Origin of the sequence: Cryptosporangium aurantiacum, assembly GCF_900143005.1 — a bacterium.
Lineage (GTDB): Bacteria > Actinomycetota > Actinomycetes > Mycobacteriales > Cryptosporangiaceae > Cryptosporangium > Cryptosporangium aurantiacum.
Map to the genome: position 1 here is coordinate 401,577 of NZ_FRCS01000006.1, position 103,337 is coordinate 504,913.

The window sequence follows — 103,337 nt, forward strand, 5'->3', positions numbered from 1 at the left end:
CCGAGGGCCTGCGCGCGTTCCAGCGGGTGAAGTTCGTAAGTCTCCGGAGCGGATCATGACGGCGGGTACCGTGACCGAGTTCGACCGCGCGCTCGCTCTGGTCGACAGTGCACCGGACGTCGCGCTCGCCGAGTTGGGCGCGGGCTGGCGGTTCGGCACCGCGATGCACGGCGGTCTGTTGCTGGCTGTCGCAGCCGCAGCGGCCGGTCGCCGGATCCGGGCGGAAGGCCGCCCCGGGGATCCGCTGTCGATCAGCGCGCATTTCCTGTCCGCGGCGGTGGCCGGGCCCGCCGAGCTGCGGACCGAGGTCGTCCGGCTCGGCCGTACGCTCTCCACCGCCGCGGTGTCGCTCGCGCAGCGCGTCGACGGCGTCGACGTCGAGCGTGTGCGAGCGCTGGTCACCGTCACCGACCTCGAGCGGCTCGACGCCGACGTCCGGCTGCAACCGGAGCCCCCCGCGATGCCGCCACCGGAGCAGTGCCTGCCGTGCCCGGCCTTTCTCGAGGACGCGACGCTGTGGGACCGGGTGGAGATCCGGCTCGATCCCGCGACGGCGGGCTGGGTCCGCGGCGAGCCCGGCCACCGGCCCCACCACCAGGGCTGGGCCCGCTTCACGGACGGCCGCGACCCCGATCCGCTCGCCCTGCTGCTGATCTGCGACGCCATGCCGAACACCGTGGCGGCCCTCGGAATCCCGGGATACGTACCGACGCTGGAGCTCACCGCACACGTCCGGGGCGTGCCGTCACCGGGCTGGCTGCGCTTCACCCAGACCACCCGCAACTACTCCGCCGGGATGATCGAGGAGGACGCCGAGATCTTCGACGCCACCGGGCGGATGGTGCTGCAGTCACGCCAGCTGGCGCGCGCGCCCCGGACGGGGCCGCACCACTCGACGACGAGGAGCGCACGATGATCAAGGTCCTGCTGTTCGTGAAGCGGAAGGACGGCCTCAGCCGCGAGGAGTTCCGCGCACGGTACGAGTCCGGCCACGTCCCGCTCGCGATCGCGGAGCTGGAGCACTTGCGGCGCTACGCGCGCAACTTCGTCCGTCCGGTGAAGGGCCTGCCCGAGCCGGGCTTCGACGTCGTGACCGAGTTCTGGTTCGAGGACTGGGAGGCGTGGAAGGCCACGTCGGCCTATGCCCTCGGCGAGACGGGCCGCACCCTCGCCGAGGACGAGGCGGTGTTCATGGATCGCGCCAGCATGCGTTTCGTGGTGGTGGACGAACACGTCTCGGATGTGGACGCGGTGCGGGCTTCGGCGAGCGCGGGGTCCGCGTGAAACGGGTCGTCGTCACCGGGGGCAGCGGGAAGCTCGGCCGGGCCGTCGTGGCGGAGCTGGTGGCCGCTGGTCACCGGGTCGTCAACCTCGATCTCGTTCCGCCGGCCGAGCCGCAGGCCCCGTTCATCCCGCTTGATCTGGGGAATTACGGCCAGGTCCTGGAAGCGTTCACCGCGATCGATGCCCGCTATTCGCACGTGGACGCCGTCGTCCACCTGGGCGCGATCCCCGGTCCGGGCCTGGCGACCAACACGACCGTCTTCACCAACAACCTGACCGCCACCTATCACGTCTTCGCCGCGGCCAGGGCGGCGTCGATCCGCACGGTGGTCTGGGCGTCCAGCGAGACCCTCCTCGGGATTCCGCTGAACCTGAACCCGCCGCCCTACCTCCCGGTCGACGAGGAGTACCCGGCCCGTCCGGAGTCCTCTTACGCGCTGGCCAAGCACCTCGAGGAGGCCATGGCCGCCCAGTTCTGCCGCTGGGATCCCACCCTCAAGGCCATCGGCCTGCGCTTCTCCCACGTGATGGCTCCGGGAGACTACGCGGGGTTCCCCGACTTCGACACCGATCCCGCCAAGCGTGTCTGGAACGCGTGGGCCTACATCGACGCGCGCGACGGCGCGCAGGCTGTCCGGCTGGCCCTCGATCACGACGGCGTCGGCATGGACGTTTTCGTCATCGCGAGCGCGGACACGGTCATGAGCCGTCCCAGTGCGGAGCTGGCCGCGAAGTACTTCCCGGACGTACCGATCCGCCGGCCGCTGGAGGGCACCGAGACGCTGCTCTCCATCGACAAAGCCCGACGGGTCCTCGGGTACTCCCCCCGCCACAGCTGGCGGGACCACCAGGCAGTCTGACCACGAGAGGGACTTCATGAGCAAGGTCTGGCTGATCACCGGCACATCCCGCGGCTTCGGGCGCTACTTCGCCGAGTCCGCCCTGGAGCGGGGCGACCGGGTGGCCGCGACCGCCCGCGACGTCAGCTCACTGGGCGGGTTGACCGCCAAGTACGGCGACGCGATCCTGCCGCTGACGCTCGACGTCACCGACAAGGCCGCCGTAGGCGTGGCCGTGGCCACCGCCCACGACACGTTCGGGCGCCTCGACGTCGTGGTCAACAACGCAGGCTACGGTCTGTTCGGCGCGGCCGAGGAGATCACCGAGCAGCTGCTGCGCGACCAGATGGAGACCAATTTCTATGGCGCGGTCTGGGTCACCCAGGCCGTCCTCCCGATCCTGCGCGCTCAGGCCGGTGGACACATCGTCCAGATCTCCACGATCGGCGGCGTCGCCGCCTTCCCGACGCTGAGCGGCTACCACGCGTCCAAATGGGCCCTCGAGGGGTACAGCGAAGCCCTCGCCCAGGAGGTCAAGGGCTTCGGCATCAAGGTCACCCTGGTCGAGCCCGGCAGCTTCGCCACCGACTGGGCAGGCTCGTCCGCGAAGCACGCCGAGCCCCACCCCGCCTACCAGCCGATCCGCGACGCGATGGCCGCGCGTGCCACCACCGCGCAGCCGGGCAACCCGGCCGCGGCCGGCCCGGCGCTGCTGGAGATCGTCGACGCGGAGAAGCCGCCGTTGCGGGTGCTCTTCGGTTCGGCTCCGGTGGACATCGTCAAGCACGTGTATGCCCGGCGGCTGCAGACCTGGGCCGACTGGGAGCACGTCGCCCACGCAGCTCAGGGCTGAGTACACGGGGCGGGCCGGCGCTCGCGCCGGCCCGGCCGGCGTCATCGAGGCGCCATCCCGGCTTCCTAGAGGCCCAGGGACTTGCTGATGATCGTCTTCATGACCTCGCTCGTGCCGCCGTAGATGCGTGCGACACGGGCGTCCGCGAACAGCCGGGCGATCGGGTATTCGAGGATGTAGCCGTAACCGCCGAACAGCTGCAGGCATCGATCGACAGCGCGGGCCTGCATCTCGGTGCAGAACAGCTTCACCATCGCCGCGTCGCTCCCCGACAGCCGGCCTTCCGTGTGCTCGAGCACGGCGCGGTCCAGCATCGCCTGCGCCGCCTCGATCTCGGTGGCCACCGCCGCCAGCTCGAATTTCGTGTTCTGGAACGAGCTCACCGGCGTTCCGAAGGCGGAGCGCTCCTTGACGTAACGAGTGGTCGCGTCGAGCGCAGCGCGCGACTGGGCCACGGCGCCGACGGCGATCGCCAGCCGCTCCTGCGCGAGGTTCGCACCGAGATAGGAGAACGCCTCTCCCTCCTGCCCCAGCAGATTGGCGGCGGGCACCCGGACGTCGCTGAACGCGAGCTCGATGGTGTCCTGCGCCTTCAGACCCAGCTTCTGAAGCACTCGCCCCTTGGTGAACCCCGGCATGCCGTCCTCCACGACCAGCAGCGAGAGGCCTCGCCGCCGGTTTCCGGGCTCGGTCGACGTCCGTGCGACGACGAGGACGAGGTCCGCCAGCAAGCCGCCGGTGATGAAGGTCTTCGCACCGTTCAGAACGTAGGTGTCGCCCGTGCGCACTGCCGTCGTCCGGATGCCGGCGAGATCCGATCCGGTACCCGGCTCGGTCATCGCGATCGCGGTGAGCGTGCGGCCGGCGGCGATGCCCGGCAGCCACCGTCGTTTCTGCGCGTCGTCCGCGTAGGTGAGGAAGTACGGCAGGATGATGTCGAGCTGGGTTCGCAGGGTGCCGAAGTACACCAACGCCCGAGCGGCCTCCTCCTGCAACACGACGTTGTAGCGATAGTCGTTCTGGCCGCCGCCGCCGTACTCCTCGGGGATCGCCGTTCCGATGAGTCCCAGATCGCCGAGCTTCTCGAAGACGTCGCGAGGCAGCCGACCGGCCTGCTCCCACGCGGCGAAGTGCGGGACCACCTCTTTCCCGACGAAGTCGCGGACCACCGACCGGAAGGCCTCGTGGTCAGGCGTGAAGACGTTCCGCCGCATCGGCATCAGACCAGCTCGACGATGGTCGCGTTCGCGGTACCACCGCCCTCGCACATCGTCTGCAGCCCATAGCGCAGGCCGTTGTCCCGCATGTGATGGATCAACCGCGTCATCAGGACAGCACCCGACGCACCGAGCGGATGGCCCAGCGCGATCGCGCCGCCGAGCGGATTGAGTTTCGCGGGGTCGGCGCCGGTCTCGTCCAGCCAGGCGAGGGGCACCGGGGCGAAAGCCTCGTTGACTTCATACGCTCCGATGTCCTGGATGGTCAGATTCGCCTTTCCGAGCACCTTCTCCGTCGCCGGGATCGGGCCGGTGAGCATGAGCACCGGATCGGCGCCGGTCACCGCACCCGAGTGGTAGCGTACAAGGGGCGTCAGTCCCAGTTCTCGCGCCGTCTCCGGGGTGGTGACCAGCAGCGCAGCGGCACCGTCGGAGATCTGCGAGGCGTTGCCCGCGTGGATGACGCCGTCTTCGGTGAACGACGGTTTCAGCGCCGCGAGTGACTGCACGCTGCTGCCACGCCGGACACCCTCGTCCGCGACGACGACCCCCGCATCGACCGGGACCGGGACCACTTGCGCGTCGAAGGCTCCGGCGTCCTGCGCGGCGGCTGCCCGTTCGTGCGAGAGCGCGGCGAACTCGTCGAGCCGCTCGCGGGAGTAGCCCCGCTTCTCCGCGATCAGTTCCGCGCTGATGCCCTGGTTGAACGAAAAGCCGTCGTAGCGGGCCAGAACCTTGGGTCCGTACGGGAAGCCCGTCTCCCGCGCCGCTCCGAGCGGTACCCGGCTCATCGTTTCGACGCCGCCGGCCACCACCAGATCCTGCTGACCGGACATCACCATCGCGGCGGCGAAGTCCAGCGCCTGCTGGCTCGATCCGCACGCCCGGTTGATCGTGGTACCGGGAACGTGGTCGGGCCAGCCCGCAGCGAGGACAGCAAAGCGGGCGATGTTGCTGGATTGGTCGCCGATCTGCGAGACGCAACCCCAGATCACGTCGTCGACGGATCCTGGGTCGATCCCGGTCCGGTCGACCAACTCGGTCAGGACCAGAGCGGACAGGTCCACCGCGTGCACCCCGGCCAGTCCACCGTTCCGCTTTCCGACCGGTGTTCGCACGGCCGCTGCCACGACTGCCTCGCGCATCCGAGATCTCCCGTCCCGAGGTTGACGTCGAGCCTTTTTAGTATACTTAAATGGGCGCCTCAGGGGCTCCCATCAGCATGGAGGGAAGTTCAGCGTGGAATACACCCGACTCGGAAAATCCGGCCTGCGCGTGAGCCGTATCGCGCTGGGTTGCATGAGCTACGGCGACCCCGCCGCGCCCGCCAGCTACAGCTGGGTCCTCGATGAGGACGCCGCGCAGCCGTTCTTCCGGCAGGCGGTCGAACTCGGCATCACGTTCTGGGACACGGCGAACGCCTACGGCCTCGGAAAGTCCGAAGAGGTGGTCGGGCGAGCCATCCGCACCTTCTCCCGGCGCGAGGACGTCGTGCTGGCGACCAAGGTGTACGCGCGGATACACAAGGGCTCGGGCGGCTCCGGCCTGTCCCGCAAGGCGATCCTGGAGCAGATCGACGCCTCGCTCACCCGGCTCGGCACGGACTTCGTCGACCTGTATCAGATCCACCGCTTCGATCCGAAGACTCCGATCGAAGAGACCATGGAGGCTCTGCACGACGTCGTCCGGGCCGGCAAGGCCCGCTACATCGGCGCCTCGTCGATGTGGGCCTGGCAATTCGCCACCATGCAGCACGTCGCCGAGCGGAACGGCTGGACACGGTTCATCTCGATGCAGGATCAGTACAGCCTCCTGCAACGCGAGGAAGAACGCGAGATGTTCGGCCTGCTCGCCCATCAGGGCGTCGGCAGCATCCCGTGGAGCCCGCTGGCCCGAGGGCGCGTCACCCGTCCCTGGGGTACGCAGACCCAGCGGCTGGAGACCGACAACTTCGGCGCCACGCTCTTCACCGCCGACGTCGACAAACCCATCATCGACGCGGTCGAACGGGTCGCCGGCGCCCGCGACGTGCCGATGGCGCAGGTAGCACTCGCCTGGGTGCTGCAGAACCCGGTGGTCACCGCACCCATCGTCGGTGCGACGAAACAGCACCACCTCACGGACGCCGTCGCCGCGCTCGACATCCACTTGACCGACGCCGAGATCAAGGCGCTGGAAGACCCGTACACCCCGCGCCTGCCCACCGGATTCTGATCCGCACCCGCCGTCCGTGACCGCGCCCGGTCAGGGCGCGGTCCGGCCGGCCGGGCGCCAGGCGACCGCCAGGAGTAATGCCGCACCGCCGACGCCTCCCACCACGGCGATCGCCAGACCCAACGGTCCGCGGATCACGATGTCGAGGGCGTGATCGAGCGAGGCCGCACCGGGGCCGATCAGCGCGATCGCCGCGGCGACGACCGCGATCATCAGCACGTACTCCCAGCCGTCGCGGAAGACGAAGAACCCGTTGCGGCGGTGTGCCGCGATGCCTGCCACGACCATCGGTCCGATCGCCGCCACGCAGGCCAGCGGCGTCAACAGACCGACGATCAAGCCCAGACCGGCGGCGATCTCGGTGACGATGCTGGCCCACGCGTGCAGCCGCCCCGGCCGCAGCCCGAGGCTCTCGAACCAGCCGGCCGTGCCGGCCACCTTCCCGCCGCCGAACCAGTGGTTCCAGGCATGCATCAGCAGGGTCGCACCCACGACGACCCGAATCAGTAACAGCCCGACATCGATCGAACTCATGCGAACGCCCCGATCATCGCGTCATCTGTGCGGCCCTCGATCCAGAGGAAGCCGTCTTCGTCGAGGCGCGCCAGGTCACTGGTCCGCACCCACTGCCGCCCCGCGTCGGCCTCCCGGGCGGACCGGATCTCCAGGACACCGGACGTCCCCGCGGGCAACTCCACGCCACCCCTGCCGACGACCCGCAGCGCGACACCCGGGAGCGCGCGGCCGGCCGCTCCCTGTTTGCGTATCCACCACCGCACGTGGTCGGCTCTCGTCCATCCGGCGACCGCCCCGGAGAACTCGACCGCTCCGTAGGTCAGAACGACGCGGATCCCGTACCGGCTGAACAGCGCGTCGGCGAGTTGCGGCGGGCAGGGATCGGTTCCACAGGTGATGACCTGGAGGCTGGCCAACCGGTGCGCCGACGCATTCGCCTCGACTAGCGCCCGCATCGCGCCCGGGGTCAGCTCGGCGGCGTACGGCCGGTACCGCTCGACCGCGTGGACCCACTCGTCGACGAGGAAGCCGTCGAGAAGCACCGTCCGGCGTCCCGCGTACATCGAGGCCACGAGCGAGACCAGTCCACCGATCTGCGCGATCGGCGTGGAGACGATCGTCGCACCGGTCTCGTGCGCGACGGTGCCCGCGTCGCCTGCGCGGCCGCGCGCGCCCGCCGACCGGAACGCGGTCGCCAGTTGCTGGTAGGTCAGCAGCACCTGCTTCCGCCCTCCGACGGTGAGCGTCTCGACCGCGACGCCGGGCGCCGTCGAGCGGTCCGTCACGAGGACCGGCTCGACCGACTCCATCTCGCACGTCCCGTCCCAGTCCACGACGATGGTCCGGCCGTGCCGAGCGATCGCGCGCCGCACCCCGGGCAGCGCGAGCACGTGCGACGACGCCACCACGACCGGGAGCGCGTTGGCCTCGATGTCGGCACACAGGCGCTCGGGGCCGCGCAGCGGATTCAGCGCCGTCAGGCACCGATCCGTGGCGAGGAGAGCAGCCACCACGGCGCCGGACTGCGGTCGGTTCTCCAGCGCGACGCCGATCCTGGCCCCGTCGCCGAGCGCCACCATATTGAGTAGCCTGTTCAGCTTCTCCGACAGCGCGGCGAGCTGAGTCCACGTCCACGCCGTTTCGCCGTACACAACCGCGGCGCGCGCCGGTGCTCGCTTCAACAGGCTCCCGAGACGCTGCTGAATCATTCCGATCCCCCTTCCGGCGCGACCCCTGCGACAGACAGAAAAGGTACCTGATTTAGTTGGTCTACACCTAGTAGCGCAGCTGGGCCGCGTCACAGCGGGTAAATAGCGTACTCTTTGCGGCAGAACGCAGGGTGGCGCGGAAAGGCGGAGGCACATGGGCAGCGGATTCGACCCGGCGCGCCTGGAGACCGTGACGTACGACGTGGCGGACCACATCGCGACCGTGACGCTGAACCGTCCGGAAGCCATGAACAGCTTCAACCAGACCATGTGTAAGGAATTCACTGCGATCTGGAACCAGGTCAAGAGCGACGACGACGTTCACGTCGTGGTCCTGCGCGCCGCCGGGGATCGAGCCTTCTGTACGGGAGTGGACGTCAAGGAGGGTGTTCCCCAGGAGTCGAACATCTGGAGTCAGACCGATCCCGGCGAGAGGCTCTCCCCCAAGACGAACCACGTGTGGAAGCCCGTGGTGTGTGCCGTCCACGGCATGGCCGCCGGTGGCGCGTTCTACTGGATCAACGAGTCGGACATCGTCATCTGCTCCGACGACGCCACGTTCTTCGACCCCCACGTCTCCTACGGGCTGACCGCGGCTCTGGAGCCGATCGGGCTGGCCCGCCGCATTCCGCTGGGCGAGACGTTGCGCATCGCTCTACTCGGCCTCGACGAACGGCTGTCCCCCGAGCGGGCACTCCAGATCGGCCTGGTCAGCGAGGTCGTGCCGCGTGCCGAGCTGTGGAAGCGCGCGGCCGAGCTGGCGGCCATCATCGCGAGCAAGCCACCGGTGGCCATCCAGGGCACCGTCCGGGCGGTGTGGGAGTCCCTCGACTCCACTCGTTCGCAGGCACTGCGCACCGCGTACTCCTATCCGCAGCTGGGCAACCCCATCGGCCAGTCGCAGGTCAGCCGCTCATCGGTGAACCGGCGCGACTGGACCCTGCGCTGAGCGGGGCGGCGGCATGCACCTCGGCGACTTAGCCGCGCTCCACCCCGAGAAGCCCGCCGTCGTGATGCCCGACGGCCGCACGCTCACGTACGCCGAGCTCGACCTCGGCAGCCGGCAGGTCGCCGACCTGCTCCGATCCCGGGGCGTCGGCACGCGGGACCACATCGCCGTACTGATGGAGAACTGCCCGGAATTCCTGGTCGTCGCCCTGGGTGCGCAGCGCGCCGGTGTCTACTGGACTCCGGTGAACTGGCACCTCACGGCCGACGAAGCGGCGTACGTGGTGCGCGACTGCGGCGCCCGGGCACTGTTCGCCTCTCCGCAGGTCGCCGCGCTGGCCGGGAGAATCGTCCGCGAGAACCCCACGGTGGAGTTCGCGGCCGTCGCGGGGCCACCCCTGCACGGTCTGGCTCCGCTCGACGAGCTGGTCCGGCAGGTCGACCCCGACGACGGCGCCGAGGAGATCGAAGGCGTCTACTTCTTCTACTCCTCCGGCACGACCGGAGCGCCCAAAGGCATCCTGCCCGGACACGACTTCCCGCCGTTCGGCACCGGCCTGCCGATCGAGCACACGATGGCCGCGCGCTTCGGCTTCGGGCCCGACAGCGTGTACCTCTGCCCCGCCCCGCTGTACCACGCGGCGCCCGCCGGGTGGTCCCTCGGCACGATCCGGAACGGCGGAACCGTCGTCCTGCTCGAACGGTTCGACCCGGCGGACTGCCTCGCGGCGATGGAGCGGTACCGGGTCACGCACGCCCAGTTCGTCCCCACCCACTTCGTCCGGATGCTCAAGCTGCCCGCGGAGCAACGCGCGCGCTACGACCTCTCCTCCCTGCGGTCCGTCGTCCACGCGGCCGCGCCCTGCCCCATCGACGTCAAGCACGCGATGATCGACTGGCTGGGGCCGAAGCTCGTCGAGTTTTACGCCGGCAGCGAGGGCGCCGGGATGACCGTGGCGACCTCCGAGGACTGGCTCGCACATCCGGGCACCGTCGGGCGAGCCGCGGTCGGCACGGTGCACATCGTCGGCGACGACGGCGCGGAGCTGCCGGCCGGCGAGATCGGATCGATCTGGTTCTCCGGCGGCGGCAGCTTCGAGTACCACAACGACCCCGAGAAGACCGCCGGAGCCCACGACGAACGAGGCCGGGCAACCCTCGGCGATCTGGGCCACCTCGACGAGGACGGGTTTCTCTATCTCGCGGACCGGCGCACGGACCTGATCATCTCGGGCGGCGTCAACGTCTACCCGGCCGAGATCGAGAACGCGCTGGTCATGCACCCCGCGGTCGCCGACGTGGCGGTGATCGGCGTACCCGATCCGGAGATGGGCCAGTCCGTGCGGGCCGTCGTTCAGCCGGAGGCCGGGACGGATCCGACGGCCGAGCTGGCCGAGGAACTCGTGCGGCACTGCCGTGAGCGTCTCGCCGGTTTCAAGTGTCCCCGGTCGATCGTGTTCACGGCCGAACTCCCGCGGCTGCCCAGCGGCAAGTTGCTGCGCCGACGCGTCCGCGAAGCCTTCGCGGACTGACCTCCTGCCATTCGATCGGAAGGCACCCGTGAACCCCTTACTCGATCTGTTCCGTCTCGACGGCCGCGTCGCGATCGTCACCGGAGCGAGCTCCGGGCTCGGCGCCGGCTTCGCGGTGGCACTCGCCCACGCCGGGGCCGACGTCGTCCTGGGAGCGCGTCGCGTCGATCGTCTGGCCGACACGGCGAAGGCGGTCGAGGCCACCGGACGGCGTGCGCACGCCGTGGCCACCGACGTCGCTCGCCCGGAGGACTGCACCGCGCTGGCGGAGGCCGCGATGGACACCTTCGGCCGGGTCGACGTGCTGGTCAACAACGCGGGGGTCGGCAGTGCCGTGCCTGCGGTGCGCGAGACACCCGAGCAGTTCCGCAGCGTCGTCGACGTGAATCTCGACGGTGCCTACTGGATGGCGCAGGCCTGCGCGCGCGTGATGCAGCCCGGCTCGAGCATCGTCAACATCGCCAGCATGCTCGGTCTGATCGCCTCCTACCAGCCGCAGGCGGCCTACGCGGCCAGCAAAGCCGGGTTGATCGGGCTCACCCGCGACCTGTCGCAGCAGTGGGCAGGCCGGCGGGGCATCCGGGTCAACGCGATCGCACCGGGCTACTTCGCCAGCGAGATGACCGCCGACCTCCCGCCGGAGAAGCTCATGGCGTTCATCAACAGCCGTAGTCCGCTGGGTCGCTTCGGCGAGCAACACGAACTCGATGCCGCCGTCGTGTTCCTCGCCGCACCGGCGTCGAGCTACATCACCGGTACCACACTCGCCGTCGACGGAGGTATGTCCGGCCACTGATACCCGGACACGTCAGCCGTCCTGCGCCACGGCGTCCACGCAGGATGCCAGGTCGGCCACCACGTCGCCGGGGTGCTCACGATCGCTGCGCCAGACGGCGTCGGTGGTCAGCTGGATCCGGGCTCCGTCGACGGGCAGGACCACCACGGGTTCCCCGGCGAACGCCTTGTGCGTCGCGCCGGAGGTGAGTCCGGCGAACGTGAACGCCTTCCCACCGGCGACCACGTGCGCGAGATCGGCGACGCTGGTGCTCTCCAGCTCCATCCGTCGCCGAATCCCGTGGCGACGCAGCAGTGTTTCGACCCCGCGGTAGACCGAGGGGGCGGCGTCGGGGTTGATGGAGACATACGACAGCGCGGCGAGCTCCTCGAGCCGCAGTGACGTCCGCCCCTCGAATCCGGCCCGCCGACCGACCGCCACTCCGGCGGGCTGAGTGTGGACGCGGACGGCCACCAGGTCGCTGCCGCTGACCCGGCCGTGCACGAACGCCAGGTCGACCTGGCCGGCCCGCACGGCACGGAGGAGTGGGGCGGTGTTGTCCGCGTGGATGGCCACCGGCAGGCCAGGCGCCCGGTTCCGGACCGCGTCGAGGTACCGGTCCCGGATCCCGGGCGGCACGTCCGGCGCCACCCCCACGATCGCGGACCGCCGGGTGTCGCCGACGCTCCGGCGAAGCTCGTCCGGGAGCGCGTCGAACCGCGCCAGCACGTCGCGCGCCAGCGGCAGGAGAGCCGCTCCGGCGGGGGTGAGCGTGACGTCGTGGTGAGCACGGACGAACAGCGGCGCGTCGAGTTCGCGCTCGAGGTCGCGGATCCGTCGGGACAGCGGCGAGGTCGCCATCGACAGCCGCTCCGCGGCGCGGGTGAAATGCAGTTCCTCCGCGACGACGACGAAATAGCGCAGGTGGAGAATCTGCACTACGGCCTCCTCGTCCTGACGTGACCGCTGCGGTCACGTGCCTGACTCAAACGGACGTGGCCAGCGGCTATCCGCCGTCTTAACGTCGGTCCATGAGTGTTCGACCGATCAGGATCGGCAATTTCTCCGGCTATCTCGGTGACCGGATGACCGCGCTCGATGAGGTGCTCGCGGGCGACCCCGTGGACGTCGTGATGGGCGACTACCTCGCCGAGGTCACGCTCGCGATCCTCGCCGAGAGCCACCGCAAGGGCCGCGCCGGCTACGTCGCGTACTTCCTTCGCCAGCTGCGACCGCATCTGGGCACGATCGCCGAACGCGGGATCAAGGTGGTCACGAACGCCGGCGGGTTCGACCCCGCCGGGCTCGCCACCGCCGTGCGTGAGCTCGCGGCGGGCGACGGCATCCCGCTGCGGGTGGCGTACGTCGAGGGGGACGCGGTGCTCGATCGGCTCGACGAGTTCCGGGCCGACGGCCTCGCGTTGGAGCATCTGGACACCGGCGCACCGCTCGCGGACTGGGGATTCGAGCCGATCGCGGCCAACGCGTACCTCGGTGGCTTCGGTATCGCCGCGGCGCTGCAGGCAGGGGCCGACATCGTCGTCACCGGCCGGGTCACCGACGCGTCCCTGACCGCGGGACCGGCCGCGTGGTGGCACGGATGGTCGCCCGACGACTACGACGCGCTGGCCGGAGCGGTCACGGCGGGCCACATCATCGAGTGCGGCGCGCACGCGACCGGCGGGAACTTCTCCGGCTTCCGCTCGGTACCGGGAATGGTGAAGCCCGGTTTCCCGATCGCCGAGATCGCTGCCGACGGCAGTTCGGTGATCACCAAGCACGGCCGCGACGGCGGAACGGTCACCGTCGACACCGTCATCGCCCAGCTCGTCTACGAGATCCAGGGCCCGCGCTATCTCAACCCGGACGCGACGGTGCACCTCGACACCGTACGGCTGGAGCAGGTCGGCCCCGACCGGGTGGCCATCGGCCCGGTGACCGGTTCGGCGCCGCCGCCGACCACGAAGGTGGCCACGTTCGCCGAGGTCGGCTACCAGATGGTGCAGTTCCTGTTCTGCAGCGCCCCGGACGTCGCGGAGAAGGTCGCGCTGCTCCGCGCTCAGCTGCACGCCCACCTCGACGACCGGGTCGACCAGCTCGACGTCACGCCGCTCGGCACCGCCGCGGAGGACCCCGCGTCGCAGTGGGAGGCGACGGTCCCGATCCGCGTGATGGCTACGGCGCGGACATCGGAGCAGCTCCGCGGGTTCACGCAGGTGATGGGGAGCATCTACCTGCAGGGCTTCCCCGGCTTCTTCCACGACACCCACAGCCCGCGGGTGACGACTCCCTGGCCCCGCATCGACTACTGGCCCGCGCTGCTGCCCACTGACCGGCTCCTCCACCGGGCGGTGTTCGAGGACGGGACGACCGTGGACGCGCCGGTCGCGACCGGCGCGGAGCCGTCGCCGCAGCCGGTTCATCCCGAACCACCGGAGCTCGCGGTCGGTGCCACCCGGCGGGTGCCGCTGGGCACGGTCGCGTACGCGCGGTCCGGCGACAAGGGCGGGAACTGCAACATCGGGGTCTGGCTTCCGCGCGAAATCGAAGGCCCGGAGGCCTGGGAGTGGCTGCGGCGGGCGCTGTCGACCGAGAACATCCGGGCACTGCTGCCCGAAGCGAAGGACTGCCGGGTGATCCGGCACGAGTTCCCCGAGCTCCGCGCCGTGAACCTCGTCCTGGTGGGTCTGCTCGGCAATGGCGGATCGTCGAACCTGCGGGTGGACCAGGTGGGCAAGTCGGTGGGCGAGTACCTGCGCGCCAAGCACGTCCCGATTCCGGAGACCGTGCTCGACGGCATCGGGCGGCGATGACGACCACACAACCCGCCGACGGCGAGTTCGCGCTGCTGGCCGAGAACGCCGCCGAAGTCGGCGTTCCGGTCGGCCGCGTCCTGCCGGTACGCCGCGTCGAGGCCGAGACGCCGACCGGCCGGGTGTCCGCGCTCCGCTGGGGCGTGGGCCCGGTCCGGCTGGTGTTGCTGCACGGGGGCGGGCAGAACGCCCACACCTGGGACTCGGTGCTGGTCGCACTCGGCGTGCCCGCGCTGGCCGTCGATCTTCCCGGCCATGGCCACTCCGGGTGGAGGCAGGACAAGGATTACTCCCCCGGCACGAACGCCGGAACGGTGGCGGCCGCTCTCGCCTCGTGGGGGGTCGGCCTCGTACCGGTGGTCGGGATGTCGCTCGGCGGGCTGACCGGTATCGCGCTCACCGCGAGGTATCCGGGCACGGCCACCGGCCTGGTCGTCGTCGACGTCACGCCCTCGGTGCTCGCACGAACCGTCGGGATGACGGCCCAGCAGCGAGGGACGACGGCCCTGGTGGCCGGCCCGGCGGAGTTCGACAGCCTGGACGCGATGGTCGAAGCAGCCGCCGCGGGTGCCCCGCAGCGGCCCCGGGCGGCGCTCCGGCGCGGCGTCACGCACAACGCCCGCCAATTGCCCAGCGGGCGCTGGGCGTGGCGCTACGACCGCCAGACCGCCTCCCCCGAGGTGTACGAGCGGTTGTGGGACGACCTGTCCCGCATCGACGTCCCGATCGCGCTGGTGCCCGGGGGCGATTCGGACTTCGTGGGCCGGGCCGACATCGCGGAGTTCGCCGGGCGTCAGCCGGGGGCGACCGTCGAGATGATTCCCGGTGCCGGACATTCCGTGCAGTCCGACCGGCCACGGGAACTCGCGGCGTTTCTCCATCGGTTCCTCCGACTCGGCTGACACCGGTTCGGGCATCTCGTCAGCGCGGCTGCGTCAGCTCCCGCCGGAGAAGGTACTTCTGCACCTTCCCGGCGGGCGTCCGGGGCAGCTCGGTCACCACCTCGACCCGCTCCGGTGTCTTCTGCTTCGCCAGGCCCGACGCGGCGAAGTGCTCCCGGACCTGGTCGAGGTCCAGGCTCTGTCCCGTGCCGAGCACGACCACCGCGCAGACACGCTCCCCCATTCGCTCGTCGGGCAGTCCGACCGCGGCCACGTCGAGCACGGCCGGGTGCTCGGCGAGCACGTCCTCGACCTCTTTCGACGAGATGTTCTCCCCGCCGCGGATGATGATGTCCTTCTTGCGGTCGGTGATCGTCAGGTAGCCGTCGCCGTCGAGCCGGCCGACGTCGCCGGTGCGGAACCAGCGTCCGGGCAGGAACGCGTCCCGGTCGAGCGCCGGATCGGTGTAGCCGAGGAAGAGCTCCGGCCCGCGGCTGGCGATCTCGCCCTCCGCGCCGTCCGGCACGTCGTTCCCCTCGTCGTCCACCAGCCTGATCTCGCTGCCGGCGATGATCCGCCCGTCGGTGTTCGCCCGCTTGGTCAGTGGATCGTTCCGGACGCCCGTGCTGATCGTCGGGTGCTCGCTGGATCCGTAGCACCGGTAGGCGGGCAGGCCGGCACGCTCGGCTCGGCTGATCAGAGCCGGTGGCACGTTCGCCGCCCCGGTCATGAACTCCTCCAGCGTGGCCAGCGTCGCCGCCCCGCGGGCCTGTTGATCGAGAAGGCCGGCGAGCTGGACGGGCGCTCCGACCCCGTACGTGAGCGCGAACTCGTCGACGAGTGCCGCGGCCCGGCCGGGGTCCCACGTCTCGAGGACGACGGTCGGCCACCCGTGCACGAGGATGCGCATCAGCCCGAGCAACCCGGCGACGTGCCCGGCCGGGAACAGGGCCAGCTGCCGTAACCGGCGCTGCAGGATCGGCGAGAAGATCTCTCCGAGCAGCGTGCGATGGGAGTGCTGGACGCCTTTCGGGTCCGCGGTGGTGCCCGAGGTGTAGACCAGCAGCGCGCGCTGGTCCGGACGCAGCGTGGGACGGGCGAGCGCGCCGTTCAGGTCGTCGAAGGCGATCGCGCCGTCGACACCGGCGGTGCTGCCCACCACGACGACGGTGCGTAGCGACGGCGGCCGCTCCAGCGCACCGAGCACGGTAGCCGCGTGCCTGCGTCCTTTGACTTCGCCGGGGAGCACGAGCGCGACCGCACCGGACTGCCGGAGGATGAACCCGAGCTCCCGCGGACCGTAGATGAGGACCACGGGGAGCAGCACGGCACCGCACAACGCCACCGCAGCCTGGGCCACCGCACCCTCGTAGACACTGCCGAGTTGCACCGCGACGACGTCGCCGGGGCCGACTCCGCGCGCCTGCAGGCCTCCGGCCACCCGTTCCGCGTCCGCGACCAGCTCGGCGACGGTGGCCCGGCGGCTGCCGCGGGGTCCGTCGAAGACGATCTCGACCGTGCCGTGAGTCTCGGCTCCCCGGACAATCTGCCCCGCCAGCGTCCCGTCGTCACTCACCGTCGGCATCAGCACCCCACTTCGATGAAGGATCCGTCCACGGTAACGGAATTTGGTATACCTTTCTCGCGTTCCACGAGGTTCGATCAAGAGGAGTGACACATGGGGCGAATCGACGGACAGGTCGTGTGGGTGACCGGCGCCGGCCGGGGCCAGGGCCGCTCCCACGCCGTGCGGCTGGCGGAGGAGGGCGCGGATGTCCTGGTTACGGACGTCTGTGCGCCCATCAGCCCGGCGCTTCCGTACCAGCTCGCCACTCCGGAAGACCTCGAAGAGACCGCCGAGTTGGTCCGCGCGACAGGCCGCCGCTGTCTGGCTCGGCGCGCCGATGTCCGGGACGTCGATGCGCTGCGTGCTGCGGTGGCCGACGCCGTCGCCGAGTTGGGCAACCTCAATACGGTTGTTGCCAACGCTGGCGTCATCTCGTCAGGACGTGCCTGGGAGTTGACCGAGGAGGCGTGGAACATCGTCATCGGAGTGAACCTGACCGGCGTCTGGAACACCGCGCGAGCCGCGATCCCGGGCATGCTGGCGGCAGGCAACGGCGGCTCGATCGTGCTGATCAGCTCGGCAGGCGGCCTCCGCGGGCACGTGCCGTACGCGCACTACGTGGCGAGCAAGCACGGCGTCGTGGGGCTCGCCCGAGCGCTCTCCAACGAACTGGCCGAACACGGCATCCGGGTCAACAGCGTCCACCCGACGGGGGTCTCCGACACCGGGCTGGCACTGAACTCGTCACTCGAGGAACTCGCGGCGACCCATCCGCTGTTCGGCATGGGCGCGACGAACACGCTGGCTCCGGCGGTCACACCGCGCGACGTCTCGAACGCGGTCCTGTTCCTCGCCTCGGACGAGGGCCGGTACGTCACCGGCTTGCAGATGACCGTCGACGCGGGTTCGACGACCAAGCCCTGACGTCGCGGGGTGCGGATCGTTCCCTTGACCTGGAGGTCACCGGGAGGACACACTTCGCTTCCAATAGCGGGTACTGAATTCCCCTCAATGGCGGAGGAGAAGCCGTGACCGGACGTGCGTCGGACAGCGAAGTGTCGAGCACCGAGCAGGTGACCGGCCCTCTCACTGGGGTGCGCGTGGTCGATCTCTCGACGACCGCGCCGGGAGGTCAGGCAACCCAATTCCTCGCCGAGGCCGGGGCCGACGTGGTTCTCGTCGAGCCGCCGGGAGGCAGCCCGCTGCGGTCGCTGGCCGCGTGGCCCGCGATGAGCGGCGGGAAGCGGAGCGTCGTCCTCGACCTTCAGAACGAGGCCGGCCGCGCCGACCTCGATCGCCTCCTGGCGGACGCCGACGTCTGCGTGACGACGATGCGTCCCCGCAGCCTGGAACGGCTCGGGCTGACCGGTGACCGGCTCACCAGCCTCAACCCCCGGCTGGTCAGCTGTGCGATCACCGGCTTCGGCACGTCCGGGCCGTGGGCGGCGTTACCCGGCTACGAAGCGTTGGTCATGGCCAAGCTCGGGATGTTCCACAGCAAGGCGCGGATGATCGAACGGCCGGGGCCGGCGTTCGTCAGCGTTCCGTACGCCTCCTGGGGGGCGGCACAGACGGCTGTCCACGGAATCCTGGCCGCCTTGCTCGACCGCGAGTCGACCGGTCTCGGGCAGCACGTGGAGGCCGACCTGGTCCGCGGCGTGAGCATGATCGACACCTGGAACTGGTCCGGTCAGCTGATCGGCGTCCGCTGGCCCGGCGCGTACGAGACGGTCGAACCCTTTGACCCGAACGGCGAGCCGCTGAGCCCGATGCTCTACTCGCTGATGGCCGCCCCCACCAAGGACGGCCACTTCCTCCAGTTCGCCCAGACCGACCCCCGGCTGTTCCTGGCCATGCTCGAGGAGTTCGGGCTGTCGTACATGCTCACCGACCCACGGTGGAAGGACGTCCCCAAGTTCGAGTCCCAGGAGCTGCGGACCGAGTTCTGGGAGATCGTGCTGGAGAAGGCGGGCGAGCGGACGCTGGCGGAGTGGCGGGAGGTCTTCGAGACCAATCCGAACGTGAGCGCGGAGCTGTTCCGGCAGGGCCCGGAGGCGCTCGACCACCCGCAGTTGCAGTGGGAGCGCCGCGACGTGCGGGTCGAGGACCCCGAGCGGGGCACCGTGCGTCGTCCGGGTGCGCTCGTCCACTCCGACGACCGGCCCTTCCTGCCGGTCCGCCCGGCCCCGCGGCTCGACGAACACGGCGCCGAGATCCGTACAGCGATCGAGGCCGCTGCACCGAGTGCTGCGGCAGGCGACGGACCGTCCGAACTACCGCTGGCGGGGGTGACGATCCTCGAGTTCGGCGTCATGTTCGCCGGACCGTTCGGCAGCACCCAGCTGACCGACCTCGGCGCACGGGTCATCAAGGTGGAGACGCTGGCCGGGGACACGATCCGCAACACGCTGCCCTTCCCCGAAGCCGGCGGGGTGCGGGTCATGCAGGGCAAGGAGTCGATCGCGCTGGACCTGCGGACCGACGAGGGACTGCGGATCGTGCACGAGCTGGCACGCCGCAGCGACATCGTGCTGCAAGCCTTCCGCGCCGGTGCGGCCGCCCGCGCCGGTGTCGACCCGGAGACGCTGCGCCGGGTCAACCCCGACCTGATCTATGTCAATGCTCCCGGGTACGGCACCGGCGGCCCGTACGGCCACCGCCCCGCCTACGCCCCGAGCGTCGCGGCGGCCGCCGGACTGGCGCTGACCGACGCCCCGTTCGCGGTCCGCGCCGCGAACACGATGGCCGCCAAGAAGTCGGCGATGCGCCAGCTCGGCTCGGCGACCGCCGTACCGAGCCTGCAGGCCGACGGCCTCTCGGCGCTGGCGGTCGCCTCCACGATCCTGCTCGGCCTGCTCGCTCGGCAGCGGCAGCGCCCGACCGGTGCGCTGACCGTCACGATGCTGGCCACCGGGACGCACGTCTTACTCGAACGCATCGTCGACTTTCCCGGCCGTCCGCAGGCACCGGAGGTCGACGACGACGCCATGGGCTGGTCGGCTCTCTACCGCATGTACCGCACGGCCGAGGGTTGGGTGTGCCTCACTGCTCCGGCGGCACGGGAGTGGGGCGCACTCGTCGAGGCGCTGGCCACCGAGGTGGACCTGGCCGGCGACGACCGGTTCGCGACGCCGGAGGGCCGCGCCGCGCACGACCGGGAGCTCGCCGACGTCCTGACCGACGTCTTCGCCCGGCGCTCCGCGGGCGACTGGGAGAAGCGCCTTCTCGGGGCCGGCGTGGGCTGCGTGCAGGTCACCGAGGTCCTGCCCGAGTACCAGATGCAGACCGACCCCGCGCTGGCGGCCGAGTACGCCGGTACCGCGGTCAGCCCGATCTTCGAGGAGTACCTGCGTTTCGGGCCGTCGGTGAAGTTCTCCCGGTCCTCGACGCAGACCAAGGGTGGCTGCCTCGTCGGCGAACACACCGACGCGCTGCTGCGCGAGATCGGCTACGACGACGCGACGATCGCCGACCTGCGCGAACGGGGCGTGATCGGCTGAACACCGTCACGGTGGCCGGCGCCGACGTGCGCTACGCCGTGCACGGCACCGGGTCGCGCGACCTGGTGCTGGTGCACGGCAGCCGCGCGCACTCCGGGTGGTGGCACGCGGTCATGCCGCTGCTGACCGCGGACCGGCGGGTCATCACCGTCGACCTGAGCGGCCATGGCGACAGCGCTCACCGCGCGTCCTACGACGGGTGGACCTGGGCGGCGGAGCTGCTCGCAGTGGCCGACGCCGTCGGCGCCGGGCGTCCCCTGGTCGTCGCGCACAGTCTGGGGGGCCGCGTCGCGCTGTACGCGGCGACCGTGCAGCCGGACCGTTTCGCCGGCCTCGTTCTGCTCGATACGGGCCTCTGGGCGCCCGGTTCCCTGCGGGAGCGGATCGGCACGCGCAGACCGGCACGCGTCTACCCGACGTATGCCGAGGCTCGCGCGAGGTTCCGGCTGACGCCGCCGCAGCCCGAACTCCCCGCCGCGGTCCTCGACCCGGTCGCGGAGTACGGCCTCCGGGCGGTACCCGGTGGCTGGGCGTGGAAGCACGATCCCGCCGAGCTCCCGCACCTCTACGGTGACGACGTCGAGCGCTGCGCGGCCACGGGGGCCCTCCCCGTTTGCTACGTCTCCGGGGCGCTGAGCAGCGTCGTCAACCCGGCATTCGCCGAGCGAGCCGCGGTCGTCCACCCTGGGTGGACGACCGTACGGCTACCCGGCGCGCACCATCACCTACCGCTCGAGGAGCCGGAGGCCTGCGCGGAACTGATCAGGACGGCGCCCCGGACGCCGCGATCACCTGTCCGTTGACGTAGCTGGCGTCGTCGGAGAGCAGGAACGTGACCATCGCGGCGATCTCCTCGGGCCGCCCACCACGCCCCAGCGGCAGCTTGCGCTCCATCTCGGCCCGGGTCCGTGGGTCGACCGTCTCCGTCCGCGGCGTCGCGACGAAGCCCGGCGCGACCGCGTTGACCCGGATGTTGTCGCGGATGAGCGCGAGCGCGGCGGTCTGGGTGAAGTGGTTGAGCGCGGCCTTCGAGGCCCCGTACGCCATCATGCTGGGATCCGGCTTGAGCGACGAGGTCGAGGAGATGTTGACGATCGCTCCTCCCCCGCGGCGCCGCATGTCGTCCTTCACCAGCCAGGTCAGGTGGAACACCGCCTCGGCGTTGGCCGCGAAGATGCGCCGCCACATCTTCAGGGTCATCTGCTCCGGGTCGATCAAGCGCGTGTACGCCGCGTTGTTGACCAGCAAGTCGACCGGTCCCAGCTCGGCACGCACGCGCTCCACCATCGCGAGCGCGGCCGCGTCGTCGGTGACGTCGGCCGGGACCAGCAGCGCCCGGCGACCGCGTTTCTCAACCTCGGCGGCAGTCTCGGCGGCGGCATCGGCGTCGCTGCGGAAGTTGATCGCGACGTCGGCGCCCTCGTCGGCCAGCGCCAGGGAGATCGCACCCCCGATGCCCTTGCCACCGCCGGTGACCAGGGCGATCTTCCCCTCGAACCGGTCGCTCATCGAGCACCCTCCGATGCCAGACCGGCCGTCCGGGCGAACGCTTCGATGCCGGCGAGAGCTTCGCGGCTACTCGACCACGGCGTCGCCACCATCCGGTGGACCCCGGCCTTCTCGTAGCCCGCGACCAGATCGGCGTCGTACCCCTTCCCCCACGCGGTGAGCACGGTGATCTCGAACGGACGGTCCGCCCGTTCGTACTCCTCCCGGTACCGCTGCAGCTTCTCGATGATGGCGACCACCTCCTCCGGGGGCTGCTGGCCGCCGTACCAGCCGTCGCCCGCCCGGGCGGCGCGCCGGAGGGCGACCTCGGACGAGCCGCCGACGAGCATCGGGGGACGCGGTCGCTGCAGCGGCTTCGGCTGGAAGCCCATTTCCGGCAGCGTGTAGAACTCACCCGCGAAACTCGGCCGCTCCTCGGTGAAGAGGGTGTCGAGTACGGCGAGCATCTCGTCCATCCGTCGCCCCCGTGTGGTGAAGTCCTGACCGACCGCGTCGAACTCTTCGCGCATCCAGCCGACGCCCACCCCGACGCTCACCCGTCCTCCCGAGAGGACGTCGACGGTCGCGATGGAGCGAGCGAGCGCGAGGGGTGCGTGCAGCGGCAGGATCGCGATACCGGTGCCGAGCCGTACCCGGGAGGTGACGGCACCCAGATGGGCCAGTGTCGCGAACGGCTCGGTGAACCGCGAGTCGGGCGAGAACGGCGGCTTGCCGGTCGCGCCGGGATACTTCGGCGCGACCGCGACCGGGGTGAGGATGTGCTCGCCGACCCAGAGTGACTCGAAGCCGAGCGCCTCGGCCCGCTGGGCGGCGTCGGTCAGCTCCCCGAGCCGGACCGGCACCATGTTCAGCCCGAAGTGCATGCGTGTGCTCCCTTGCTCACGAACTCGGTCTCACGAAACGCGTGTACTACTCATTGCGGCCGGGCCCCGGCTTGCGGGCTCGGTAGTCCTCACTGCCGAAGAGCGCCACCTGCGCCAGGAGCTCGGCGCGGAGCGCGGTGTGGAGCTGGCCGTGCCACACGCCGTCGACGGTGGCCTTGAGCATCGTCAGCGCCGCGGTGGAGTGGCCAGCGATCTCGATGGCCAGCGAGAAGCTCACGTCGTCCAGCTCGGCCGGTGCGACGACCTGGTCGACCAGGCCCCAGGCCAACGCCTGCCCGGCGTCGATCCGTCTCCCGGTCATGAGCATGAGCTTGGCCCGCGACGGGCCGGCGAGGGCCGTCGCCAACCCCGAACCGCCGGTGTCGGTCATCAGCCCGTACCGGATCTCCGGGAAGCCCATCGCGACGTCGCTCGCCGCGATGCGGATGTCGGCGGCCAGCGCCATCTCCAGGCCACCGCCGAGCACGGCACCGCGTACCGCGGCGATCACCGGCTTGGGGCTGTCGAGCTGATCGATGCGCGTGCGCTGGTGCCGCCGGATGAACGATAGGTCGCTCTCCCCCGCCACCCGTTCGCCGAGCTGCGCGGTGTCCCGCCCGGAGCAGAACGACGGACCGTTGCCCCGCAGCACGACCACCCGAACGTCCGGATCCGCCTGAACCGCTGCCCAGATCCGGAGCAGCTCCTTGTGCAGCTCGTCGTCGACGGCGTTGTGGCGGTGCGGCCGGTTCAGCGAGATGACGCCGACGCCGCCCTCGACGGTCAGCTCGACAGTGCTCATCCGGAGCTCATTCGGATCCGAGGGCAGCGGTCACGGCGGCGCCGTGCGTGATCGTCGCGAGCAGCGGCAGGTGCAGGCTGATCTGCGCCTGGTGCGACTCCGCGGTGCCTCCGGCGGTGCAGTCCTCGACGAGGACCACCTCGTAGCCGAGCGCGACCGCCTCGGTGGCGGCTCCCGGAAGCGCGATGTTGGTCGACACGCCTGCGAGGACGACCGTGTCGACGTCGTGGCCGCGCAACACCGCGTCGAGCTCGGTGCCGGTGAAGGGGGCCATCCCGTGCATCCGTTCCAGCACGCGGTCGCCGTCGTGGAGGGGCAGGTCGTCGTGCACGGCGGCGTACGGCGTGCCGGTGACGAGCTTCCCCTGCTTGGCGATCCGCGCGGCGAGCGCACAGTTGACCCGGAAGCCGACGAATCCGGGCGGCGCGGCGATCGTCACGTGGATGACCGGGAGGCCGGCCGCGCGGAACGCCCCGGCGAGGACGTCGATCCGCGGGATGATGCCGCGCTCGGTCACCTGCTCGATGAGCGGGCTCTGCTCGTACGCGAGGTTGGTGATGCCGTTCTGACACTCCGAAATGACCAGCGCGGGACGCTGCCCACGGTCCAGTCCCCTGACCGCCATGGTGAAGATCTCCTCCGTCAGAGCAGTTCGAGGATGGTGGCGTTGGCCTGGCCGCCGCCCTCGCACATGGTCTGCAGGCCGTACCGGATGCCGTTGTCGCGCATGTGGTGCACGAGCGTGGTCATGATCCGCGCCCCGGACCCGCCCAGGGGGTGGCCCAGTGCGATCGCGCCGCCGTTGGGGTTGAGCGTCTTCGCGTCGGCGCCGATGTCGGCGAGCCAGGCGAGCGGCACGGGCGCGAATGCCTCGTTGACCTCGAAGGCCCCGATCTCGTCGAGCGAGAGCCCCGATTTGGCCAGCGCCTTCTGCGTCGCCGGGATCGGCGCGGTCAGCATCAGCACCGGGTCGGCGCCGGCCAGAACCGCGGTGTGCACGCGGGCGATGGGGGTCAGCCCCAACTCGGCTGCCTTCTCGGACGTGGTCATCAGCAGCGGCGCGGAGCCGTCCGAGATCTGCGAGGAGTTGCCGGCGTGAATGACGCCGTCCGGCTTGAAAACCGGTTTGAGCGTGGCGAGCTTCTCCACCGTCGACGCGCGGACGCCCTCGTCGTGCTGCACCACGCCGGCGTCAGTGGTCACCGGTGCGATCTGCGCGTCGAACCGACCCTCGGCGCGGGCGGCGGCAGCCTTCTCGTGGGACGCGACGGAGAACTCGTCGAGCCGCGTGCGGGGGAATCCCCATCGCTCGGCGATCAGCTCCGCGCCGACGCCCTGGTTCGGAGCGACTCCGCCGTAGCGGTTCAAGAACGTGTCCGGATAGGGCTTCTGATCACCGACGGACGAGCCCATCGGCACCCGGCTCATCGACTCCACTCCGCCGGCAACGACCAGGTCGTACTGCCCGGCGATCAGCCCGGCGGCGGCGAAGTGCACCGACTGCTGGGACGAGCCGCACTGCCGATCGACGGTGACGCCGGTGACCGACTCCGGCCAGCCCGCGGTCAGCGCGGCGGTACGCGCGATGTCGAACGTCTGCTCGCCGACCTGTCCGACACAGCCCCAGACCACGTCGTCGATGAGCGCCGGATCGACGCCCGCGCGCCCGACCAGCGCGTTGAGCACGTGCGCGGACAGGTCCGCGGGATGAACTCCAGACAGGCCCCCGTTGCGCTTGCCGACCGGCGTCCGCACGGCCTCCACGATCACTGCGTCCCGCATGCGCGCCCCTCACCAGTGGAATTTCGGTATCCTCAATACCGTTGCATGGTCCGCGACTCTACCTCGACATGACCCGGTATTGAGGATACTTTTCAGGCATGGATTTTGAGCTCACCGACGAGCAGGCCCTGCTCCGGGAGGCGTCGCGCGACCTCCTGACCGACCGGGCGCCCGTCTCGGTCCTGCGAACGCAGCTGGACGACGACGCCGAGGTCGACCCCACCCTCTGGCGGCTGGCCGGCGATCTCGGCTGGACCGGCCTGCTGATCGGCGAGGAACACGGCGGCTCCGGGCAAGGCCTGATCGAAGCGGCGCTGGTCGCCGAGGAGACCGGCCGGGCCGTCGCCCGCGGGCCGTTCCTGCCTGCCTTGCTCGTCGCCCGCGCCGTCGACCGGGGTGGCGCGGAGGAGCTGCGCACCGAGGTGCTTCCGGCGTTGGCCGACGGTAGCGCCTGGGCCACCTGGGCGTTCGCCGAGCCGGGCCGGCCGTGGTCGCCCGAAGGGCTCGGCACCACCGTGCGCGCCGAAGGCAACGATGTCCTCCTCACCGGGACGAAAACCGCTGTGCAGGATGCCGACGGCGCCCGCTGGCTGCTGGTGACCGCGCTGGAGCGCGGCGAGCCGGTCTCCTACCTCGTCGACAGGGACTCCGCGGGTCTGACCGTGCGTCGCCAACGCACGCTCGACCTCACCCGCACCTTCGCCGAGGTCCGCCTCGACGACGTCCGTGTACCCTCTTCCCGCCGCCTGGACGGAGCGCCGGGTGCTCTACACCGGCTGCTCGACGACGCGGCGGTCCTGTCCGCCGCGCAGACGCTCGGCACGCTCGAACGCCTGCTGGAACTCACGGTCGAGTACGTGAAGGTGCGGGTCCAGTTCGGCCGCTCGATCGGCAGCTTCCAGGCGGTGAAACAAGCGGTCGCGACAATGGCCATGCAGGTTCAGGGCGCCCGGGCCGCGACTTACTACGCGGCCATGGCTGCCGACGCCGACGCCGAGGACGCCGCCCGAGCTGCCTGTGTGGCCGCCTCGTACACCTCGGCGGTCGCCGGCGACGTCGCGGGCTCGGCGTTGCAGCTTCACGGTGGGATCGGTTTCACCTGGGAGCACGATCTGCACCTGTTCCTTCGACGCGCCAAGGCCGACGCGGTGCTCCAGGGGGACGCCGCCCTGCACCGGTCCCGCCTCGTGGACCTGCTCACGGGGCAGTCCGTAGCCTCGTAACGTCACTCCGGTAGCAGCACCACCCCCGGACGATTCAGGTAACTCGAAACGTATTGGACATCGAACGACACGCGACGCACATACCCGACGGTCTAAACTGAGTATCCCCGAACTACCAGGAGCTCTCAGATGGCTGTCGCCGATGTCGTCCCCTCGGGGTCCGACTCGACCGCGGAGGTTCTCGACGTCGAACATCCCGACGACGCGACGGTCGGCAAGCTCGCCGCGCAGGTCGCGCGGCGTATCGAGGCCGACGTCGTCCGCCGGGGCTGGCCGGTCGGCGAGCTTCTCGGATCCGAGCCGGAGCTGCGGGAGCGGTACGGGGTGAGCCGTTCCGTCCTGCGCGAGGCGGTTCGCCTGGTCGAACACCACCAGGTGGCCCGGATGCGGCGGGGACCCAACGGCGGGCTGTTCGTGTCGCCGCCGGACGCCGGTCCGGCCGCCCAGGCGGTGGTCATCTACCTGGAGTACGTCGGGGCCAGCGTCGCCGACCTCATCGAGGCACGCCGGCTGCTCGAGCCACTGGCCGCCGGCCTCGCCGCACAGCACGTCACCGAGGACGGTATCGACCTCGTGCGCCGCACCATCGACGCCGAGACGATCACGGACTCGCCCGAGGACCGCACCACCCAGCCACTGCACGTCGTCCTGAGCGAACTGTCCACCAACCCGGTGCTGCGGCTGTTCATCGACGTCCTCATCCGGCTGACGAACCGCTACACGGATCCGTCCGGCATTCCGCCGCGCGACTACCGGCGGGCACGCGCGGAGGCCGTTCGCCGTCATGCCGAGATCGCCGACGCCGTGATCGCCGGCGACCGCAGCAAGGCCGAGGCATGGATGGGGGACTATCTCGAGGCCATCTCGGGGTGGATGCTCAAGTACAGCCGGACGCCGCACTCCGGTCTGGCGGGTTCGTCGACGATCCCGGCCGGCGAGGAGACGCCGGGCGCCAAGCTGGCGGAGGTCGTCGCGAGTCGGCTGCGCGAGGAGATCGCGTCCTCCGGTTGGTCGGTCGGCACCGTCCTCGGGTCGGAGGCCGACCTGCTGGCGCGGTACGGCATCAGCCGGGCGGTGCTCCGTGAGGCGGTCCGGCTTCTCGAGTACCACTCGGTCGCTCGTATGCGTCGTGGCCCGGGCGGTGGCTTGGTCGTCGGCTCCCCGGATCCGCAGGCCAGCATCGACACGATGGCGCTCTACCTGGAGTACCAGCGTGTGACCGGGGCGGACCTCGTCATGGTCCGGGACGCCATCGAGCTCGGTCTCATCAGCCGGGTGACCGGCCGATACCACGATCCGCTGGTCGCCGAGCGTCTGGAGGAGGCCGTCACCTGGACCGGGGACGGCACCGCGGACGACGAAGACTGGGCAGAGCATTACCACGAGGTTCTCGCGGAGTTGGCCGGCAATCCGGTGCTCGCTCTGTTCTTGCGCATCCTCGCCGAGCTGTGGCGTCGGCACACGAACAAGGAGCGGGCCGAGATCAGCGATTCCGCCCGCGCCGAGGTGGAACACGTCCATCGGCGCATCACCGAGGCCGTGCTGGCCGGAGACGAAGGCCTCGCCCGGCACCGGATGCGGCGTCACCTGACCGCGGTCACCGAGTGGTGGCACTGAAGCCCTGAGCGACGGGGCCCTCAGCGAAGACCACCGCCGCCGTCCACGCGGAGCGTCTGGCCGGTGACCCACCCGGCGGCATCGCCGCAGAAGTACACGATCGCCTCGTAGAGCTCCCGGCTCGTCCCCACCCTCGGAACGGCCAGGCCCGCCACGATGTCGTCGGCGTTGCCGAGCTTGCTCCCGGCGGCTTCGAACGCGGAGATACCCGGCGCCACGCAATTGACCGTGATTCCCAGCCGGCCCACCTCGTGGGCCATGCCGGCCGTCATGCGCTCGACCGCGTTCTTGGTCAGCCCGTAAGCGTCGGCGCCGGAGCGCGACGCGACCGAGGACACGTTGACGATCCGGCCCCCACCGCCCTTCGCCATCGCCGGGACCGCCGCCTGGTAAGCCCGCAGCGTGCCGGTCACGTTGACCGACCAGGCCGCGTCCCACGCCTCGTCCGGACAGTCGAGAAGGCCGGCTTGGGCCAGACCCCGCCACAGACCGGCGTTGTTGACCAGCACGTCGAGGCGGCCGAACTCCGCGATCGTGCGGTCGACGAGCGCGTGGGTACTCGCCCGCGACGTCACGTCGGTCTCGACCCCGATGCACCGAGGACCGGCCGCCGACGCCTCGTCCGCGGCGGCCTCGGTGCCTTTCACGTCGGCCAGCACGACGTGCGCACCGTCCTGCGCGAAATATCGGGCGTAATCACGCCCCAGTCCCCGGGCGCTCCCGGTGACGATGACGACCTGCCCGTCCAAGCGTCCCACGGACTCTCCTTACTTCTCGCCGGCGGAGACCGCGACGGTCTCGCCCAGGTAGGCCCGCTCGAGAATCGACGGCTCGGCGATGAGCTCGGCGGCGGACCGGGACAGCACTGTGGCTCCGTGCGCCAGGACGACGGCGTCGTCGGCGATCGTCAGTGCGAGCCGCACATGCTGCTCGACCAGGAGCACCGCGGCGTTCGTCTCGGTCGCGACCCGCCGCACGATCGGCAGCAACTCTTCGACGATGACCGGCGCCAGACCCATCGACAACTCGTCGATCAGCAGCACCCGCGGATCCAGCATCAGCGCTCTGGAGACCGCGAGCATTTGCTGCTCGCCACCCGAGAGCTTGCCTGCGTCGACCTTGATCCGCTTGCGCAGCGCGGGAAAGAAGTCCAGCACCTGGTCGATCGTCGTGCCGCCGCGGCGCCGGCACAGCGCGAGGTTCTCCCTGGTCGTCAGCCCGGTGAACAGCGCCCGGTCGTCCGGCACGAGTACGACGCCCTTGCGTGCGGCCGCCCGCGCGCTGCCCTTGGGTAATGCCACCCCGTCCAGCAGCACTTCGCCGCCCAGTGCGGGCTGCAGACCTCCGAGCGTGAGCAGCACGGTCGTCTTGCCCGCGCCGTTCGGACCCAGCAGCGCAGTGACCCGCCCCGGCTCCAGGGCCAGGTCGAATCCGCGGACGACCGGCCGCCCCTTCACGTATCCGGCGTCCAGGCTCCGGCACTCCAGCAGGGAGCTCATCAGCGCGTCACCATCCGATCGTCCGACGTGTCCGACGTGCCGAGGTAGGCCTGGGTGACCTTCGGATCGGTCCGGATGGCGGCGGGCGGACCGTCGGCGATGACCTTGCCGAGGTCGAGGACGACCACACGATCGCAGATCTCCAGCACCAGACTCATGTCGTGATCGATCAGCAGGATCGTCACCCCGTAGTCCCGCACCGCACGCAACCGCTGCCCCAGCCACGCGCTCTCTGTGCTGTCCAACCCACCGGCCGGCTCGTCGAGCAGGATGAGCTTCGGTCTGCCTGCCAGCGCACGGGCGACCGACACCAGCTGCCGGTGCCCCTGGGAGAGCTCGCCGACCGGGCGGCGCCGGACCTCGTCGAGCTTGAGCACAGTGAACAGGCGAGCCAGGTAGTCCTCGTCCTGCGACCAGTCGGCGTGTGCCCCTCCGTGTCGAGCGGCCTCCTGCCCCACCGAGACGTTCTCCTCGACGCTGAGGTCCTCGTAGAGCTCGATGCCCTGGAACGTCCGGCCCATGCCGGCCCAGGTCCGCCGATGCGGGGTGAGAGCGCTGACGTCCTCACCGAGCAGCTCGACCCGTCCGGTCGCAGACGTGAAGCCGGTCACCGCGTCCACCAGCGTAGTCTTACCGGCGCCGTTCGGCCCGATCAGACCGACGATCTCGCCCTCCCGTACGCCGAAGGACACATCGTCGACCGCGACCACGCCGCCGTAGCGCACGCTCACCGCGTCGATCCGGAGGATGGTGTCACCAGGGGGCGCGGCCGTGGCCGGTGTGGCGGGCAGCGGGTCCGCGCCCTCCGCCACGATCTCGCCCTCGTCGAGGAAGCTCTCGTCGTGGCGCTCGGGCGCCGAGACGGGCCGCCGGGCGAACCGAGCGCGCAGCCGGTCGATCAGCCGGTGATACGGGCCGACGATGCCCTCCGGTTCGGCGATCACGGTCACGATCAGGCCGATACCGGCGACGATCTCGTACCAGTGGCCCAGCGAGAACGAATCGTTGAGAACGGTGTAGAGGACCCCTCCGGGGGCGAGCACGCCGGTCGCGATGCCACCCGCCAGCGACGTCACGCCGGCGATGTACACCGTGGCGAACAAACCGAGACCGCCGATCGCGGTGAACGCGTCCGCCGTGGCGAGAGTCTGGCCGTAGCCGAGCAGCGCACCGCCGATGCCCGCGAGGAAGGACCCGATTGCGAACGCGATGATCTTCGTCCGGGCGACCGGGATGCCGGCCGCGGCCGCCGACCGTTCGTTCGCCCGGACGGCCAGCATGGCGGCGCCGAGCCTGCTCCGCCGGAGCACAGCGACACCCAGGCCGGCCGCGAGCAGCAGTCCCAGGCACAGGAGCCCGAAGGACAGCCGCGGGTAGGCGTCACCCTCGCCGATGCCGAAATCGAGGCCGAACAGCGTCGGCGCGCTGATCGGCGCGCCGGCCAGTCCGCCGTTCCACTCCGGATTCCGGAACCAGAGGCCCTCCACCGCGACGGCCAGAGCGAGGGTGACGATCGCGACCGGGAGGCCGCGGATGCGCAGCGCGGGCAGCCCTACCACGACGCCGATGAGTGTCGCGACGAGCGCCGCCAGCAGCGGAGCGAGCGGAAATGGCACACCCCATGCCTCGGCGAACCGGTTGAGCGCGAACGCGGAGACCCCGGCCAGCGCGAGCTGCGCCAGGCTGACCTGCCCCGCGTAGCCGGTCACGACCACCCACGACAAGCCGATGAACGCGTAGACGAGGGTGAAGATGACTCCCGCCCGGGTGCCGCCGCTGGTCAGCAGCAGCGCGATGAGGGCAACGCCGGTGGCGATAACGGCCGGGACGATCAGGTTCCGCGGACGAGGCGCCCGGCCGAGAGACCGTTGCACGATCGCACCGCGCGACGGCAGCGGCCGCCCACGGAGCACGAGGAAGACCAGCAGGATGACCAGTGGCACCAGCTGCGCCGTGCCGCTGGCCGGTAGCCAGTCCCAGACGCCCTGCAGGTAGGTGAGCTCCGACTGGAGCATGCCGATGACCAGCGCCGCGCCGATCGCCGGGCCCAACGCGGTGAGGTTGCCGACCAGGGCCGCTGCCAGCGCGGGCACGATGAAGAGCGTGTAAGCGCTGGGCACGACCGGGACGATCGGCGCGATCAGGATTCCGGCCAGTCCGGCGACCGCCGAGCTGATGGCCCAGTTGACCACCGCGATGCGCTCGGGTGACAGGCCGCTGACCAACGCCCCCTTCTCCGACTCCGCGGCCGCGCGGGTCGCGAGCCCGAAGCGGGTGAACCGGAACCACAGGGTCAGTCCCACGGCGACGAACACGATGATCCCGGCGAACCAGACGCGGTCCTGGGGGATCCGGATGCCGGCGAACTCGATGACGTCACGGGGCAGGATCGGCGCGACCGACTGCGCCGCCGTACCGACCTGCGCGGCCAGGGCCGCCTGAATAATGAGCAACACTCCGACCGAGGCGACCGCCTTGGCCACCGGCGAGGCATTGCGCAGGGGGCGGAACACGAGGGCGTAGAGCAGCATGCCGAACAGTGCGGTGATCACCAGCGCGATGACGATCGACGGAACCAGACCGGGGTCACCGCCGATGCTCACCGAACGATCGAAGCCGGGAACGGGGATGAACAGCTCGCCCTTGCGGAGGAACGAGTAGAGGTAGGCCGCCAGCAGTGCGATCGCACCGGTGGCGAAGTTGACCACACCCGAGCTGCGATAGGTCACCACCAGTGCCAGCGCCAGCGCGGCGAAGACGGCACCGTTGCCCAGGCCTAGTAACAGGAACCCAATGTGCAGCACGGCTGCACCACCTTCTCTCAGGGGTAGGGGTGGCTCAGCCGGCGAGTGCGTCCGCGGCGTCGACCGGCTCGAACGTGCCGGGCTTCACGCCTGTGTACGTGGTCACGAACGACTTGGAGTTGCAGATCGTGGCCTTGATCGCCGGGTACGGGAACTGCGTCTTGTCGCAGGAGAACGTCTGGCCGGCGCCGATCGGCAGCGGCACGTCCTTCGCCGCCCGAAGAGCGGCGAGGATCGTCTGGGGAGTGGCGTCGCCGGTCAATCCGCCCGCGTTGACGGCCCGGACGAAACCGAGCATCGAGAGGAACCCGACCGGAGTGAGACCACCGGTCGGTGCTTTCGACGCGTACTCCTGCATCACGGCCCGGTAGAGCTGGGCTTCCTTGTCGTCGCTGAGGGTGTCGCCGTTGGCGAACAGAACGGTGCGATCGATACCGGCTTCACCCACGGCGTCGATGACCTCCGGCGAGACGCAGGCCGCGTTCACCATCTTCGGCTGGGTCGCTCCGACGGTCGCGATGGCGGACAACACCGCCTGGCATCCGGTGGCGTCGGCGACGATCGACAGCGCATCCGGATTCCGCCGCGTGGCCGCCGCGACCTGTGAGCTCGCGTCTGCCGTTCCCTGCGGCACGGTGACGAGGTCGAGGGTCACGCCCTGGCTCTGGAACAGCGGCTTGCCGACACCGTTCACCGCGGCCACGACCTGGGGATTCTCCGACCCCATCATCGTCACGCGCTTCCAACCCTGCTTCTTCGCGTACACGGCCTCACCGGCGAGCAGCCCGATGAACCCGGACGAGAAGAAGAAGGCGTCGGTGTTGCCGAGCTCCGAAGGCGCGGCCGGCGACGAGCCGACCCACGGAATCCCGGCGCCGCGCACCGTCGGCACGATCTGGTCGGCGGTCGCGGGCTGACCGGTCACCACCGCCGCCACCCGCTCCTGGACGAAGGTGTTGCCGCAGGCCGCGGCCGACGCTCCGTCGGCTTTGTCACCGCACCGCACGATCTCGATCCGGTGGCCGCCAAGGCCACCCAGATAGTCGTTGGCGTACGAGGCGGCTGCCGCGGCCGCATCAGCGATCTCCGGACTGCTGACCGCCGATCCACCCTCGACGTTGAACAGACCAATCTTCACCGGGCTGCCGGTCGCGGCCTTCTTCTCCCCCAGCACGGCGGTGTCGACCGGGGTCGACGAGCTCGACGAGTCGCTCGGCCCGCTGTTCCCGCTGCAGCCGCTGAGCAGGGCAGCCGCCGCCGCGAGGACCGCGACCGCGGCCTGTCCCCGTTTCCACCCGACATCGCGCACCGCTCGACTCCTTTGCCGAAAGGGGACACTCATCTGTGGGAGAGTAGGACACTCAATCGAGTGGCGTCGAGATCTCTCTCACTTTTTACCGATCGATGCGGGGAAGAGACGATCACGATCGAACGACCCTCGCTAACCAGCAGGCGGATGAGTAACCTCAATCCGGACGGAAGGTCGTCCCACTATCTCAGGAGCGCGATGAAGACTCCGGACAGAACCGGCCTGCCCTTGGCGATCGTCATCGGCGGCAGCGGCGGCATGGGCCAGGCGTGCGCACGGCGGCTGGGCGAGCGACACGCCGTAGTCCTCGCCAACCGAAACGTGGGAAAGGGCGAGGAGGTCGCCGACGACCTCCGCAGCGAGGGAATCGTCGCGACACCGATCGCGTGCGACCTCACCGATCCCCCGTCAGTGAAAGCGATGGTCGACGAGGCCGTCGGACGATTCGGACCGGTCCGGGTACTCGCCGGAGTGGCCGGGTTGTCGCCGAGCATGGGCGACGCACGCCGGATCCTCGCGGTGAACCTGGGCGGTACCGCCACCGTCCTCGAGGCGGCGCTTCCCCACATGGCAGCGGGCGGTGCGGCAGTCGTCGTCTCGTCGATCGCAGGCGTCACGAGCGCTCCCGCTGCGGAGGTCACCGCCCCTCTGGACGACCCGCTCTCGCCGACGCTGGTCGACGACGTCGAGGCGGCCCTGGGTCGAGAGATGACAACCGAAGACGCCTATCGGCTGTCGAAGTTCGGCGAGAACCGGATGGTGCGCCGGTCCGTCGTGCGCTTCGCCGAGCGCGGTGCCCGCATCGTCTCCCTGACCCCCGGTCTCATCCGTACCCCGATGGGGGCCAGGGAGTTCGAGCGGATGCCGGCGAAGTGGGACCTGCTCCGCCGCATCCCACTGGGCCGGGAGGGCATGCTCACCGAAATCTGCGACGCGCTGGAGTTCCTCGTCTCTGACCGTGCGTCCTACATCACGGGCACCGATCTGGTCATCGACGGGGGGATCGTCTCGGCCCTCGAGTTCGGGCTGGGCCGAGACGCCGAGCCTCGGTGAGCCCTTCCCCTACTTCACCGCCTCGCGCGGCAGGCCGAGGATCCGTTCCGCGATGACGTTACGAGTGACCTCCGACGTGCCGCCCGCGATCGTCAGGGCGCGAGTGAAGAGGTAGTCGTGTGCCAGCTCCGGTTCTCCGCCGGCCACCCCGGCGGGGCCGGCGATCCGCATGCCCAGCTCTCGGATGGCCTGAGCCTGCTCGGCGGAGAGCAGCTTGGTCATGTTGCCCTCCACGGACGGCGCCGCACCCACCACGGCTCGCTCCACGCTCCGCAGGTTGAGCAGACGCGCCGACTCCTGTGCGGCGATCAGACGACCGACCTCGCGACTCAAGCCGGCATCCCAGGGAGCGTGTGCGGCCAGCAGGTCGATCAGGTCGAGTGCCGTGCCTCGACGGCTTCCGTTCCGTGCCCCGCCGATGCTCACCCGCTCGTTGCCCAGCGTCGCCCGCGCGACCGCCCAACCGGCGCCGGGCTCCCCGACGACGTCGTCGTCCGGGATGAAGACGTCGTCGAGGAACACCTCGTTGAACACGGCCTCGCCGGTGATTTCCCGCAGCGGGCGCACCGTGACTCCCGGCGCGGCCAGGTCGACCACCACCGTGGTCACGCCTTTGTGTTTCAGGGCAGCCGGGTCGGTGCGGATCGTGGCCAGGCCCCGGTTGCAGTTCTGCGCGTTCGAGGTCCACGCCTTCTGCCCGGTCACCCGCCAGCCGCCGTCCACCTTGACCCCTCGGGTCTGCACCGCGGCGGCGTCCGAGCCGGCGTTCGGCTCACTGAACAGCTGGCAGAACGTCAGGTCGCCGAGCAGCCCCGGCCGCACCCACCGCTCGATCTGGTCGGGCCTCGCCGTCTGGGTCAGCGTGAGCAGCACCCAACCACCGATCCCCAGGTCGGGGACGTCGATCTCGGCGAATTCCTGCTCGATGACCAGTTGCTCCACCGGCCCGGCCGCGCGACCCCACGGCTTCGGCCAGTGCGCCATGAGATACCCGGAGTCCACCAGCAGCCGCCGACGGTCACCAGGTGCCGAGTTCGCGTACTGCTCGCGGAAAGCCCGCACCTCGGCGCGGAACAGCTCGGCCTCCGGTGGCAGCTCGACCGCGACATCGCGGGTCACACCGCGGACCGACAGCGCCGCGACGTCGTCAGCGGCGGAGTCCGGCGCGCCGGCCAACGCAGCCAACGCGGTGGCACGGCGCAGGTACAGGTGGGCGTCGTGCTCCCAGGTGAATCCGATCCCGCCGTGGATCTGGATGTTCATCCGAGCGTTCTGCGTGTAGGCGTCGAGCGCGATCACCGCGGCGACGGCCGCGGCGAACTCGGCTTCCTCCTCGTTCCCGACGACCCGCGCCGCGTCCCAGGCCGCTGCCACCGCCTGCTCACTACGGACCAGCATGTTCGCCAGGTGGTGCTTGACCGCCTGGAAACTGCCAATCGGACGTCCGAACTGCTCGCGCACCTTCGCGTAGTCCAGCGCCATGTCCAAGCAGGCACGAGCGCCGCCCGCCGCCTCGGCGGCGGCCAAGGTCCGGAGTACCGTCCGGGCGGCCTGCACACCCCCGGACAGTACTTCTCCGGTCACCGCGCCGGCCGGCAGCCGCGCGAGCCCCAGCGAGGGATCCAGTCCGCCGACTGCTTCCACCACGCCTGCCGCGTCTGCCTCGATGACGACCAGGTCCTCACCGGAGGGGACGAGATGCAGCCGCGCCCACACACCACCCAGCAATAACCCGCCGTCGATGCCGACCGACGCGGTGGTCGAACCATCCGCCAGACGCGGGAGCAGCGCGCTCCGCTGGTCCGGTGTACCCACGCGGTCGATCACCGCCGATGCCAGCGTGGTCGCGAGCAGCGGTCCCGAGGCGACGGTGGCGCCCAATGCCTCGAGCACGACGGCGAGTTCGGCCAGTCCGTACCCGGAGCCGCCGTGCTCCGCCGGCAGGTGTAGACCGGCCCAGCCGAGGTCCCCGATTCGCGACCACACGACTCCCGGCTCGGCAGAGAGCTTGTCGAGCGCGCCGCGGGTCTCGTGCCGCAAGCCTTCCCCGTGGGCGAAGGACCGGACCACATCGGCCAGTTCGCGATGGTCGGCAGTGATGGCCAGGGACATCGGCAACTCTCCGTCTCGTGGGTTAGCTCAGGCCGGGTCGCGCGGAAGGCCGAGTGCCCGCTCGGCGACGACGTTGCGGAGAACCTCATTGGCGCCGCCGGCGATCGTGTAGGCGCGGGCGTACAGGTAGGCGTCCTGCCACCAGCCGTCGGCGATCGCACCCGGATCGCCCTCGGTGAGCAGGCCGTCGACTCCCTGCAGGCTCATGCCGGCCACCGCGAGGTCATGGTTGATCTCGCTGAAGAAGATCTTGGCCAGCGGGGCATCCGCCGGCGTCTCGGTGCGGGCCAGCATGCGGGATCGGACCAGACCGGTCACCGCCTGGTTGACCAGCACGCGCGTGGCCAGTTCCCCGATGGTTTCCCGCACGTCGGAGAATTCGACGGTCGGACCGGCCACGGCCAGCAGGTCCTCCAGCTGGAGTTGCAGTTCGACTCCGCTGGCACCGACGCCCGAGCGCTCGTGGACGAGACTGGAGTTGGCCACGCGCCAGCCGTTGTCGACCTCGCCGATCACGTTCGCCGCGGGGATCCGGACGGAGTCGAAAAAGACCTCATTGAAGTCGGACGTTCCGGTGATCTCGCGCAGCGGTCGCACGTCGACGCCCGGCGTGCGCATGTCCAGCGCGAACGCGGTGATGCCGCGGTGCTTGGGGGCATCGGGATTCGTGCGCGCGAGCAGGTACCCCACGTCAGCGTGCTGGCCGTTCGTGGTCCACACCTTCTGCCCGTCCACCACGAACTCGTCGCCGTGCCGCACCGCCCGCGTCTGCAGGGAGGCCAGATCGCTGCCGGCGCCCGGCTCGCTGAACAGCTGGCACCAGATGTCCTCACACCGCCGGATCCGCGGCAGGAAGTGGGCCTGCTGCTCCGGCGTGCCGAACTCGAGGATCGCCCCGGCGGCGAGCGAGGCCGCGCCGATCGGGGGCCACGTGCGTGCCCGGGCGATCTCCTCGGCCACGATGAACGCCTCGAGCGGGTGCGCGTCGGGACGACCACCGAATTCTTTCGGCCAGCCGATCCCCAGGTAACCCGCCTCGTAGAGTGCGGCGGTCCACCGGCGGATCGCGGGGATGAGCTCGGCTTCGGGCGCCCGCACGCCGGTGTGCTTCTTGGTCCCGGGAGCGTGCTCGGCGATGAACGCCCGCACCTCCGCCCGGAAGACCTCGAGCTCTCGGGGGGATTCCAGCCTCATCGGTGCTCTCCTCCAGGCCGGGACGGGCGGCAACAGACCCAAGCGTAACGCTCCGACACCCTAAGAGGGTACTCAATGCGGCATCTCCACCGTCAATGGAGGGAAAGACTGGCAATGCAGTGCACTCTTTGCGATGCTCGCGGCATGAGCGTACGAGGGTTGGACAACGGGGAACACGCCGCGCTGATCATCAACGAGTGCCAGAACAGCATGGTGAACCCGGAGATCGGCGGCAGGGACGGCCTGGCGGGCGAGGCCGCGCGCCGGCATCTCGTCCCGCGGCTGGCCGAGCTGGCGCAGGCGTGCCGTGAAGCGGGCGTGCTGGTGGTGCACACGACGATCGTGCCGCGCCGGGACTACGCCGGCACGATGCGTAACTGTCTGCTGCTCGCCTCGCTGGTGAAGAAGGGGACCGTGGTCGCCGGATCCCCGGCCGCGCAGATCCACCCGGACCTCGCGCCGCAGGACGGCGACGTCGTCTCGGAGCGGGTGCACGGGCTGTCGCCGTTCCACTCCACCGAACTGGAGCCGATCCTGCGTTCCCGTGGGGTGCAGACGGTGATGATCGCCGGCGTCTCGACCAACATCGGCGTGCCGGGCGCCTGCCTCGAGGCGGTGAACCGCGGCTTCAACGTCGTCGTTCCCGAGGACTGCACCGCGGGCGCCTGGCCGGAGGCGCACGAGTTCCAGGTGACGCACACGCTGCCGCTGCTCGCTACCGTGACGACGAGCGACGCGATCCGCACGGTGCTGGCCGGACGTACCGTCCGGGCATGAGTAAACGGCGGGTGCCGTCCGGCACCCGCCGTCACTCAGGAACGCGCCAGCGCCAGCGCGTCGTCGTAGCTTCCGCCCTCGGAGAGCAACGACCGCATCCGCATGACCCAGCGCGGTGCGGCCGCCCCCACTACCCCGGTGACCCGGCCGTCACGGCCGTACACCGCGACCAGCCCTTTCCCGGCCGGGCCGACGGACACGAGGGTCACCTCGTCGTCCGGTTCCGGCCGGCCGAGCATCTGCCACTTGCGCTCGTACTGGTCGCTCCAGAAGTAGGGAACCTCGTCGAGAGGCTTGCCCTGTCCGACCAGATCGCGGGCGATCGCCCTGCCCTGGTCGGCCGCGCTCGTCCAGTGCTCCACGCGGGCACGCTCGCCGGTCCGGGGGTTCTGCCACCGGGCGATGTCGCCGGCAGCCCAGACCGACGGCACCGAGGTGCGCCCGACGTCGTCGCACAGCACGCCGTCGTCGACCGCGACCCCCGAGCCCTCCAGCCATCCGGTGTCCGGAACGACACCGAGTCCGACCAGCACCACGGTCGCGTCCACGGTCGATCCGTCGGAGAGCAGCAGCTCCCGGCGTCCGTCGCGCACCCTGGCCTCGACCACGGCGGTACCGCAGCGCAACTCGACGCCTGCCCGCTCGTGCTCCGCAGCCACCTCCGCGCCCACCCTGGTACCGAGGACGCGGGCCAGCGGCGTGGGCAACGTCTCCACGAGCGTGACCGTCGCGCCCGTGCTCCGGGCGCTCGCCGCTGCCTCGCAGCCGATGAACCCGCCGCCGACCACCGTCAGCCGACCGTGCTCGACGAGGTCACGCCGGAGCGCCAGGGCGTCGTCGAGCGTCCGGATGACGTGCACGCCGTCGCCGGCCAGGCCGGGTAGGGTGCGCGGCGTCGCGCCGGTGGCGATGACCAGCGCCTCGTAGCTCAGCTCCTCGCCGTCGTCGAGGAGCACCGATCGGCGGTCCGGGTGCAGCGCGGTCGTCCGCCGGCCCAACCGGAACTCGACGCCGAGCGACGACCACTCCTCGCGCAGCGGCACCGCGTCGTGCTCACCGCGCAGCACGGACTTGCTCAGCGGTGGCCGGTCATAGGGAAGGTGCGGTTCAGCCGCGACGACAACGACCGGACCACTGCCGTCCAGCCGCCGGTACTCCTCGATCACCCGGGTGGCGGCGAGCCCTCCCCCGACGACGACGAGCCGCCCGACCTCGGTGCTCAATCCCACTCCAGCGGGAGCCCGGTGAATCCGGCGACGACCCCGACGTACTCAGTGAACTCGGTGCCCTCCGGAATCCGGTAGTCGGGCAGCCGCTTGTGCCACTCCTCGATCGCGACCTTCATCTCCAGCCGGGCCAGGTGCGAACCGAGGCAGCGGTGCGGCCCGGCGCCGAAGGCCGTGTGCCGGTTGGGCTTGCGATCGGGGATGAACGTGTCGGGGTCCGGAAACTGCTCCGGGTCGCGGCTGGCGGCTGCGGAGCAGTACATGACGCGGTCGCCGGCCTTGATCCGGACGCCCCCGAGCTCGGTGTCGCGAGTGACGACACGAGCGCCCGACGCGATCGAGTAGTACCGCAGAAACTCCTCCACGGCGTCCGGGATCATCTCCGGCTTCTCGGTCAGCGTGCGCCGTAAGTCGGGGTTCTCGGCCAGGTGCTTGAACGTATAGGTGAGCATGTTCGCAACCGTGTCGAGCCCGGCGAGATAGAGCAGGAAGCCCATCGCGTAGAAGTCGGCTTCCGTGATCGGCTGGCCGTCGATGGTCTGCGCGAGCAGGTGGGAGATGACGTCGTCCTTCGGCTCCGCCCGGCGCTCTTCCATCACGGCCGCGATGTCCGCGATGATCTCCGCGGCCGCTGTCTGGCGGATCGAGCCGTCCGGGTCGGTGGCCCCGGTCATGCGCATCATCGTGTTCGCGCGGTCGATGAACTCGTCCCGCCGCTCGACCGGCATCCCCATCATCCGCAGGAAGATCGTGGTGGGGAACTTCAGGGCGAAGTCCTCCCGGAAGTCGCCACCACCCTTCGCGACGAACTCGTCGATCAGCTGTCCGCAGAACTCGCGGATCTCACCCTCCCGCGCGCGCACCTCGTTCGGAGCGAACGGAGCGGCGAGCGTACGCCGGTACTTCGTGTGCTCCGGCGGGTCGAGCTCCTCCGGGATCATCTTCTGGTGCGGCTCGTCCAGGTACTGGACGGAACTGCTGGAGAAGGTCGCCGGGTCCTGGAGCGCCGTCAAGTTGTCGGCGTAGCGCGTCAGGTAGAAGATGTCGTACTTGTCGGTGAGGTCGCTGCGGAAGATCGGGGTCTCGGTGCGGAGACGGTTCCACGTCTCCCGGTGATGGGCGAGCAGTTCCGGGTCGGTGTAGTGATCGAAACCCGGGCGCAGCGGCGCCTCGCCGGCGGCGGCAGGGCTGGTCTGTGTGTCCATGCGGGGTCCTAACTCGGGTCGATCAGGCGAGGACGATGGCTCGCTCGGGGCAGGACTCGGCGCCATCGCGCGCCTTTTCCTCGAGTTCCGGCGGGATCTCTCCGTCCAACGGCAGGGCGTAACCGTCGTCGTCGAGGTCGTAGACCTCCGGAGCCAGCGCGTTGCAGCGCGCGTGGCCCGCACATTTCGCGGTGTCGATGCTGACCTTCACGTGACCTCCTGGACGTCGTCGCGGTTCAGCGCACCGAGAACCCGGCGTCGAGGGGCAGCTGTACGCCGGTCATGTAGTACGCCTGGTCGGACACCAGCCACGCCACGGCGTTGGCGATGTCCTCGGCCTGCAAGATCTGGATCGGCAGCGCGTTCTGCATCGCCGAGATCGCGTTGTCGTTGGACGCGGCCGCCTCGGCCATCAGGCGCGCCATCGTCTCGTTCTGCGTCATGCCCGAGATGACGCCGGTGGGATGGATCGTGTTGACCCGGATCGACTCCGGGGCCAGGTCGTTGGCGAGCGTCTGCATGTAGCCGACCAACCCGCGCTTGGCCGCGGCGTACGCTTGTGCGCTGGCGTACGCGGATCCGGTGCCCTTCAGGCCGGCACTCGAGCTCGTAATCACGATGGAGCCGCCGCGGCCACCTTCGCGCAGCGCGGGAAGCGCGGCGTGCACCGTGTGGAAGACGCCGGTGAGGTTGGTGTCGATGACGTCCTGCCACTCCCCGAGAGGGTCCACCTCGTCACCGAGGCGGATGATGCCGGCGTTGGCGATGATGATGTCGACCCGCCCGAACTCGGCGTAGCCCTCGTCGAATGCGGCCTTCAGCTGGGCGTAGTCGCGAACGTCCGCTTTGCGGGCGACGATCCGACGATCTTCCTTCTCGACCAGGGCAACGGTCTCCTGCAGATCCTCGGGTGTCGCGTTGGGGTAGTTCATCCGCGGGTAGTTCTCGCAGATGTCCACGCCGATGATGTCGACACCCTCGCGGGCCAGCCGCACGGCGTGCGCCCGGCCTTGGCCTCGGGCCACACCGGTAATGAACGCGACGCGTCCGGAGAGGGATCCGGCCATGGAGAACTCCTTCGTTCGCCGAGCGCCCTGCCGCTGTTGTGATCAGCGGCGCAGCATTGAGGATCCTCATTCAAGCCGAATCCGCGCGCGATCTCCATTGCCATCTGGGAAACGGCGGGTTTCACGATCCGCAATGCCGCCCGGCGGAAGACCGCTCAGTCCGGCTGTCCGCCGCCGGGCCAGTGTGCGGACACGGCCGCCAGCACCGTGGCGAGAGGCTCGTCTGCCTGCCGATCGCCGCGCCAGCCGACACCCACGATCATCTCCGGGCCGTCGGCGACCGGCAGCACACAGAACGCGGGTTCGTAGAAGACTCGCGTCGCGCCGGTACGGACATTGACGAACGACAGTGCCAGGTCACCGGTACGCCGGATGTGCTCGGCCAGCGCGACGACGTCCGACGCCGGGAACAGGCGAACATCGCGCGCGCCGCGTTCCTCCAGCTGGTGACGGAGGTGCCCCACACTGGCGGGCGCCGGAGTGGCCGAGGGGAGCTGGATCGTGCGATCCGCGACGTCGGCCATGCTCAACCGGGACCGCTCGGCGAGTGGGTCGCCGGCGCGCATCGCGATTCCCATCCGGTAGGTGACCACCGTGCGAGACCGCAGGGCCGGACGGCCGAGCGGGAGATAGGCGACCGCCAGATCCAGGACACCGAGCTCGAGCATGCCCTGGAGCTCGACCGGCGCGCAGAGTTCGACCACGACCTCCCGGTCGGGAACCGCCTTGCGGACGACCTCGACGACCGCGTCGACGACCTCCGGCTCGGTCAGGTGGGTGCTGCCCACCCGGACCACCCGTCGCTGCAGATCCACCGTGGCGCGCACGTCCGGCAGCAGGGCGTCGAAGGCCTCGAGCACGACGGCGCCCCGCTCGGCCAGGCGGACGCCCGCCGGCGTCGGCGTGACCTCGCGCGAGCCGCGGACGAGCAGCTGGGCGCCGATCTCCCGTTCGAGCTCGCGCACGGCTCGGCTCACCGGCGACGTCGTCAAGTGCAGTCGCTCGGCAGCGCGGCCGAAATGCCCCTCCTGGACCACCGCGAGGAAGCACCGCAGGTGATGAACATCCACGCGATCACCCTCTCCGGATCCCCAATCTACCGGCGGCGGCTGCCCGGCCGGCCGGCCGCCTACCGCGGCGGCATCGCGGGATCGTGGGGCAGCTTCAGCACCTGTTCGGCGATCGTATTGCGCTGGATCTCGGCCGTGCCTGCGCCGATCGTCGAGGCGCGGGTACGCAGGAATCCCCATACCCAGCGACCGCGCTGCACGGCGTGCGGGTCACGACTGCCGAGCGCACCGTACTCGCCGAGCAGGTCGACGGCGATTTCGTGGAGGTCCTGCTCGAACTGGACGATGAACAGCCGCGACGTCGAGGACGCCGGGCCGGGTTCGCCCTTGACCAGGATGTCGGAGATCGTCCGCATCCCGGTCAGCCGCATGATCCGCAGCCGGATCTCGAGGTCGGCGAGCGTGTCTCGCACCACGGGATCGGCGGCGAGCCCGCGCTCCTGTGCCAGGGTGACCAACTCGGTGAGCACGCGACGGTACGTGGCCGCCTGGTTCATCGCACCAGCGGCACGTTCGTGACCCAGGCTGGTCCGCGCCAGCTTCCAGCCCTCGTTCTCCGCGCCGATCCGGTCGGCGACCGGAGCCCGCGTGTCCTCGAAGAAGATCTCGGTGAAGTGCGTCGCGCCGGTGAGGTCCCGCAGCGGCCGAATCGTGACGCCCGGCGCGTGGGCGTCGATGATCAGGTAGCTGATGCCTTTCTGACGCGAGTCCTGACCGCCCGTCCGCACCAGCGCGAACAGGATGTCGGCGAGGTCGGCCTGGCTGTTCCAGACCTTCTGGCCGTTCACCACGTACTCGTCGCCGTCGCGGCGTGCGGTGGTGCGCAAGGCCGGCAGGTCCGACCCCGCCTCCGGCTCGGAGTACGCCTGGGCCCAGATCACGTCGCCGCGCAGCATGGGTGCCAGCCAGCGCTCTTTCTGCTCGGGGGTGCCGTAGGTGATGATCGTCGGTGCCGCGATCCCCAGGCCGGTGCCCAGTGGGCCAGGCACGCGGGCGCGCGCGTATTCCTCCTGCCAGATGACCTGCTTGCCGAAGTCCAGGTCGAGGCCGCCGTGCTCCCGCGGCCAGCTCGGACCGGCCCAGCCGGCGTCGTACAGGGAGGCCAGCCACTTCTTCTGCCAGGCGAGCTTCTCGTCGCGGTCCTTCGGTGGGCGGCCGGGGTGGTGCTCGGCGAGGAAGGCGCGGAAGCGGGTGCGGAACTCCTCGTCGGTCAGCTGCCGGAGATCCGGGCGGGTCGTCAGCGCGTCGGTCATTGTCCGCCTCCTCAGATGCCGACGAGGTCGGCCAGCCGGCTCCGGTGCTGCCGGGGAGAACCGAACAGCGCCTCCGACGATTTGGCTCGCCGGAGATGGAGGTGCGCGTCGTGCTCCCAGGTGTAGCCGATGCCGCCGTGGATCTGGATGTTTTCCTTGGCCGCGTGGGTATACGCCTCGGCGCAGTAGGAACCGGCTACGGTGGCGGAGACCGGCAACTCGGCCGGATCCTCGGCCGCGTTCCACGCGGCCGAGTACGCCGCCGACCGTGCCGCTTCGACCTCCAGCAAGAGGTCGGCGCACTTGTGCTTGATCGCTTGGAAGGAGCCGATCGGGCGGTTGAACTGCACTCGGATCTTCGCGTACTCCACCGCGGCGTCCAGGCACGCCGCGGCGCCACCCACCTGCTCGTGCGCCTGCGCGACGACGGCGAGATCGAGCATCCGCCGCAGGAACTCGGTGGCATCGCCCGCCGGACCGACGCGGACAGCCGGCGTACCGTCGAGTTCGACCCGGCCGAGGCGGCGGGTCAGGTCCAAGGCGTCCAGCCGGGTGCGGGTGACCCCGCCGGCCGTGCCTTCCACGGTGAAGAGCCCGAGACCGTCGTCGGCGCGGGCCACCACGAGCAGCAGGCCGGCCGAGTCGCCGTCGACGACGAACATCTTCGTTCCGGTCAGCGTCCACGCGGAGCCGTCCGGCGTGGCGGTCGTGGCCACGGCGTCGAGCGACGTTCCACCGCGCTCCTCGCTCACGGCGACGGTCGCGGTGAGCGTTCCCTCGGCGATCGCGGGCAGCCAGCGTGCCTGCGCCTCACGATCACCACTCGCGGTCAGTGCCTGGCCGGCGAGCGCGACGGTGGCGAAGAACGGCGAGGGCAGCAGCGCCCGGCCCATCTCTTCCAGGACGATGCCGAGCTCGACCGGCCCGAAGCCGGCACCGCCGTGCTCCTCGGGAACGGCGATGCCCTGAAGGCCGAGCTGACCGGCCATCTGCTGCCAGAGCGCTTCGTCGTGACCGAGGTCGGACTCCGACCAGCGGCGCACGGCCTCGCTGGGCGCCTTGTCGGTGAGGAAGCGGCGCACCGACGCGCGCAGTTCCTCCTGCTCCTCGCTGAAGGTGAGGTTCACGGTTCCTTCTGTCCCTCGGTCCGCGGCGCGATCAGGACGCGGCGACGGGCTGGATGTGGGGCTCGAGCCGGGCGACGACCTCGCGGCGAAGCAGCTTGCCGGTGACCGTCCGCGGCAACTCGGCCCAGAACGCGATCCCGTCGGGCGTCTTGGAGCTGCGCAGGCGCTCGCGCACGTAAGCGCGTAACTGGTCGGGAGTGATCTCACCTCCGGGCCGGACCACGACCGCCGCCCGGATCCGCTGGCCCCACTCGTCGTCGGGGACGCCGACCACCACGGCGTCGACGACGTCGGGGTGCAGCAGCAGGACGTCCTCGATCTCGGCCGGGGCGATGTTCTCGGCACCGCGGATGATCGTGTCGTCGACGCGACCCTCGACGAACAGGTAACCGTCCGAGTCCAGGCGGCCCTGGTCACGGGTGAAGAAGAATCCGCGGGCATCCACGGACGGACCCTGACCGGCGTACTCGCCGGACACCTGGTCGCCGCGGATCCAGATCAGGCCCGGCGTGCCCGGCGGTACCGGCCGGTCCTCCTCGTCGCGTATCTCGATCTCGATCCCCGGGACCGCGCGGCCGGCCGAGGCGAGCCTGGCCCGGATCGCGGGATCGTCGTCGGCCAGAGCGGTTCGGTGGTCCTCCGGCCCCAGGACGGTCACCGTGGAGCTGGTCTCGGTCAGACCGTAGGCGTTGACGAAGTCGACGTGCGGCCATTCGCGCAGTGCTCGCTCGATCACTCGGGTCGGCATCTTCGCGCCGCCGTAGGCCAGCGATCGCAGGCTCGGCACCGAACGGTCGACGCCCGCGCAGTCCATGATCCGCCCGAGCATCGTCGGCACGACCATCGCGTTGGTGACTCGCTCTTCGCGAACCAGCTCGAGCCACCTCTCCGGGGTGAAGTTCTCCAGGACGAGCACCCGGCGGCCCGCATACAGGTTCGTCAGCGCGTTGGAGACCGCGGCGACGTGATAGGGCGGCACGCTCATCAGCGCCGCGTCGTCGGCGTCGGCGTCGGCGAACTCCACCGTGCCCAGGACGTAGGACACCAGGTTCTCGTGGCGCAGCAGCACACCCTTGGGGGCCGACGTGGTCCCGCTGGTGTAGATGATCACCGCCGGGGCCGCAGACTCGGCTTCCTCCGGTTCCGCGTCGCCGGACTCCGCGGCGGCCGCGATCCATTCCTCCGGCGTCCGGCAGGCCAGGCCGGACTCGGCCACGGCGCCGGTGGCCGATTCATCGACGATCGCGAGCGCTCGAGGATGATTGGCCAGCAGCGCGTCGATCTGCTCCTGGCCGAGCCGGTAGTTCAAGGGCACCAGCGGTACCCCCGCGTAGGCCGCGCTGAACAGCGCCACCTGGAAGGCCGGCCCGTTCACAGCCAGGTAGACGATCGCGTCCGCGTCAGCCTTTCGGACCACTGCGGCGCCGCCGGCGGCCAACTGCCGGAGGCGGGCAGCCGTGAGCCCGTCGCGCCGGGAACCGACGACGACGCGGTCGCCGAAACCGTCGACGGCCATGTCGAGCAGAATGTTCAGCTTCATCGCGCTCTCCGGTCGGAGCGATCAGTCGGAGGCGGGCAGCGGCTTGGCGTCACGCAGCGGAATCGGTATCCCGTTCACCGCCAGCGTTCCCTTTCCACCCTTGGTGCACAGCAGTTCCAGGCCGAGCCCGTCGTCGGCGTAGCGCTTACCCAACAGAGAACCACCGAGCTGGGACGGATCGGGGTCGCCCGTCGGAGCCGGGACGCCGCTCTTCGCGTCGTAGAGCAACACACCGGCGCAGGTCAGCTCGACTTCTGCGGCGGGCGTCCGGACGACGATCACCGTGGTGGTGTCGACCGGACTCGAGAGGGTCTGGCCGGCGCGAAGCTTCATGTCCACCCTTTCCGTGTTCAGGCGGGACGGGGAATTGAGTATACGGAAATTCCGCCGAGGCGACGCCTAACCGGCTGCGAAAAGATCGAGCAGGTCTGGCCGACTCACCTTCATCGACGGTCCGCGCGGCAGCTGCTCGACGACGAGTACCTCGGTCGGTACCTCGTAAGGGATCAGGTGCTGCCGGCAGAGGGCGATCAGCTCAGCCGGATCCGGCGGACGCGCGCCGACCCGCAACTCCACGGCCGCGACCGGGACCTGACCGAGCCGGCGATCCGGTTTGCCCGCCACGGCCGCCTCGAGCACGGCGGGGTGTCGCTCGAGGACGGTCTTCACCGCGTCCGGGTGGATCTTGAAGCCGCCCCGGATGATCGCGTCGTCAGCGCGGCCCCGAATCCACAGGAAACCGTCCTCGTCGATCTCGGCCAAGTCGCTCGTGCGCTGCCAGTGCCCGGCGCCACCGGGCGCCTGCGCGGACCGGATCTCGAGGATGCCCACCGTACCGGCCGGCAGTTCCTCACCGCTGTCGGGCGACACGACCCGCAGCTGCGCCCCGGGGAACGCGCGGCCGGCGCTGCCCTTCTTGCGATCCCACCACTCGACGTTCAACGGCAGCGTCCATCCCGCGACGGCACCGGCGAACTCGGTGGCGCCGTACGTGGTGAGCACGCGGATGCCGTACATGTTCTGGAACTTGTCGGCGACCTCGGGCGGGCACGGGGCGGTGCCGCTGGTGATCGCCTTCAGACTGGACAGCTTTTCGCGCGGAACGTCGGCGTCGATGACCGTGCGCAGCGCGGCAGGAACCAATCCGGACGCCCGGGGCCGGTACTTCTCGATCGCGGACACCCACGTCTCGAGCACCCATCGGGGGAAGAGCACCGCGCGGCGCCCGACGTAGAGCGTCGCGAGGATGCCCCACAGACCGCCGATGTGGACCAGCGGTGTGTGAACGAGGCTGACGCCGCTGCGCAACAGCTTGTCCGCCGGCGGCGCCTGCCCGCCGGAAACCATGCCCGCGTCCAGCTGGCGGTCACTCAGCCGCACTCGCTTGGGTGGCCCGGTGGTCCCGGACGTGAGCATCTCCACCGCGGTGCCCGGACTCGGCACGGGCTCGGCAGGCATCGCTCCGGCGGCCCGCTCGATCCGTCCGCCGGAGTCCAGACGCAGGACGAGTCCGGAAGCCGCGGCCGCATCCTGGACACCGGGCCGCGCGAGGACGTCGGGAGATGCGATCAGGATCGGGACCGTGCTCCGGCCGATGTCGGCCGCCAGACGCTCCGGCGGCTGGAGCGGGCTCATCGTCACCAGACAGCGGTCCGAGGTGAGGATGGCCAGTACGGCGCACACGTGCTCCGGCCGGTTCTCGAGCACGACGCCGACGCGTCCCGCCGGGCCGAGGCCGGCCGCGCGCAGCTCAGCCGCGATGCCGGCGACGGCGGACCGAATCGCCGCCCAGGTCCACCACCGGCCCTCGAACTCGATCGCCTCTGCGTCGTCCGGCGCGTCCCGGAGCAGCTGGGCGAGCCGACTGCGGACCGCCGATTCCATTTCCAGCGTTGCCACGCCGTGAGTCAACCACAAATCAGTATCCCGTTAAAGGCAGATGGCGAGTACCACCCCGCGGTGCACGCGGGTCGATACCCACGTGCGCGGCTGACGACCGGGTCGGCCGCAGGCGAGCCGGGACCGTCGGCCCGCGCGCCGATGTGCCGTCGAAAGAGCGTCGCGAACTGCTGTTATACCGCCAAGCTCCGGCGTCACGATGCCCAGAGGAGCCCTGGAGCACCCCGTGTCCCACAGGAAAGACTCCGACCGTAACCGGGAACGCTTCCTGAGAAATGAGTACGATATTTACGTCGTCCAGCGATGGGAGTCACATGTCCCTGCACGATGTCGTCATCAGAGGCGGAACCGTGGTCGACGGTACCGGTGCTCCGCGCCGTACCGCCGACGTAGCGCTCTCGGACGGGGTGATCACCGAGGTCGGCCGGGTGTCCGGCAGTGGCCACCGGGAGATCGACGCGGACGGAGCCCTCGTGATACCCGGCTTCGTCGACATGCACACCCACTACGACGGCCAGGCTACGTGGGACACCCGGCTGCAGCCCTCGGCCTGGCACGGCGTGACCACCGTGGTGTCGGGCAACTGCGGGGTCGGCTTCGCTCCCGTGGTACCCGCCTACCAGCAGAAGCTGATCGACTTGATGGAAGGCATCGAGGACATCCCCGGCACGGCCCTGCACGAGGGTCTGCCCTGGACCTGGGAGACCTTCGAGGAGTACCTGGACTTCCTCGGCGGCCGTCGCTTCGACCTGGATCTCGGCACGCAGGTGCCGCACGCGGCGCTCCGGGTACGGGTGATGGGCGACCGCGCGATCGCCGGAACCACGGCGACCGACGCGGAAAAGCGGGAGATGGCACGGCTCGCCGCGGCCGCGGTACGCGCCGGCGCGCTCGGCTTCTCGACGTCCCGCACGCTCAACCACAAGACGGTCGCCGGCGCCCTCACGCCGTCCTACGACGCCGGCTCGGACGAGCTGGTGGCGATCGCGGAGGCGGTCGGTGCGACCGGCCGTGGCGTTTTACAGGTCGTCACGGACTTCCTCGACATCGACGCCGACATGACCATCCTGCGGTCCATGGTCCGGGTCTCGGGACGTCCGCTGACCGTGTCCCTGGCGCAGAACCACTACGACCCGGCCGGCTACCGGACCGTCCTCCGGCGGATCGGGGAGGCGGACGCCGAAGGGCTGCCGATCCGCGCGCAGGTCGCAGTGCGGGGCATCGGTCTGGTAATGGGTCTGGACCTCACCCTGCACCCCTTCATGACGAATCCCGCGTGGCAGCGCATCGCGGGATTTCCGCCGGCCGAACGCACCGCCCGGCTCGCGCGGCCGGAGACCAAGGCCGCGGTCTTGGCCGCCCAAACCCGGGAGAAGGCCGAGACGCGCATCGGCGGCAGGCTGATCGACAAGTTCCACCTGATGTACGAGCTCACCGACCCACCGCAGTACGAACCGGACCCGCAGGACTCGGTGGCCGCCCGCGCCGAGCGTGAGGGACGCGAGCCGGTCGAGCTCGCCTACGATCTGCTCGCCGCGGGTGCCATGCTCTACGTGATGGTGCTGAACTGGGAGAACCGCTCGCTGGAACCGGTGCGCGAGATGCTGGCGAGCCCATGGACGCTGCCGGGCCTCTCGGACGGCGGCGCTCACGTCGGCTCGATCTGCGACGGATCGTTCCCCACCACCCTGCTGCAGCACTGGGGTCGGGATCGCCCGGCCGGCCGTCTCGAGCTCGAGTACCTGGTCCGCCGGCAGTGCCGGGACACTGCCACAGCGATCGGGCTGGACGACCGCGGGCTGCTCGCGCCCGGATACCGGGCCGACCTCAACGTGATCGACCTGGACAGCCTGCGGCTGCACCGCCCGGAGGTGCACCGAGACCTTCCGGCCGGCGGATCCCGGTTGCTGCAACGGGCCGACGGCTACCGGCACACCTTCGTCCGCGGCGTGGAGACCTATGCCGATGGACAGGAGACCGGTGAGCTGCCCGGAAGGCTGATCCGTGGCCCGCAGCCGGCACCCGCCGGCTGAACCGCGGTCCGGGCGGATCCTCTACGCTCCGAACGTGGCATCCCCGGATCCTTCCGAGCGCGCGCGGATCATGGATGCGGCGTCTCGGCTTCTCTCCGCAGGCCGTGGCCTGGGTGTCACGGACGTGCTCGACGGCGCCGGACTGTCCACGCGGGCGTTCTACCGCCACTTCGAATCCAAGGACGCCCTTCTGCTGGCCCTGTTCCGCCGCGACAGCGAGCGGGTGAACGCCCAGCTGGAGGCCGCGATCGACGCCGCCGACACGCCGCGGGCGGCGCTGGTGGCGTGGATCGAGGGCACGCTCGGACTCATCGCCGACCCTCGGCGCCGGCAGCGCATCCTGGCGTTCGGTTCGGAGGACGTCACCCGGGCGCGCGGGCTTGCCGCCGAGCGTCGGCGTCTGCAGGAGACCAGGGTGGCGGCGCTGATTCGGATCATCGCCGCCGGACAGGCTGATGGCTCCTTCGGCCAGGCAGTGCTGCCCGGCGACGCACGGGCGATCCAAGCAGCGTGTAGCCAGGCGTTCGACGACCAGATCAACCAGGTGGCCGCGGTGCCCGCAGCAGAAGCCGCCGCCGAAATCGCCGATTTCGCGCTTCGGGCCCTCGGCGCGCTGGAGCGCACCGACCGCGTGTGACCCCGGTCTCCGCTCGGGAAGCCGGCCGATTCTTGACAGCGCTCGGGCCACGTCATCTACTGGGCCCGGAAAACGGTATTCTCATTTAGCCCGGCGAGGGGCGCTTGGCATACCCGAACGGCCCTCTGCGGCCAACCTCGGTAGCGTTCCGCTGCGAACCGCCCACTCATTTCCCTGAGTGACGCCTTCCCCGTCATGGCCGATCCCGAGGAGGATTACACGATGACGTGCTCCGCTGAGAGTGCCCCGGACGGTCGCGCGTGACAACTGCCCCGGACGTTGCCATCGTCGGTGTCGGCGCCACGGACTACTACCGGCGCGGCCAGTCGTGGCCGCGGACCGTCACCGAGCTGGCCGGTGACGCGATCCTCGCCGCCTGTGAGGAGGCCGGACTCTCGGTCACCGACATCGACGGGTTCGCTTATTACTCCGGGGCCAGCGCCGGCTACACCGACCAGATGGACACCGCGGAGTTCATGGAGACCCTCGGCATCCCCGAGGTGACCTTCAGCGCGGCGATCACCTCGGGCGGCGGCGGGGCCGCGGGCTCCATCGGGCTGGCCCGTGCCGCGATCCTGGCCGGCGACGCCAACGTCGTCGTGACCGTCATGGCCGTACAGCAGGCCCGCTCGCGGCTGGGCAGCGTCGGGGCGGTGTCCCCCGCCACCCCGCTCAGCTCGTTCCTGAAGCCCGCGGGCCTCTCCGGGCCGGGCCATCTGATGTCGGTACTCACTCGCCGGCACATGCACGACTACGGCACCCGCCGGGAGGCCTTCGCGGAGATCGCGGTCTCCCAGCGGCAGAACGCGCTGAACCGCCCGAAAGCGATCATGCGCGACAAGCCGATCTCCACCGAGGATTACTTCAACGCCCGCATGATCGCGGACCCGCTGTGCCTGCTGGACTTCTGCCTGGAGACCGATGGCGCGATCGCGGTGATCACCACCAGCCTGGCCCGGGCGAAGGACCTCCGGCAGAAGCCAGTGCCGGTGCTCGCGTCCACGCACGGCGGTGCTATCGAGTGGGGTCGGGCCTTCGGCTGGATGGGGATGCCGGCCGAGACGTTCGCCTCCTCCGGACACGCCTCCGTCGCCAAGCACCTGTACCGCCGCGCCGGCGTCGGACCCGAGGACATCGACGTCGCGCTGCTCTACGACCACTTCAGCCCGATGGTGCTCATGCAGCTGGAGGACTACGGATTCTGCAAGAAGGGCGAGGGCGGCCCGTTCGTGGAGAGTGGCGCGATCCGGTACCGGGGCGGTTCGATCCCGGTCAACACCCACGGCGGCCAGCTCTCCGAGGCCTACATCATCGGCATGACCCACATCAAGGAGGCGGTCGAGCAGATGCGCGGCACCGCGATCAACCAGGTGGACGGCGCGGAGCTCGCGCTGAGCACCGGCGGCCCCGCCCACCTGCCGGTGAGCGGACTGATCCTCGGCAAGGCCCTCTGATGGCCGGGCTCGCTCAGGCACTGCCGGCCGAGCACGTGCGGATCGCCACCAACCCGGACACCGAACCGTTCTGGGAGGCAGCCAAGGAGAACCGGCTCGTCGCGTGCGCGTGCGGCAGCTGCGGCGCGTTCCGGATGCCGCCCACCCCGTTCTGCCCGAGCTGCCGGTCGAAGGCGAAGAACTGGGTCGAACTCTCCGGCCGCGCAACGGTCTTCTCGTACTCGATCGTGCACGGATATCCAGGGATCAAGGACATCGTGATCGCCGCCGCCGTACTCGACCTGGAGGGCGCGCCCGGCGCCCGCCTGGTCAGCGACATCATCGACGTCGACCCGGACGACGTCCACATCGGCCTTGGGGTGGAGGTCGTGTTCTCCCCCGTCGCCGACGGCTGGAAGCTCCCCCTGTTCAAGCCCGTCGCCTGACCGCGTGCGGCAGCGTCTCGATCCGGGACGCTGCCGCACGGCGGTCAGCGCACGTTGAAACGCAGGGCACCGTCGAGACGGATGACCTCGCCGTTCAAGAAGTCGTTCTCGGCGATCTCCAGCGCCAGCCGGGCGTACTCGTCAGGCCGTCCCATCCGCTTGGGGTTGGGCACCATCGGGCCGAACTGCTGCTCCGCCGCCACGGGGTCGGAGTAGGCGTTGGTGAGGAACGTGCCCGGCGCGATGCACATGACCCGGATGCCCAACGGCGCGAGGTCGCGGGCCGCGGTGAGGTTCATCCCGATGACGCCACCCTTCGCGGCCGAATAATCGGTCTGGCCCACGGCCCCTTCCAGGCCGGCGATGCTCGCCGTCGTGATGACCACGCCCCGCTGACCGCTGTCCAGCGGCTCGTTGGTGGACATCTGCGCGGCCGCCTGGCTCAGCACGTTGAACGTACCGGTGAGGAAGATCTCGACGGTCCGCCGGAAGGTGTCGAGGGGGTAGGGCTTGCCCTGCCGGTTGACCACCCGCGCACCCGCTGCCGGCCCACCGTGGACGACCACGGCCACCCGCAGCGGCCCCAGCTCCGCCGCCGCGACGATCGCCGCGGCCACCGACTCCTCGCTGGTGACGTCCGTCTTCACGAAGCGCACGGCGTCGCCCAGTTCCTTGACCAACGTCTCGGCGCGGTCCTCGGCCAGGTCCGCGATGACCACCCGTGCTCCGGCCGCCACCAACCGGCGGGTAGTCGCCGCACCGAATCCGCCTGCTCCCCCGGTCACGACGGCCGAGGCGCTCGTCAGATCCATGTCTCTCCTTCAATAAAGGACACTCAATACTGTTCCTCACGGTACTATCGCATCAGCACCCGGCCGTCCACCGCGGCCTCGTCCCGGATCTCCTGGAGTCGTCGTGCCCGAGGCTTTCATCGTCAGCGCCGTCCGCACGCCCATCGGCACCGCCCGTAAGGGGACCCTCGCCGACACCAGCGCGCTGGACCTGGCGCAGCTCGTCGTCGAAGAGGCCGCTCGCCGCTCCGGCCTGAGTGCGGACCGGTTCGACGACCTGATCCTCGCCGAGTCGGGCTGGGGCGGGGGTGACATCGCCCGCCACGCGGCGGTGGCCGCCGGTATGACGCAGGTTCCGGGCCAGGCGGTCAACCGCCACTGCGCCGGAAGCCTCACCTCGGTGGGTAACGCCGCGGCGACGATCCGGGCGGGCATGGACGCCGCGGTGATCGCCGGTGGAGTCCACTCGTCGTCGACCGCGCCGGTGCTCCGCCGGCGCGTCCCGGGCACCGTCGATCAGTTCGAGGACCATTGGTCGAGCCCCAGCCACCCGGACCGCCCGGACGCACCCAACCGCGACATGTCCATCTGCGTGGGCTGGAACACCGCCGTCGAAGCCGGTCTGACCCGCGAGCAGCAGGATGCGTGGGCCCTCCGGTCCCACCAGCGGGCGATCGCCGCACTCGACTCCGGCGTCTTCGCCGACGAGATCGTCCCGGTGAAGGCCCCGCAGAAGGACGGTTCGCTGATCGACTTCGTCGCTGACGAACATCCGCGCCGGACCACCACACCGGAGAAACTGGCCGCGCTCCCTGTACTGCATCCGGAGATCGACGGCTTCTCGATCACCGCGGGCAACGCCAGCGGGGTCAACGATGCCGCCGCGGCGCTCGCACTGGTCAGCGACGAGCTCGCCTATCGCGAGGGGCTGACACCGCTGGCGACGGTCCGCGCCTGGGCGGCGCACGGCGTCGACCCCGCGCGCACGGGGATGGCCGCTGTCGAGATCATTCCGAAGCTCCTGGCCCGCGCCGGTCTGGCGCAGGAGGACGTGACGCTCTGGGAGATCAACGAGGCGTTCGCCTCGGTCCCGGTCGCCGCGTGCAAGCTGCTCGGGCTCGACGAGGACAAGGTCAACCCGTTCGGCAGCGGCTGCAGCCTCGGCCACCCGATCGCGGCGTCCGGCGCGCGGATGCTCACGACGCTGACGCACGCGCTGCGCCGGCGCGGTGGCGGCATCGGCGTCGCCACGATGTGCGCGGGCGGAGGTCAGGCCGGCGGCGTGCTCATCGAGGTCTGACGATGCTCGCCATCGATCTGAGCGGCCAGGTCGCGCTGGTCACCGGAGGGGGTGCCGGCATCGGCCGGGGAATCGCCGTCTCCCTGGCCGAGGCCGGTGCCGACATCGTTCTCGCCGAGATCGACCCGGCCCGGGCGGAGCAGACCGCGGACCTGGTGCGCAAGACCGGCCGGGAGGTGCTGGCCGTCACTACCGACGTGATGGACACCGATCAGATCCGCGACGCCGTAGCGGCGGCGGCCGAGCAGTTCGGCCGGTTGGACATCCTGGTCAACAACGCCGGCGGGGTGAGCGGCCGGCGCTTCACCGTCCAGTCCGAGCGCAGCTGGCGCCGGCACATCGACATCAACCTGATGAGCGTTCTGGCCGCGACCTCGGCGGCGGTGCCGCTGATGATCCGTGGCGGCCGGGGCGGATCCATTGTCAACGTGAGCAGCATCGAGGCCACACGCGCGGCGCCGATGTTCGCCGTGTACGCCGCCTGCAAGGCCGCGGTGAACAGTTTCACGCGCACGATGGCCGTCGAACTCGCCGAACACCACATCCGCGTGAACGCGATCGATCCGGACATGACGATCACCCCCGGCAACCACGGGCAGCTCACCGGGCCGGTCGACGAGTCGACGTTCCTCGTCCGCGAATCGGCCGATCAGGATGCTCTGGAACGGTACATCCCACTCGGGCGGGAGGGCACGACCGACGAGTGCGGCGCGGCCGTCGCGTTCCTGTGCTCGCCGTTGGCGTCCTATCTCACCGGAGCGATCGTGCCGGTCGACGGCGGTACGTGGGCCTCCAGCGGATGGGTCCGGAACGCGGAACGCGGCGGCTGGGCACTCGGCGCCTTTCCGGTCACCCGAGAGGAGGGCTGACCCACCGCCGGGTGGTTTGGTATCCGCAATTCGGGTCAACGCTTGACAAGGAGGCCGCCCGGACGTTCACTGAAAACGTCATTTTCACTCGACGAGGAGAACGCGCATGGAGAAGATCTGGGCCAACTCGGGTGACTCACACTTCCTCGAGCCCGAAGACCTGTGGCGTGAGAATCTGCCGCCCCGTCTGGCCGAACTGGTGCCGAGGGCGGAGAAGGACCCCGACGGCCAGTGGGAGACCGTACACATCGACGGCATGAGCTTCCGCCGCAAGCTGCCGACGATGAAGGCCCAGGAGTTCATGGAATCCTCCCAGCGTGCTCCTGGCGCCCGCGACGTCGACCTCCGGATGCAGGACCTCGACCAAGAGGGGATCTGGAACGAACTCGTCTTCCCGTCCCTGGGCATGTGGAGTTCTTCCTTCCGCACCCCGGAGGTGCTGCGGGAAGCCCTGAAGGTCAGCAACGACTGGGCCTACGAGGCGATCGACAAGAAGCAGCCGCGGTTAATCTCGACCGCCCAGGTCTCGACGCTCGACGTGGGCGACGCCGTCGCCGAACTCGAGCGCTGCGCGGAACTCGGCTACCGCGCGGTCTTCATGCCGACGCAGCCGCACCCGCTGCAGAAGGACTGGAACGACGATGCCTGGGAGCCGTTCTGGGCGGCTGCGGAAGCGGCGAACATCGTGCTCGCGTTCCACATCGGCACCGACCCGATCGATCTCAGCAAGGGCGGCGCGGCCGGCATTCTTTACCGTGGCCCCGGTGGGGCGGTCCTCAACTACACCGAGACCACATTCGGCGGCCAGCGGGCGGTCATGAAGATGGTCGCCTCCGGCGCGCTCGACCGGCACGAGAACCTCAAGGTGCTGGTATCCGAGGGCGGCGCGACCTGGGTCCCGTTCATCGCCGACCGCATGATCGAGGGGTACCGGCAGCACGCCATCGCCGTGCGACCGAAGCTGAAGCGCGACATCAAGGAGATCATCTACACCCAGGTCTACGCGTCGTTCCAGCACGACGAGTCGGCCGTGGCCGTCGCGGAGCACCTGGGGTACAAGAACGTCATGTGGGGTAGCGACTACCCCCACATGGAGGGCACCTACGGGCACACCCAGGAGACGCTGCACGGCCTCTTCGACCGGGTGGACCCGGAGATCCGGCACCGGATCACGATCGGCGCCTTCAACGAGCTGTTCCCCGGCCTGCCGCCGGTGCCCACCGCGGCCGCGGCCTGACCAGGGAACGAGCGGAGAGCGGGTACCGAATGAGTGACGACAACGTCATGTACGACTCCCCCCTCGAGTTCATGCACGAGGTGGCGGAGAAGAAGGGCGAGTGCGTGGCCCAGTCCGTGCTCCCGCTGGGCGACGGCACCTACCGATGCGCGTGTTCCTGCGAGAACTGGGACGTCATCGCACCGGATCGGGAGAAGGGCCTGGAGATGGCCCGCGAGCACACCGGAACGCTGGTGTCCTCCTGAGGGCGGATGCCGAGAGACCGAATGGGCGCCGGGAGTCCACTCCCGGCGCCCATCGCTGTGCTGAGGAGGACATGTGAGCACCGACGAGAACGCCGCGGAAGAGCTCCTGCGCGGCCCGGAGGGGCTGGGCCGGCGCGACATGCCCACCTCGTGGACGCGGCGGCCGGGGATCGAACCAACGCCTGACTTCCTCGCGATGATCGATGCCCTGCGCGCCTTGCAGGACGACGTCACCGCTGCCGTCCCGCCGCCGGACGTGCTGGTCGACACCACCAAGACGCTGAGCGAGCTCTCCGAACGGCTCCGCGCCTACGCGGCGCCCGAGCGCGACCAGCTCACCGGCCGCCTGATCACCGTGCCGGGACGTGGGCAGACGATGTCGCCGGTCCTGCACCTCGACGAGTGGAGCGAGCACCACGCGCGGGGCCACGTGACCTTCGGCCGCTTCTATCTCGGTGGCAACGGCGCCGTCCACGGGGGTGCGATTCCCCTGCTCTTCGACGAAATCCTCGGTCGCCTCGCCAACACCGGCGGACGCCGACCGTCACGCACGGCCTTCCTCCACGTCAATTACCGCAGCATTACGCCGATAGGCGTGGAATTGCAGATCGAGGGCCGGTTCGAGCGGGAAGAGGGGCGCAAGCGCTTCCTCACCGCCGAGCTACGGCACGGCGACACGCTGTGCGCGGACGCCGAAGGGCTGTTCGTTCAGCTCAAGCCCGGCCAACCGTGAATCGCATGTAGGACACGGTTTTCAGTACGAAACCCGCGTAGGTGGTTTCCTAACGCCTCTCAGCGTTTAATAGAGGATGCTCAACTGTTGACCCGCCGGTTGCACTGCGGCAACATGCCCCTCAGTGATGGGCTAAAGGGAGGCAACAATGCGAGTTGGCATGATCGGCGCCGGAATGTTCGGCGACTCGTCCATCGCCCGTTTCCACGACGCCGGCGCCGAGGTCGTGAGCGTGTGCGACGTCGTTCCCGATCGAGCGCGGGCGTCCGCCGAGAAGTACGGCATCGCGCACTTCTCCGACAAGGTGAGTGAGCTCCTCGCGCGAGACGACATCGACCTGGTGCACGTCGCCGTTCCGCCGAACCACCTGTACGAGGTCGTGTCCGCGACGATTGCGGCGGGAAAGAACGTCCTCTCTGAGAAGCCACTGACGACCAGCGCTCAGGACGCGCGCAAGCTCTTCGAGGAAGCGACTGCCGCGGGCGTCGTCCACGCGGTCGACCACGAGATGCGCTACGACCCGCTGCACTGCCACGTCCGCAACCTCGTTCGCGAGGGCTTCATCGGGCGTCCACGGGTCTTCAGCGTCCGCGACTTCCAGCGGTACGCGCGGGATCAGCGTTACCCGACCTACTACGCCACCTGGACGGCCTTCCGGGAGGCCGGCGGCGGTGTCGGGCAGCAGCATCTCTCGCACACGCTCGACCTCGCGCAGAGCATCGTCGGATGGCTGAAGCCGGAAACGGCCGTGGGGCACTCGGTGACCTACATGCACCAGCGGCCGGTGCTCGATCCCTCGGTCACCCCGGTCGCGCTGTTCGGACTCGGCGATCAGGCCCCGACGACGGGCCTCGCCGACGTGAACGGCGACGATGTAGCGACGGTCAGCGGCCTCACGTCGACCGGCGTCGTCCTTCACGTGGTCTCCGGCTGGACGGTGCACCACCCCACCGGGCTGACCTGGGAGCTCTACGGCGACGAGGGGACCCTCACCCTCAACTCGGCCGGCGAGCTCTACGGCGCCAGGCACGATCAGGAGGTCCAGCGGATCGTCGCCCCGCCGGAACTGGCGCTCCCCCACGGTCCTTCGCTGCTCGAACAGTCCGGCCTGGGCGTGCTCGAGGGCCAGTGCGTGGGATTCATGTTCGAGGCACTGGCGCAGAACCTCGCCCGGACAACTTCTGGCGCGTCCACCGAGCACGTCTACTGCACGTTCGACGAGGCCCTGGTGACCCGGACCGTTCTCGACAGTCTGGCGCAGTCCGTCATCACCGGCGAGTAGTTCTCCGGAGCCACGCAGGGCTGATCCCGGTCGCGATCGCGACCGGGATCAGCCCTGCGTGCCGAGCGCTCGCAGGCCCAGGGAACAGTAGAAACATCCCGTCCTATTAGGACCGAATAGCCACTTTGGCCCCGCTGGACACGCTGAGGGCTCGTCTATAGGGTGCACCCAATTCCTGCCGCGCTGCGGGCTGTTCCGCCGGCAGCGCGTCCTCTCACCGCAGTCGGGAGCCGCATCCTCATGCGCGAGCACTCCAGCCAAAGATCGCCGAGCCGCCCATACCCCGCACCTACGTATTCCGCCCCACCGGCGCAATCCTCCGGGGGGCGAGTACCGAAGACACGGATCGGGCTGCGCTCGCTGGTCCTCCTACTCGTGGTGACGCAAGGCCCGCTCAGCTTCATCTGGGTCGCGATGCCGGCCATCTACCAATACAGCGGTACGGTCGCGACCCCACTCGTCGTCGGAATCGCGGGGCTGGCGCTCATCGCCTACTCGATCGGCTACGCCGGAATGGCGCAGCGGATCAAGCATCCGGGTGGTGTCTACGCGTTCGTCGCCCAGGGGCTGAGCCCGGCGGCCGGCCTGGCCTCCGCAGCCCTCGCCCTCACCGTCTACGTGCTCTTCGGTGCGGCCACCACGGTTGCCCTGGCAGGGAGCATGTCCGGCCTGTTGGACAGCGTCTTCGGCCTCGACCTCCCGGTCGAGGCCGCCGTCGTTCTCGGCACGGCGATGATCTTCGCGACGGCGTGCCTTCGTCTGCGCGTGTTCCTGTGGACGATCGTGTGCGCCGGCGCCATCGAAGCGCTCACGATTCTCGTGCTGGACTTCTCGGCGCTCGGCAATCCGGCCGACGGAAAGGTCTCCTTCGAATCCCTGGACCCCGCCTGGCTGCTGTCCGGCTCGTTCGCGCTCGCCCTGAGCCTCTGCCTGACCTCGACGCTCGGCATCGAGACCGCCGCCAACTACGCGGACGATGTCCGCCAACCCCGGCGGACGATCCCCCGCGCCGTCATGATCGCCTACACGACGACCACGATCATGCTCACGTTCAGCGGCTGGGCCGTGAGCGTCGCGGCCGGCTCGGAGAACACCGTGGCCCTCGCGTCGGGGGGTCTGCAGTCGTTGACCGAGAGCGGCGGCGGCCAGGCCTTCATCCTCGCCGTGCTCTCCGCCGTGGTCGGCGCCGACCAGATCGCGCTGACGGTGAAGCTGATCACCGCAGCGCTCGTCCTCAGCTCGCTGGTCGCCGCCGTCCTGATCGCGGGCGCGGTGGTCCGGATCCTGGCCGGGCTGGCTCAGGACGGCGTGCTGCCGCCGACCTTCGGCGTCGGTGCGGACGGGCGGCCCCGGAAGAGCATGGCCCTCGCGGTCAGCGTCGTGACCGGGCTCATCGCGCTCGTCGCCGCAGCCCCGGACACACCGACCGGCACGGTCTTCATCGGAATCACGTCCGGTGTCGGCGTCACCTGCCTCATCGCGATCAGCTCGCTGGCGACGATCGCCTGGTTCCTTCGGAGCTCGGACGAGGATTCGGGCTTCCTGGGCTGGGAGGGTCGCGTGGTCGCGGCCGGCTTCGCCCTGGTCACGATGGGATTCGTCGCGGTGTTCGCCACGTATCGGCTCCCCGGCCTGATGCCGGTGGGAGACTTCTACGGATGGGCACTCCCGCTCGTCCTTGGCGGCTCGTTCGCTTGCGGCCTCATCGTCGCAGCAGTGCTGAAGTCCCGCGACCCCCGTGCGATCGCCCAGGTCGGACGTAGCAGCGACCCCGAGGAATCCCCCCTCGGCTGACCTGAACGCGAAAAGGCGGGCCGCCGGATTTGTCCGGCGGCCCGCCTTTCGCGTGCGAATCAGACCTTGATGCCGATCGCGCGGACCCGCAGGAACTCGTAGAGCCCGTCGCGGCCGCCCTCCTTGCCCAGTCCCGACAGCCCGAAGCCCCCGAAGGGACGCGACACTTCCAGGGCGTTGGCGTTGTTGATGATCGTCTGACCCGCGTCGAGCTCCGCTGCGACCTTCAGCGCGCGGTTGAGGTTGGTGGTCTGGATGTACGAGCTCAGGCCGTACCGGGTCTTGTTCGCGATCGCGACCGCCTCCTCGTCCGTGGAGAAGCGGAACAGACAGAGCACGGGCCCGAAGACCTCGTTCTGCGCGATCTCGCTGTCCGGATCCACATCGGTCAGCACGGTCGGCTCGACATAGTAGCCGGGCCGATCGAGGCGACGGCCGCCGGTCAGGACGGTGGCGCCCTGTTCCTTGGCCCGCTCCACCATGCCGACGATCCGCTCGACGGCGGCCTCGTTGATCACCGGACCGAAGACCACCCCTGGCTCGAGCGGGTCGCCGGGCACGATGCTCTCGGCGATCCGCTTCACCCGCTCCACCACCTCGTCGTAGACGGAGTCCTCGATCAGCATCCGCGTCGGGAACGCGCATCCCTGTCCGGACAGCACGATGAGGGAGAACTGCGTCCCGTGCTGGCAGGCGGCATCGAGGTCGGCGTCCGCAAAGATGATCTGCGCCGACTTTCCGCCCAGTTCGAGCACGGCCGGCTTCATGTCCGGAGCACAGCCCTGGAGGATCTTCGTCGCGGTCGCCGGGCCCCCGGTGAACGTGACTTTTTTGACCAGCGGGTGACCGACCAGCTGAGCGCCCGCCTCGGCGGTGCCGGGAAGAATGTTGACGACGCCGGCCGGAATCCCGGCCTGCTCCACGAGGTCCATGAAGAGTTCGCCGGCGAACGGGGTCAGCTCCGAGGGCTTGACCACCACGGTGTTCCCCGCCGCGAGAGCCGCCGGGATCTTCATGGCGAGCGAGATGAGAGGCCCGTTCCACGTGATGATGATCGCCACCACGCCGTACGGCTGAGCGACCGTGTAGCCCAGCTCGCCCAGGTCCTCCGGCTTGCCGGTGAGCTCACCGGTGATCTTGTCGGCCCAACCGGCGTAATAACGGGTCCACTCCGCGGCTAACAGCGGGCTGCCCGCGGCGATGGCTAGGGGCGTGCCGTTGTCGAGAGCGCCGAGGCGGGCGAACTCCTCGGCATTGGCCTCGATCAGGTCCGCGAGCTTTTGCAGCAGACGGCGGCGCTCCGCCGGCGGCGTCTTGCGCCACGTCAGGAACGCCTCGTGCGCCTTCGTGACGGCGAGGTCGATCTCCTGCTTGTCGGCCAGCGGAATCCGGGCGTTGACCTCACCGGTCGCGGGGTAGATGTGGTCGTACGTTCCTCCGGAGCCCGCCTTGAGCTTCTCGCCATTGATCCTCAGGTGGACCGTCGGCGGGGTGGGGTCGACGTCGGACATCGTGCCTCCCTGTGGGATTGCGTACAACGTGGCGTGGCCGCCGATCGAGGTCAGAGACCGAGATCGCGCCCGATAACTTCCTTCATGATTTCGGTCGTTCCGCCGTAGATGCGGGTGATCCGGGCGTCGGCATAGGCCCGCGTGATCGCGTACTCCGACATGAACCCGTACCCGCCGTGCAGCTGAACCCCGAGGTCCACCGCACGCCCCTGCAGTTCGGTGCACCACCACTTCGCCTTCGCCGCGTCCACGGCCGTCAGCTCACCGACGTTGAGGGCCCTGATGCAGTCGTCGACGTAGTGCCGCGCGATGTCGACCTCGGTGTCCAGCTCGGCCAGTTTGAAGCGGCTGTTCTGGAAGGCGCCGATCGACTGGCCGAACGCTTTCCGGGACTTCACGTACTCCAACGTCCAGCCGAGCGCAGCCGCGGCGCTCGCGACCCCGGCCACGGCGATCCCCAACCGCTCCTGCGGCAACCGGTCGACGAGATGGGCGAACGCGCGGCCTTCCTGGCCGAGCAGGTTCGCCACCGGCACCCGGACGTCGGTGAACGACAACTCTGCCGTGTCCTGCGCGTGCTGTCCCAGCTTGTCGAGGTTGCGGCCGCGCTCGAAGCCGGGCATACCGCGCTCGAGGACGAGCAGACTCATTCCCTTGTGGCGCTGGGACGGGTCGGTTTTCACGGCCACGACGATCAGGTCGGCGTTGATGCCGTTGGTGATGAACGTCTTCGCGCCGTTGACGACGTAGTGATCGCCGTCCCGGCGGGCCGTGGTGCTGATCGAGGCGAGGTCGGAGCCGGCACCGGGTTCGGTCATCGCGATGGCGGTGATCAGCTCACCGGCAGCGATCCCCGGCAGCCAGCGCTGTTTCTGTTCCGGCGTGGCGAGGTCGAGGAAGTACGGCAGGCAGACATCGTTGACCAGCGTCAACCCGTTCCCGGACCCGGCAACACCGGCCGCGCAGATCTCCTCGACGAGCACGGCGTTGAACCGGAAGTCGGCCACGCCCGAGCCGCCGTACTCCTCCGGGATCGCCCACCCGATCAGGCCCTGTGCGGCCGCGGCGGCGAACAGCTCACGCGGCACGATCCCGGCGGTGTTCCACTCGGCATCGTTCGGAGTGATCTCCTTGGCGACGAACGCGCGCACGGTGTCCCGGTACGCGTCGTGGTCCGCTTCGTAGAGTGACCGGCGCATGTTTTCCTCCCTACTGGACCGCGTACTTGTCCAGTTCGTGCGCCACCATGCCGTCCAGGTCGTCCGCCGGGGGTGTCGGCAGGGCGACCGGCGCGCTCCGGGTGGGCAGCAGGACGACGGCGGTTCCGGGCGTGGTGATCTCGCCACGCTGGTTCTCGCAGCGCACTTCCAGGTGCACCTCGTTGCGGCCGTCGACCTGCCGCTTGTCCACCACGGCGCCACGCACCCAGGTGGTGTCACCGCTGTAGTTGAACTTCCGGTGCTCGCACCGGAGCGTGAACAGCCAGCCGTCGTCGCCCATCCAGTCGGTCAGGGCGTGACAGAGCCAGGTCTCCCGCATGCCCCCGTAGTCGTACGGGTACGGCAACCCCAACTCGCGAGCGCGCTCGGGCTCCCAGTGCAGCCGCTGAACCGTGTCCGGAATGTTCAGCTGGTTCGGTGGGTAGAGCCCTGGCGCTTTCCGGCGGACGTTGTACGCCAACCGGAACGCCCCCGGAGGAGTGAGCTGCATGCCCCAGCCCAGGTGCCACACCACCACGTCGCTGATCACCAGCGGGCCCTTGGCACGCGGCTGGATCTCGTCGCCGATCGCCACGTCCTCCCAGTAGCGCGGCTCGGCGCCGCGCCGGGTCTCCGCCGCGTACGCGGCGTCGATCTCGGCGAGTTGCTCCGGCGAGTACGGCTCGATGACCACCTTCTCCTTGGCACGCTTCTGCGACGTGTGCCGCTCGGCGTTGATCCAGGTCCCCCGGCGAACGCCATGGATCTGGCCCTCGCCGTTGGCGTAGATGTAGTCGAGCGTGACGTGCGCCGTGCGGCCGCCGAAGCGCGAGGTCTTGGGCTGCACGCCGACCTGGGTGGCCAGCACCTTGCAGCGGTCACCGAGCTGGAGCGGCCGGTACCACTCGTACTCCATGACCGCTTGGTAGGAGCCCAACCCGGCGAACGGGTCGCCCTTCAGCAGCACCTTCGTGTCGGCGTCCGGTTTCGGCGCCGCGTCCTCACCCATCGTGTAGTGGAACGTCGGCGGCGCGATCAGCCGGCCCCAGCGCGTCCCGGCCGCATAGTCCGGGTCGCAGTACAGCGGGTTGTCGTCGCCGTAGCCGTAGGCGAAGTGCCGGACGCCGTCCCAGGTGACCTCGTAGTTGTGCGGCGGGTTGCGCTGCGGCTGCGACACGCCGAGCCGTTTCCGCGACCGCTCGAACGCCGCCTCGGTCAGGACACCGAACTGCTCGCCCGACGACGTGGGCCGGGACTCAGTGGATGTCACGAGCGTCTACCGTCCTTTCCATACCGGCTTGCGCTTCTCGGCGAACGCCGTGGCGCCCTCGCGAGCGTCGTCACTGACGAGCACCGGTGCGATCAGGTCGTCCTGCTCCCGCCAGCCCTGGTCGAACGTCCAGTCGGCGCTCCCCCGAGCGATCGCCTTGGTCGCGGCCATGGCCAGCGGACCGTTCTCCGCCATCCGCGCGGCAAGCTCGAGTGCGACGCCGAGCGCGCCCCCTTCGGGCGTCAGCCGGTTGACCAGTCCGACCTCGGCGGCCCTGGGCGCCGAGATCGGATCGCCCACCAGGAGCATCTCGAGCGCGAGCGCGCGCGGCATCCGGCCCGGAAGGAGCAGGGCCGCCCCGCCACCCGCGACCAGCGCCCGCTTGACCTCGGGCACGCCGAAGCGGGCCGTCTCGGCGGCGACGACGAGGTCACAGGCCAACAGCAACTCGAAGCCGCCGGCCAACGCCCAGCCTTCGACCGCGCCGATCAGCGGCTTGCGCGGCGGGGTCTCGGTGATCCCGCACAGCCCTCGACCTTTGATGTGCGGGGTCTCCCCCCGCACGTAGGCCTTGAGATCCATACCGGCGGAGAACACGCCGCCCGCACCCGTCAGCACGCCGACCCGGAGGTCGTCGAGCTCGTCGAGCTCATCGGCGGCGGCCGCCAAACCCTCGGCGACGGCACGGTTGAGGGCGTTCTTCGCCTCCGGCCGGTTGATCGTCATGACCAGTACGCCGTCGCGCCGGTCGATCAGTAACTCGTCCGCCACCGGGACTCCTCTTCTCGTGCGGGTCGGACACTTCGATGCGGCTCGTGCGCGCCGGTGGTTCGCCGGGCAGGGACCCCGGCGGCGGCCCCCAGCGGCGCCGGTCAGCGCCCGTGAAAGACCGCCTTGCGCGGGCCGTGCTTCAGCAGGGACTCGACGCCGGTACGCAGATCCTCGGTCGCGAACGGCCGGCCGGTCACGGCCGCCGTCAGGGCGTCTGCGGCAGCGACGCCGTGGTCGCGCGCGGCCTTCAACAGCTCCTTGCCGGCCGCGATGGCCAGCGTCGGTCCGGCCGCGAGCCGATCGGCGAACTCGCGGACGTCCGCGAGTAGCGTCTCGGCCGGCCGCAGCCGGTTCACCACGCCCCACTCGTACAGCTCCCGAGCCGGGTAGATGTCGCCGGTGATGATCAGCTCGGCCGCACGGGCAACGCCCGCTCGCGCCACCAGCCGCTGGGTGCCGCCGCCACCCGGCGTCAACCCGACGGAGGACTCGACCAGTCCGAACGACGATTCCTCGGCGGCCCACACGAGGTCGGTCGCGAGGGCGATCTCCATCCCGATCGTCAGGTTCAGCGCGTGCACGGCGGCGACGGTCGGCACCGGGAGCGCTTCCAGGACCGTGCTCAGCCCGAGGAAGCGAGCCATCAGCTGCCCACCCGCTGCCTGGCCGAGCTGCTGGAACTCGTGCACGTCCACGCCGCCGCAGAACACCTTGCCCTCCGCACGAACCAGGACCGCGCGGACCGCACCGGACTCGGCCTTCGGGACGAGCTCGTCGAGCACTCGCTCGAAGTCGGCGACCAGGGCCAGATCGAACAGGTTCAGCGGCGGTGCGTCGAGAACGATCTCGGCGACGTCGCCGCGCTGGTCGAGCCGGACTTTGGGCATGTGATCTCCTGATTGGTCAATCGGATGAGTCGGCGAGGTGGTCGGCGATCGGGACGTACGGGGGCATGCTGAACCCGTGCCGCCGGTGCCAGTTGGCACCGTCGATGACGAAGTGGTGACCCGACACGTAGGCCGCGAACGGTGAGCACAGGTAGGTGGCCGCCCAGCCGAGTTCGTGCGGCTGCCCGACCCGTCCGGCTGGGACCGTCGCCGCGCGGGCGGCCGACTCGGCCTCCTTGCCCGCACCCCAGTGCGCGTCCTGATCGTCGTGCGGAAAGACGCCGGGGGCTAGGCTGTTCACGCGGATTCCGTACCGGCCCCACTCCACCGACAGCGTCTGCGTCAGGTTCGCCACGGCGGCCTTCGCCGCCGCCGAATGCGCCGCACCGGGACCACCGGTCCAGCCGTAGGTGGCACCGATGTTGAGGATCGCCCCGGGCGCATCGACCGCGATGCGCCGCTGCGCGAACTCGCGGGAACAGAAATAGGTACCGTCCAGCACGATCGACGTGACCGCCCGCCACGCGTTCGGGCTCATCGACTCGGCCGGCACCTGGAAGTTGCCTGCCGCGTTGTTGACGAGCACCGAGACCGGACCGAGCGTGTCCTCGGCCGCGTCGAAGGCGGCCGTGATGCTCGCCGGATCGCGCACGTCCGCCCCGATGCCCAGTCCCGTGCCGCCGGCGCGTTCGATCGCCGCGACCCCGGCGGCGCGGTGGCCCTCGTCGCGGCTCACGACCGCCACGCGGGCCCCGAGCCGGGCGAACTCCCCTGCCATCGCCCGGCCGAGGCCGGTGCCGCCCCCGGTGACCAGCACGACGTCGCCCGCGTACGTACCCGGCGGCAGCATTGCCGTGCCGCGCGGAGGCGGCTCAGGGAGAGGCATGAGAACCCGTCTTCTCGAAATCAGTAGCCTCTTTTTATCGTCTGCGACTGAGTCTGTACAGATCGAGCGGAGAAATCGTGAGAACGGGCACCTACTCCGCGGCGGCTACTCAGACGTCGAGCATCCCCCGCTGCATTGCCCAGGCACGCACGGAACCGTCGGCTGCGAGCACCACCCCCCGGGCCGCGCCGTACTGTGCGCTGGGGTTCCCCTCGATCTGCACTCGCCGCCACGCAGTCGTCAGCGGTTCCTCCGCCCAGGCGACCTGGAGATCGATGCTGAACGCCTCGGTGAGCGAGGTTCCCGATGAGCGGAGCACCCCGTCGAGCAGGTGGGCATCCGCTATCGCCACGTCGGCGACCTGCTCGGAGAGCGCATCGCCGCAGAACACCGGATCGAGTGCTTTGACCCACAGATCGATCGTGGTGCTCCCGTCGCAGAACTTCTCGAGGGACTCGGGGTAGTCGACGGCGCGCTCGTCGAAGTTGGCGGCGAAGGGCCAGGTCTCGGCAAGGTAATCCAAGGTCGGCAGGTCAGCCGGGGGTTCGATCGGCTCAACGCTCGCCGGCGCCGGGTCCGTGCCCGACGGCGCGACCGCGAGCGTCGAGGAGATGACCTGGCGATCGTCCTGTCTCCCGATGCCGGTGAGCCAGGTGACACGTCGCCCGCGGCGTACCTCGCCGACCTCGAACTCGATCTCGCCCGCCCGAACCGGCGCGAGGAACGCGATCGTCGCCGACAGCAACTGCCTGCTCTCCGGTTCGACCGGCTCGGAGCCCTCCGCCGCCAACGTCGCCGCGCAGCACAGCGCCGCGCTGTATCCGCCGAAGACCCGGTCGGGCAGGCTCCACCGGGGCGAGATGCTCGCCCGCCATCGATTCCCGGAGGTACGTGTGAGCCCCCACCGCCCTGCCCAGGCGTCGCGCACCGGGAGATCCATCACGTCAGAACGGTCCTCGGTAGTCATTCTGCCCACCCTCAGAAAGCCGGTCGCTGCGGACGGTTCTTGACGTAGGCGCCTGCGTCGACCCGCATCTGCATTCCGGTGACGTAGCGCGACTCGTCGGAAACGAGGAACAGTGCCATCGCGGCGATGTCGGCGGGCTCGACGTAGCCCACCGGCATCGCGTTCATGGCCGGGAACGCACGCAGTGCGTCGTCGCGGGTCGGGTGTGCCAGATCCGGTCGGAACTGGCGGTACATCACGTCACTGTTGAGCATCTCGGTGTTGCAGTTGGTCGGATGGATCGCGTTGACCCGGATGCTGCGCGGCGCGAGGACCAGCGACAGGTCGTGCACGAACGAGGCGACGGTGCGCTTCGCGAGCGAGTAGCCGATACCACCGGGGCCGAGCGCGGGGTTGTCGGTCTTGCCGGACAGCAGCCCGGCGACCGACCCCGTGCAGATGATCGACCCGCCGTCGACCAGATATGGCAACGCGACGTCGACCGCGTTCACCACGCCGTTGAAGTCCACGCTCACCGCGTCGAGGAACGCCTGCCCGTCGCCGCGCGGACGGCCGAGCGGGCAGATCCCGGCCTGCGCGATCACCGCGTCGAGCCGCCCGCCCTGTTCGGCGACCGCCTCCGCGACCGCCTCCGCCAGGGTCCCCCGATCCCGCACGTCCGCCTGGCGGACCGCGATCCGCCGACCGAGTTTCTCCACCAGGCGCACGGTCTCGTCGAGGTCCGCCCGCGACGCCAGCGGATACTCGTTGCTGGCGATGTCCTCGAGAACGTCTACCCCGACGATGTCGGCGCCTTCCTCGGCCAGTCGCACCGCGTGCGCCCTACCCTGGCCGCGAGCCACTCCCGTAATCAGTACTACCTTGCCCGCGATGCGTCCCATCCCGGCTCCTTCCTCGTCGAAGCAAGCGCTCAGGGCCGGTTTCCGCCCCGGGTCGCGGCGCCGCCGAGCACCCGCTGGGCGAACTCGCGGAACCGGTCCGAGGCGATCAAGCCCGATTGGATCCGGGCCGACTCCGCGAAGTGCGCGTCCGGTGGCCACGTGGCATCGCGGTCGAGTCGCACGTAGTGTCCGAGGACGTCCCGGGGCAGGGCGCCGAAGACGTTCGCCCGCTCGACGGCCGCCTCGCGCGCGGTGCCCTCGACGGCCGTGGCGATTCCCAGACGGTCGCAGTCACCCGGTCCGATCCGATCGCCGGTCGAGAGCAGCTCCCAGAGCAGCCCTGGCCGGATCCGGCCGAGCAGTCCCACTCCACCGGTGCCGGCCACCAAGCCGGCGCGGGCCCAGCCCTGCTGCACCCAGCCCTTCTCGCCCACCAGCCGCACGTCACACGCGAGGGCCAGGTCCAGTCCGAGCCCGATGGCGGCCCCGTCGACGGCCGCGACCGTCGGCACCGGGCATTCCCTCAGCGCCCGGATCATCCCCTGGAACCGGCCGTACACGGTCTCGCGGATCTGCTCCTGGGTATGGGTACGCGACAATTCCGCGATGACGGGGAGGTGGCCGCCCGAACAGAAGACGCCCTCGCCGGTGAGGACGACGGCGCCCCGGGCACGTTCCCCGGCGTCGCGAACGGCGCCGGCCAGCTCGTCGGCCTCGTCGGGGCCGATCGCGTTGCGCGTCTCGGGCCAGGACAGCGTCACGACGACGGCCGCAGCCGACTCCTCGATGCGGATGCTCATCAGATTCCGAACCTTTCGACGAGGGTGTCTTCAGATCGACGTCAGTTACTGACGCTCCGACCACATTCTGTACAGTTGCGTCATGACCGACTTGCAAGACGTTCCTGCCGAGGCTCGTACCTCGGGCCGACGACGTACGCTCCGTGACGAGCAGAAGGAAGCGACGCGGCGCAAGCTGCTCGACGCAGCCCGCGTGGTCTTCCAGGAACGGGGGTTCACCGCCGCGACCATCGACGACATCGTGGAGGGCGCGGGGGCAAGTCGCGGAACCTATTACCTGTACTTCAAGAACAAGAGCGAGGTGATCGCCGAGCTTGCCGCCGAGTACCAGGCTGACGCCGAGCGCCTCCTGGCCTCCCTGACCGAGCTCACCGATCCCACCGCGGCCGACCTCCGGAACTGGGTGCAGTCGTACGCGGACCTCGTGGCCACCCACCGCTCGACGATCCGGTCCTGGATCCAGGCGGAGAGCGCCGCGAAGGACCTGCGGACGGCAAGCGACGCTCAGATGAGCGGCTACCTCGACTCGCTCGCCGACTGGATCGGCGCCGTCCGGACGAGCCGTGGCCTCGCGGAGGACCCCGAGGTCACGCGCACCCGGGCCACGGCACTCCTGCTCCAGATCGAACGACTCTGCTTCTTCTGGCTGATCCGGGGCTGGGAGATGGACCGGACGATCGTGGTCGACGTTCTGGCCGACGCCTGGCAGTCGGCCCTCGGCACGCCGGCCGAAGCCGCTCCGGCGAAGCCTTCCACGCGGAAGGCGACGAAGAAGAAGCGCGCCGCGAACTGACGCCGGGTACGACACCTAGATCGGCTCGCGTGCGGCGGGCTCCCCCACCACGGCGCTCTCCCGGGTGAGCAGGATTCCGGCCACCTCCCGGTCCCAGGTGCCGGGCGAGTTGCCGCGCTCCCGCAGTTCCGCTTTCCGGACCTTCATCGTCGGCGTCTTCGGCAGCTCGTCGACGACCTCCACGAAGCGCGGCACCATGTGGTACGGCATCCGCGGCACGAGGAAGTGGATCAGCGCCTCGGGATCGAGGTCCTCGCCCGCGCGGGGCACGACAAAAACCTTGACCTCGTCGCCCCCGTAGCCGTCCGACGCCGCGACACACGCGACCTCCTCCACTGCCGGATACGCCGCTACCTCCCGCTCGACCTCGAAGCTGGAGATGTTCTCGCCGCGGCGTCGCAGCGAGTCCTTGATCCGGTCGCTGAAGTACAGGTAACCGTCGGCGTCCATCACGAACTGGTCGCCGGTGTGGAACCAGCCGTTGCGCCATGCCCGGGCCGTGGCTTCGTGCAGGTTCAGATAGCCGTACGTGATCTCCCACGGATCGTCGGTACGCAACACCAGCTCGCCCGGAGTGCCGACGGGCACCTCTTCGTCGTGTTCGTCGACGAGACGCAGCTCAGCGCCCGGTCGCACCCGGCCGGCCGTCCCGGGCCGGTCGATGTGCGGTCCGCGGACGGTCATGCCGGTGCCGACCTCGGTCATCCCGAACGCGGCGACCATCTCGCTCAGCCCGAATCGCCGCGCGAACGCGGCCGAGTCGGCCACCATCGGGACGGCCATCACCAGGCGCAGCGGGTTGTCGGCGTCGTCCGGCTTCTCCGGCATCGCGTCGAGCACGGCCGCCATCGTGCCGACCAGCAGCGTCATCGTCGCCCCCGACTCACGGACGACGTCGAGGAACTTCGATGCGCGGAAGCTGTCGCGCAACGCCACACAGCCGCCCCCGATCCAGGCGCCCATGCTGATCACCTGGCCTCCGCAGTGGAATAGCGGCGACGTGGTGAGCAGCACGTCATCGACGGTCGCCCGCCAGTCGTTGTGGAGCGCGGCGGCGAAGGAGTGCCGGTAGGTGGTGAGGACGCCCTTGGCCGGTCCGGTCGTCCCCGAGGTGTAGTTGATCGTGTGCAGGTCCCACGGTGCCGGCGGGGGATCGAGGACGACGGGGTCGGCGGATCCGGTGGCCAGCACCGAGGAGTCGATCACGGTGGCGAGCCCGCCGATCTCCGCGAAGCGCGGCTCCAGCTCCACCGGTCCGATCACGCGTCTCAGCTCGGCGTCGCGCACCACGTGCTCGAGGGTCGTTCCGCGCAGTGCCGGGTTGATCGGCACCATCACCGCGCCGAGCGAGACCAGACCCCACCACGCCCGGAGCCAGTCCGCGCTGTTGGGCATCATGATGCCGATGCGATCGCCGCGCCGGACGCCGAGTCCGTGCAGCGCGTTGGCGGCCCGATAGGTCTCGATTTCGGCATCGGCCCAGGTCCACTTCTCGTCGCCCCCGAAGGTGACGCACAGGTTGTCCGGCACCCGGGCGGCGAAATAACGGACGAGCTCGGTGACGACGATGGGGACGGGTGTGCTCATGCCGGTCCCTCCGTCTCGTCCCGGCCGACGACGCGCGGAAGGACCTCGGCGTACCCGTACGACGACACGATCTCCCGATCGGAGCCGAGTTCGCGGCAGGAGCCGAACATCCAGATGTAGCTAGGGTTGCGCGGCGAGGTCAGCGACGCCGGGTTCTCCGCCGTCCACTCCCAGGTCCGGGCACCGTCGGACCACCGCACGCGCGCCGGTGTCCGATCCGCGTCGAGGTCGACCTCCGACCGCAGGCCGCGAAGCGCCGCGCTCGTTCCGTCGGTCGTCAGCTTTCCCACACCGGTGCCCTGCGCGTTCGCGTACAGCGCTGCGCCCTCCACACCGCCGTCGGCGTAGTGGGTCACGTAGATCATCCAGATGTCTTCGCAGCGCCGGGGGACGGGAAGCTCACGCCAGTCGAGCGAACCGTTGGACCACGCGAGCTCCCATCCGCCCGCGCCGACGACCGGGTCACCGAGGACGTGCCCGCTGATCTCGCAGACGGTCGCGAGGTAGTACCAGTCGTGCTCGGGGTCGGGGTGGTACATCTGCATGGCGGACCCGGTCTGCACCATCGTCAGATCCAGGATTCCGTTCTCCACCCAGCGCGCGACCTTCCCCGGCTCGACGTCCAGGGAGAACCCACGATCCGGCTTGCCCCGCGAGCTCAGGAGCCAGCGATCGCCGACGACGTCGTTCGTCGTATAGCCGTAGAAGCTCCGCAGCGCTTCCGGCGCGTCCGCCGACAGGCCGCCCAGTGGGGTGACCGGAAGGTGCAAGCGCGGAGTCATCGACACGTGGTTGAAGCGGACCGGCATGTAGTAGTTGCCGGATTCACCGCGGAGCGCCCCGTACGTCGCCTGCCACAGCGGAGCGAGCCCGTACGGCGTCGGCCGGGAACGGTCGAGATCGGCCACGCCGGCGTCGAAGACACCGATCAGCGTGGTGTCTCCGTAATAGAACTTACGGCCCTCCGGCGCCCGGCCACGGGTGGCCGTACCGAGTGCCGGGGAAGGGGGTTGGCCTCGCAGGGCGTCCAGGGACGTCACTGTCACCTCGCAACGTTGGAGACAACTATGGTCACTCCGTCAGCGAATGTTTACGCCGTCAGTGGAGTTGTCGTCACGGTACCCGCCGGCAGAGGCGCGGACAACGCTTAGCGACTAGTAAATGGGCATCTGATCATTCGCTGACGGCGCGTCAGTATCAGTGCGGGCGGCCGGGTAGCTGGTAACCCATCGCCGTGTACGCGCGGGGAAGGGTCTCGCACCAGGCCCGTGCGCGGACCACCGGACGGTCGTCGTGTATCCGGCGGATCCCGCCGAGTTGCCACAGATAGCTGGGGTTGCGCGGCGAGGTGGTCGAGGCCGTCTCGGTCCGCACCTCCCATTCGTCGTCCCCGTGGCTCCACCGGATCCGGGCGGGCAGCCCGTCCGGCCGCCGGTCGAACTCGCTGCGCAGGCCGTGCAGCGCGGATGAACCCGACTCCGTCGCCACGTGGCCGGTACCGGTGCCGGCGCGGTTGAGGTAGAGGCTCGCGACCTCGTAGCCACCGTCGGCGTACTCGATCACGTAGAGCACCCAGTGCTCCTCCAGCCGCCGGGCGATCGGCATCTCTCGCCAGTCCAGGGCCCCGTTCGCCCAGGCCTGCTCGTAGCCGCCGACGCCGGAGACCTTCTCCCCGAGGATGGTGCCCTCCAGGATCGAGACGACCCCGATGTAGTAGAAGGACTCGTCGGGATCCGGGTGGTACATCTGGAGGGCGGTGCCCGAGGGGTCGGACAGCCGCATGTCCAGGATGCCGCGTTCGGTCCAGTGGGCGTCGGCTCCGGGGACGGCCTCGAATCGCATGGCCCGGCTCGCCTTGCCCCGCGACGCGACGACCCACGCGTCGCCCTGGATGTCGCTGGAGGTGTAGCCGTAGAAGCTCGACCGCGCCTCGGCCACGTCCTCGGCCGGGCTTTCGCCGTCGGAGCGGGTCAGGTGCAGCCGCGGCGTCATCATGACGTGGTTGAACCGCAGCACGTTGTAGTACAGCCCGGAGTCGCTCCGCACGATGCCGTACCACGCCTGGTAGAGCGGGTTGAGTCCGTAGGGCGGCGGCTGCAACCGGTCGAAGTCGGCCAGGGTGGGCCGGAATCCACCGCACAGCGTGACGTCACCGTAGAAGAACTTGCTCGACGACGGTGCTTCATCCGTCCGCGCCGTGCTGAGCGCCACCTGGTCGGAAAGTACGTTCGTCATCTGGCCATCCCGCAGCTCCCGGGGCGTTTCGCCCGTCGATGGTTCGTCATTCACCGGCCCCGGAGAGCGGGAACCCGGTCCTCGCGCCGCGCCGCCCTGATCTCCTGGTAGTCGGCCGACGCGAAGCAGACCGCCTGCGCCAACGCCTCACGGTGCATCGCCCGCTCGTAGACCGCGGCGTCGATCTCGTCGAGTACTTCGCGCGCGAGTCGGATCGCCAGCGGCGAGCGTTGCGCGAGAGTTCGTGCGATCTCCTGGGCGCGGCCGTCGAGTTCCTCGGCCGGGACCACCCGGGAGACGACGCCGGCGGTCAGCGCTTCGGCCGCCGTGAGAACCCGCCCGGTCAGGACCATGTCCTTCGCCAGGCCGGGGCCGGCCAGCGCGCGCAGCCGCGCGGCACCGCCGGTGTCAGGGATGAGCCCGAAACCCACTTCGGGAAGGGCCATTCGCGCGTCCTCGGCCGCGATCCGGATGTCACAGTGCAGCGCCCGCTCGAACGAGCCACCGAGCACCCAGCCTTTCAGCGCGGCGACCACCGGAAACGGCATCGTCGACAGCAGCGAGATCGCCCGCTGAGCCGCGACGACGTGTTCCAGGTCGGTCTGCCCCCGCGCCCGTGTGCCCAGCGCGGTCGTATCCCGGCCGGAGGAGAACGACGGCCCCTCGCCGCGGAGCACGACCGCGCGTACGTCCGGTGTGCCGTGCAATCCGCGCAGCAGGTCGCCGAGGTGCGCAGCCGTCGGGTCGTCGACCGCGTTGTGCTTGTGGGGACGGTTGAAGCTGACGGTCGCGACCCCGTCCTCCACGTCGAGTAGCACGGTGTCTCCGGTCATACCGGCCTCCCTCCGACCGCTCGGGACATCGAGCGGATACGCGGATACTAGACTAGCCAATCATTCAGTGACAGGCTGTCAGTCACTGCGAGAGTGGAAAGGCGGTACGCGTGGGGGACTACGAGACCATCCTGGTCGAGCTCTCCGATCACATCGCCACGGTCACGCTGAACCGGCCGGAGCGGCTGAACGCCTTCGACCAGACGATGTGCGACGAGTTCAGCCGGCTCTGGGCCTGGGTACGCACCACCGACGACGTCCACGTCGTCGTGCTGCGGGCAGCCGGCGACCGCGCGTTCTGCAGCGGGGTGGACCAGACGGACGGCGGGCTGCCGAAGGAGTCAAACCCGTGGAGCCAGCTCGACCCCGGACGACAGCTGGGACCGAAGGCCAACGACGTCTGGAAGCCGGTCGTGTGCGCGGTCCACGGCATGTGCGCCGGCGGGGCGTTCTACTGGATCAACGAAGCCGACATCGTGATCTGCTCGGCTGACGCGACGTTCTTCGATCCGCACCTCACCTACGGGATGGTCTCGGCGCTGGAGCCGATGGGGCTCTCCCGCCGGATCCCGTACGGCGAGGCGATGCGCTGGGCGCTGCTCGGCCTGGACGAGCGCATGTCGGCGACGCGCGCCCACGGCATCGGGCTGGTCAGTGAGGTGGTGCACCGCGACGACCTACACGGCAGGGCCGCCGATATCGCCGGCAAGATCGCGGCGAAACCGGCAGCCGCCGTCCAGGGCACGGTGCGGGCGGTATGGCAGGGCTTCGAGCTGAGCCCTCGGCAGGCACAAGCGATCGGGTACTCCTTCACGCAGTTGGGCAATCCGATCGCCCGGGTGGGCTTCCGGGACGTTCCGCGGCCACAGTGGGAGTTGCGGTGAGCGGCACGGACCTGAGCTACCGCCTCTACATCGACGGCACCTGGACCGACGCCTCGGGCACCGAGGTCACGGAGGTGCTCGATCCGGCGACCGAGGAGGTCATCGGGCGGGTCCCGCAGGCGGACGCCACCGACGTCCGGCGAGCCGTCGCCGCTGCCCGCCGCGCGTTCGACGAGGGGCCGTGGCCCCGGACGGGTCCCCGCGAGCGCGGCGCCGTGCTGCTGCGCATGGCCGAGATCATGGAGCGCCGCACGCCCGAGCTGATCGAACTGACGATGCGCGAGGCCGGCAGCACCCGGTCGCTCGCCCGCGGCATGCAGGTCGGTGTCCCGGTCGCCCACCTGCGGGACATGGTCGAACGGGTGCTGCCGTCCTTCGCCTGGGAAACCCCGTTGCCGCCCTCGGTCGGGCGCGGAATCGGCCAGGGTGTGCTGCTCCGGGAGCCGTTCGGGGTCGCCGCGCTGATCTCGGCCTACAACTTCCCGTTCTTCCTCAACGTCCTGAAGCTCGCTCCGGCGCTGGCCGCGGGCTGCACCACGGTGCTCAAGCCGGCACCGACCACGCCGCTCGAGGCTTTCGTGCTCGCGGAGATCGGCGAAGAGGCCGGGCTCCCGGCCGGAGTGCTCAACGTGGTGACCGGGGACATCGACGCCGGCCGCGAACTCACCACGAACCCGCAGGTGGACCTGGTCAGTTTCACCGGGTCGGACCTGGTAGGCAGGCAGGTCTACGAGCAAGCGGCGCCCACCCTGAAGAAGGTCGTCCTCGAGCTCGGTGGGAAATCCGCCGCGATCATCTGCGAGGACGCGGACCTCACCCGCGCCGTGGCCGACGTGGTGGGCGGCATCACCACGCACGCGGGGCAGGGCTGCGGTCTGCTCACCCGTACGCTCGTGCACCGGTCGCGTCACGACGAGCTGATCGAGCGGGTCACCCGCACCCTCGACCGGGTGGTGGTCGGCAACCCGTTCGACGAGGGCGTGCGGATGGGTCCGCTCATCTCGGCCGCCCAGCGGGCGAAGGTGGAGCAGCTCATCCGGTGCGGCCGGGAGGAGGGCGCCCGGGTGGCCTACGGCGGTGGCCGGCCCGCCGGGCTGGACCGCGGCTTCTTCCTCGAGCCGACGCTCTTCACTGGAGTCGACAACACGATGAGCATCGCGCGGACGGAGTTCTTCGGCCCGGTCGGTGTCGTCATCCCCTTCGACGACGACGACGAGGCGGTGCACATCGCCAACGACAGCCCGTACGGGCTCGCGGGTTCGGTGTGGGCACACGACCCCGCCCGCGCCTACGCGCTCGCCCGGCGAATCCGGACCGGCCTGATCACGATCAACGGAGGCAGCGCGCTGACTCCTTACGCCGCCTTCGGCGGTTACAAGCAGAGCGGTCTCGGACGCGAGTGGGGCGAGCACGGGCTGTCCGAGTTCCTGCAGACCAAGTCGGTCACCTGGAGCGTCGCGACCGGCTGACCCGGCCTCCGTCCACCTACCCGAAAGGACCGCACGATGGAGAAACCGACGCCGGAACCCCGGCCGGAGGCTACCCGCTCGGACTGGACCGATCAGGACCTGCTGACCCGCCACGAGGCCCTCCCGCGTCTGGAGCGGGCCATCGCGGAAGCCAGCGCCGAGTACCAGGCCGAGCCGGACGAGCTCAGCCGCGCCGCGATCGGCGACCGGCTCGGCCGGATGCGAGCCGCCCGGGACGAGTTGCTCGCCGGCGGATGAGTTGCACCGATGCCTACGCCCGGACCGATCGGTCCGGGCGTAGGCGTTCCGGGTCAGGCGAGCTCGGTACGCCCACCCACGGAGCGCCGCATCACCAGGTAGTCCCCGCGATAGCCGCGGTGTTCCCAGGGGCCCAGCGTGATGTAGGTGCCGGGCGCACCGGCGGCGGCGGGCAGGAGCCGGACTCTCTCCAGACCGTCCGCGACCGCCTCGGGCATCCGGAACCGGGCCCGCGCGAGCCCGCGGGCCATGGTGGCTCCGAGGTCGAAGCCGCACGGCGCCATCGCGTTCGCCGGGCGCCGGCCGTACACCTTCTCGAACCGCTCGACGAAGCCGACGAACTCGGGGTTGTCCTCGTGGAACTGGTCGACCCCGACCCAGCCGTCCAACGCGTTCGCCCACCGCTCCCCCATTGACGCGGTGACGAACGCGGTGGTCATCAACTTCACTGGCGGAGCCCAGCCGCTCTCGTCGAGCGCCGGGTTCAGGCGGGTGTTGTTGTGTCCCAGGCCCAGGTACACCAGGGCCTGCGGCCGGGCGGCGGCGAACCGTCGGAACTCCTCCGCGAGCCGGTCGACGGTCGCGTCGACCGGAACCTGGGTGGAGAGCGACACGACCGAGACGCCGAACTCGGCCATGTCGGCCATGAATCCGAGCAGGTACTCGTGGCCGATCTGGTTGTTCTCCGCCAGCACCGCGCAGGTGTCGATCCCGTGCCGGCGCATCCAGCGCAACATGAACGGAGGCTCGTCCATCAAACTGCCCTGGTTCAGCACGAACACCCGTGGCCCCACCATGGAGGCGCTGCCGCACATGGAGATCAGGGGTACGGCCAGGCGCTCGACCTCGCCGCGTACCGAGAGGCTGTCGTCCGACTTCATCGGACCGATCACCCCCAGCACCTGTTCCTCGGCCACCAGCTCCCGGTAAGCCGCGGCCATCGGCAGCCCGGATTGGTAGGGGTGGCCGTAGACGTCCCGGCGAACCAGTTCGACCGGCCGGTCCAGCAGTCCGTGCTCGGAAGCCTCGTCGACCGCGAGGCGGATGCCGTCGAACCAGTCGTCGGCGAGCGAACCCGCGACGCCGGGGAAGTCGTTGATCACGCCGATCCGGTGCGGATGGCGGTCCCACGGCCGCAGTGCGCGCGGCTCGGCCGGTGTGGTCACTCGTCCCCCTAGCCCGGGAAGTTGTAGAGCCGGCGGGTGTTGGTCTCGACCATCATCCGCACCTCGTCGTCCGGCACGTCCCGGAAGGCTTGCTCGGCGCGCTTGCGACTGTGCGGCCAGTGCGAGTCGGAGTGCGGGTAGTCACACTCCCAGGTGATGGTTTCCACGCCGATCCGGTGCCGCTGCTCCACGCCGAAGTCGTCGTCGATGAAGCAGCCGTGGAAATGCTTGCGGAACAGCTCCGACGGCCGCACGCGGGAGTCGATGTTCTGGTACCAGCGGTGCTTCTCCCAGACGTAGTCCGCCCGCTCCATCAGGTAGGGGATCCAGCCGATCCCCCCTTCGGACAGCCCGAACTTCAGCTCCGGGTGCTTGTGGAGCACGGGCGAGAACAGCAGGTCCGACGCCGCGTACATGGAGTTGCAGCCGAACAGCGTGATCATCACGGCCATCGGCGCCTCGGGTGCGGTCGTCGGCGCTTGGCCGGAACTGCCGAAGTGGATCGCCAGCGGCATCCCGGTCTGGGTGGCGGCCCGGAAGACGGGGTCCCAGTGGTCGGTGTGGAAGGACGGCAGGCCGCGCGGAACCGGATTCTCCGGAAAGCCGATCGCCTTCGCCCCCTTGGCGGCCGTCCGGTGGATCTCGGCGACGCACGCGTCGACGTCCCAGAGCGGCAGGATGACAAGGGGAAGCAGCCGGTCCGGCGCGGCGGCGCACCACTCGTCGAGCACGTAGTCGTTGTAGGCGCGGACGCACGCGAGGCGCAGTTCCTCCGGACCGCGATGCAGGAACACCGTGCCCGCGAATCCGGGGAAGGACGGGAAGCACAACGCGCCCCACACCCCGTCGAGATCCATGTCGGCCAGCCGGGCTTTGGGGTCGTAACAGCCCGGGATCATCTCGTCGAAGCGCACCGGATCCACGCCGAACTGGTCCGGGCTCTTGCCCGCCACCGCGTTCAGTCCGATGGACGGATAACGCTGACCGGCGTAGTGCCAGACCTGCGCCGGTGGTGCGGACGGGTCTTCGACCGAGGGCTCCTCGACGATTCGCGGACCCTCCGCGAGCCACTTGCGTGGCAGCCGGTCGGCCCAGACGCGCGGGTGCTCGACGAGATGGTCGTCGGTGGAGATCAGCTTCATGTCCGGCTGCAGCGGCACGGTTCCTCCTCACGCCACCAGGCTGGGTGCCCGGGTGGTGAACGTGATCTCGATGGGTTCGCCCGGCACCGCGGTCTGCCCGCGGTGGATCCGGGGCGGGTTCTGGTTGACGGCGGTGAAGTCGAAGCGGCGGTAGACCTGGACCAGTAGCTCGCCCATCTCGACCTTGGCGAACGGCATTCCCAGGCACACTCGGGGCCCGCCGGCGAACCCGATCAGGGCGTACCGGTGACGCCGGTGCTCGGCGCGCGGCTCCGCGAACCGGTCCGGATCGAACATGTCCGGGTCGGCGAACAGTTCCGGGAGCCGGTGGGTGGCCGCGGGTGAGAGCTGGATGAACGTTCCGGCGGGGATGGTGAATCCGGCGAACTCGACGTCCCGGGACACCGCCCGGCCGATGATCGGCAACGGAGGGTAGAGACGTTCGGTCTCCATCAGCACGTCGTTGAGGTACGGGCTGCGCCGGAGGATCCCCACGCTGGTCTCGTCCGGCAGCGTGTCGATCTCCTCCCGCACGCGCTGCGACTGCTCCGGATGTGCGCCGAGCAGCCACAGCAGGAACGACGAGACCGAGGCCGTCGTCTCGTGCCCGGCGAGCATCAGCACGAGGACCTGCGCGGCGATCGCCTCCGGGTCGAGCGGAGCGCCCGTCTCGTCTGCCGTGGTCGCCAGCACCTCGAGTACGTTGTCCTGCGTCCCACGGTCCCGGGCGCTCGCGATCAGCGGTCGCAGCATTCCCCGGACCCGCGCACCGGCTTCGCCGTCCATCCCGAAGGACGCGTCGACCATCGGATCGGTGCCCGCCGCCATCATCCGCTCGTACTCGGTGGTGAACTCGCGCATGAGCCCCACGTCGGTGATCCCGCAGAACGCCCGCGCGGCGACCTCGAAGATCATGTGGCGCAGCGCGTCGTCCACGGCCACCGCGCGGTCGGCCCAGCCGTCGAGGTGCTTGGCGATGACCTCGCGCATCATCCCGAACTGCCGCATGAGTGCACCGCCGGTGACCCCGGGCTGCATCGTTTTGCGCCAGCTGCGGTGGGGCGGACCGTCGAGCGCGACCAGCGCCTCCTCGCCCCACACCTTCCGGACGGGGGCGTACACCGGTCCCCACTGGAACGTGTCGACGTCCTTCAGGACGAGTTCGTTGGCCTCGGCTCCGATCAGGAAGACCATGCCGGGGTTGGCGTTCGGCACGTTCAGGCCGAACAGCGGACCGACAGTCTCGTACCCCCGCACGAAATGCGGTACGGGGTCCTCGGCGTACTCGGGCCGCCACTCGATCCGGGGCAACTCGGCGAGCTCCCTACCCATATTCGGTCCCTTTCATCAGACTGACCGACACTGACTGTACACTCCGTCAGTGTGACGTTCCATGGCATCGGGGAGCGACTCCCCACGCTCGTCCCGGACGGCCCCGCACACCTCGGGACGGTGCCGCCGTTCTGGGCCTTCGCCGGACGCGCGTTCGGCGGATTCAGCTCCGCGGCGGCCCTCACCGGCGCCGCCGCGTTCGCACCATCGGGCTCGGTCGCGCTCGCCGCCCGGATCTCGTTCGTCTCCCCCACGCTGGTCGGACCGTTCCGGATCGAGGCGACCGACGTCCGGCTCGGCCGTTCCTCGAGCGCGGTCAACGTCCGGCTCACCCAGGACGGCCAGACGCGCGTGACCCTCGCGTCGTGGTTCGTCCGGCCGGACCTGCTCCCCGCTCCGGAGCCCACCCCGCCGCCGCGGGCCGACCCGTCCGCGTGCCCCGGCACCTGGCGGGACACGAAGAACGCCTTCGACAGCGCCTTCGAGCGACGGACGATCCACTTCCCCGCGACGTCCGACGCGTTCGCACTCCACGGGCCGCGGGTAGAGCTGTGGATCCGACGATCGGGCGGCCCGCCTCCGGACGCGGTGAGTCGCCAGGCGGACGATCTGATGCTGTTCGACGCTCACTTGGCCGAGACCGTCATCGAGGGCCTGCACGCGGATCGCACCCGCTCGTTCAGCATCGATCTGTCGGTGACCTGGGCGGGCGGCCCGTGGATCCGGTCCGCCACACCGGAGGGCGCGGACGACGGAGGTGACGCCTGGCGACGCCTGACCACCGTCGGGTCGGCCGCCGGCCGCATCGGAACCTCCGGCGGAACCCTCACCGACGTCTCCGGCTCCACGATCGCGACGGCGACGCAACTCGTCGCCGTCGGTCCCCCGCGCTCGGACGAAGGAGGACGGAAGCGATGACGAAGGTGTTCGAGGGCATCCGGGTACTCGAGCTCGCGACCTGGGGATACATCCCGTCCGCCGGGGTAGCGCTGGCGGATTGGGGCGCCGAGGTCATCAAGATCGAGCATCCGGCCCACGGAGATCCGATGCGCGGCCTGGTGCTCTCCGGATTGGCCGGCGCCGACGTCGACTTCATGTTCCAGCTGATGAGCCGGGGCAAACGCAGCGTCGGGCTGGACCTCACCCGACCCGAGGCACGGGAGGTGCTGCTCGCACTGGCGGCCACCGTCGACGTCTTCCTGACCAACTACCTGCCGCCGGTGCGCCGCAAGCTCGGCGTCGACGTGGACGACCTGCGGGCGGCGAATCCCCGGCTCATCTATGCCAAGGGCAGCGGGCTGGGTCCCCAGGGCGCGGAGGCGGATGTCGGTGGCTTCGACTTCGCCTCCTACTGGGCACGCGGTGGACTGGCCTTCGTCTCCGACACGGGCCTCGAGAACGGGCCACCGCCGATGCCGGGTGGCGCGTTCGGCGATCTGCAGGCCGGTCTGTACACCGCCGGTGGGGTGGCGGGGGCGCTGTTCCACCGGGAGCGCACCGGACAGGCACCGGTCGTCGACACCAGCCTCCTCGGCGCGGCCGTCTGGGCGACCGCGCCCCACATCGCGGCGTCCGGCCTGTACGGGATCGACGCGGCTCCCCGGCCGCAGCACGATCGGCCGCCCAACGTGCTCTCCAACACCTACGCCACGGCGGACGGCAGGCACGTCACTCTCGTGATGCTCGAATCCGACCGGTTCTGGGCACCGCTGATGGAGGTCGTCGGAAGGCGCGACCTGGCCGACGACCCCCGGTTCGCCGACGCCGCCGCCCGTCGGGAGAACAACACCGCCTGCGTCCGCGAGCTGGAGGCGATCTTCGCCGCCCGTCCGCTGGACGAGTGGCGGGACGTCCTGAGCAGGCAACGCGGAGTCTGGTCGGTCGTCCAGTCCCCACGGGAAGTCGCGGCCGACCCGCAGGTCCGGGCCAACGGCTACACCCGCACGCTGCCGCTCGACGGCGGACGCACGGTCGACGTCGTCACCCCGCCGATCCAGTTCGACGGCGCCCGGCCCGACCCCGTCCCCGCCCCCGCGCTCGGCGCCGACACGGAGTTGGTGCTGCTGGAATCGGGCCTGGACTGGGACCGGATCGCCGCGCTCAAGGAGGCCGGGGCGATCACCTGATCAGCCCACGCGCGTTTTCGATTCCCAGATACGGAGGAGTTGGACGGTGGACCTCGCGCTGACCGCGGCGGAACGCGACTTCCGGGAACAGGTGCGCTCCTGGCTCGCCGAACACGTACCCAAACAGGCGCGCCCGCTCGACCTGGCCGAGCGCCGGGAGTACGACCTGGCCTGGCAGCGAACCCAGTACGACGGCGGCTGGGCGGGCATCGCGTGGCCCACCGAGTACGGCGGGCGCGGGCTCGATCTGCTGGAGCAGATGATCTGGTACGAGGAGTACGCCCGTGCCGAGGCACCACCGCTGGGCACCTGCTTCGTGGGGCTCGCCCATGCCGGGCCCACGCTGATCAGCCGCGCGACGGCTGCGCAGAAGGCCGCGTACCTGCCTCCGATCCTGCGCGGCGAACACATCTGGTGCCAGGGATTCAGCGAGCCCGGCGCCGGATCCGACCTCGCCTCTCTCTCGACCCGCGCCGTCGTCGACGGAGACGACCTCGTCGTCAACGGCACCAAGATCTGGACCAGCTACGCGAGCGTCGCCGACTATCAGGAGCTGCTGGTCCGGACCGACCCGCAGGCGCCGAAACACCGCGGCATCAGCTGGGTCGTGTGCGACATGCGGTCCCCCGGAATCACCATCCGTCCCATCCCGACGCTCAACGGCGAACTGGATTTCTGCGAAGTCTTCTACGACGACGTCCGGATTCCGCTGGCGAACGTGGTGGGCGAGATCAACGCGGGCTGGTCGGTGGCGATGTCGACGCTGTCGTTCGAGCGCGGCACCGCGTTCATGGCCGAGCAGATCGAGCTCGCCCGGCAAGTCGAGGACTTGCTCGACGCGGCCCGGGTGCTTCCCGGCCCGGACGGCGCACGCCCCGCGATCTCCGACGACGGCATCGCGCGCGAGCTGGCCAGGGTCCGCGCCGAAGTCGCGTCGCTACGGGCGATGACGTACCTCGGCATCTCCCGGATCGCGCGCAGCGGAGCGCCGGGTCCGGAGGGCTCGATGCTGCGGTACCACTACAGCACCGTGTGGCAGCGCGTCTACCGGCTGGCGATGGACGTCGTCGGCGACGGCGCCGTGCTCGGCGGTCGCGACGGCGACGGCCGGTGGACCCATGCCTACCTCAACAGCCTGCGTTCGACCATCGCCGCGGGCACCAAGGACATCCAGCGCACGATCATCGCGGAGCGGGTCCTCGGCCTGCCCCGCGCGAGCTGAGGGAGCCCCGATGGATCTGCTTCCCGACGTCGAAGAACGACAGATCGTCGACGCCATCGGCGCGTTCCTCGACGATCGCCTGCCGCTCGATCGGGTGCGGGCGCACAACGACGAGCCCGGTGACGCTCGTCCCGTCAGCCGAGCCGCGTGGGCGGGGTTCGCCGAGCTGGGCCTGTTCGGGCTGGGCCTGAGCGAGGAGGCAGGCGGCGCAGGCTACGGGATCGCCGAAGAGCTGCTGGTGGCCCGCGAGCTCGGGCGGCGCCTCACTCCCGGCCCGGTCGTATCCACGGTGCTGGCAGCACACCTCGCGGCGGCGGCGGGGAACACCGCCCTGGTGGCGGAGCTGACGGGCGACGACGCCCCGGCCGCCCTCGCGGAGCCCTTCCGGGATCCGCGCGCTCGCGGCGGCGCCGCGGTGAGCGGCCGGTTCCTGGTGTCCGACCGGCCCGGCGCCCGCTACGTGCTGGCCGTCGTGGAGTCCGACTTCGCGCTGCTGCGCGCTGCGGACCTGCCTCCGACGACCCTGGTGCAGGGGCTCGACCGCGGTGTGCGGCTGACGCTGGCCGATCTCGACGGCGCCCGGCCGGTGGTGCACGGCCGCTATCCGGCACTGCGGTGGCGTGCGGAAGTACTGACCGCGGCGACGTCGTGCGGCGTCGCCGAGGCCGCACGGGACCGCTCGGTGGCGTACGCCGGCACCCGCCGTCAGTTCGGCCGGCCGATCGGCGCGTTCCAAGCCGTCGCCCACCGGTGCGCCGAGATGGGCGTTCGCTGCGAGTCCGCGACGGCGCAGACCATCTATGCCGGGCTCGTGCTGGCTGAAGGACGGGAGGACGCCGCGTTCCAGGCCGCCGCCGCCAAGCTGGTCGCCACCGCCGCCGCGGTCGACAACGCCGCGGACGACGTGCAGAACCACGGCGGAATGGGATTCACCGACGAGAGCGGCGCACACCTGTTCCTGCGTCGTGCCCGGCTGCTGGAGCACCGGTTCGGAGCCGGCCCGGTGCACGCCGGACGGCTGCTGACCGAGCCGGCTCCCGGCTGAACGGACGCCTGGCTCAGCGGAGCCCGCGCGCCACCATCTGCTGGGGGACCGTCTGGTATTCCGGCATCAGGTGGCCGCGGCGCAGCCAGTTGCCCCCGTCGACCACGAGGGTGTGACCGGTGACGTAGGCGGCGTCGTCGGAGGCCAGAAACACCGCGGCACGGCCCAGTTCGTGGACCTCACCCGCCCGGCCGAGCGGCACCGTACGCGCCGCTCGCTCGCGGGCAGCGTCGAGCGACTCCTCCGCGTGCATCTGCGCCTGCACCGTGGGGTTCGGAAAGACGCCGGGTGCGATCGCGTTGACCCGGATACCGTGCGCGCCCCACTCGACGGCCAGCGTCTGGGTGAGGTTGGCGACGCCGGCCTTGGCCGCAGCCGACGCGGCCACGCCGGGGCAGCCGCTGTAGATGTGCGTCGACACGATGTTGATGATCGAGCCGCCGTACCCCCGCGCGATCCAGTGCCGCGCAGCGGCCCAGGAACACAGGAAAGTCCCGGTCAGGACGATGTCGACGATCGTCCGCCAGCCGTTGGGGGTGTAGTCCTCGGCCGGCACCACGAAGTTGCCCGCGGCGTTGTTGACCAGCACGTCCAGCCTGCCGTGGGCGTCCACCACGTCGGCGACCAGTGCCTGCACCGCATCGGCGTCGCGGATGTCGACCACGCGGGCACTCGCGGATCCACCGTCCTCGGTGATCACCCGGACCCCGGCCTCCAGATGTTCGGCGCGCCGGGAGGCGAGGACCACATGTGCGCCTTCCCTCGCCAACTCGCGGGCGATACCGAGCCCCAGGCCGGTTCCGCCGCCGGTGACCAGCGCTACCCGGCCCGCCATCGTTACCACAGTCGTCCTCCCTCGCCGGGCGGCCGTTCGCCACCCTCGCCAAAGACTAGACGCCATAGTCAGAGACTGACACGATGTCATTAGATTCACACCTATACAGGAGGAACGATGACCCGCAGCGATCGGCGCCCTGTCACCCGATCCGTCGGCTCCTTCGGTTTCCAGCCGGTCGTCGGGCTGGCCGCCCCGGACCCCGAGCGAGCGATTCGCAACGAGACCACGGTCATGGGGCTTCCCCTCGTCGGGCACTACCTCTATGGGGCGTTCGTCACCGAGGACGGATATCGCGCCGCTCCGCAGCGCCATATCCGCGACGAGGTCGCGGTCAGCCTCTTCTACTACGAAGCCGACAAGCCGGATGCCGTGCTGGCCCACCGCGGATCGGCGAACCGTGCCCACCGCGGCATCTGCGAGGTCGGGCGCGACGCGGACGGCCGCTACGGCTGGTGGCATCCCGAGCCCGACCCGCGCTTCGTGTTCGTTGAGGACACCACATCGGCGCGGTGGCGCGACCGCGGCTTCGTCGAGGCCGAGGGCACGCTGATCGGCGAGGTGATGCAGTACGCCATTCCGGACGCCGAGGAACCGCTGGTCTACACCTCACGGGTCTACCGCTGCCCCGAGGCCGTCGTGGACGGCCGGCCGGCCCGCGGTTACTTCTTCCACGACGAGGTCTACCTGCGCCAGGGGCACTCCTGGGTGGCCAGCCGTTATCTGCACGGTCTGGAGAGCGCGTGGACCGCGTTCGTCACCGAGTTCGAGGACGGCGCCGTCCACGCCGGACACCTGATCTGGAGCAACGAGAACTTCCGCCTCGCGCTCATCCAGCGCACCGACGGTCCGCCGGTTCTGCAGACGGCCATCCCGGGTGAGGTGGAGCTGGACGATCAGGGCTACTACGCCCACGCACGGCACGACCTCGGCGACGACGGCGTCTGGGTCTGGCGACCGATCCACCCCGACGGCGGCCGGATGCCCCCCTCCCCGTTCGAGGACGGTCCCCGGTGGCGTGAGGGCCTGGTGACCCTCGAGGACGAGAAGCGCGCGGTCGTCGTCAACAACGCGTGGAGCGAGTCCTACCCGAAGTTCTTCGACCCGACCTCCTGAGCGTCTTCCGCTCGCGTCCCCGTTCGAGGAGAGCCTGGTTCAAAGGAGAGCCGATGACCGCTACCCTGTCCCGCTCCGCCGCCGCCGAACGCTTCCGGGACCGGCCGGGCCGGCTGCTCATCGACGGTGAGCTCGTCGACGCCGCCCGCGGCGAGCGGTTCACCGTCATCGATCCCACCACCGAGGAGGAACTCGGCCAGGTCGCCAGGGCCGGCACCGAGGACGTCGACCGCGCCGTCACGGCCGCCCGGGCCGCCTTCGCCGACCGCCGGTGGAGCGGCCTGCCACGGGCCCGCCGCGAGGCGGTTCTCCACCGGCTGGCCGATCTGGTGGAAGGCGCCACTGCCGAGCTGGCCGCCCTCGACGTGCTCGAGAACGGCATGCCGCTCGCGTTCGCGCAGTACGAGATCGGCTCGGCCGTGGCGATGATCCGGTACTTCGCCGGGTGGCCGACGAAGGTGGAGAGCACCGTGCTCGCCACCGACGACCCGATCTTCGGTTACACCCGCCGGGAGCCGGTCGGCGTGTGCGCGGGCATCGCCCCGTGGAACGCTCCGGTGACCAATCCACTGCTGAAGATCGTCCCGGCACTGGCCTGCGGCAACACCGTGATCGCCAAGCCGGCTGAGCAGACACCCCTGACTGCCGTCCGGATCGCCGAACTGTGCCTGGAGGCCGGGATACCCCCGGGGGTGGTCAACGTCCTCCAGGGACCGGGCGACGTGGGCGCCGCGCTCGTCGCGCACCCCGGCGTCGACAAGATCGCCTTCACCGGCTCCACGGCGACCGGCAAGCTGATCCAGCGCGAGGCGGCCGCGACGTTGAAGCGGGTGACCCTGGAGCTGGGCGGGAAGAGCCCCAACATCCTCTTCGCCGACGCCGACCTCGAGGCGGCGATCCCCGGCGCGCTGATGGCCGTCTTCGCGAACTCCGGGCAGGTCTGCTTCGCCGGAACCCGGCTGTTCGTGGAACGCCCCATCCACGACGCCGTCGTCGAGGCGCTCGCGGCGGGCTCGGCGCAGATGGTGGTCGGCGACGGGTTCGATCCGGCGACGCAGCTCGGTCCGCTCGTGTCCGCCGCGCAGTTCGACCGCGTGCGGGGCTACATCGAGGCCGGTGTCGCGGGCGGGGCCACCCTCGCCCACGGCGGCGACCGGGTCGGCGACCGGGGGTACTTCGTGCGGCCGACCGTCTTCGCCGGCGCCGACAACACGATGCGCATCGCCCGCGAGGAGATCTTCGGCCCCGTCGTCACCGTGATCCCGTTCGACGACGAGTCCGAGGTCCTGCGACTGGCCGACGACACCAACTTCGGTCTCGGCGCGGGTGTCTGGACACGGGACCTCTCGCGTGCCCACCGGGTCGCGGCGTCGCTGCGGGCCGGAGTGGTCTGGGTCAACACCTACGGGGACCTCTCCGCCACCGTTCCGTTCGGTGGGTTCAAGCAGTCGGGGATCGGGCGGGAGTTCGGCACCGCCGCGCTCGACGCCTACACCGAGCACAAGAGCGTCCTGGTCAAGCTGTGACGAGTCGGAGAGGGAGCCGCCGATGAAGGTCGACGCCGCCGTCCTGTACGGCGTGGGTGAGCCGTACAAGATCGAGGAAATCGAGCTGGACGCGCCCCGCGAGCGCGAGGTGCTGGTCGAGCTGACCGCCTCCGGCCTGTGCCACTCCGACGACCACCTGGTCACCGGCGACGTCCCGCTGCCCGGACCGATGGTCGCCGGCCACGAGGGTGCCGGAGTGGTGGTCGACGTCGGGTCGCAGGTGACCCGGGTGAAGCAGGGTGACCACGTCATCCTGCACCCGGTACCCAGCTGCGGGCAGTGCCGCTGGTGTGTGACCGGCCGGGCCAACCTGTGCGATCTGGGCGCGTTCGCGCTCACCGGATACGCCCCGGACGGCACCTACCGGCGCCACCTCAAGGGCGAGGACATCGGCGCCTTCTGCCAGCTGGGCACGTTCTCGCCCTACACGACGGTCTCGGAGACCCAGGTCGTCGCGATCGACGCGGACGTGCCGCTCGAGGTCGCGGCGCTGATCGGCTGCGGCGTGACGACCGGCGTCGGCGCCGCGACGAAGGTCGGCCGGGTACAGCCGGGCGACGTGGTGGTCGTGATCGGAGTGGGCGGTGTCGGCACCAGCGCGGTGCAGGGCGCCCGGATCGCGGGGGCGTCGACGATCGTGGCCGTGGAGCCGGGTGAGTACCGGCGACGGCGCGCCGCGGAGTTCGGTGCCACGCACTCCGCCGCGAGCGTCGAGGACGCCACCGGCCTGGTCCGCGACCTGACGCACGGTGTGATGGCGGACGTCGTCCTCATCACCGTGGGCGTGATGCACGGCGAGTTGCTCGGCCAGGCGCTCGCTCTCACCTCCAAGGGTGGCCGGTGCGTGATCACCTCGGTCGCCCCGCTCGCCGAGACGACCGCGGCGGTGTCACTGTTCGATTTCGCGATGTCGAACAAGCGCCTTCTCGGGCACGTCTACGGAGAGGCGAACCCGCAGGACGACTTCCGGCGGCTGGTGGATCTCTACCGCAGCGGCGCGCTGCGGCTGGACGAGATGATCACCCAGGAGTTCACGCTCGCGCAGATCAACGAGGGGTTCGCGGCCATGCACGCCGGCACCACGGTCCGCGGAGCGATTCGCTACCGCTGACGCATCACGAAAAGCACCTCGCTTCCCGGCCGGGAAGCGAGGTGCTTTTCTCGAACGGTCAGGCGCGGCGTAGCGTGATCCCGGCCGCCTCCCGGTCCCAGGTGGCCTCCGACACTCCCCGCTTACGCAGGTCGGTCTTGCGTACCTTCATCGTCGGCGTGCGGGGCAGCTCGTCGACCAGTTCGAAGTACCGGGGCACCGCGAAGTGCGCCAGCCGCTGCGACAGGAACGCCACCAGCTCGGGAAGGTCGATCGTGGCGTCCTCGCCCAGCAGGAGATAGGCCATGACTTCGTCCTCGCCGAACTCCGCCGGCACCGGGACGCACGCGGCTTCCCTGACCGCGGGATGGCGGACGATCTCCCGCTCGACCTCGAGGCTGGAGATGTTCTCGCCCCGCCGGCGGATCGCGTCTTTGATCCGGTCGACGAAGTGCACTTCGCCCCGCTCGTCCAGCCGCACCTGGTCGCCGGTGTGGAACCAGCCGTTCCGCCAGGCCCTGGCCGTCTCCTCCGGCTTGTTCAGGTACTCATGGGTGATCACCCACGGATCCTGAGCTCGAACGATCAGCTCGCCGGGCTCACCCGTGGGAACCGGGATGTCGTGCTCGTCGACGACCCGTAACTCGAACCCGGCCGACACCGGGCCGCACGAGGTGGGATCTGTGATCCGGCCGCGGGTGACGACCGGCGGCGGCAACTCGGTCATCGCGTGGACTTGGCAGAGCTCCTCGATCCCGTACCGCTGGAGGAAGCCGTCGACGTCTGCGGGCAGCGGCACCACGATCATCCGGCGGATCGGGTTGTCGGCGTCGGAGGGGGTGGGGGGCAACGACGCGAGGTACCCCGCCATGGGGCCGAGCAGGAACGCCATCGTGGTGCCGTAGCGGCGGGCGATGTCGAGGAAGCGCTTGCCCTCGAAGTGACTGCAGAGGACGAAGTTGCCCCGGAGCGCCCACACCGCGGTGAGCGGGACCGTGCCGGAGATGTGGAACATCGGCATCACCGACAGATAGGTGTCGCCGGGCTCCAACCGGTCTTCCCACGGCGTACCGGTCGCGCGGACTTGGGTGTAGGTCGTGAGCACGCCCTTGGAGTCTCCGGTGGTACCGGACGTGTAGTTGACGGCTGCCAGGTCCCACGCCTCCAGCGGGGCGGTCAGCGCCGGCGGCTCGACGGAGCCTTCCCGCAGCACCGCGGGGTCGACGAGGAGCTGGGGTGCGCCGTCGATCTCCGCGAACCGCTCTGCCAGTGCCCCCGCGCTGATGATGCGGACGGGCGCGGTGTCCCGCACGAGGTACGCCAGCAGCGGGCCTCGGTAGGAGACGTTGACCGGGACGACGACGGCGCCCAGGAACGACACGCCGAGCCACGCCCGGATCCAGTCGGACCCGTTGGGCAGCATGATCATCACACGGTCGCCCCGGGCGACACCGAGCGTCCGGAGCGCGTTGGCCGCCCGGTACCCCTCGTCGCGAGCCGAGGCGCAGGTCCAGCTCGTGCCCTCCGGCTCCACGATCAAACACTCACGGTCAGGCGTCTCGAGCGCGTTGCGTTCGACCACGTCCCGCAGGACGACGTCGTCACGTCGATGCATGTCAGTTCCTTCAAGTCTCGCCCGGGCCACGCTGCCGGGAGGATTCACTGACGGCGCGATATTGACTGATAGAGTGTTCAATGTAGCGTAGGTCACCTCCCCCAACAAGGAGGAGTTGCCGGCCGGGTGAGGGAGACAGCGTGACCGGAGACGATCGCCCCCTGCCGCAGCCGACCCTGGCGACCGCCGCCTTCTGGTCGTCCGGCGCCGACGGCACGTTGCGCATGTCGCGTTGTTCGGGCTGCCGGCGCTGGTTCCATCCGCCGATGCCGTGCTGTCCCACGTGCGGCAGCACCGAGATCGGGCTCGAGCCGACGAGCGGGCGCGGCACGGTGGTGGCGGTGACCGTCACCCGCCAAGCCTGGCTACGGTCCTTCCCTCCCCCGTTCGCGATCGCGATCGTGGCGATCGAGGAGTCCCCGGAGGCCCGCCTGACGACGAACGTGGTCGGCTGTCCGCCGGACGACGTCCGCATCGGCATGCGGGTGCGCGTACGGTTCGACCATCGCCCGTCCCCGGAGGGGGACGTCTGGATCCCCGACTTCGAACCGGACCCGGACACCGAGCGCGAGCAGGGGCCCGGGCCGCTGCCCGAACCCCGTGACCTCACCCCCGCGCTGCGACGCACCACCGCCGCCGGCCGGGCGACCCGCTTCGAGGACCGGGTGGCGCTGACCGGGGTGGGCCAGTCCCGGGTGGGCCGGCGGCTCATGGTGGACCCGCTCGCGCTCACCGTCGAGGCTTGCCGGGCCGCGGTCGCCGACGCCGGTCTGACCCTCGCTGATATCGACGGCCTGTCCACCTACCCCGGCCCGTCCGCCCACATCGGGATGACCGAGGGGGGCGTCACGCCGGTATCGCAGGCGCTGGGGCTGGCCCCGGTGTGGGTCAACGGCGCCGGGGAGGTTCCCGGGCAGTCGGGATCGATCATCACCGCGATGCTCGCGGTCGCCTCCGGGCTCTGCCGGCACGTGCTCTGCTTCCGCACGGTGTGGGAGTCGTCGCTCACCGCGCTCCAGCGGTCCGGTCGATGGGCGGAGCCGCAGGCACGGGCGACCGGGCTGTCGGAGTGGCGGCTGCCCTTCGGCGCCTCGTCGGCCGCCCAGTGGATCGGGATGCACGCGTCGCACTACCTGCACCGTTACGCCGTCGGGCGGGAGGTCTTCGGACACATCGCGGTGACCGCGCGGGCCGGCGCCGCCCGGAATCCCGAGGCGGTCTACCGGGAACCGATCACGCTCGACGACTACTTCGCGGCGCGGCCGGTGTCGACACCGTTCGGACTCTACGACTGTGACGTCCCGGTGGACGGTGCCACCGCGGTGGTCGTGTCCGCGGTCGAGACCGCGGCGGATCTACCCACGCGTCCCGTCCTGGTGGAGGCCGTCGGCACGCAGATCCTCGAGCGGCTGTCCTGGGACCAGGACACCCTCGACCACCTCCCCCAGTCCCAGGGGCCGGCCGCCCACCTGTGGACCCGCACCGACCTCCGGCCGACCGACGTCGACGTGGCGCTGCTCTACGACGGGTTCACCTTCAACGCCGTGTCGTGGCTCGAAGGACTCGGGTTCTGCGGACCCGGCGAGGCCACGGACTTCGTGGCGGGCGGCAAGACCATCGCGCCGGACGGAGCACTACCGCTCAACCCGCACGGCGGCCAGTTGTCCGCCGGCAGGCTGCACGGTTACGGGTTCGTCCGGGAGGCGATGCTCCAGCTACGGGGGCAGGCGGGCGCCCGTCAGGTGCCGGATGCCCGGGTCGCCGTGGTGACCAACGGCGGCGGGGTGCCGTCGTGCGCGTTGCTGCTGCGATCCGCGTGACCGGACGCGGGGGCCCCGGCTTCGCATCGGCTCGGAGTGGAGATGATGAGGGAGAAGCAACGATCCGGGACATATGAGGGGGGCACCTCGTGAAGAGCAGCACTCGACGCGGGATCGCCGGGGCCGCCGCGGTGGCCGGAGTCAGCGCGATCCTCTGGGCGGCGCGAGACGTTCTGGGCGAGCTCGGTGCGAGGCCGTCGGGTGAGCGGGCCGAGCGGGTACGACGCTCGCCGCAGTACCGCGGCGGAGCGTTCCGCAACCGCGTGCCGGCCAGCGTGCTCTCCAGCGGTCAGGCGCTGAAAATGCTTCGGGAGTGGGCGGCGAGCCGGCACCGCAGGCATCCGGCCGGCTCGGTGCCGGTCGTGACCACTGCCGCCGCCGACGTGCTCTCCCCCGACGGGCTGCACGTCACCTGGTACGGCCACTCCTCGGCGCTGGTGGAGATCGAAGGATGCCGGGTCCTGTTCGACCCGGTCTGGAGCGAGCGTTGCTCGCCGTCGTCCCTCGTCGGACCACGTCGGTTGCACCCGAACCCGGTGCCGCTGGCCCAGTTGCCGCGAGTCGACGCGGTGGTCATCTCCCACGACCACTACGACCATCTGGACGGGCCGACCGTGCGGGGGTTGGTCCGGCTGCAGGAGGTGCCGTTCCTGGTGCCGCTCGGCATCGGCGCGCATCTGGAGCGGTGGGGTGTCCCCGCTGACCGCATCGTGGAGCTGGACTGGGACGAGAGCGTCGTCGTCGCGGGAGTGCGGTTCACCGCGACCGAGGCCCGCCACTTCTCGGGCCGCGCGTTCTCCCGGGACAACACGCTGTGGGCCTCGTGGGTGGTGGCCGGCGCGAAACGGCGCGTCTTCTACACCGGTGACACCGGCTATTTCCCGGACTTCGCCGCCATCGGTGCGACCCACGGCCCGTTCGACGTCACGCTGATGCAGGTCGGCGCGTACGGGCCGAGCTGGCCGGACATCCACATGACGCCGGAAGAGGCGGTGGTCGCGCACCGCGACGTCCGCGGTGAGCTGCTGATCCCGCTGCACTGGGCCACGTTCAACCTCGCCCTCCACGACTGGGCGGAGCCGGCCGACCGCCTCTGGAAGGAGGCCAAAGCGCGTGAGGTCCGGCTGGCCGTGCCGCGACCGGGCGAGCGCGTCGACGTCGACGCGCCGCCGCAGGTCGACGGCTGGTGGCAGCTCCTGGCCTGAGCGCCGGCGTACCTACTTCGCGGGCACGCCGGACGCCCGGGAGATGAGGCTGTCGAAGACGCGGTCGGACACGATCCGACGCACGGCGATCAGCGGGCGAGCGCCGAACCCGACCGCGTAACGGGTCTTCGGACGCCGGGCGGTCACGGCCTTGCCGATCGCGTCGGCGATGACCGACGGCGGCGAGGAGTTGCGACCGCTGTCGGCGTTCGCCGCCATGCCGCCGGCGACCGCGCGGGCCTGCCGTGCGTAGGCGCCGCGCCCGGAGGACTCTTTGAGCTTCTCCGCGGCGATGCCACCCCATTCGGTCTGAATACCGCCCGGCTCGATCACGACCACGTCGACGCCGAACGGCTTGGCCTCCAGGCGCAGGCAGTCGCTGATCGCCTCGAGAGCGAACTTGGTGCCGTGGTACCAGCCGCCGAACGGGGTGTAGAGCTTCCCGCCCATCGACGTGACGTTGACGATGGTTCCGCTGCCCTGCTCGCGCATGTGCGGCAGGACGAGCTGGGCGAGGCGAGCGGCCCCGAAGACGTTGACCTCGAACTGCTGACGCGCCTCGGCCAGCGGCACGTCCTCGATCGCGCCGTACGAGCCATAGCCGGCGTTGTTCACCAGCACGTCGACGCGGCCGGTCTCGGCGATGATCTGCTCGACGCCGGTCCGCATCGAGTCGTCGTCGGTGACGTCCATCGCCAGCGGCCGGATGCCGTCCGCAGCGAGTTTCTCCAGCCGGTCGAGGCGGCGGGCCGCGCCGTAGACGATGAAGCCCAACTCCTGGAGCTTGCGGGCGGTGGCCTCACCGATGCCGGACGAAGCACCGGTGACCAGGGCTGTCTTATTCATTGCGCACCTCATTCGGCTAAGATGAACTTAGTTCATCTTCATCATGAACCATAGTTCACGTTAATGCCAACCCCGCACTCGGCCGCGCAACCCAGGAGCAACCGAATGACACCTTCGCGCCCCCTGCGCGCCGACGCGATCCGCAACCGCGCCAAGATCCTGGCGGCCGCCAGAGACCAGATCAGCGCGCACGGCGTCGAGGTGGGCATGGACGAGATCGCCGCCGCCGCCGGCGTGGCGGTGGGTACGCTCTACCGGCACTTCCCCAACAAAACTGAGCTGATCGCAGCCGTGCTCGGCGACTTCACCGACCAGACGGCGGCGGACGCCGAAGCAGCCGGTCGGCGCGTCAGCGAAGGCGCGCGCGCCGCCGACGAGATCGCTGGATTCCTGGGGCGCGTCCTCGACGCAGCCGCCGTCAACCACGCAGCGAAGGCCGCCGCCAAGAGCCTCGGGGCCTACGTCGGCGCCCCGGACGCCGAGCAACGCGCGGAGGCAGCCATGACGCAGCTCATCCGCGCCGGCCAGACCGAGGGCGACATCTACCCCGACGTCACCGTCGGCGACATCTACCTGCTGGTCAACACCGCGCCCACCGACCAGCCGCCCCCGGTGCGCGCCCGCTGGCTGGCCCTCGCCCTCCGCTCGATCAGCATCCCGCGGTGACCTCCGCGAGACGCGCACGGGCGGCGGGGCCGCACCCGCGGCCCCGCCGCCCGGAAGGGGTCAGGCGGGTCAGAACTCGGTGTTGCCGGCGTCCGGCGCCAGTTCGTGCGCGGTGATGAACTTCGACTCGTCCGAGGCGAGGAACAGCACCGTATTCGCCACGTCCTCGGGCTCGGTGCCCTCGACCGGCAACATGTTGGTGAACATGCCGCCCAGCCGGGGGTAGCCGGCGATCGCCTCACCGAGCACCGTCTGCATGTCGCCCGTGCCCATCGGTGTGTTCACCCCGGTCGGGTGCACGCTGTTGACCCGGATGTTGTGCTGGCCCAACTCGGCGGCAAACGCCTTGGCCATCCCGCGCACCGCCCACTTGCTGGTCGTGTACGGAACCATGAACGGCTGCACCTTCAGCCCCGCCGCGGAGCTGATGATGATGACCGATCCGCCACCGGCCTCGACGAGGTACGGCGCGCCGGCGATCACCGTGTTCCATACACCGGTGACGTTGGTGTCGATCGTGTTCTGGTAAATCTCCGGAGTGACCTTGTCCCAGGGCCGCGGGATACAGATCCCGGCGTTGGCCACGATCACGTCCAGCCGGCCCAGCTCGGCCACCCCGGAGTCGATCGCGGCCTTGAGCGCCGCAGCGTCGCGGACGTCGACCTTCGCCGAGACGATCCGCCGATCGAGCTTCTCGACCAGACCTACCGTCTCCGCCAGGTCCTCGGGCGTCGGCGAGTCGTAGTCGACGCCCGGCAGCGGGCCGGCGATGTCGACCGCGATGATGTCCGCGCCTTCCTGAGCAAGCCGCACGGCGTCCGCGCGCCCCTGCCCTCGTGCCGCGCCGGTGATCAACGCGACCTTGCCCTCGACTCGTCCAGCCATGTTCGCGGTCCTTCCTCTGTGCGGTTGCGGAGCGTAAACACTGATCGGCCGCCTCGCGATCGCCCTGAGCGGGCGGGTGCGAGGCGGCCGGGCATGGGTCAGCCCTGGGCGGCGTGGGCGACGTGCTCCCAGTCGGACCAGGTCTGCAGACGCTGGCCGTAGACGTACTTGACGATGTCGACGGGCTGGCTGCCGAAGAGCACCCGCAGCGGCGGGTTCTCCGCGTCAACGATCTGGAGCAAGGCGTGGCCGGCGGCGGTGGGGTCGCCGTACTCGGTCTTGCCGAGCTGCTCGACGAGCAGATCCCGCAGCGGCTGGTAGACCGGGTTGGGCTCGGCGTGCACCGCCGACGAGCCGCCCCAGTCGGTGGCGAAGCCGCCCGGCTCGACCAGCGTCACCTTGATGCCGAACGGGGCGACCTCCATCGCGAGCGACTCGGACAGGCCTTCCAGAGCCCACTTGGAGGCGTGGTACGCGCCGGTGTTGGCGAATGCGGAGACGCCGCCGATGCTCGAGACCTGGATGATGTGCCCGCTGCCCTGCGCACGCAGGATCGGCAGGACCGCCTGGGTCACGAAGAAGACGCCGAAGACGTTGGTTTCGAACTGGTCCCGCAACTGCTGCTCGGTGACCTCCTCGATCGCGCCGAACTGTCCGTAGCCGGCGTTGTTGACGACTACGTCGAGGCGACCGAACTTCTCGTGCGCGGCCTTCACCGCGGCCTCGACGGCGTTCTTGTCGGTGACGTCGAGGGCGAGCGGCAGGAGAGCGTCGCCGTACTTGGCGGCCAGGTCGTCCAGGGCGCTGAGGGTGCGCACCGTGGCTGCGACCTTGTCGCCGCGCTCGAGTGCGGACTCGGCGAAGGAACGGCCGAAGCCGCGGGACGTACCGGTGATGAACCAGACCTTGCTCATGGGTTTCCCTTCACGGCTGAACGCGCTGCGTGCGGCGCTGCCACCACCCTAGCTCTAAACTTGGACTAGTCTAAGTTTAGATGAGTGTAAGACGTATCATGCTCCGGGGAGGAATCGATGAACCTGCGGGAGCGAAAGAAACTGGCGGCCTGGCGCGCGATCAGCGACGCCGCGCTGCGACTGTTCGAGGAGCAGGGCTACGAGGCCACCACGATCGAGCAGATCGCAGCCGCCGCCAACGTCTCCCGGGCCACCTTCTTCAACTACTTCGGGAGCAAAGAAGCGGTCCTGTTCGACCACGACCCCGAAGCGCGCGACCAGTGGCGCGCCCTCTTGGAGGCACGCAGCGACGAGCCGCTCTGGGACTCGCTGACCGCCGTCATGGTGGACGTCAACGAACGGCTGCGCGACCGCATGCCGCTGCACCGCCGACTCAAAGCGGAGTCACCCGCACTGGCTCAAGCAAGCCAGGCATTCGGCGAACAACTGCGCGCCGACCTGCACAGCTGGATCGTGACCCGGGCCCATGGAGACGACCCGATGACCGCGACGCTGCAACTGAACCTGGCGCTCGCCGCGTCCGCCACCGCCTACCAGAGCTGGAAGGCCGAGGAGGACTTCGACGTGTACCTCCAGCGTCTCCGCGAGTGCCTGGACCAGGCCGGCGCCGGAGTCGCCGTCCCGACTCGATAGGCCTCCCAGCTCTCCTGTTTAGTACCCTCTTCTTGGCGGCCATCGTCGGCGTCGCCGCTCGAGAGGAGCGACTCCCCGTGCACATCGGCATCAGCCGGCCACAGTCCCCGCCGCACCCGATCCCCGACGTCGACGCCGCGGTCGTCGCCCGGCACGCCGAGCAACTCGGGTTCGAGTCGGTGTTCTACGGCGAACACCCCATTCGCCCGGTGGCGCAGGCCGGTCACGCCGTCCACCGCGACGGGGTCCCGTTCTTCCAGGACACGCTTGTCGCACTGTCCCGCATCTCCGCGGCGACGACGACCATCCGCTTCGGCGGCGGCGTGTTCCTCGTCCCTGAGCACAATCCCGTCCAGTTCGCCAAGGAACTCGCCAGCCTCGACCACTACGGCCGGGGACGCCTACTCGTCGGCTGTGGCGTGGGGTGGAGCCGGGTGGAGTGCGAGTTGCTCGGCGGCCACTGGGATCGCCGGTGGGCGCAGACGGAGGAGTCGATCAAAATCATGCGACGACTCTGGACGCAGGACACCGTGACCTACGACGGCGAGTTCTACCGGGTCCCACCGGTGCAGTTGTTTCCCAAGCCCGCGGCGGTCCCCCATCCTCCGATTCTGATCGGAGCCGGAGCCTCGGAACGTACCTTCACCCGCATCGCCGACTACGCGGACGGGTGGCTCCCCGCCTTCGTCACCCGGGAGGCCGCTGCCGGTGCCGCGGCAGTGGTCGCGGCCGGCCGCCGGCGGCTGGACCAGCTCGCCGTCGAAGCGGGACGCGATCCCGCGGCGCTGCAGATCACCGCGATCGCCCGTGGGCTCTCCCGGGCAGGCGCACCGGAGCTGCGGGCGCGCATCGCCGGGTTGGCCGACGCCGGCGCGGATCGCGTGCTGATCTCGATGCCGACGGTCACCTCGGCGCAGGAGGCGGCGGACGCGCTGGACCGGCTGGCAGAAGCCGCGTTCTGATCTATTCCTTGCACTCATCTACGCGGTGTGGTGCGATCCGACCAGACACTGTTGTCCGAGAGGAAACGTCGAAATGGCCGGGCAGTTCAAGGATCAAGTCGTGGTCGTCACCGGCGCTGCCGGTGGCATCGGTCTGGGCATCGCCAAGGCCTTCGCCGACGAAGGCGCGACGGTCGTCGTCGCGGACATCAAGGGCAGCGCGGCGGAGAGTGCGGCGGCACAGTTGGCGACGCCCGGTCTGGCGGTGACCTGCGATGTGACCGACCGGCGTTCGGTCGAGGCGCTCGCCGACGCGGCGTGGAACGCCTACGGGCGGGTCGACGTGGTCGTCAACAACGCCGGAATCTTCCCGCCGCCGGCGGCCGTGATCGACGCCGACGAGGCGAACGTCCGGTGGACGCTCGAGGTGAACGTCATCGGCGTCTGGAACGGCTGCTCCGTCTTCGGGAAGCGGCTGGTCGAGCAGGGCACGCCGGCCCACATCGTCAACCTGGGCTCGGAGAACAGTCTCGGTGTACCGCACACGCACGGCGGCATCTACACCGCGAGCAAGCACGCGGTGCTGGGCCTGAGTGACGTGTTACGTCGGGAACTGCCGGACCACGTGAAGGTGAGCGTCCTCTGCCCTGGCATCGTCCCGTCGGACCTCGGCAGCGCGGTGCGTCATCGTCCGGATCGCTTCGGCGGGCCGGTCACCGACGGCCCCACGACCGGCCCGGCGGCCGACATGGGCATCCCGGCCGACGAGGTAGGCCGCAAGGTGGTCGAGGGCGTGCTGGCCGGGGAGTTCTACATCGTGACCCATCCGCCCGTGCGCGAACTGGCGGATGAGCGGCACGCCGAGATCAGCGCCGCCTTCGAGCGGCAGGCACCCCGGTTCGACGGCGATGAGCGCCTGGACACCCGCAAGGTGTTGGGCTTGGCCTAAGCGCGGAGGGTGGCGCTGCGGGCCGGACGGTACGTCTACGAGACCGGGCCGATCACCGACTCGACGAGCTCCTGCGCTCGCAGCGCGTCGTCGAAGCCGGCCAGGACGGTGTCCGGCGAGGCCCCGTTCGCGGTGAGTACGAAGTCACGACCGCATCGAGGCTATGAGAGAGGGGTTTTGCGTACAGGACATGCTCGCCTTGCCTGCCTCGATGTCGCACAGAGCAGCCACCTCGAGGTTCGGCACGAGTTGGTAGGCCGGAAGCCCCGCACTCCTCCCGTCTGACCGTTGATTTCGGGGCTTCGGGGATGACGTTCGCCATAATGAGTATGCCAAATTTGACCAGCAGGGTGCTGCGACTCGCAATTGCTCAGGTTCGCGTCGGTGGTGCCGATCGGGCTCACGGCGTCCGCAGATGCGCGGGCCTGAGAGTGTGGGGGCAGCTACATGGGCGCACGGTTCGCGGATTTGCGCGTCGGCACGAAGATCATCGCCACGGTGGCGGTGGTCGCCGTGATCATGCTGGTGATCGGCGGGCTGGCCTGGTCACGCATGGGCAGCCTCGACGATCGGATCCAGGGCATCAAGTCCACCAACATCGCACGGCTGAACAACCTCGTGGCCGTCCGCGGCGGGCTCGCAGACGCCTACCGCGGCCTGTTCGTCTACAAGGCCAGCCAACCCGCGGCCCAGCCCGCGGCCGAGGAGGAAGCCAAGGCCGGCCAGGCCGCGGTTGACGAGGCCTGGGCGGCCTACATCGCCACCCCGGACCCCTCGGCCGCCTGGAAGAACAACGTCCAGACCTTCAGCGAGAACTGGACCCCGTACAAAGCACTGGTCAACGTCTTGATCCTCGGTGACCCGGCGCCCTCCGACGGCTCCGTCCCCACGGATCCCCAGGCCCAATCCGCAGCCTGGCTCGCCGCCGAACAGAAGATGAACGACGCCCTGGACACGCTGACCGCGCTGGAGCGGTCGCAGGCAGGCGCCGCCAGCGCCGATGCTCACGAGGAGGCTGACGCCGCCAAGACACTGATCGCCGCGCTGATCGTCGCCGGCCTGATCATCGCGCT

The 103,337-nt window shown here is 70.1% G+C and carries 96 protein-coding genes (1 of these 96 only partly in view); 47 read left to right on the top strand and 49 right to left on the bottom strand.

What is annotated here, in order from left to right:
- The 5 genes in view from BUB75_RS22310 to BUB75_RS22330 are tightly spaced (at most 16 nt apart) and all read left to right on the top strand, a layout consistent with a single transcriptional unit that may run on beyond the window.
- Positions 1 to 59 carry the 3' end of an NAD-dependent succinate-semialdehyde dehydrogenase gene (locus BUB75_RS22310; RefSeq protein WP_073259702.1) on the top strand. The gene continues 1,363 nt to the left of window position 1, outside the view, so the window shows 59 of its 1,422 coding nt (coding positions 1,364–1,422); its start codon lies beyond the left edge, outside the window; it ends in the stop codon at positions 57 to 59.
- On the top strand, positions 56 to 916 hold the full coding sequence (locus tag BUB75_RS22315; RefSeq protein ID WP_073259703.1) for a thioesterase family protein: 861 nt from the start codon (positions 56 to 58) through the stop codon (positions 914 to 916). Before BUB75_RS22310 ends, BUB75_RS22315 begins: the two co-directional genes overlap by 4 nt.
- Positions 913 to 1,284 carry an EthD domain-containing protein gene (locus BUB75_RS22320; protein WP_073259704.1) on the top strand — a complete coding sequence of 124 codons (372 nt, stop codon included), beginning with the start codon at positions 913 to 915 and terminating at the stop codon, positions 1,282 to 1,284. The genes BUB75_RS22315 and BUB75_RS22320 overlap by 4 nt, the downstream gene beginning before the upstream one ends.
- Entirely contained in the window at positions 1,281 to 2,144 is an 864-nt protein-coding gene (locus tag BUB75_RS22325) for an NAD-dependent epimerase/dehydratase family protein (protein ID WP_073259705.1), read from the top strand. Before BUB75_RS22320 ends, BUB75_RS22325 begins: the two co-directional genes overlap by 4 nt.
- A gap of 16 nt (positions 2,145 to 2,160) precedes the next feature.
- Positions 2,161 to 2,976 (top strand): SDR family oxidoreductase, encoded by an 816-nt coding sequence (locus tag BUB75_RS22330; RefSeq protein ID WP_073259706.1) that lies wholly within the window; start codon positions 2,161 to 2,163, stop codon positions 2,974 to 2,976.
- Between the two features lie 65 nt (positions 2,977 to 3,041).
- Here the strand turns inward: BUB75_RS22330 and BUB75_RS22335 are convergent, their stop codons facing one another.
- Together BUB75_RS22335 and BUB75_RS22340 are read right to left on the bottom strand one after the other, a co-directional pair.
- A complete protein-coding gene (locus BUB75_RS22335; protein ID WP_073259814.1) occupies positions 3,042 to 4,190 on the bottom strand; it encodes an acyl-CoA dehydrogenase family protein in 1,149 nt (382 codons plus the stop codon).
- Positions 4,191 to 4,195: 5 nt separating this feature from the next.
- Positions 4,196 to 5,338: a thiolase family protein gene (locus BUB75_RS22340; RefSeq protein ID WP_073259707.1), complete on the bottom strand. Its 1,143-nt coding sequence runs from the start codon at positions 5,336 to 5,338 to the stop codon at positions 4,196 to 4,198.
- 94 nt (positions 5,339 to 5,432) lie between these two features.
- Here BUB75_RS22340 and BUB75_RS22345 point away from each other — a divergent pair, with 94 nt between their 5' ends.
- Positions 5,433 to 6,407 carry an aldo/keto reductase gene (locus tag BUB75_RS22345; protein WP_073259708.1) on the top strand — a complete coding sequence of 325 codons (975 nt, stop codon included), beginning with the start codon at positions 5,433 to 5,435 and terminating at the stop codon, positions 6,405 to 6,407.
- 30 nt (positions 6,408 to 6,437) lie between these two features.
- On the opposite strand, the gene BUB75_RS22350 is transcribed toward BUB75_RS22345, so the two are convergent.
- Positions 6,438 to 6,941 (bottom strand): DoxX family protein, encoded by a 504-nt coding sequence (locus tag BUB75_RS22350; protein WP_073259709.1) that lies wholly within the window; start codon positions 6,939 to 6,941, stop codon positions 6,438 to 6,440.
- Entirely contained in the window at positions 6,938 to 8,131 is a 1,194-nt protein-coding gene (locus tag BUB75_RS22355; RefSeq protein WP_073259710.1) for a class I adenylate-forming enzyme family protein, read from the bottom strand. Before BUB75_RS22355 ends, BUB75_RS22350 begins: the two co-directional genes overlap by 4 nt.
- Positions 8,132 to 8,285: 154 nt before the next feature.
- On the opposite strand from BUB75_RS22355, the gene BUB75_RS22360 reads away from it, so the two are divergent.
- From BUB75_RS22360 to BUB75_RS22370, 3 genes are read left to right on the top strand one after another with little or no spacing between them, the layout of a single operon-like run.
- Positions 8,286 to 9,080 (top strand): enoyl-CoA hydratase/isomerase family protein, encoded by a 795-nt coding sequence (locus BUB75_RS22360; protein WP_178379952.1) that lies wholly within the window; start codon positions 8,286 to 8,288, stop codon positions 9,078 to 9,080.
- 13 nt (positions 9,081 to 9,093) lie between these two features.
- Positions 9,094 to 10,611, top strand: coding sequence for an acyl-CoA synthetase (locus BUB75_RS22365; RefSeq protein ID WP_073259711.1), 1,518 nt, complete (start codon positions 9,094 to 9,096; stop codon positions 10,609 to 10,611).
- Positions 10,612 to 10,639: 28 nt separating this feature from the next.
- Positions 10,640 to 11,407 (top strand): SDR family NAD(P)-dependent oxidoreductase, encoded by a 768-nt coding sequence (locus BUB75_RS22370; RefSeq protein ID WP_073259712.1) that lies wholly within the window; start codon positions 10,640 to 10,642, stop codon positions 11,405 to 11,407.
- A 12-nt stretch (positions 11,408 to 11,419) separates the two neighbouring features.
- On the opposite strand, the gene BUB75_RS22375 is transcribed toward BUB75_RS22370, so the two are convergent.
- Complete coding sequence (locus tag BUB75_RS22375; protein WP_073259713.1) at positions 11,420 to 12,325, bottom strand: LysR family transcriptional regulator; 906 nt, start codon at positions 12,323 to 12,325, stop codon at positions 11,420 to 11,422.
- A gap of 92 nt (positions 12,326 to 12,417) precedes the next feature.
- On the opposite strand from BUB75_RS22375, the gene BUB75_RS22380 reads away from it, so the two are divergent.
- Positions 12,418 to 14,199 carry an acyclic terpene utilization AtuA family protein gene (locus BUB75_RS22380; protein ID WP_073259714.1) on the top strand — a complete coding sequence of 594 codons (1,782 nt, stop codon included), beginning with the start codon at positions 12,418 to 12,420 and terminating at the stop codon, positions 14,197 to 14,199.
- Complete coding sequence (locus BUB75_RS22385) at positions 14,196 to 15,101, top strand: alpha/beta fold hydrolase (RefSeq protein ID WP_073259715.1); 906 nt, start codon at positions 14,196 to 14,198, stop codon at positions 15,099 to 15,101. The genes BUB75_RS22380 and BUB75_RS22385 overlap by 4 nt, the downstream gene beginning before the upstream one ends.
- Before the next feature lie 19 nt (positions 15,102 to 15,120).
- Here BUB75_RS22385 and BUB75_RS22390 read toward each other — a convergent pair whose 3' ends face one another.
- Positions 15,121 to 16,665: an AMP-binding protein gene (locus BUB75_RS22390; protein ID WP_073259816.1), complete on the bottom strand. Its 1,545-nt coding sequence runs from the start codon at positions 16,663 to 16,665 to the stop codon at positions 15,121 to 15,123.
- A 93-nt stretch (positions 16,666 to 16,758) separates the two neighbouring features.
- Between BUB75_RS22390 and BUB75_RS22395 the strand changes: the two genes are divergently transcribed.
- The 3 genes from BUB75_RS22395 to BUB75_RS22405 all read left to right on the top strand — a co-directional run bounded on the left by BUB75_RS22395 (position 16,759) and on the right by BUB75_RS22405 (position 20,950).
- Positions 16,759 to 17,571 carry a mycofactocin-coupled SDR family oxidoreductase gene (locus BUB75_RS22395; RefSeq protein ID WP_073259716.1) on the top strand — a complete coding sequence of 271 codons (813 nt, stop codon included), beginning with the start codon at positions 16,759 to 16,761 and terminating at the stop codon, positions 17,569 to 17,571.
- 104 nt (positions 17,572 to 17,675) lie between these two features.
- Positions 17,676 to 20,147: a CaiB/BaiF CoA-transferase family protein gene (locus BUB75_RS22400; RefSeq protein WP_218617704.1), complete on the top strand. Its 2,472-nt coding sequence runs from the start codon at positions 17,676 to 17,678 to the stop codon at positions 20,145 to 20,147.
- 11 nt (positions 20,148 to 20,158) lie between these two features.
- On the top strand, positions 20,159 to 20,950 hold the full coding sequence (locus tag BUB75_RS22405) for an alpha/beta fold hydrolase (RefSeq protein ID WP_178379953.1): 792 nt from the start codon (positions 20,159 to 20,161) through the stop codon (positions 20,948 to 20,950).
- On the opposite strand, the gene BUB75_RS22410 is transcribed toward BUB75_RS22405, so the two are convergent.
- The 5 genes from BUB75_RS22410 to BUB75_RS22430 are packed head-to-tail and all read right to left on the bottom strand — an operon-like array spanning position 20,910 to position 25,103.
- Positions 20,910 to 21,656 (bottom strand): SDR family NAD(P)-dependent oxidoreductase, encoded by a 747-nt coding sequence (locus BUB75_RS22410; protein WP_073259717.1) that lies wholly within the window; start codon positions 21,654 to 21,656, stop codon positions 20,910 to 20,912. The genes BUB75_RS22405 and BUB75_RS22410 overlap by 41 nt on opposite strands.
- Positions 21,653 to 22,519 (bottom strand): TIGR03619 family F420-dependent LLM class oxidoreductase, encoded by an 867-nt coding sequence (locus BUB75_RS22415; protein WP_073259718.1) that lies wholly within the window; start codon positions 22,517 to 22,519, stop codon positions 21,653 to 21,655. Before BUB75_RS22415 ends, BUB75_RS22410 begins: the two co-directional genes overlap by 4 nt.
- A 46-nt stretch (positions 22,520 to 22,565) precedes the next feature.
- Entirely contained in the window at positions 22,566 to 23,321 is a 756-nt protein-coding gene (locus tag BUB75_RS22420) for an enoyl-CoA hydratase/isomerase family protein (protein ID WP_073259719.1), read from the bottom strand.
- Between the two features lie 7 nt (positions 23,322 to 23,328).
- Entirely contained in the window at positions 23,329 to 23,946 is a 618-nt protein-coding gene (locus BUB75_RS22425; protein WP_073259720.1) for a cysteine hydrolase family protein, read from the bottom strand.
- 17 nt (positions 23,947 to 23,963) lie between these two features.
- Positions 23,964 to 25,103 carry a thiolase family protein gene (locus BUB75_RS22430; RefSeq protein ID WP_073259721.1) on the bottom strand — a complete coding sequence of 380 codons (1,140 nt, stop codon included), beginning with the start codon at positions 25,101 to 25,103 and terminating at the stop codon, positions 23,964 to 23,966.
- A 98-nt stretch (positions 25,104 to 25,201) separates the two neighbouring features.
- Here BUB75_RS22430 and BUB75_RS22435 point away from each other — a divergent pair, with 98 nt between their 5' ends.
- Together BUB75_RS22435 and BUB75_RS22440 are read left to right on the top strand one after the other, a co-directional pair.
- The gene (locus tag BUB75_RS22435; protein WP_073259722.1) at positions 25,202 to 26,326 is read left to right on the top strand and encodes an acyl-CoA dehydrogenase family protein; all 1,125 of its coding nucleotides are present in this window, start codon (positions 25,202 to 25,204) and stop codon (positions 26,324 to 26,326) included.
- Between the two features lie 129 nt (positions 26,327 to 26,455).
- Positions 26,456 to 27,943, top strand: a complete 1,488-nt coding sequence (locus BUB75_RS22440) for a FadR/GntR family transcriptional regulator (RefSeq protein ID WP_073259723.1) — start codon at positions 26,456 to 26,458, stop codon at positions 27,941 to 27,943.
- A 20-nt stretch (positions 27,944 to 27,963) separates the two neighbouring features.
- Here BUB75_RS22440 and BUB75_RS22445 read toward each other — a convergent pair whose 3' ends face one another.
- From BUB75_RS22445 to BUB75_RS22460, 4 genes are read right to left on the bottom strand one after another with little or no spacing between them, the layout of a single operon-like run.
- The gene (locus BUB75_RS22445) at positions 27,964 to 28,701 is read right to left on the bottom strand and encodes an SDR family NAD(P)-dependent oxidoreductase (RefSeq protein WP_073259724.1); all 738 of its coding nucleotides are present in this window, start codon (positions 28,699 to 28,701) and stop codon (positions 27,964 to 27,966) included.
- A gap of 9 nt (positions 28,702 to 28,710) precedes the next feature.
- Complete coding sequence (locus BUB75_RS22450) at positions 28,711 to 29,442, bottom strand: ABC transporter ATP-binding protein (RefSeq protein WP_073259725.1); 732 nt, start codon at positions 29,440 to 29,442, stop codon at positions 28,711 to 28,713.
- On the bottom strand, positions 29,442 to 32,246 hold the full coding sequence (locus tag BUB75_RS22455; RefSeq protein WP_073259726.1) for a branched-chain amino acid ABC transporter permease/ATP-binding protein: 2,805 nt from the start codon (positions 32,244 to 32,246) through the stop codon (positions 29,442 to 29,444). The genes BUB75_RS22450 and BUB75_RS22455 overlap by 1 nt, the downstream gene beginning before the upstream one ends.
- A gap of 34 nt (positions 32,247 to 32,280) precedes the next feature.
- The gene (locus BUB75_RS22460; protein ID WP_178379954.1) at positions 32,281 to 33,555 is read right to left on the bottom strand and encodes an ABC transporter substrate-binding protein; all 1,275 of its coding nucleotides are present in this window, start codon (positions 33,553 to 33,555) and stop codon (positions 32,281 to 32,283) included.
- A gap of 198 nt (positions 33,556 to 33,753) precedes the next feature.
- Between BUB75_RS22460 and BUB75_RS22465 the strand changes: the two genes are divergently transcribed.
- Positions 33,754 to 34,608: an SDR family oxidoreductase gene (locus BUB75_RS22465; protein ID WP_073259727.1), complete on the top strand. Its 855-nt coding sequence runs from the start codon at positions 33,754 to 33,756 to the stop codon at positions 34,606 to 34,608.
- 9 nt (positions 34,609 to 34,617) lie between these two features.
- Here the strand turns inward: BUB75_RS22465 and BUB75_RS22470 are convergent, their stop codons facing one another.
- A complete protein-coding gene (locus BUB75_RS22470; RefSeq protein WP_073259728.1) occupies positions 34,618 to 36,720 on the bottom strand; it encodes an acyl-CoA dehydrogenase family protein in 2,103 nt (700 codons plus the stop codon).
- 27 nt (positions 36,721 to 36,747) lie between these two features.
- Positions 36,748 to 37,914, bottom strand: a complete 1,167-nt coding sequence (locus BUB75_RS22475) for an acyl-CoA dehydrogenase family protein (RefSeq protein ID WP_073259729.1) — start codon at positions 37,912 to 37,914, stop codon at positions 36,748 to 36,750.
- Positions 37,915 to 38,058: 144 nt separating this feature from the next.
- Here BUB75_RS22475 and BUB75_RS22480 point away from each other — a divergent pair, with 144 nt between their 5' ends.
- Positions 38,059 to 38,691, top strand: a complete 633-nt coding sequence (locus tag BUB75_RS22480; protein WP_073259730.1) for a cysteine hydrolase family protein — start codon at positions 38,059 to 38,061, stop codon at positions 38,689 to 38,691.
- Between the two features lie 35 nt (positions 38,692 to 38,726).
- Here BUB75_RS22480 and BUB75_RS22485 read toward each other — a convergent pair whose 3' ends face one another.
- The 10 genes from BUB75_RS22485 to BUB75_RS22530 form a co-directional block, all read right to left on the bottom strand.
- Positions 38,727 to 39,914, bottom strand: a complete 1,188-nt coding sequence (locus tag BUB75_RS22485) for an NAD(P)/FAD-dependent oxidoreductase (protein ID WP_218617705.1) — start codon at positions 39,912 to 39,914, stop codon at positions 38,727 to 38,729.
- Positions 39,911 to 41,122 carry a cytochrome P450 gene (locus BUB75_RS22490; RefSeq protein WP_073259732.1) on the bottom strand — a complete coding sequence of 404 codons (1,212 nt, stop codon included), beginning with the start codon at positions 41,120 to 41,122 and terminating at the stop codon, positions 39,911 to 39,913. The genes BUB75_RS22485 and BUB75_RS22490 overlap by 4 nt, the downstream gene beginning before the upstream one ends.
- 22 nt (positions 41,123 to 41,144) lie before the next feature.
- Positions 41,145 to 41,333, bottom strand: a complete 189-nt coding sequence (locus BUB75_RS22495) for a ferredoxin (protein ID WP_073259733.1) — start codon at positions 41,331 to 41,333, stop codon at positions 41,145 to 41,147.
- Between the two features lie 25 nt (positions 41,334 to 41,358).
- Positions 41,359 to 42,189, bottom strand: coding sequence for a mycofactocin-coupled SDR family oxidoreductase (locus BUB75_RS22500; RefSeq protein WP_073259734.1), 831 nt, complete (start codon positions 42,187 to 42,189; stop codon positions 41,359 to 41,361).
- 155 nt (positions 42,190 to 42,344) lie between these two features.
- On the bottom strand, positions 42,345 to 43,259 hold the full coding sequence (locus tag BUB75_RS22505; protein WP_073259735.1) for a LysR family transcriptional regulator: 915 nt from the start codon (positions 43,257 to 43,259) through the stop codon (positions 42,345 to 42,347).
- A 59-nt stretch (positions 43,260 to 43,318) separates the two neighbouring features.
- Positions 43,319 to 44,512, bottom strand: a complete 1,194-nt coding sequence (locus BUB75_RS47195) for an acyl-CoA dehydrogenase family protein (RefSeq protein ID WP_218617706.1) — start codon at positions 44,510 to 44,512, stop codon at positions 43,319 to 43,321.
- An 11-nt stretch (positions 44,513 to 44,523) separates the two neighbouring features.
- Positions 44,524 to 45,639, bottom strand: coding sequence for an acyl-CoA dehydrogenase family protein (locus tag BUB75_RS22515; protein ID WP_073259736.1), 1,116 nt, complete (start codon positions 45,637 to 45,639; stop codon positions 44,524 to 44,526).
- 31 nt (positions 45,640 to 45,670) lie between these two features.
- Positions 45,671 to 47,179: a class I adenylate-forming enzyme family protein gene (locus tag BUB75_RS22520; protein WP_073259737.1), complete on the bottom strand. Its 1,509-nt coding sequence runs from the start codon at positions 47,177 to 47,179 to the stop codon at positions 45,671 to 45,673.
- Between the two features lie 21 nt (positions 47,180 to 47,200).
- On the bottom strand, positions 47,201 to 47,512 hold the full coding sequence (locus BUB75_RS22525) for a hypothetical protein (RefSeq protein ID WP_073259738.1): 312 nt from the start codon (positions 47,510 to 47,512) through the stop codon (positions 47,201 to 47,203).
- Positions 47,513 to 47,578: 66 nt separating this feature from the next.
- Entirely contained in the window at positions 47,579 to 49,078 is a 1,500-nt protein-coding gene (locus BUB75_RS22530) for a class I adenylate-forming enzyme family protein (protein WP_218617707.1), read from the bottom strand.
- 314 nt (positions 49,079 to 49,392) lie between these two features.
- Here BUB75_RS22530 and BUB75_RS22535 point away from each other — a divergent pair, with 314 nt between their 5' ends.
- The 4 genes from BUB75_RS22535 (at position 49,393) to BUB75_RS22550 (ending at position 53,627) form a co-directional block, all read left to right on the top strand.
- Positions 49,393 to 51,111 carry an N-acyl-D-amino-acid deacylase family protein gene (locus tag BUB75_RS22535; protein ID WP_073259739.1) on the top strand — a complete coding sequence of 573 codons (1,719 nt, stop codon included), beginning with the start codon at positions 49,393 to 49,395 and terminating at the stop codon, positions 51,109 to 51,111.
- A gap of 34 nt (positions 51,112 to 51,145) precedes the next feature.
- Positions 51,146 to 51,748 carry a TetR/AcrR family transcriptional regulator gene (locus BUB75_RS22540; protein WP_218617708.1) on the top strand — a complete coding sequence of 201 codons (603 nt, stop codon included), beginning with the start codon at positions 51,146 to 51,148 and terminating at the stop codon, positions 51,746 to 51,748.
- Positions 51,749 to 52,008: 260 nt separating this feature from the next.
- Complete coding sequence (locus BUB75_RS22545) at positions 52,009 to 53,202, top strand: thiolase C-terminal domain-containing protein (protein ID WP_073259740.1); 1,194 nt, start codon at positions 52,009 to 52,011, stop codon at positions 53,200 to 53,202.
- On the top strand, positions 53,202 to 53,627 hold the full coding sequence (locus BUB75_RS22550) for a Zn-ribbon domain-containing OB-fold protein (RefSeq protein WP_073259741.1): 426 nt from the start codon (positions 53,202 to 53,204) through the stop codon (positions 53,625 to 53,627). The genes BUB75_RS22545 and BUB75_RS22550 overlap by 1 nt, the downstream gene beginning before the upstream one ends.
- Before the next feature lie 44 nt (positions 53,628 to 53,671).
- Here the strand turns inward: BUB75_RS22550 and BUB75_RS22555 are convergent, their stop codons facing one another.
- Positions 53,672 to 54,439, bottom strand: coding sequence for an SDR family NAD(P)-dependent oxidoreductase (locus BUB75_RS22555; RefSeq protein ID WP_073259742.1), 768 nt, complete (start codon positions 54,437 to 54,439; stop codon positions 53,672 to 53,674).
- Positions 54,440 to 54,542: 103 nt separating this feature from the next.
- Between BUB75_RS22555 and BUB75_RS22560 the strand changes: the two genes are divergently transcribed.
- From BUB75_RS22560 to BUB75_RS22590, 7 genes are all read left to right on the top strand, one after another.
- Complete coding sequence (locus BUB75_RS22560) at positions 54,543 to 55,718, top strand: thiolase family protein (protein ID WP_073259743.1); 1,176 nt, start codon at positions 54,543 to 54,545, stop codon at positions 55,716 to 55,718.
- A 2-nt stretch (positions 55,719 to 55,720) separates the two neighbouring features.
- Positions 55,721 to 56,587: an SDR family NAD(P)-dependent oxidoreductase gene (locus BUB75_RS22565; protein WP_073259744.1), complete on the top strand. Its 867-nt coding sequence runs from the start codon at positions 55,721 to 55,723 to the stop codon at positions 56,585 to 56,587.
- Between the two features lie 106 nt (positions 56,588 to 56,693).
- Entirely contained in the window at positions 56,694 to 57,824 is a 1,131-nt protein-coding gene (locus BUB75_RS22570) for an amidohydrolase family protein (RefSeq protein WP_073259745.1), read from the top strand.
- 29 nt (positions 57,825 to 57,853) lie between these two features.
- Entirely contained in the window at positions 57,854 to 58,069 is a 216-nt protein-coding gene (locus tag BUB75_RS22575) for a hypothetical protein (RefSeq protein WP_073259746.1), read from the top strand.
- 73 nt (positions 58,070 to 58,142) lie between these two features.
- Positions 58,143 to 58,802, top strand: coding sequence for a PaaI family thioesterase (locus BUB75_RS22580; protein ID WP_218617709.1), 660 nt, complete (start codon positions 58,143 to 58,145; stop codon positions 58,800 to 58,802).
- 148 nt (positions 58,803 to 58,950) lie between these two features.
- Entirely contained in the window at positions 58,951 to 60,084 is a 1,134-nt protein-coding gene (locus BUB75_RS22585) for a Gfo/Idh/MocA family protein (RefSeq protein WP_084741589.1), read from the top strand.
- Between the two features lie 375 nt (positions 60,085 to 60,459).
- A complete protein-coding gene (locus BUB75_RS22590; protein ID WP_073259748.1) occupies positions 60,460 to 61,878 on the top strand; it encodes an APC family permease in 1,419 nt (472 codons plus the stop codon).
- Between the two features lie 59 nt (positions 61,879 to 61,937).
- On the opposite strand, the gene BUB75_RS22595 is transcribed toward BUB75_RS22590, so the two are convergent.
- From BUB75_RS22595 to BUB75_RS22635, 9 genes are all read right to left on the bottom strand, one after another.
- Entirely contained in the window at positions 61,938 to 63,389 is a 1,452-nt protein-coding gene (locus BUB75_RS22595) for an aldehyde dehydrogenase family protein (protein ID WP_073259749.1), read from the bottom strand.
- Between the two features lie 50 nt (positions 63,390 to 63,439).
- Positions 63,440 to 64,588 (bottom strand): acyl-CoA dehydrogenase family protein, encoded by a 1,149-nt coding sequence (locus BUB75_RS22600; RefSeq protein WP_073259750.1) that lies wholly within the window; start codon positions 64,586 to 64,588, stop codon positions 63,440 to 63,442.
- Between the two features lie 10 nt (positions 64,589 to 64,598).
- Positions 64,599 to 65,858: an FAS1-like dehydratase domain-containing protein gene (locus BUB75_RS22605; RefSeq protein WP_073259751.1), complete on the bottom strand. Its 1,260-nt coding sequence runs from the start codon at positions 65,856 to 65,858 to the stop codon at positions 64,599 to 64,601.
- Between the two features lie 6 nt (positions 65,859 to 65,864).
- Positions 65,865 to 66,629, bottom strand: coding sequence for a crotonase/enoyl-CoA hydratase family protein (locus BUB75_RS22610; protein ID WP_073259752.1), 765 nt, complete (start codon positions 66,627 to 66,629; stop codon positions 65,865 to 65,867).
- Between the two features lie 101 nt (positions 66,630 to 66,730).
- On the bottom strand, positions 66,731 to 67,516 hold the full coding sequence (locus BUB75_RS22615; protein ID WP_073259753.1) for an enoyl-CoA hydratase/isomerase family protein: 786 nt from the start codon (positions 67,514 to 67,516) through the stop codon (positions 66,731 to 66,733).
- 16 nt (positions 67,517 to 67,532) lie between these two features.
- Positions 67,533 to 68,402, bottom strand: coding sequence for an SDR family oxidoreductase (locus BUB75_RS22620; RefSeq protein ID WP_073259754.1), 870 nt, complete (start codon positions 68,400 to 68,402; stop codon positions 67,533 to 67,535).
- A 109-nt stretch (positions 68,403 to 68,511) separates the two neighbouring features.
- Positions 68,512 to 69,369, bottom strand: a complete 858-nt coding sequence (locus tag BUB75_RS22625) for an acyl-CoA thioesterase domain-containing protein (RefSeq protein ID WP_084741591.1) — start codon at positions 69,367 to 69,369, stop codon at positions 68,512 to 68,514.
- An 11-nt stretch (positions 69,370 to 69,380) separates the two neighbouring features.
- Positions 69,381 to 70,250, bottom strand: a complete 870-nt coding sequence (locus tag BUB75_RS22630; RefSeq protein ID WP_073259756.1) for a mycofactocin-coupled SDR family oxidoreductase — start codon at positions 70,248 to 70,250, stop codon at positions 69,381 to 69,383.
- Positions 70,251 to 70,279: 29 nt separating this feature from the next.
- Positions 70,280 to 71,050, bottom strand: a complete 771-nt coding sequence (locus BUB75_RS22635; RefSeq protein WP_073259757.1) for an enoyl-CoA hydratase/isomerase family protein — start codon at positions 71,048 to 71,050, stop codon at positions 70,280 to 70,282.
- A gap of 82 nt (positions 71,051 to 71,132) precedes the next feature.
- On the opposite strand from BUB75_RS22635, the gene BUB75_RS22640 reads away from it, so the two are divergent.
- On the top strand, positions 71,133 to 71,843 hold the full coding sequence (locus tag BUB75_RS22640) for a TetR/AcrR family transcriptional regulator (protein ID WP_073259758.1): 711 nt from the start codon (positions 71,133 to 71,135) through the stop codon (positions 71,841 to 71,843).
- Positions 71,844 to 71,858: 15 nt separating this feature from the next.
- On the opposite strand, the gene BUB75_RS22645 is transcribed toward BUB75_RS22640, so the two are convergent.
- The 4 genes from BUB75_RS22645 to BUB75_RS22660 form a co-directional block, all read right to left on the bottom strand.
- Positions 71,859 to 73,430, bottom strand: a complete 1,572-nt coding sequence (locus BUB75_RS22645; RefSeq protein ID WP_073259759.1) for an AMP-binding protein — start codon at positions 73,428 to 73,430, stop codon at positions 71,859 to 71,861.
- Entirely contained in the window at positions 73,427 to 74,476 is a 1,050-nt protein-coding gene (locus tag BUB75_RS22650; RefSeq protein WP_143175353.1) for a hypothetical protein, read from the bottom strand. Before BUB75_RS22650 ends, BUB75_RS22645 begins: the two co-directional genes overlap by 4 nt.
- 151 nt (positions 74,477 to 74,627) lie before the next feature.
- The gene (locus BUB75_RS22655) at positions 74,628 to 75,665 is read right to left on the bottom strand and encodes a hypothetical protein (protein ID WP_073259761.1); all 1,038 of its coding nucleotides are present in this window, start codon (positions 75,663 to 75,665) and stop codon (positions 74,628 to 74,630) included.
- A 50-nt stretch (positions 75,666 to 75,715) separates the two neighbouring features.
- Entirely contained in the window at positions 75,716 to 76,498 is a 783-nt protein-coding gene (locus tag BUB75_RS22660) for an enoyl-CoA hydratase/isomerase family protein (protein WP_073259762.1), read from the bottom strand.
- 110 nt (positions 76,499 to 76,608) lie between these two features.
- Here BUB75_RS22660 and BUB75_RS22665 point away from each other — a divergent pair, with 110 nt between their 5' ends.
- The 3 genes from BUB75_RS22665 to BUB75_RS22675 are packed head-to-tail and all read left to right on the top strand — an operon-like array spanning position 76,609 to position 79,109.
- Complete coding sequence (locus BUB75_RS22665; RefSeq protein ID WP_073259763.1) at positions 76,609 to 77,382, top strand: enoyl-CoA hydratase/isomerase family protein; 774 nt, start codon at positions 76,609 to 76,611, stop codon at positions 77,380 to 77,382.
- Complete coding sequence (locus BUB75_RS22670; RefSeq protein ID WP_073259764.1) at positions 77,379 to 78,851, top strand: aldehyde dehydrogenase family protein; 1,473 nt, start codon at positions 77,379 to 77,381, stop codon at positions 78,849 to 78,851. Before BUB75_RS22665 ends, BUB75_RS22670 begins: the two co-directional genes overlap by 4 nt.
- Before the next feature lie 36 nt (positions 78,852 to 78,887).
- Positions 78,888 to 79,109 (top strand): hypothetical protein, encoded by a 222-nt coding sequence (locus BUB75_RS22675; RefSeq protein ID WP_073259765.1) that lies wholly within the window; start codon positions 78,888 to 78,890, stop codon positions 79,107 to 79,109.
- Positions 79,110 to 79,162: 53 nt separating this feature from the next.
- On the opposite strand, the gene BUB75_RS22680 is transcribed toward BUB75_RS22675, so the two are convergent.
- Genes BUB75_RS22680 through BUB75_RS22690 form a run of 3 tightly spaced genes read right to left on the bottom strand, consistent with a single transcriptional unit; the run spans position 79,163 to position 82,749 of the window.
- Complete coding sequence (locus BUB75_RS22680; protein ID WP_178379955.1) at positions 79,163 to 80,275, bottom strand: ABC transporter substrate-binding protein; 1,113 nt, start codon at positions 80,273 to 80,275, stop codon at positions 79,163 to 79,165.
- 8 nt (positions 80,276 to 80,283) lie between these two features.
- The gene (locus BUB75_RS22685; protein ID WP_143175354.1) at positions 80,284 to 81,435 is read right to left on the bottom strand and encodes an amidohydrolase family protein; all 1,152 of its coding nucleotides are present in this window, start codon (positions 81,433 to 81,435) and stop codon (positions 80,284 to 80,286) included.
- 9 nt (positions 81,436 to 81,444) lie between these two features.
- A complete protein-coding gene (locus BUB75_RS22690) occupies positions 81,445 to 82,749 on the bottom strand; it encodes a cytochrome P450 (protein ID WP_073259766.1) in 1,305 nt (434 codons plus the stop codon).
- Positions 82,750 to 82,800: 51 nt separating this feature from the next.
- On the opposite strand from BUB75_RS22690, the gene BUB75_RS22695 reads away from it, so the two are divergent.
- Genes BUB75_RS22695 through BUB75_RS22710 form a run of 4 tightly spaced genes read left to right on the top strand, consistent with a single transcriptional unit; the run spans position 82,801 to position 87,142 of the window.
- Positions 82,801 to 83,667, top strand: a complete 867-nt coding sequence (locus tag BUB75_RS22695) for an acyl-CoA thioesterase domain-containing protein (protein ID WP_073259767.1) — start codon at positions 82,801 to 82,803, stop codon at positions 83,665 to 83,667.
- Complete coding sequence (locus BUB75_RS22700) at positions 83,664 to 84,875, top strand: CaiB/BaiF CoA transferase family protein (RefSeq protein WP_073259768.1); 1,212 nt, start codon at positions 83,664 to 83,666, stop codon at positions 84,873 to 84,875. Before BUB75_RS22695 ends, BUB75_RS22700 begins: the two co-directional genes overlap by 4 nt.
- A 46-nt stretch (positions 84,876 to 84,921) precedes the next feature.
- On the top strand, positions 84,922 to 86,097 hold the full coding sequence (locus BUB75_RS22705; RefSeq protein ID WP_073259769.1) for an acyl-CoA dehydrogenase family protein: 1,176 nt from the start codon (positions 84,922 to 84,924) through the stop codon (positions 86,095 to 86,097).
- A gap of 10 nt (positions 86,098 to 86,107) precedes the next feature.
- Entirely contained in the window at positions 86,108 to 87,142 is a 1,035-nt protein-coding gene (locus BUB75_RS22710; RefSeq protein WP_073259770.1) for an acyl-CoA dehydrogenase family protein, read from the top strand.
- A gap of 13 nt (positions 87,143 to 87,155) precedes the next feature.
- Here the strand turns inward: BUB75_RS22710 and BUB75_RS22715 are convergent, their stop codons facing one another.
- Positions 87,156 to 87,977: an SDR family oxidoreductase gene (locus BUB75_RS22715; RefSeq protein WP_073259771.1), complete on the bottom strand. Its 822-nt coding sequence runs from the start codon at positions 87,975 to 87,977 to the stop codon at positions 87,156 to 87,158.
- A 117-nt stretch (positions 87,978 to 88,094) separates the two neighbouring features.
- Between BUB75_RS22715 and BUB75_RS22720 the strand changes: the two genes are divergently transcribed.
- Genes BUB75_RS22720 through BUB75_RS22730 form a run of 3 tightly spaced genes read left to right on the top strand, consistent with a single transcriptional unit; the run spans position 88,095 to position 91,751 of the window.
- On the top strand, positions 88,095 to 89,093 hold the full coding sequence (locus tag BUB75_RS22720; protein WP_073259772.1) for a hypothetical protein: 999 nt from the start codon (positions 88,095 to 88,097) through the stop codon (positions 89,091 to 89,093).
- A 53-nt stretch (positions 89,094 to 89,146) separates the two neighbouring features.
- The gene (locus tag BUB75_RS22725; RefSeq protein ID WP_073259773.1) at positions 89,147 to 90,619 is read left to right on the top strand and encodes an aldehyde dehydrogenase family protein; all 1,473 of its coding nucleotides are present in this window, start codon (positions 89,147 to 89,149) and stop codon (positions 90,617 to 90,619) included.
- Between the two features lie 22 nt (positions 90,620 to 90,641).
- A complete protein-coding gene (locus BUB75_RS22730; protein ID WP_073259774.1) occupies positions 90,642 to 91,751 on the top strand; it encodes an NDMA-dependent alcohol dehydrogenase in 1,110 nt (369 codons plus the stop codon).
- 58 nt (positions 91,752 to 91,809) lie between these two features.
- On the opposite strand, the gene BUB75_RS22735 is transcribed toward BUB75_RS22730, so the two are convergent.
- Positions 91,810 to 93,345, bottom strand: coding sequence for an AMP-binding protein (locus tag BUB75_RS22735; protein WP_073259775.1), 1,536 nt, complete (start codon positions 93,343 to 93,345; stop codon positions 91,810 to 91,812).
- Positions 93,346 to 93,485: 140 nt separating this feature from the next.
- On the opposite strand from BUB75_RS22735, the gene BUB75_RS22740 reads away from it, so the two are divergent.
- A complete protein-coding gene (locus BUB75_RS22740) occupies positions 93,486 to 95,165 on the top strand; it encodes a thiolase C-terminal domain-containing protein (RefSeq protein WP_073259776.1) in 1,680 nt (559 codons plus the stop codon).
- 89 nt (positions 95,166 to 95,254) lie between these two features.
- The gene (locus tag BUB75_RS22745; RefSeq protein ID WP_218617710.1) at positions 95,255 to 96,370 is read left to right on the top strand and encodes an MBL fold metallo-hydrolase; all 1,116 of its coding nucleotides are present in this window, start codon (positions 95,255 to 95,257) and stop codon (positions 96,368 to 96,370) included.
- 12 nt (positions 96,371 to 96,382) lie between these two features.
- On the opposite strand, the gene BUB75_RS22750 is transcribed toward BUB75_RS22745, so the two are convergent.
- On the bottom strand, positions 96,383 to 97,216 hold the full coding sequence (locus BUB75_RS22750; RefSeq protein WP_073259777.1) for an oxidoreductase: 834 nt from the start codon (positions 97,214 to 97,216) through the stop codon (positions 96,383 to 96,385).
- Between the two features lie 105 nt (positions 97,217 to 97,321).
- On the opposite strand from BUB75_RS22750, the gene BUB75_RS22755 reads away from it, so the two are divergent.
- Complete coding sequence (locus BUB75_RS22755; protein WP_073259778.1) at positions 97,322 to 97,882, top strand: TetR/AcrR family transcriptional regulator; 561 nt, start codon at positions 97,322 to 97,324, stop codon at positions 97,880 to 97,882.
- A 69-nt stretch (positions 97,883 to 97,951) separates the two neighbouring features.
- On the opposite strand, the gene BUB75_RS22760 is transcribed toward BUB75_RS22755, so the two are convergent.
- A complete protein-coding gene (locus BUB75_RS22760; RefSeq protein ID WP_073259779.1) occupies positions 97,952 to 98,767 on the bottom strand; it encodes a mycofactocin-coupled SDR family oxidoreductase in 816 nt (271 codons plus the stop codon).
- A 98-nt stretch (positions 98,768 to 98,865) separates the two neighbouring features.
- Entirely contained in the window at positions 98,866 to 99,681 is an 816-nt protein-coding gene (locus BUB75_RS22765; RefSeq protein ID WP_073259780.1) for an SDR family oxidoreductase, read from the bottom strand.
- A gap of 117 nt (positions 99,682 to 99,798) precedes the next feature.
- Here BUB75_RS22765 and BUB75_RS22770 point away from each other — a divergent pair, with 117 nt between their 5' ends.
- The 4 genes from BUB75_RS22770 to BUB75_RS22785 form a co-directional block, all read left to right on the top strand.
- A complete protein-coding gene (locus tag BUB75_RS22770) occupies positions 99,799 to 100,374 on the top strand; it encodes a TetR/AcrR family transcriptional regulator (RefSeq protein ID WP_073259781.1) in 576 nt (191 codons plus the stop codon).
- A 77-nt stretch (positions 100,375 to 100,451) separates the two neighbouring features.
- Positions 100,452 to 101,336 carry a TIGR03619 family F420-dependent LLM class oxidoreductase gene (locus BUB75_RS22775; protein ID WP_073259782.1) on the top strand — a complete coding sequence of 295 codons (885 nt, stop codon included), beginning with the start codon at positions 100,452 to 100,454 and terminating at the stop codon, positions 101,334 to 101,336.
- A 73-nt stretch (positions 101,337 to 101,409) separates the two neighbouring features.
- Entirely contained in the window at positions 101,410 to 102,264 is an 855-nt protein-coding gene (locus BUB75_RS22780; protein ID WP_073259783.1) for an SDR family NAD(P)-dependent oxidoreductase, read from the top strand.
- Positions 102,265 to 102,711: 447 nt separating this feature from the next.
- Positions 102,712 to 103,337, top strand: a 626-nt coding sequence (locus BUB75_RS22785) for an MCP four helix bundle domain-containing protein (RefSeq protein ID WP_178379956.1), incomplete at its 3' end; no start/stop codon positions are given.

Excerpts from the sequence above, each read along its gene's own strand:
- BUB75_RS22760 (WP_073259779.1), bottom strand. The coding sequence starts at position 98,767 with ATGGCTGGACGAGTCGAGGGCAAGGTCGCGTTGATCACCGGCGCGGCA.
- BUB75_RS22315 (WP_073259703.1), top strand. The coding sequence starts at position 56 with ATGACGGCGGGTACCGTGACCGAGTTCGACCGCGCGCTCGCTCTGGTC.
- BUB75_RS22525 (WP_073259738.1), bottom strand. The coding sequence starts at position 47,512 with ATGAAGCTTCGCGCCGGCCAGACCCTCTCGAGTCCGGTCGACACCACC.
- BUB75_RS22410 (WP_073259717.1), bottom strand. The coding sequence starts at position 21,656 with ATGAGCGACCGGTTCGAGGGGAAGATCGCCCTGGTCACCGGCGGTGGC.
- BUB75_RS22395 (WP_073259716.1), top strand. The coding sequence starts at position 16,759 with ATGGGGCGAATCGACGGACAGGTCGTGTGGGTGACCGGCGCCGGCCGG.
- BUB75_RS22340 (WP_073259707.1), bottom strand. The coding sequence starts at position 5,338 with ATGCGCGAGGCAGTCGTGGCAGCGGCCGTGCGAACACCGGTCGGAAAG.
- BUB75_RS22720 (WP_073259772.1), top strand. The coding sequence starts at position 88,095 with ATGACCCGCAGCGATCGGCGCCCTGTCACCCGATCCGTCGGCTCCTTC.
- BUB75_RS22595 (WP_073259749.1), bottom strand. The coding sequence starts at position 63,389 with ATGTCCGACGTCGACCCCACCCCGCCGACGGTCCACCTGAGGATCAAT.
- BUB75_RS22750 (WP_073259777.1), bottom strand. The coding sequence starts at position 97,216 with ATGAATAAGACAGCCCTGGTCACCGGTGCTTCGTCCGGCATCGGTGAG.
- BUB75_RS22415 (WP_073259718.1), bottom strand. The coding sequence starts at position 22,519 with ATGCACTTCGGGCTGAACATGGTGCCGGTCCGGCTCGGGGAGCTGACC.
- BUB75_RS22585 (WP_084741589.1), top strand. The coding sequence starts at position 58,951 with ATGCGAGTTGGCATGATCGGCGCCGGAATGTTCGGCGACTCGTCCATC.
- BUB75_RS22480 (WP_073259730.1), top strand. The coding sequence starts at position 38,059 with ATGAGCGTACGAGGGTTGGACAACGGGGAACACGCCGCGCTGATCATC.
- BUB75_RS22435 (WP_073259722.1), top strand. The coding sequence starts at position 25,202 with ATGGATTTTGAGCTCACCGACGAGCAGGCCCTGCTCCGGGAGGCGTCG.
- BUB75_RS22470 (WP_073259728.1), bottom strand. The coding sequence starts at position 36,720 with ATGTCCCTGGCCATCACTGCCGACCATCGCGAACTGGCCGATGTGGTC.
- BUB75_RS22320 (WP_073259704.1), top strand. The coding sequence starts at position 913 with ATGATCAAGGTCCTGCTGTTCGTGAAGCGGAAGGACGGCCTCAGCCGC.
- BUB75_RS22355 (WP_073259710.1), bottom strand. The coding sequence starts at position 8,131 with ATGATTCAGCAGCGTCTCGGGAGCCTGTTGAAGCGAGCACCGGCGCGC.
- BUB75_RS22600 (WP_073259750.1), bottom strand. The coding sequence starts at position 64,588 with ATGCGCCGGTCACTCTACGAAGCGGACCACGACGCGTACCGGGACACC.
- BUB75_RS22765 (WP_073259780.1), bottom strand. The coding sequence starts at position 99,681 with ATGAGCAAGGTCTGGTTCATCACCGGTACGTCCCGCGGCTTCGGCCGT.
- BUB75_RS22715 (WP_073259771.1), bottom strand. The coding sequence starts at position 87,977 with ATGGCGGGCCGGGTAGCGCTGGTCACCGGCGGCGGAACCGGCCTGGGG.
- BUB75_RS22725 (WP_073259773.1), top strand. The coding sequence starts at position 89,147 with ATGACCGCTACCCTGTCCCGCTCCGCCGCCGCCGAACGCTTCCGGGAC.
- BUB75_RS22675 (WP_073259765.1), top strand. The coding sequence starts at position 78,888 with ATGGAGAAACCGACGCCGGAACCCCGGCCGGAGGCTACCCGCTCGGAC.
- BUB75_RS22425 (WP_073259720.1), bottom strand. The coding sequence starts at position 23,946 with ATGGCGGTCAGGGGACTGGACCGTGGGCAGCGTCCCGCGCTGGTCATT.
- BUB75_RS22620 (WP_073259754.1), bottom strand. The coding sequence starts at position 68,402 with ATGCCTCTCCCTGAGCCGCCTCCGCGCGGCACGGCAATGCTGCCGCCG.
- BUB75_RS22380 (WP_073259714.1), top strand. The coding sequence starts at position 12,418 with ATGAGTGTTCGACCGATCAGGATCGGCAATTTCTCCGGCTATCTCGGT.
- BUB75_RS22770 (WP_073259781.1), top strand. The coding sequence starts at position 99,799 with ATGAACCTGCGGGAGCGAAAGAAACTGGCGGCCTGGCGCGCGATCAGC.
- BUB75_RS22625 (WP_084741591.1), bottom strand. The coding sequence starts at position 69,369 with ATGACTACCGAGGACCGTTCTGACGTGATGGATCTCCCGGTGCGCGAC.
- BUB75_RS22440 (WP_073259723.1), top strand. The coding sequence starts at position 26,456 with ATGGCTGTCGCCGATGTCGTCCCCTCGGGGTCCGACTCGACCGCGGAG.
- BUB75_RS22655 (WP_073259761.1), bottom strand. The coding sequence starts at position 75,665 with ATGACGAACGTACTTTCCGACCAGGTGGCGCTCAGCACGGCGCGGACG.
- BUB75_RS22490 (WP_073259732.1), bottom strand. The coding sequence starts at position 41,122 with ATGGACACACAGACCAGCCCTGCCGCCGCCGGCGAGGCGCCGCTGCGC.
- BUB75_RS22475 (WP_073259729.1), bottom strand. The coding sequence starts at position 37,914 with ATGAGGCTGGAATCCCCCCGAGAGCTCGAGGTCTTCCGGGCGGAGGTG.
- BUB75_RS22450 (WP_073259725.1), bottom strand. The coding sequence starts at position 29,442 with ATGAGCTCCCTGCTGGAGTGCCGGAGCCTGGACGCCGGATACGTGAAG.
- BUB75_RS22700 (WP_073259768.1), top strand. The coding sequence starts at position 83,664 with ATGACGAAGGTGTTCGAGGGCATCCGGGTACTCGAGCTCGCGACCTGG.
- BUB75_RS22390 (WP_073259816.1), bottom strand. The coding sequence starts at position 16,665 with ATGCCGACGGTGAGTGACGACGGGACGCTGGCGGGGCAGATTGTCCGG.
- BUB75_RS22730 (WP_073259774.1), top strand. The coding sequence starts at position 90,642 with ATGAAGGTCGACGCCGCCGTCCTGTACGGCGTGGGTGAGCCGTACAAG.
- BUB75_RS47195 (WP_218617706.1), bottom strand. The coding sequence starts at position 44,512 with ATGACCGACGCGCTGACGACCCGCCCGGATCTCCGGCAGCTGACCGAC.
- BUB75_RS22555 (WP_073259742.1), bottom strand. The coding sequence starts at position 54,439 with ATGGATCTGACGAGCGCCTCGGCCGTCGTGACCGGGGGAGCAGGCGGA.
- BUB75_RS22330 (WP_073259706.1), top strand. The coding sequence starts at position 2,161 with ATGAGCAAGGTCTGGCTGATCACCGGCACATCCCGCGGCTTCGGGCGC.
- BUB75_RS22735 (WP_073259775.1), bottom strand. The coding sequence starts at position 93,345 with ATGCATCGACGTGACGACGTCGTCCTGCGGGACGTGGTCGAACGCAAC.
- BUB75_RS22690 (WP_073259766.1), bottom strand. The coding sequence starts at position 82,749 with ATGGGTAGGGAGCTCGCCGAGTTGCCCCGGATCGAGTGGCGGCCCGAG.
- BUB75_RS22360 (WP_178379952.1), top strand. The coding sequence starts at position 8,286 with ATGGGCAGCGGATTCGACCCGGCGCGCCTGGAGACCGTGACGTACGAC.
- BUB75_RS22430 (WP_073259721.1), bottom strand. The coding sequence starts at position 25,103 with ATGCGGGACGCAGTGATCGTGGAGGCCGTGCGGACGCCGGTCGGCAAG.
- BUB75_RS22755 (WP_073259778.1), top strand. The coding sequence starts at position 97,322 with ATGACACCTTCGCGCCCCCTGCGCGCCGACGCGATCCGCAACCGCGCC.
- BUB75_RS22645 (WP_073259759.1), bottom strand. The coding sequence starts at position 73,430 with ATGAGCACACCCGTCCCCATCGTCGTCACCGAGCTCGTCCGTTATTTC.
- BUB75_RS22465 (WP_073259727.1), top strand. The coding sequence starts at position 33,754 with ATGAAGACTCCGGACAGAACCGGCCTGCCCTTGGCGATCGTCATCGGC.
- BUB75_RS22570 (WP_073259745.1), top strand. The coding sequence starts at position 56,694 with ATGGAGAAGATCTGGGCCAACTCGGGTGACTCACACTTCCTCGAGCCC.
- BUB75_RS22520 (WP_073259737.1), bottom strand. The coding sequence starts at position 47,179 with ATGAAGCTGAACATTCTGCTCGACATGGCCGTCGACGGTTTCGGCGAC.
- BUB75_RS22660 (WP_073259762.1), bottom strand. The coding sequence starts at position 76,498 with ATGACCGGAGACACCGTGCTACTCGACGTGGAGGACGGGGTCGCGACC.
- BUB75_RS22550 (WP_073259741.1), top strand. The coding sequence starts at position 53,202 with ATGGCCGGGCTCGCTCAGGCACTGCCGGCCGAGCACGTGCGGATCGCC.
- BUB75_RS22710 (WP_073259770.1), top strand. The coding sequence starts at position 86,108 with ATGGATCTGCTTCCCGACGTCGAAGAACGACAGATCGTCGACGCCATC.
- BUB75_RS22565 (WP_073259744.1), top strand. The coding sequence starts at position 55,721 with ATGCTCGCCATCGATCTGAGCGGCCAGGTCGCGCTGGTCACCGGAGGG.
- BUB75_RS22500 (WP_073259734.1), bottom strand. The coding sequence starts at position 42,189 with ATGGCCGGATCCCTCTCCGGACGCGTCGCGTTCATTACCGGTGTGGCC.
- BUB75_RS22385 (WP_073259715.1), top strand. The coding sequence starts at position 14,196 with ATGACGACCACACAACCCGCCGACGGCGAGTTCGCGCTGCTGGCCGAG.
- BUB75_RS22350 (WP_073259709.1), bottom strand. The coding sequence starts at position 6,941 with ATGAGTTCGATCGATGTCGGGCTGTTACTGATTCGGGTCGTCGTGGGT.
- BUB75_RS22535 (WP_073259739.1), top strand. The coding sequence starts at position 49,393 with ATGTCCCTGCACGATGTCGTCATCAGAGGCGGAACCGTGGTCGACGGT.
- BUB75_RS22335 (WP_073259814.1), bottom strand. The coding sequence starts at position 4,190 with ATGCGGCGGAACGTCTTCACGCCTGACCACGAGGCCTTCCGGTCGGTG.
- BUB75_RS22365 (WP_073259711.1), top strand. The coding sequence starts at position 9,094 with ATGCACCTCGGCGACTTAGCCGCGCTCCACCCCGAGAAGCCCGCCGTC.
- BUB75_RS22635 (WP_073259757.1), bottom strand. The coding sequence starts at position 71,050 with ATGAGCATCCGCATCGAGGAGTCGGCTGCGGCCGTCGTCGTGACGCTG.
- BUB75_RS22575 (WP_073259746.1), top strand. The coding sequence starts at position 57,854 with ATGAGTGACGACAACGTCATGTACGACTCCCCCCTCGAGTTCATGCAC.
- BUB75_RS22420 (WP_073259719.1), bottom strand. The coding sequence starts at position 23,321 with ATGAGCACTGTCGAGCTGACCGTCGAGGGCGGCGTCGGCGTCATCTCG.
- BUB75_RS22630 (WP_073259756.1), bottom strand. The coding sequence starts at position 70,250 with ATGGGACGCATCGCGGGCAAGGTAGTACTGATTACGGGAGTGGCTCGC.
- BUB75_RS22640 (WP_073259758.1), top strand. The coding sequence starts at position 71,133 with ATGACCGACTTGCAAGACGTTCCTGCCGAGGCTCGTACCTCGGGCCGA.
- BUB75_RS22780 (WP_073259783.1), top strand. The coding sequence starts at position 101,410 with ATGGCCGGGCAGTTCAAGGATCAAGTCGTGGTCGTCACCGGCGCTGCC.
- BUB75_RS22615 (WP_073259753.1), bottom strand. The coding sequence starts at position 67,516 with ATGCCCAAAGTCCGGCTCGACCAGCGCGGCGACGTCGCCGAGATCGTT.